Origin of the sequence: Lysobacter yananisis (genome assembly GCF_031199375.1) — a bacterium.
GTDB lineage: Bacteria > Pseudomonadota > Gammaproteobacteria > Xanthomonadales > Xanthomonadaceae > Lysobacter > Lysobacter yananisis.
Genome location: NZ_CP133568.1, coordinates 729,602 through 843,209, shown reverse-complemented (window position 1 = coordinate 843,209; position 113,608 = coordinate 729,602). Strand labels below are relative to the sequence as shown.

The 113,608-nt window shown below is 71.3% G+C and carries 102 protein-coding genes, 1 pseudogene and 1 riboswitch (2 of these 104 cut by a window edge); of the genes and pseudogenes, 60 read left to right on the top strand and 43 right to left on the bottom strand.

Going from position 1 to position 113,608, the window contains the following annotated elements:
- Positions 1–341: the 5' portion of a DUF6229 family protein gene (locus tag RDV84_RS03645; protein WP_309152486.1), read on the bottom strand. The gene continues 238 nt to the left of window position 1, outside the view; only the first 341 of its 579 coding nucleotides appear in the window; it begins with the start codon at positions 339–341; its stop codon lies off the left edge, out of view.
- Here RDV84_RS03645 and RDV84_RS03640 point away from each other — a divergent pair.
- From RDV84_RS03640 to RDV84_RS03625, 4 genes are all read left to right on the top strand, one after another.
- Positions 340–753, top strand: a complete 414-nt coding sequence (locus tag RDV84_RS03640) for a hypothetical protein (RefSeq protein WP_309152485.1) — start codon at positions 340–342, stop codon at positions 751–753. The genes RDV84_RS03645 and RDV84_RS03640 overlap by 2 nt on opposite strands.
- Before the next feature lie 170 nt (positions 754–923).
- The gene (locus tag RDV84_RS03635) at positions 924–2,594 is read left to right on the top strand and encodes an AMP-binding protein (protein ID WP_309152484.1); all 1,671 of its coding nucleotides are present in this window, start codon (positions 924–926) and stop codon (positions 2,592–2,594) included.
- 66 nt (positions 2,595–2,660) lie between these two features.
- A complete protein-coding gene (locus tag RDV84_RS03630; RefSeq protein WP_309152483.1) occupies positions 2,661–3,377 on the top strand; it encodes a GNAT family N-acetyltransferase in 717 nt (238 codons plus the stop codon).
- 53 nt (positions 3,378–3,430) lie between these two features.
- The gene (locus RDV84_RS03625; protein WP_309152482.1) at positions 3,431–4,825 is read left to right on the top strand and encodes an aspartate aminotransferase family protein; all 1,395 of its coding nucleotides are present in this window, start codon (positions 3,431–3,433) and stop codon (positions 4,823–4,825) included.
- Positions 4,826–4,906: 81 nt separating this feature from the next.
- On the opposite strand, the gene RDV84_RS03620 is transcribed toward RDV84_RS03625, so the two are convergent.
- From RDV84_RS03620 to RDV84_RS03600, 5 genes are all read right to left on the bottom strand, one after another.
- Positions 4,907–6,214, bottom strand: coding sequence for an iron-containing redox enzyme family protein (locus RDV84_RS03620; RefSeq protein WP_309152481.1), 1,308 nt, complete (start codon positions 6,212–6,214; stop codon positions 4,907–4,909).
- A gap of 224 nt (positions 6,215–6,438) precedes the next feature.
- Positions 6,439–6,780: a hypothetical protein gene (locus tag RDV84_RS03615; RefSeq protein ID WP_309152479.1), complete on the bottom strand. Its 342-nt coding sequence runs from the start codon at positions 6,778–6,780 to the stop codon at positions 6,439–6,441.
- Between the two features lie 40 nt (positions 6,781–6,820).
- Positions 6,821–7,954, bottom strand: coding sequence for an alpha/beta hydrolase family protein (locus RDV84_RS03610; protein WP_309152478.1), 1,134 nt, complete (start codon positions 7,952–7,954; stop codon positions 6,821–6,823).
- 282 nt (positions 7,955–8,236) lie between these two features.
- Positions 8,237–9,067: an alpha/beta fold hydrolase gene (locus RDV84_RS03605; protein ID WP_309152476.1), complete on the bottom strand. Its 831-nt coding sequence runs from the start codon at positions 9,065–9,067 to the stop codon at positions 8,237–8,239.
- Between the two features lie 94 nt (positions 9,068–9,161).
- Entirely contained in the window at positions 9,162–9,863 is a 702-nt protein-coding gene (locus RDV84_RS03600) for a pirin family protein (RefSeq protein WP_309152475.1), read from the bottom strand.
- Positions 9,864–9,974: 111 nt separating this feature from the next.
- Between RDV84_RS03600 and RDV84_RS03595 the strand changes: the two genes are divergently transcribed.
- Complete coding sequence (locus RDV84_RS03595) at positions 9,975–10,895, top strand: LysR family transcriptional regulator (protein WP_057946131.1); 921 nt, start codon at positions 9,975–9,977, stop codon at positions 10,893–10,895.
- 60 nt (positions 10,896–10,955) lie between these two features.
- On the opposite strand, the gene RDV84_RS03590 is transcribed toward RDV84_RS03595, so the two are convergent.
- Positions 10,956–11,570: a response regulator gene (locus tag RDV84_RS03590; protein WP_158229877.1), complete on the bottom strand. Its 615-nt coding sequence runs from the start codon at positions 11,568–11,570 to the stop codon at positions 10,956–10,958.
- Positions 11,571–11,820: 250 nt separating this feature from the next.
- Between RDV84_RS03590 and RDV84_RS03585 the strand changes: the two genes are divergently transcribed.
- Positions 11,821–12,084 (top strand): DUF2188 domain-containing protein, encoded by a 264-nt coding sequence (locus RDV84_RS03585; protein WP_057946133.1) that lies wholly within the window; start codon positions 11,821–11,823, stop codon positions 12,082–12,084.
- A gap of 316 nt (positions 12,085–12,400) precedes the next feature.
- Here RDV84_RS03585 and RDV84_RS03580 read toward each other — a convergent pair whose 3' ends face one another.
- The gene (locus tag RDV84_RS03580; protein ID WP_309152474.1) at positions 12,401–13,615 is read right to left on the bottom strand and encodes a M23 family metallopeptidase; all 1,215 of its coding nucleotides are present in this window, start codon (positions 13,613–13,615) and stop codon (positions 12,401–12,403) included.
- Between the two features lie 379 nt (positions 13,616–13,994).
- Positions 13,995–14,214, top strand: a riboswitch (cobalamin riboswitch).
- 172 nt (positions 14,215–14,386) lie between these two features.
- Here RDV84_RS03580 and RDV84_RS03575 point away from each other — a divergent pair.
- The 7 genes from RDV84_RS03575 to RDV84_RS03545 all read left to right on the top strand — a co-directional run bounded on the left by RDV84_RS03575 (position 14,387) and on the right by RDV84_RS03545 (position 21,297).
- Positions 14,387–15,901 (top strand): CoA-acylating methylmalonate-semialdehyde dehydrogenase, encoded by a 1,515-nt coding sequence (locus tag RDV84_RS03575; RefSeq protein WP_309153676.1) that lies wholly within the window; start codon positions 14,387–14,389, stop codon positions 15,899–15,901.
- 11 nt (positions 15,902–15,912) lie between these two features.
- Complete coding sequence (locus RDV84_RS03570) at positions 15,913–17,091, top strand: acyl-CoA dehydrogenase family protein (protein ID WP_425606314.1); 1,179 nt, start codon at positions 15,913–15,915, stop codon at positions 17,089–17,091.
- Positions 17,088–17,882: an enoyl-CoA hydratase gene (locus RDV84_RS03565; protein WP_309152472.1), complete on the top strand. Its 795-nt coding sequence runs from the start codon at positions 17,088–17,090 to the stop codon at positions 17,880–17,882. The genes RDV84_RS03570 and RDV84_RS03565 overlap by 4 nt, the downstream gene beginning before the upstream one ends.
- Entirely contained in the window at positions 17,879–19,096 is a 1,218-nt protein-coding gene (locus tag RDV84_RS03560; protein WP_309152471.1) for an enoyl-CoA hydratase/isomerase family protein, read from the top strand. The genes RDV84_RS03565 and RDV84_RS03560 overlap by 4 nt, the downstream gene beginning before the upstream one ends.
- The gene (mmsB, locus tag RDV84_RS03555) at positions 19,093–19,992 is read left to right on the top strand and encodes a 3-hydroxyisobutyrate dehydrogenase (protein WP_057946138.1); all 900 of its coding nucleotides are present in this window, start codon (positions 19,093–19,095) and stop codon (positions 19,990–19,992) included. Before RDV84_RS03560 ends, mmsB begins: the two co-directional genes overlap by 4 nt.
- Positions 19,989–20,681 carry an epoxyqueuosine reductase QueH gene (locus RDV84_RS03550; RefSeq protein WP_309152470.1) on the top strand — a complete coding sequence of 231 codons (693 nt, stop codon included), beginning with the start codon at positions 19,989–19,991 and terminating at the stop codon, positions 20,679–20,681. The genes mmsB and RDV84_RS03550 overlap by 4 nt, the downstream gene beginning before the upstream one ends.
- A 91-nt stretch (positions 20,682–20,772) precedes the next feature.
- Complete coding sequence (locus tag RDV84_RS03545) at positions 20,773–21,297, top strand: GrpB family protein (RefSeq protein WP_309152469.1); 525 nt, start codon at positions 20,773–20,775, stop codon at positions 21,295–21,297.
- Positions 21,298–21,336: 39 nt separating this feature from the next.
- Here the strand turns inward: RDV84_RS03545 and RDV84_RS03540 are convergent, their stop codons facing one another.
- Entirely contained in the window at positions 21,337–21,762 is a 426-nt protein-coding gene (locus RDV84_RS03540; RefSeq protein ID WP_057946141.1) for a hypothetical protein, read from the bottom strand.
- 8 nt (positions 21,763–21,770) lie between these two features.
- A complete protein-coding gene (locus tag RDV84_RS03535; RefSeq protein ID WP_309152466.1) occupies positions 21,771–22,166 on the bottom strand; it encodes a hypothetical protein in 396 nt (131 codons plus the stop codon).
- Between the two features lie 320 nt (positions 22,167–22,486).
- Here RDV84_RS03535 and RDV84_RS03530 point away from each other — a divergent pair, with 320 nt between their 5' ends.
- Positions 22,487–22,960: a hypothetical protein gene (locus tag RDV84_RS03530; RefSeq protein WP_309152465.1), complete on the top strand. Its 474-nt coding sequence runs from the start codon at positions 22,487–22,489 to the stop codon at positions 22,958–22,960.
- A gap of 130 nt (positions 22,961–23,090) precedes the next feature.
- The gene (locus RDV84_RS03525; protein WP_309152464.1) at positions 23,091–24,278 is read left to right on the top strand and encodes a hypothetical protein; all 1,188 of its coding nucleotides are present in this window, start codon (positions 23,091–23,093) and stop codon (positions 24,276–24,278) included.
- 93 nt (positions 24,279–24,371) lie between these two features.
- On the opposite strand, the gene RDV84_RS03520 is transcribed toward RDV84_RS03525, so the two are convergent.
- From RDV84_RS03520 to RDV84_RS03470, 11 genes are all read right to left on the bottom strand, one after another.
- On the bottom strand, positions 24,372–25,301 hold the full coding sequence (locus RDV84_RS03520; RefSeq protein ID WP_309152463.1) for a lysylphosphatidylglycerol synthase domain-containing protein: 930 nt from the start codon (positions 25,299–25,301) through the stop codon (positions 24,372–24,374).
- Positions 25,288–26,487, bottom strand: coding sequence for a glycosyltransferase family 4 protein (locus RDV84_RS03515; protein ID WP_309152462.1), 1,200 nt, complete (start codon positions 26,485–26,487; stop codon positions 25,288–25,290). The genes RDV84_RS03520 and RDV84_RS03515 overlap by 14 nt, the downstream gene beginning before the upstream one ends.
- A gap of 5 nt (positions 26,488–26,492) precedes the next feature.
- On the bottom strand, positions 26,493–27,545 hold the full coding sequence (locus RDV84_RS03510) for a glycosyltransferase family 2 protein (protein WP_231783941.1): 1,053 nt from the start codon (positions 27,543–27,545) through the stop codon (positions 26,493–26,495).
- A gap of 97 nt (positions 27,546–27,642) precedes the next feature.
- Positions 27,643–29,706, bottom strand: a complete 2,064-nt coding sequence (locus RDV84_RS03505) for a hypothetical protein (protein WP_309152461.1) — start codon at positions 29,704–29,706, stop codon at positions 27,643–27,645.
- 42 nt (positions 29,707–29,748) lie between these two features.
- Positions 29,749–30,363, bottom strand: a complete 615-nt coding sequence (locus tag RDV84_RS03500) for an ATP-binding protein (protein WP_309152460.1) — start codon at positions 30,361–30,363, stop codon at positions 29,749–29,751.
- A gap of 67 nt (positions 30,364–30,430) precedes the next feature.
- A complete protein-coding gene (locus tag RDV84_RS03495) occupies positions 30,431–30,823 on the bottom strand; it encodes a hypothetical protein (RefSeq protein ID WP_198944632.1) in 393 nt (130 codons plus the stop codon).
- Positions 30,824–30,856: 33 nt separating this feature from the next.
- Positions 30,857–34,090 carry an nSTAND1 domain-containing NTPase gene (locus tag RDV84_RS03490; RefSeq protein ID WP_309152459.1) on the bottom strand — a complete coding sequence of 1,078 codons (3,234 nt, stop codon included), beginning with the start codon at positions 34,088–34,090 and terminating at the stop codon, positions 30,857–30,859.
- A 285-nt stretch (positions 34,091–34,375) separates the two neighbouring features.
- The gene (locus RDV84_RS03485; RefSeq protein ID WP_309152457.1) at positions 34,376–34,696 is read right to left on the bottom strand and encodes a hypothetical protein; all 321 of its coding nucleotides are present in this window, start codon (positions 34,694–34,696) and stop codon (positions 34,376–34,378) included.
- A gap of 1 nt (position 34,697) precedes the next feature.
- On the bottom strand, positions 34,698–35,495 hold the full coding sequence (locus RDV84_RS03480) for an ETX/MTX2 family pore-forming toxin (protein WP_158229880.1): 798 nt from the start codon (positions 35,493–35,495) through the stop codon (positions 34,698–34,700).
- A 206-nt stretch (positions 35,496–35,701) separates the two neighbouring features.
- Positions 35,702–36,943, bottom strand: coding sequence for an MFS transporter (locus RDV84_RS03475; protein WP_309152456.1), 1,242 nt, complete (start codon positions 36,941–36,943; stop codon positions 35,702–35,704).
- Positions 36,940–37,398 carry a hypothetical protein gene (locus tag RDV84_RS03470; protein ID WP_138884621.1) on the bottom strand — a complete coding sequence of 153 codons (459 nt, stop codon included), beginning with the start codon at positions 37,396–37,398 and terminating at the stop codon, positions 36,940–36,942. Before RDV84_RS03470 ends, RDV84_RS03475 begins: the two co-directional genes overlap by 4 nt.
- Positions 37,399–37,415: 17 nt before the next feature.
- Between RDV84_RS03470 and RDV84_RS03465 the strand changes: the two genes are divergently transcribed.
- The 14 genes from RDV84_RS03465 to RDV84_RS03400 all read left to right on the top strand — a co-directional run bounded on the left by RDV84_RS03465 (position 37,416) and on the right by RDV84_RS03400 (position 53,432).
- Positions 37,416–38,060 carry a hypothetical protein gene (locus RDV84_RS03465; RefSeq protein ID WP_309152455.1) on the top strand — a complete coding sequence of 215 codons (645 nt, stop codon included), beginning with the start codon at positions 37,416–37,418 and terminating at the stop codon, positions 38,058–38,060.
- Positions 38,050–39,381, top strand: a complete 1,332-nt coding sequence (locus RDV84_RS03460) for an XVIPCD domain-containing protein (protein ID WP_309152453.1) — start codon at positions 38,050–38,052, stop codon at positions 39,379–39,381. The genes RDV84_RS03465 and RDV84_RS03460 overlap by 11 nt, the downstream gene beginning before the upstream one ends.
- A 614-nt stretch (positions 39,382–39,995) precedes the next feature.
- The gene (locus tag RDV84_RS03455; RefSeq protein WP_082644286.1) at positions 39,996–40,802 is read left to right on the top strand and encodes a TetR/AcrR family transcriptional regulator; all 807 of its coding nucleotides are present in this window, start codon (positions 39,996–39,998) and stop codon (positions 40,800–40,802) included.
- 225 nt (positions 40,803–41,027) lie between these two features.
- A complete protein-coding gene (locus tag RDV84_RS03450; RefSeq protein ID WP_057946152.1) occupies positions 41,028–41,600 on the top strand; it encodes an RNA polymerase sigma factor in 573 nt (190 codons plus the stop codon).
- A gap of 141 nt (positions 41,601–41,741) precedes the next feature.
- A complete protein-coding gene (locus RDV84_RS03445; RefSeq protein ID WP_309152451.1) occupies positions 41,742–42,836 on the top strand; it encodes a FecR family protein in 1,095 nt (364 codons plus the stop codon).
- A 289-nt stretch (positions 42,837–43,125) separates the two neighbouring features.
- Positions 43,126–46,539 (top strand): TonB-dependent receptor, encoded by a 3,414-nt coding sequence (locus RDV84_RS03440; RefSeq protein ID WP_309152450.1) that lies wholly within the window; start codon positions 43,126–43,128, stop codon positions 46,537–46,539.
- Between the two features lie 168 nt (positions 46,540–46,707).
- Entirely contained in the window at positions 46,708–47,289 is a 582-nt protein-coding gene (locus RDV84_RS03435) for a hypothetical protein (RefSeq protein ID WP_309152448.1), read from the top strand.
- Positions 47,290–47,504: 215 nt separating this feature from the next.
- On the top strand, positions 47,505–48,419 hold the full coding sequence (locus RDV84_RS03430) for a hypothetical protein (protein WP_309152447.1): 915 nt from the start codon (positions 47,505–47,507) through the stop codon (positions 48,417–48,419).
- Between the two features lie 56 nt (positions 48,420–48,475).
- Complete coding sequence (locus RDV84_RS03425; RefSeq protein ID WP_309152446.1) at positions 48,476–49,459, top strand: hypothetical protein; 984 nt, start codon at positions 48,476–48,478, stop codon at positions 49,457–49,459.
- Positions 49,456–50,469 (top strand): hypothetical protein, encoded by a 1,014-nt coding sequence (locus tag RDV84_RS03420; protein ID WP_250446832.1) that lies wholly within the window; start codon positions 49,456–49,458, stop codon positions 50,467–50,469. The genes RDV84_RS03425 and RDV84_RS03420 overlap by 4 nt, the downstream gene beginning before the upstream one ends.
- A gap of 364 nt (positions 50,470–50,833) precedes the next feature.
- On the top strand, positions 50,834–51,298 hold the full coding sequence (locus RDV84_RS03415; RefSeq protein WP_057946158.1) for a roadblock/LC7 domain-containing protein: 465 nt from the start codon (positions 50,834–50,836) through the stop codon (positions 51,296–51,298).
- A gap of 109 nt (positions 51,299–51,407) precedes the next feature.
- Entirely contained in the window at positions 51,408–51,767 is a 360-nt protein-coding gene (locus RDV84_RS03410; protein ID WP_057946159.1) for a roadblock/LC7 domain-containing protein, read from the top strand.
- Positions 51,768–51,930: 163 nt separating this feature from the next.
- Positions 51,931–52,887: a hypothetical protein gene (locus RDV84_RS03405; RefSeq protein WP_157490324.1), complete on the top strand. Its 957-nt coding sequence runs from the start codon at positions 51,931–51,933 to the stop codon at positions 52,885–52,887.
- Entirely contained in the window at positions 52,884–53,432 is a 549-nt protein-coding gene (locus RDV84_RS03400) for a GTP-binding protein (protein WP_057946161.1), read from the top strand. Before RDV84_RS03405 ends, RDV84_RS03400 begins: the two co-directional genes overlap by 4 nt.
- A gap of 99 nt (positions 53,433–53,531) precedes the next feature.
- Here RDV84_RS03400 and RDV84_RS03395 read toward each other — a convergent pair whose 3' ends face one another.
- The 10 genes from RDV84_RS03395 to RDV84_RS03350 form a co-directional block, all read right to left on the bottom strand.
- Positions 53,532–54,554 carry a DUF2268 domain-containing putative Zn-dependent protease gene (locus RDV84_RS03395; protein WP_309152445.1) on the bottom strand — a complete coding sequence of 341 codons (1,023 nt, stop codon included), beginning with the start codon at positions 54,552–54,554 and terminating at the stop codon, positions 53,532–53,534.
- Between the two features lie 98 nt (positions 54,555–54,652).
- On the bottom strand, positions 54,653–55,489 hold the full coding sequence (locus tag RDV84_RS03390; protein WP_309152444.1) for an energy transducer TonB: 837 nt from the start codon (positions 55,487–55,489) through the stop codon (positions 54,653–54,655).
- Entirely contained in the window at positions 55,486–56,994 is a 1,509-nt protein-coding gene (locus RDV84_RS03385) for a surface lipoprotein assembly modifier (RefSeq protein ID WP_309152443.1), read from the bottom strand. Before RDV84_RS03385 ends, RDV84_RS03390 begins: the two co-directional genes overlap by 4 nt.
- 92 nt (positions 56,995–57,086) lie before the next feature.
- Positions 57,087–57,827 carry a Slam-dependent surface lipoprotein gene (locus RDV84_RS03380; protein WP_057946165.1) on the bottom strand — a complete coding sequence of 247 codons (741 nt, stop codon included), beginning with the start codon at positions 57,825–57,827 and terminating at the stop codon, positions 57,087–57,089.
- 148 nt (positions 57,828–57,975) lie between these two features.
- The gene (locus RDV84_RS03375; RefSeq protein WP_309152442.1) at positions 57,976–61,023 is read right to left on the bottom strand and encodes a TonB-dependent receptor; all 3,048 of its coding nucleotides are present in this window, start codon (positions 61,021–61,023) and stop codon (positions 57,976–57,978) included.
- A 224-nt stretch (positions 61,024–61,247) separates the two neighbouring features.
- Positions 61,248–62,258 carry a FecR family protein gene (locus RDV84_RS03370; protein WP_309152441.1) on the bottom strand — a complete coding sequence of 337 codons (1,011 nt, stop codon included), beginning with the start codon at positions 62,256–62,258 and terminating at the stop codon, positions 61,248–61,250.
- Positions 62,259–62,339: 81 nt separating this feature from the next.
- Positions 62,340–62,840, bottom strand: a complete 501-nt coding sequence (locus RDV84_RS03365) for a sigma-70 family RNA polymerase sigma factor (RefSeq protein WP_309152440.1) — start codon at positions 62,838–62,840, stop codon at positions 62,340–62,342.
- A gap of 138 nt (positions 62,841–62,978) precedes the next feature.
- Entirely contained in the window at positions 62,979–63,302 is a 324-nt protein-coding gene (locus RDV84_RS03360) for a hypothetical protein (RefSeq protein ID WP_057946168.1), read from the bottom strand.
- Positions 63,303–63,415: 113 nt separating this feature from the next.
- Positions 63,416–64,336, bottom strand: a complete 921-nt coding sequence (locus RDV84_RS03355) for an NAD(P)/FAD-dependent oxidoreductase (RefSeq protein WP_057946169.1) — start codon at positions 64,334–64,336, stop codon at positions 63,416–63,418.
- A complete protein-coding gene (locus RDV84_RS03350) occupies positions 64,329–64,790 on the bottom strand; it encodes an Rrf2 family transcriptional regulator (RefSeq protein ID WP_057946170.1) in 462 nt (153 codons plus the stop codon). Before RDV84_RS03350 ends, RDV84_RS03355 begins: the two co-directional genes overlap by 8 nt.
- 324 nt (positions 64,791–65,114) lie before the next feature.
- Here RDV84_RS03350 and RDV84_RS03345 point away from each other — a divergent pair, with 324 nt between their 5' ends.
- From RDV84_RS03345 to RDV84_RS03330, 4 genes are read left to right on the top strand one after another with little or no spacing between them, the layout of a single operon-like run.
- Positions 65,115–66,167, top strand: a complete 1,053-nt coding sequence (locus RDV84_RS03345) for a DUF7927 domain-containing protein (protein ID WP_309152439.1) — start codon at positions 65,115–65,117, stop codon at positions 66,165–66,167.
- A gap of 53 nt (positions 66,168–66,220) precedes the next feature.
- The gene (locus tag RDV84_RS03340; RefSeq protein WP_309153675.1) at positions 66,221–70,774 is read left to right on the top strand and encodes a DUF7507 domain-containing protein; all 4,554 of its coding nucleotides are present in this window, start codon (positions 66,221–66,223) and stop codon (positions 70,772–70,774) included.
- Positions 70,771–74,562 carry a hypothetical protein gene (locus RDV84_RS03335; protein ID WP_309152438.1) on the top strand — a complete coding sequence of 1,264 codons (3,792 nt, stop codon included), beginning with the start codon at positions 70,771–70,773 and terminating at the stop codon, positions 74,560–74,562. Before RDV84_RS03340 ends, RDV84_RS03335 begins: the two co-directional genes overlap by 4 nt.
- 20 nt (positions 74,563–74,582) lie before the next feature.
- Positions 74,583–75,068, top strand: coding sequence for a hypothetical protein (locus tag RDV84_RS03330; RefSeq protein ID WP_309152436.1), 486 nt, complete (start codon positions 74,583–74,585; stop codon positions 75,066–75,068).
- Here RDV84_RS03330 and RDV84_RS03325 read toward each other — a convergent pair.
- Positions 75,023–78,229 (bottom strand): M16 family metallopeptidase, encoded by a 3,207-nt coding sequence (locus tag RDV84_RS03325; RefSeq protein WP_309152434.1) that lies wholly within the window; start codon positions 78,227–78,229, stop codon positions 75,023–75,025. The genes RDV84_RS03330 and RDV84_RS03325 overlap by 46 nt on opposite strands.
- A gap of 177 nt (positions 78,230–78,406) precedes the next feature.
- Between RDV84_RS03325 and RDV84_RS03320 the strand changes: the two genes are divergently transcribed.
- The 5 genes from RDV84_RS03320 (at position 78,407) to RDV84_RS03300 (ending at position 83,728) form a co-directional block, all read left to right on the top strand.
- Positions 78,407–79,594 (top strand): cystathionine beta-lyase, encoded by a 1,188-nt coding sequence (locus RDV84_RS03320; protein ID WP_309152433.1) that lies wholly within the window; start codon positions 78,407–78,409, stop codon positions 79,592–79,594.
- Positions 79,595–79,766: 172 nt separating this feature from the next.
- Positions 79,767–79,985, top strand: a complete 219-nt coding sequence (locus RDV84_RS03315) for a hypothetical protein (RefSeq protein ID WP_309152432.1) — start codon at positions 79,767–79,769, stop codon at positions 79,983–79,985.
- 510 nt (positions 79,986–80,495) lie between these two features.
- Positions 80,496–80,708, top strand: coding sequence for a ribbon-helix-helix protein, CopG family (locus RDV84_RS03310; RefSeq protein WP_057946174.1), 213 nt, complete (start codon positions 80,496–80,498; stop codon positions 80,706–80,708).
- Between the two features lie 279 nt (positions 80,709–80,987).
- On the top strand, positions 80,988–81,719 hold the full coding sequence (locus RDV84_RS03305) for a response regulator (RefSeq protein WP_057946175.1): 732 nt from the start codon (positions 80,988–80,990) through the stop codon (positions 81,717–81,719).
- Positions 81,716–83,728: an ATP-binding protein gene (locus RDV84_RS03300; RefSeq protein ID WP_309152431.1), complete on the top strand. Its 2,013-nt coding sequence runs from the start codon at positions 81,716–81,718 to the stop codon at positions 83,726–83,728. The genes RDV84_RS03305 and RDV84_RS03300 overlap by 4 nt, the downstream gene beginning before the upstream one ends.
- 149 nt (positions 83,729–83,877) lie before the next feature.
- On the opposite strand, the gene RDV84_RS03295 is transcribed toward RDV84_RS03300, so the two are convergent.
- Positions 83,878–84,639 (bottom strand): helix-turn-helix domain-containing protein, encoded by a 762-nt coding sequence (locus tag RDV84_RS03295; protein WP_309152430.1) that lies wholly within the window; start codon positions 84,637–84,639, stop codon positions 83,878–83,880.
- Between the two features lie 202 nt (positions 84,640–84,841).
- Here RDV84_RS03295 and RDV84_RS03290 point away from each other — a divergent pair, with 202 nt between their 5' ends.
- Positions 84,842–85,684 carry a hypothetical protein gene (locus tag RDV84_RS03290; protein WP_250446717.1) on the top strand — a complete coding sequence of 281 codons (843 nt, stop codon included), beginning with the start codon at positions 84,842–84,844 and terminating at the stop codon, positions 85,682–85,684.
- A 283-nt stretch (positions 85,685–85,967) separates the two neighbouring features.
- Here RDV84_RS03290 and RDV84_RS03285 read toward each other — a convergent pair whose 3' ends face one another.
- Positions 85,968–86,804 carry a universal stress protein gene (locus RDV84_RS03285; RefSeq protein WP_309152428.1) on the bottom strand — a complete coding sequence of 279 codons (837 nt, stop codon included), beginning with the start codon at positions 86,802–86,804 and terminating at the stop codon, positions 85,968–85,970.
- A 349-nt stretch (positions 86,805–87,153) separates the two neighbouring features.
- Here RDV84_RS03285 and cydP point away from each other — a divergent pair, with 349 nt between their 5' ends.
- From cydP to RDV84_RS03260, 5 genes are read left to right on the top strand one after another with little or no spacing between them, the layout of a single operon-like run.
- Positions 87,154–87,360 carry a cytochrome oxidase putative small subunit CydP gene (cydP, locus tag RDV84_RS03280; protein WP_078996585.1) on the top strand — a complete coding sequence of 69 codons (207 nt, stop codon included), beginning with the start codon at positions 87,154–87,156 and terminating at the stop codon, positions 87,358–87,360.
- Between the two features lie 5 nt (positions 87,361–87,365).
- Positions 87,366–88,928 (top strand): cytochrome ubiquinol oxidase subunit I, encoded by a 1,563-nt coding sequence (locus RDV84_RS03275; protein ID WP_309152427.1) that lies wholly within the window; start codon positions 87,366–87,368, stop codon positions 88,926–88,928.
- Between the two features lie 10 nt (positions 88,929–88,938).
- Positions 88,939–90,072 carry a cytochrome d ubiquinol oxidase subunit II gene (cydB, locus tag RDV84_RS03270; protein ID WP_309152426.1) on the top strand — a complete coding sequence of 378 codons (1,134 nt, stop codon included), beginning with the start codon at positions 88,939–88,941 and terminating at the stop codon, positions 90,070–90,072.
- Entirely contained in the window at positions 90,072–90,197 is a 126-nt protein-coding gene (gene cydX / locus RDV84_RS03265; RefSeq protein WP_078996588.1) for a cytochrome bd-I oxidase subunit CydX, read from the top strand. Before cydB ends, cydX begins: the two co-directional genes overlap by 1 nt.
- Positions 90,197–90,499, top strand: coding sequence for a cyd operon YbgE family protein (locus RDV84_RS03260; protein WP_250446678.1), 303 nt, complete (start codon positions 90,197–90,199; stop codon positions 90,497–90,499). The genes cydX and RDV84_RS03260 overlap by 1 nt, the downstream gene beginning before the upstream one ends.
- A 4-nt stretch (positions 90,500–90,503) precedes the next feature.
- On the opposite strand, the gene RDV84_RS03255 is transcribed toward RDV84_RS03260, so the two are convergent.
- Positions 90,504–91,127, bottom strand: a complete 624-nt coding sequence (locus RDV84_RS03255) for a LysE family translocator (RefSeq protein WP_309152424.1) — start codon at positions 91,125–91,127, stop codon at positions 90,504–90,506.
- 345 nt (positions 91,128–91,472) lie between these two features.
- On the opposite strand from RDV84_RS03255, the gene RDV84_RS03250 reads away from it, so the two are divergent.
- The 4 genes from RDV84_RS03250 to RDV84_RS03235 all read left to right on the top strand — a co-directional run bounded on the left by RDV84_RS03250 (position 91,473) and on the right by RDV84_RS03235 (position 95,612).
- A complete protein-coding gene (locus RDV84_RS03250; RefSeq protein WP_309152423.1) occupies positions 91,473–93,221 on the top strand; it encodes a serine hydrolase in 1,749 nt (582 codons plus the stop codon).
- Complete coding sequence (locus tag RDV84_RS03245) at positions 93,205–94,449, top strand: sensor histidine kinase (RefSeq protein WP_309152422.1); 1,245 nt, start codon at positions 93,205–93,207, stop codon at positions 94,447–94,449. The genes RDV84_RS03250 and RDV84_RS03245 overlap by 17 nt, the downstream gene beginning before the upstream one ends.
- Positions 94,446–95,207 (top strand): LytR/AlgR family response regulator transcription factor, encoded by a 762-nt coding sequence (locus tag RDV84_RS03240; RefSeq protein WP_309152421.1) that lies wholly within the window; start codon positions 94,446–94,448, stop codon positions 95,205–95,207. Before RDV84_RS03245 ends, RDV84_RS03240 begins: the two co-directional genes overlap by 4 nt.
- A gap of 240 nt (positions 95,208–95,447) precedes the next feature.
- Positions 95,448–95,612 (top strand): DUF1328 domain-containing protein, encoded by a 165-nt coding sequence (locus tag RDV84_RS03235; protein WP_078996594.1) that lies wholly within the window; start codon positions 95,448–95,450, stop codon positions 95,610–95,612.
- A gap of 125 nt (positions 95,613–95,737) precedes the next feature.
- Here the strand turns inward: RDV84_RS03235 and RDV84_RS03230 are convergent, their stop codons facing one another.
- Positions 95,738–96,688, bottom strand: a complete 951-nt coding sequence (locus RDV84_RS03230; protein WP_309152420.1) for a LysR family transcriptional regulator — start codon at positions 96,686–96,688, stop codon at positions 95,738–95,740.
- Between the two features lie 144 nt (positions 96,689–96,832).
- Between RDV84_RS03230 and pcaD the strand changes: the two genes are divergently transcribed.
- The 3 genes from pcaD to RDV84_RS03215 all read left to right on the top strand — a co-directional run bounded on the left by pcaD (position 96,833) and on the right by RDV84_RS03215 (position 99,475).
- Entirely contained in the window at positions 96,833–97,663 is an 831-nt protein-coding gene (pcaD, locus tag RDV84_RS03225) for a 3-oxoadipate enol-lactonase (protein WP_309152419.1), read from the top strand.
- Between the two features lie 91 nt (positions 97,664–97,754).
- Positions 97,755–98,006 carry a hypothetical protein gene (locus RDV84_RS03220; protein ID WP_057946189.1) on the top strand — a complete coding sequence of 84 codons (252 nt, stop codon included), beginning with the start codon at positions 97,755–97,757 and terminating at the stop codon, positions 98,004–98,006.
- Between the two features lie 212 nt (positions 98,007–98,218).
- A complete protein-coding gene (locus RDV84_RS03215) occupies positions 98,219–99,475 on the top strand; it encodes a D-amino acid dehydrogenase (RefSeq protein WP_309153674.1) in 1,257 nt (418 codons plus the stop codon).
- Positions 99,476–99,690: 215 nt separating this feature from the next.
- Here RDV84_RS03215 and RDV84_RS03210 read toward each other — a convergent pair whose 3' ends face one another.
- On the bottom strand, positions 99,691–100,359 hold the full coding sequence (locus RDV84_RS03210) for an arylesterase (RefSeq protein WP_309152418.1): 669 nt from the start codon (positions 100,357–100,359) through the stop codon (positions 99,691–99,693).
- Between the two features lie 140 nt (positions 100,360–100,499).
- Here RDV84_RS03210 and RDV84_RS03205 point away from each other — a divergent pair, with 140 nt between their 5' ends.
- Together RDV84_RS03205 and RDV84_RS03200 are read left to right on the top strand one after the other, a co-directional pair.
- Positions 100,500–101,264, top strand: coding sequence for an ABC transporter ATP-binding protein (locus RDV84_RS03205; RefSeq protein ID WP_309152417.1), 765 nt, complete (start codon positions 100,500–100,502; stop codon positions 101,262–101,264).
- Between the two features lies 1 nt (position 101,265).
- Positions 101,266–103,770: an ABC transporter permease gene (locus RDV84_RS03200; RefSeq protein WP_309152416.1), complete on the top strand. Its 2,505-nt coding sequence runs from the start codon at positions 101,266–101,268 to the stop codon at positions 103,768–103,770.
- A 136-nt stretch (positions 103,771–103,906) separates the two neighbouring features.
- On the opposite strand, the gene RDV84_RS03195 is transcribed toward RDV84_RS03200, so the two are convergent.
- Positions 103,907–104,164 (bottom strand): hypothetical protein, encoded by a 258-nt coding sequence (locus RDV84_RS03195; RefSeq protein ID WP_078996601.1) that lies wholly within the window; start codon positions 104,162–104,164, stop codon positions 103,907–103,909.
- On the opposite strand from RDV84_RS03195, the pseudogene RDV84_RS25820 reads away from it, so the two are divergent.
- Positions 104,103–104,324, top strand: a pseudogene (locus RDV84_RS25820) (DUF6053 domain-containing protein); the annotation flags it as partial. The gene RDV84_RS03195 and the pseudogene RDV84_RS25820 overlap by 62 nt on opposite strands.
- 26 nt (positions 104,325–104,350) lie before the next feature.
- On the opposite strand, the gene RDV84_RS03190 reads toward RDV84_RS25820, so the two are convergent.
- On the bottom strand, positions 104,351–105,127 hold the full coding sequence (locus RDV84_RS03190) for a hypothetical protein (RefSeq protein ID WP_309152415.1): 777 nt from the start codon (positions 105,125–105,127) through the stop codon (positions 104,351–104,353).
- A 91-nt stretch (positions 105,128–105,218) separates the two neighbouring features.
- Between RDV84_RS03190 and RDV84_RS03185 the strand changes: the two genes are divergently transcribed.
- The 3 genes from RDV84_RS03185 to RDV84_RS03175 are packed head-to-tail and all read left to right on the top strand — an operon-like array spanning position 105,219 to position 107,678.
- Positions 105,219–106,271 carry a class I SAM-dependent methyltransferase gene (locus RDV84_RS03185; protein ID WP_250446596.1) on the top strand — a complete coding sequence of 351 codons (1,053 nt, stop codon included), beginning with the start codon at positions 105,219–105,221 and terminating at the stop codon, positions 106,269–106,271.
- Positions 106,268–106,969 (top strand): pseudouridine synthase, encoded by a 702-nt coding sequence (locus RDV84_RS03180; protein ID WP_078996604.1) that lies wholly within the window; start codon positions 106,268–106,270, stop codon positions 106,967–106,969. Before RDV84_RS03185 ends, RDV84_RS03180 begins: the two co-directional genes overlap by 4 nt.
- 7 nt (positions 106,970–106,976) lie before the next feature.
- Positions 106,977–107,678: an HAD family hydrolase gene (locus RDV84_RS03175; protein ID WP_309152414.1), complete on the top strand. Its 702-nt coding sequence runs from the start codon at positions 106,977–106,979 to the stop codon at positions 107,676–107,678.
- 95 nt (positions 107,679–107,773) lie between these two features.
- Here RDV84_RS03175 and RDV84_RS03170 read toward each other — a convergent pair whose 3' ends face one another.
- From RDV84_RS03170 to RDV84_RS03155, 4 genes are all read right to left on the bottom strand, one after another.
- Positions 107,774–109,204 carry a hypothetical protein gene (locus tag RDV84_RS03170; RefSeq protein WP_309152413.1) on the bottom strand — a complete coding sequence of 477 codons (1,431 nt, stop codon included), beginning with the start codon at positions 109,202–109,204 and terminating at the stop codon, positions 107,774–107,776.
- On the bottom strand, positions 109,197–109,874 hold the full coding sequence (locus tag RDV84_RS03165; RefSeq protein ID WP_309152412.1) for a hypothetical protein: 678 nt from the start codon (positions 109,872–109,874) through the stop codon (positions 109,197–109,199). Before RDV84_RS03165 ends, RDV84_RS03170 begins: the two co-directional genes overlap by 8 nt.
- Positions 109,875–110,484: 610 nt before the next feature.
- Positions 110,485–111,042, bottom strand: a complete 558-nt coding sequence (locus RDV84_RS03160) for a DUF1415 domain-containing protein (RefSeq protein ID WP_078996607.1) — start codon at positions 111,040–111,042, stop codon at positions 110,485–110,487.
- Positions 111,043–111,051: 9 nt separating this feature from the next.
- Positions 111,052–111,534: a YajQ family cyclic di-GMP-binding protein gene (locus RDV84_RS03155; protein WP_057946199.1), complete on the bottom strand. Its 483-nt coding sequence runs from the start codon at positions 111,532–111,534 to the stop codon at positions 111,052–111,054.
- Between the two features lie 219 nt (positions 111,535–111,753).
- Here RDV84_RS03155 and RDV84_RS03150 point away from each other — a divergent pair, with 219 nt between their 5' ends.
- The 3 genes from RDV84_RS03150 to RDV84_RS03140 all read left to right on the top strand — a co-directional run.
- Positions 111,754–112,809 (top strand): NAD(P)-dependent alcohol dehydrogenase, encoded by a 1,056-nt coding sequence (locus RDV84_RS03150; protein WP_309152411.1) that lies wholly within the window; start codon positions 111,754–111,756, stop codon positions 112,807–112,809.
- Between the two features lie 60 nt (positions 112,810–112,869).
- Complete coding sequence (locus RDV84_RS03145; protein ID WP_309152410.1) at positions 112,870–113,415, top strand: CcdC protein domain-containing protein; 546 nt, start codon at positions 112,870–112,872, stop codon at positions 113,413–113,415.
- A 138-nt stretch (positions 113,416–113,553) separates the two neighbouring features.
- Positions 113,554–113,608: the start of a DMT family transporter gene (locus RDV84_RS03140; RefSeq protein WP_309152409.1), read on the top strand. Its footprint extends 830 nt past the window's final position; 55 of the gene's 885 nt are visible here — the first part of the coding sequence; it begins with the start codon at positions 113,554–113,556; the stop codon falls past the right edge of the window.

Here is a 113,608-nt window from a genome sequence, read left to right as displayed (position 1 = left end):
GATGAAGCGCGAATCCCTTCGCGGCCGCCGCGTGCCTGCGGCGGTCCGATCCGGGTGTGGCGTTTGCGGCGCCTGTGGGCTCGGACGATGCGCGAGTCCGGTCGGGCCCGCGCGCCGGCGCCCCCCGACGCCGCCTGCATACGCTGCGCGCGCGCACGGACCGCCGTCAACAGGCGCGTGCGCCAAACGGTCGCCTGAATGCGATGGCCGTCGCAGGCCCTCCACGCACGACCGTGAATGCGGCTTTGCAGCATGGCGCTAAGCTGGCGCGCGTCGGCGCGTGGCCGGATCGCAGGCCGGTTCGCGTTGCCTTCGCATTCCCGCGCGGTGGACACAGGCATGGCGGTTTACGCGATCAAGACCGAGGTCGGCGACAGCGCCGCGCGCGCGTTCGCGTTCGCGGCGCACAAGACCATGTACGGCGGCAAGCGCATCGCCGCCGGCGATACGGTCTATCTGTTCGCCAGCGAGAACGCCGGCGGCGCCGGCCTGTTCGCGCGCGGCACCGTGGTCGCGGCCGAGGCGGTGGCGCCGCGGCCGGGCGTGGCGCGGCAGACACCGCGGGTGAGCGTGCGCATCCGCCGCACCGCGACCGCGCGGCGGCCGCTCGGCCGCGCCGAGCTCAAGCCGCATGCGCAGTGGGACGACGGCCGGCCGCAGACCGAACTCAACTTCAAGTTCTATCGCCAAGCCACCGACAAGATCGTCGGCCTGTCGGATGCGGCGGCGGCGTTCCTCGACGCGCATTTCTGAGCGCGCAGCGTCTGCACGAGCACGCTCCATACCGCAATCGCGGTCAAAGAATGGATCGCGCCCGCTTGGCTTCCGGCCCGGCTGGGCAAGGCGGCCGGACCGCCCGCGGGCTGCCGGTGGAGCGCGCCGGCTTGCTATCGTGGGCGCTCGTATCCGGAGCGCGCATTCCCATGGATTCTTCTCCTTCCTGGTTCGCCAGCTACCCGTCCGACGTGCCCACGCAGATCGATCCCGACGCGCTGGGCACCATCAACGACGTGTTGCGCAAGACCGTGGCCGAGTTCGGCGCGCGGCCGGCGTACAGCAATTTCGGCAAGACCCTGAGCTTCGCCGAGCTCGACGCGCTCAGCCGCCGCTTCGCCGCCTACCTGAGCTACGAGCTCGAACTCAAGAAGGGCGACCGCGTCGCGATCATGCTGCCCAACTGCCTGCAGTACCCGGTGGCGCTGTTCGGCGCGCTGCGCGCGGGGCTGGTGGTGGTCAACGTCAATCCGATGTACACCGCGCGCGAGCTGGCCCACCAGATCCACGACAGCGGCGCCAAGGCGCTGATCGTGGTCGACAACTTCGGCGCCACGGTCGAGGCCGCGGGCGTGGCGAAGCAGTTGACCGGGGTGATCACCACCGCGCTCGGCGACCTGTTCGATCCGCCCAAGCGCGCGCTGTTCAATTTCGCGCTCAAGTACGTCAAGCGGATGGTGCCGGACTACCGCATCGAAGGCGCGGTGCGCTTGCGCGACGCGCTCGCGGCCGGCGCGCGGCGCGAATGGAACGACGTCCACGTCGAATCCGGCGACCTCGCGTTCCTGCAGTACACCGGCGGCACCACCGGCCTGTCCAAGGGCGCGATGCTGACCCATCGCAACATGGTCGCCAACCTGCAGCAGGTCTCGGCCTGGTTCGGCGCGCGCATCCGCCCCGGCCAGGAAATCATCGTCACCGCGCTGCCGCTCTATCACGTGTTCGCGCTGACCTGCAATTGCCTGTTGTTCCTCAACGCCGGCGGCCACAGCGTGCTGATCACCAATCCGCGCGACATGCCCGGCTTCGTCAAGGAACTGCGCAAGACCCCGTTCACCGCGATCACCGGCGTCAACACCTTGTTCAGCGGTTTGCTCAACACGCCCGGCTTCGACCGGGTCGACTTCTCGCAATTGCGGATGTGCTTCGGCGGCGGCACCGCGGTGCAGCGCGCGGTGGCCGAGCGCTGGAAACAGGTGACCGGCAAGGCGCTAGTGGAAGGCTACGGCCTGACCGAGAGCTCGCCGGTGGCGGTGGTCAATCCGATCGTCGAGCACATGGAGTTCAGCGGCGCCATCGGCGTGCCGCTGCCCTCGACCCTGGCCTGCGTGATGAACGACGCCGGCGAGCGCCTGCCGGTGGGCGAAGCCGGCGAACTGTGCCTGCGGGGACCGCAGGTGATGAAAGGCTATTGGCGCCAGCCGGAGGAAACCGCGCGCACCATCGACCGCGACGGCTGGCTGCACACCGGCGACATCGCCCGCATCGACGAGCGCGGCTTCATTTTCCTGGTCGACCGCAAGAAGGACATGATCCTGGTGTCGGGCTTCAACGTGTATCCCAACGAAGTCGAGGACGTGATGGCCGCGATGCCCGGCATCCGCGAATCCGCGGCGGTGGGCGTGCCGAGCGAGAAGTCCGGCGAGGCGGTCAAGCTGGTGGTGGTGCGCTCGGATCCGGCGCTGACGGCCGAGCAGATCAAGGCGTATGCGCGGGCCAATCTCACCGGCTACAAGGTGCCGCACGTGATCGAGTTCCGCGATGAGCTGCCCAAGAGCAATGTGGGCAAGATCCTGCGGCGGGAATTGCGCGGGGGCTGAGGCGCGCGGCGGGCGCAGCGTGCACAATGACGGCCGGTCGCCGACACCGGTTATATGCGCATGTCCATGTTCTCCTCCCTCGTCGAAACCCATTGGCAGCAGGCTTTCGCCGGCGATACGACGCGTTGGCGCGAGCCGGCGCTGACGGTCACGATCGACATCCGGGCGCACGCCCGCTTCCGCGCGATCCTGTTGGAGACCGAGGCCGGTGCGCGCGCGATGCTGGACCCCGCGCTCGCCGACGCGCTGGTCGCGGCCGTCGGCGCGCCGCTGGAGCCGGACGAGTTGCGGCAGGCGCTGGCGCAGGCGGGTGCGCCGTTGTACGGCGCCGATCACTTGTTCTATTTCCCGTTGCGCGACCAGGCCGGAGTGCTCGCCGAACCGCCCGCGGCCCACGTGCGCGCGCTGGGTCCGGACGATGCCGCGGCGTTCGCGGCGTTCGAATCCGAGGCCAGCGAACCCGACCGCGACGACGCCTACGTCGCGCTCGATCACGACGCCGCGTTCGGCGCCTTCGCCGACGGCCGACTGGTATGCGCGGCGAGCATGTACCGCTGGGACGAATCCCGGCTGATGGACCTGGGCGTACTGACCCTGGCCGGCCATCGCGGCCGCGGCCACGCCCGCGCGGTGGTGCGGGCGATCGCGCGCCATGCGTTGGCGCAGGGCTGGGAGCCGCAGTACCGCTGCCAGCTCGACAATGCGGCGTCCGTGGCATTGGCCGCTGCGGCGGGGCTGTCGGGATACGGACGCTGGGACGTGGCGCCGTCGTCGCCGCAATGACGGGCGCCGACGATGCGATGATGCGGATCGGTCGGCAAACAGGAGAGACGCGAATGAACCGCATCGACGAAACAGGCCAGTCGCCCGCGTCGAACCGGGCCGGCGCCACCGACGCGCGCTCCGCCGCGTGGCGCGACGACCGCCGCCACGTGCTGCATTCCTGGTCGGCGCAGGCGCTGATCGATCCGGTGGTGGTGGCCGGCGCGCAGGGCTCGTGGTTCTGGGACGAACACGGGACGCGCTGGCTGGATTTCTCCAGCCAGCTGGTCAACGTCAACCTCGGTCACCAGCATCCTGCCTTGGTCGAGGCGATCCGCGAACAGGCCGCGACGCTGTGCACGATCGCGCCGTACCACGCCAACGAAGCCACCGCGCGGGCCGCGCGGATGATCGCCGAGGTCGCGCCGGGCGATCTGGACCGGGTGTTCTTCACCAACGGCGGCGCCGAGGCGGTCGAGAACGCGGTGCGCATCGCCCGCCAGCACACCGGCCGGCACAAGCTGTTGTCGATGTACCGCAGCTACCACGGCGCCACCGCCGGCGCGATCGCGCTGACCGGCGATCCGCGCCGCTGGAACGCCGAGCCCGGCCCGCCCGGGGTGGTGCGGTTCTGGGGGCCGTACGCCTACCGCTCCAGTTTCCATGCGCGCGACGAAGCCGAGGAAGGCGAGCGCGCGCTGGCGCATCTGCACCAGACCCTGGAGCTGGAAGGGCCGCACACGGTGGCGGCGATCCTGCTCGAATCGGTGGTCGGCGGCAACGGCATCCTGGTGCCGCCGGACGGTTATCTGCAGGGAGTGCGCGATTTGTGCGACCGCCACGGCATCGTGCTGATCGCCGACGAGGTGATGGCCGGTTTCGGCCGTTGCGGCGAGTGGTTCGCGATCGACCGCTGGGGCGTGGTGCCGGACCTGATCACCTTCGCCAAGGGCGTGAACTGCGGTTACGTGCCGCTGGGCGGGGTGATCGTCAGCGAACGCATCGCCCAGGCCTATCAGCAGCGGCCGTTCCCGGGCGGGCTGACGTACTCGGGCCATCCGCTGGCCTGCGCGGCGGCGGTGGCCTGCATCGGCGTGTACCACAGCGAAGGCTTGATCGAGCGCGCGCGCCGCATCGGTGCGCAGATCATCGGGCCGGCGTTGGCGGCGATGCGCGAGCGTCATGCCAGCGTCGGCGAGGTGCGCGGCCTGGGCGCGTTCTGGGCGATCGAACTGGTGCGCGACCGCGCCACGCGCGCGCCGCTGGTGTCGTTCAACGCCGCCGGCGCGGCCAATGCGCCGATGGCCGAACTGGTGGCGGCGTGCAAGCGCGGCGGGGTGTGGCCGTTCGCCGCCGGCAACCGGCTGCACATCGTGCCGCCGTTGAACATCGACGAAGCGGATCTGCGCCACGGGCTGGCGGCGATCGACGAAGCGTTGTCGGTCGCCGATCGCTACGCCGAGGTCTGAGCGCGTAGCCGCGGCGCGGCGTGGTCGCGGCGGGGCCGCCGAGGCCCGCGGCCGGCGCGTCGCGCCGGCCGCGGGCGCGGTTCACGCCGCCGCGGCTTTCTTCACCAGTCCGTCCAGGCTGTCGGTGTCGCGCGTGTGCGGCGAAAAGATCGTCGCGAACACCTCGGCGTGATTGCGGAAGGCCTTGAATTCCAGGGCGTTGCCGCTGGGGTCGGCAAGGAACATGGTCGCGTGTTCGCCGGGCAGGTCGCGCATGCGCACGTGCGGCGGGTCGATGAAGCCGTAGCCGCGGCTCTTGATCCGCTCGGCCAGCGCGCTCCAGTCGCGCCAATTCAGGTTCATGCCGAAGTGCGGCACCTTGACCGTCTCGCCGTAGAAGGCCGAGCCGAAGGCGTTGTCGCCGGAGGATTCGCGCGGCGCCTGGTGGATCACCAGGTGGTGGCCGTAGAAATCCAGGTCGACCAGGTTGCGGGTCGAGCGGCCCTGTTTGGCGCCGAGCACGTCGCAATAGAACGCGCGCGCCTGCTGCAGGTCGTGCACGCCGATGGCGAGGTGGAACTGGGCGATGGGCGCGTCGCCGGCGCCGGCGCCGGCGCTATCGCTCGGGCCGCGCGCGTGCGCGTGCGGGTCCGGCGCGGTCGCCGCGGCATGGATATGGCTCCAGAACGACTGCCACGCCGCCATGCTGTCGCGGTAGCCGCGTTCCAGCTCGGCCACGCTGCCCGCGTCCATGCCGCCGATCTGCTCGCCGATCAGCGCGCGCAGTTTCTCGCGGTGGGCGATGTCGTGTTCGCCGACGTGCAGGTCCCAGAAGATCCAGTCGATGCGGTCGTGGTGTTCGCGGATGTAGGGATTGCGCACCAGGTGCTCGTGCAGCCGGGCCAGGTAGACCTGGCAGACGCATTCGCCGCCCATGCCGCGCAGGCCGACGCCGTAGGCCGCGTTCGCGCCCGGCGCGACCAGGGCGGCACGCGCGGCGTCGAGCAGGGCGAGGTTGGCGGCGAGCGGCAGACGGTCGTGCGGCGCGTGCTCGATGCGCAGGCTGGCGAGGAAATCGTCGTAGAGCTGCGGATGCGCCTGCGTCGCGTCGCCGCTGCCGAGTTCGTCGAACAGGATGTCGGCGAGGAAGCTGCGCATGCGTCCGGGCGGCAGCCGCGCGATCAGCAGGGCGATGTCGGCGATGTAGTAGTCGGTGAAGCTGCGGTACTGCGCCAGTAGCGAAAACAGGCGCGGCGGGCTGGCGGTTTCCACGAACGCGAACAAGGCGCCGGCGTGGTCGACGGTCTGCCGTTGCAGGTCGTCGGCCAGGGTCCAGAACGCGTGCAGGTCGTGGCGGGAGGGCGAGGGCGCCGGGGGCGCGGAAGCGTTGCTTGCCGAAGCGGTGTTCATGGCGATGGTCCGTCCTATCGTCGAGGTGGACTGAAGGACGCCGGCGGCGGGCGCCGACGCGTTTGCCGCGATGGCGCTCGTTGCTGTTGCGTGCTGCGGCGGGGCACGCGGTGTTGCCGCGGCCAATCGATCACGGATGGACGTGCCGTCCGGTTGCCGCGGTCACGGAAAGGAGAATTGCGACAATTTCATGCGAAACGCATGGTCTCTGCGCTTCGTGGCGGCTACCGCGGTCGACCCGGATCTTCGGCGGCGCGCTGCGCGTGGCGCTGTCGCTCGAGGTAGAGGATGCTGTCGCTGCGCAACGTCGCGACCAGGGCGTCGATCACGCCGGGCACGATGTAGTAATGCACGAAACGTCCGCGCACTTCGCCACGGACGAGGCCGGCGTTGGCCAGTTGCTTCATCCATCCGGCCAGCTCGCGCGAGTCGAGGTTGGAGAAGAGCGATTTCAGTTCGGGGCCAGAGCAACCCTGCTCGCCGGCGCTGGACAGGCGCTGGACGATCTCAAGCAGGCTCCATTGGCCGAGGAGGGCAAACGCGTTTGTTTCTCTGAGCACCGGCATCGTCGAGGGTCCGAAGCGAAGCGAGTTACGGGGCGCCCGATCAGCGCCCGGGGCGGCCCAGCGTGCGCTGGAACAACGTCAAGGCCTGAGCGATCGCGGTGCGGTGGGCGAGCGACTGCGGTCCGGTCTGCGCGCAGATCTTCAGCGCCGCGCGCCCGGCCTCGGTGCAGGTCGACAGGAACGCGTAGTGCCCGACCTGCGGCAACGCGGTCAGGCGCGCGCCAGGGATCGCGTCGGCGGCCGCGCGCGCGTTGCTGGCCAATCCAGCCACGGTGTCGGCTTCGCCGGAGACGATCCGCACCGGTACATCGATGCCGCGCAGGCTGTCGGGGGTGAACGCCTGCACCAGCGCGGGCGCCATCGCGAACACGGCCTTGACCGAGGACAGCGAGTGGTCGCCGCCGGCGCCGGTTTCCAGCGCCGCCACCTCCGGGCGTTGCAGCGCCTGGCGCATGTCGTCTTCGGTGATCGCGAATTCGAGCTGCGGACGGCATACGCCGTCGTCGCGATGGGCGTGGCAGAAGTCGAGCAGGCGCTGGCGGTCGAAGCGCGCGCCGGCCAGGGCCAGCGCGGTGAAGCCGCCGGCGGAGAAGCCCGCGGCGGCGACGTTGCCGGTGTCGATGTGCGGGCCGAAGCGCGAGTCGGCGGCGACGGCGTCGAGCGCGCGCTTGAGGTCCTCGGCGCGTTCCCACCACAGGATCGCGCCGGGCACGGTCATGCGGTCGACGCCGTTGTTGCCTGGGTGGTCCACGCCGATCACCACATAACCGGCCTGGGCCAGCGGCGCGGCGAACCAGCCCATCATCCGCGCGCTGCCGCCGAAACCGTGCGACAGCAGCACGACCGGCCGCTGGCGGCCGGAAGGGCCGGCGTGCTTGCGGCCGCGCGCATCGTCGAGGAACGGCGCGTCGTCGGCGAGCGCGGCGACCCGGAACAGCGGCGCGTCCGGCGGGCCCAGCACGATCTCGCGCGCGGCGGCGCCGGCGCCGGCGGGATACCACACGGTCACGCGCAGCTCGCTGCGGCCTTCGGCATCGCGCGCGGCCGCGCTGGGCTGGTTCGCGAGCAAATGCGTTTCGCCGGCGACGTGGCGTGCGTCGGCCGCGCCCGCGACCGGCGCCAGCGCGAACAGGGACGAGGCCAGGGTCAGCGCGGCGAGCGGCTTGAGTTTCATGCGGGCTCCGGAAACGGGCATGCGTGGCAGCGGACCGGGCGGCGCGCGGTCCGGGATGACGGCGATGCGGCACGCTAGCACGCGGCTTCGGCGGTGGCGTGGGCCGGAAGTGATGCGTGGGCGCCAGGCCGGATGCAGGAACGGCGCGAGCCGCGGCCGCGAAAATACGATTGCGACGCAAGCTTCGGCGCAGTCGTATTTTCGCGGCCGCGGCTCGCGCCGCTGCTGCAGGATGCTTCGCGGCGAAGCCCCCGCGGCGGTCGCCGCGGGGGCTTGGCGCGGTCAGGACTTCAGGAAGTCGAGCAGGTCCTGGTTGAGCTTGTCCTTGTGGGTATCGGTCAGGCCGTGCGGCGCGCCGGGGTACACGATCAGCTTGCTGTCCTTGACCAGCGCGGCCGAGGCGCGGCCGGCGGCGTCGATGGGGACGATCTGGTCGTCGTCGCCGTGCACGATCAGGGTCGGCACGTCGAACTTCGCCAGATCTTCGCGGAAGTCGGTGGCCGAGAACGCGGCGATGGAGTCGTAGGTGCTCTTGTGGCCGCCCCACATGCCCTGCATCCAGAACGAGTCGATCATGCCCTGCGAGGGCGTCGCGCCTTCGCGGTTGAAGCCGAAGAACGGACCGCTGGCGATGTCCTTGTACAACTGCGAGCGGTCCTTGATCGAACCCTCGCGCAGCCCGTCGAACACCTCCAGCGGCAGGCCGCCCGGATTGTCGGCGGTCTTGAGCATCAGCGGCGGCACCGCCGAGATCAGGCCGGCCTTCTTGACCCGCGCGGTGCCGTGGCGGCCGATGTAGCGGGCCACTTCGCCGCCGCCGGTGGAGAAGCCGAACAGCGCGGCGCCGCGGATGTCGAGGTGTTCGAGCAACTGCGCCAGGTCGTCGGCGTAATGGTCCATGTCGTTGCCGTCCCAGGGCTGGCTGGAACGGCCGTGGCCGCGGCGGTCGTGGGCGATGACGCGATAGCCATGCGCGGCGAGGAAGAACATCTGCGATTCCCAGCTGTCCGAACTCAGCGGCCAGCCGTGGCTGAAGACGACGGGTTCGCCGTCGCGCGGGCCCCAGTCCTTGAAGTAGATCTGCACGTCGTCGCGGGTGGTGAAGGTGGCCATGGGAGCTCCGGAGCGGTGGGGAAGGGACGTAAGGGGAAGCGCGCCGCCGCGGGAGGCGGCGCGGGTGGAGCACACGAGCATGCGGCGGCGCGGGTTACGGGGCGGTGTCGACCAGCACGACTTCGGCGTCTTCCAGCGCGGTCACGCGGATACGCGCCTCGCCGCGGATGGCGGCGCCGTCGCGGGCGTTCACCGTCACCCCGTTGACCTCGATCGCGCCCTTGGCGGGAACCAGATAGCCGTAGCGCTCGCCGTCGAAGCCGTATTCGGCCGATTCGCCGGCGGCCAGGGTCAGGCCCAGCACGCGGGCGGCGGCGCGGATCGGCAGCGCGTCCTCGTCGCCTTCGATGCCGCTGGCCAGGACCACGAAGCGGCCGCCGCGGTCGTCCTTGGGAAAGGGCTTGGCGCCCCAGGTCGGCGCGCCGCCGCGGGCGTCGGGGATGATCCAGATCTGGAAGATGCGGGTGGTGCCCGGCTCCAGGTTGTATTCGGCGTGCTGGATGCCGCCGCCCGCGCTCATCACCTGCACGTCGCCGGCTTCGGTGCGGCCGCGGTTGCCGAGGTTGTCCTGGTGGGTGATGGCGCCGTCGCGGACGTAGGTAATGATCTCCATGTCGGCGTGCGAGTGCGGCGGGAAGCCGGTGTTGGCGGCGATGGTGTCGTCGTTCCAGACCCGCAGCGCGCCCCAGCCCATGCGCGCGGCGTCGCGGTAGCCGGCGAAGGAGAAGTGGTGCTTGGCGTCGAGCCAGCCGTGGTTTTCGCCGCCGAGGCTGGAATAGGGGCGCAGTTCGATCATGTCGGCGTTTCCTTGTGTGTGCGGTCGATGGGGAAACGATAGGCCTGCGCGATCGGGTTTAGAATAGAAACGATAGAAAACCATCGTTTCCAAAAGTGGTGTAATGACGACATGACCCGACTCCCCGACCTGGAAGCCTGGGCGATCTTCGCCAAGGTCGCCGAACTGGGCTCCTTCGCTCGCGCGGCGGAGGAACTGCGCCTGTCGCAGGCGACCGTGTCCAAGGCCGTCTCGCGCCTGGAAACCCGGCTCAAGACGACGTTGCTGCACCGGACTTCGCGGCGCATCTCGCTGACCGAGAGCGGCCGCGGCGCGCTCGAACGCGCCGGGCGCATCCTGGCCGAAGGCGAGGCGGTGGAGGCCGAGGTCACCGCCCAGGCGCGCAGTCCGCGCGGACGGGTGCGGCTGGCCGCGCCGATGTCGTTCGGCGTCGCCCACCTGGCGCCGTTGTTGCCGCAGTTCATGCAGCGCTATCCGGAGATCGCGCTGGACATCGACTTCGACGACGGCGTCACCGACCTGGTCGGCGGCGGCTACGACCTCGCCCTGCGCATCTCGGCGCTGGCCGATTCGAGCCTGCTGGCGCGGCGCCTGTGCGGCGTGCGCATCGTGCTGGTGGCGGCGCCGGCGTACCTGGACGCGCGCGGGCGGCCGACCCATCCGCGCGAACTCGCCGGCCACAGCGCGCTGGCCTACGCGTACTCGCGTTTCGGCAACGCCTGGCGCTTCCACCATGCGCGCCACGGCGACTTCTCGTTGAGCGTGCCGGCGCCGTTGCGGGTCAACAACGCCGAGGCGCTCAATCCCGCGTTGCTGGCGGGGCTGGGGCTGGCGCTGCAGCCGGAGTTCCTGGTCTGGCGCGAACTGCGCAGCGGCGCGCTGGAGATCGTGATGCCGCAGTGGGCGCCGCCGCCGATCGCCTTGCACGTGGTCACCCCGCCGGGGCGCGAGCGGCCGGCGCGGGTGCAGGCCCTGATCGAATACCTGGCGCAGCAGTTCGAACGCGCGCCGTGGGCCGATCCGCAGGGGTGAGCGGACGTGAGCGGATCGCCGGCGGCTCCGCCAGCATCGCGCGCCCGGTGCCATCGCGTTTCATCCCCCGCGCGCGACCCACCCATGGTCGATCGCCAACCGCATCAACGCCCCTTCGCCGCGCACGTCCAGCTTCCCCAGCGCGCGCGAACGCAGCGTGCGCACGGTCGATTCGGCCACGCGCAGGGCCAGTGCGATCTCGTGGTTGCGCCGGCCCTCGACCATCAGCCGGGTCACTTCCAACTCGCGCGGGCTGAGCCGGTCGAACGGCGAGGACTCGAACAGGATGCGGCCGCCGAGCGAGTCGTCGATGAAACGACGGCCCGCGGCGACTTCGCGCAGCGCGCGCACCACCACCGCGGCGTCGCGGGTCTTGGACACGTAGCCCAGCGCGCCGGCGGCGAGCAGGCGGCGCGGCATCGGCCCGTCGCCGACCACCGACACGATCAGGATGCGCAGCGCGGGATCGTGCCGCAGCAGCCGCTGCACCAGGCCCAGGCCGTCGTCGTCGGGCAGGTTGAAGCCGCACAAGGCCACGTCCGCCGCGGACTGGTCCAATCGCTGGACCGCCTCGTGCGGATCGCCGGCTTCGCCGACCACGTCGATGTCGCTGTGCGCGCCCAGGATCCAGCGCAGTCCGTGACGGACCAATGGCTGGTCATCGACGATGAACACCCGGATCATTTCCTTATCGCTCCGTAGATGATGCGAGCGAATGTCCAGGCCGTTTCCGAGGTCCGCAACTCGCCCGCGGGCAAAGTGCGGTGCGCCGACGCGAACGTCGGCGGATGACTACGTTACGTAACCGGGTGTCTACGCTTGTGTAGACGCATGCCGACGGTGAATCGGGGTTTTCCTACATTCATCACGTTTGGGCTTTGTTAGCGTGGCGCCACCCCGCATCGCCGGACCGCATGGAGTGCCGATGTCCACGCTGGTGACGATCTACGAAGTCGTATCCCACGCGCAGCGGTTCTGGCGCCTGCGCATCAACGGTTCGCAAGAGATCGCGTTCCCCACCCGCGACATCGCCAGCGCCGCGGCGCGGGTGCGCGCGCGCCGGCAGAACCAGGACACCGGCGGCCACACCGAGGTCTGGGTGCAGCGCCTGGACGGGCGCATGGACCGCGAAGCGGTGTTCCTCGGCGGCACGGCCGGCGCGATGTGCGCGGAGTGGCGGCGGCAGTGAGGCCGCGGCGGTAGCGACCGCGCCAAGCGTCGCGGACGAGGGTAGGGCCGCGTGCGTTCACGCGATCAACCTTGCGCGGCCGAGCGCTTGCAACGGCCGCGTCGCTGGTTCGGATCGCGCGGAAGGATCGCCGCCGGCCCAGCCATCGCACCGTCGAAGCGCAAGCGCGCATCGGGCGCTGGCGCGCCGCGACGGCGGCGCACGCGAACGCAAGCGCTGCTCGTACCCCGCCGCGGCGATGCGTGCGGCTATCGCCGCCGCACCGCCGACGGCCCGGCACCGCCACCGGCGGCGCCGAGCCTGGGACTCCCCGGGGTCAGGGCGACAAGGTGAAGTTCTTGCTGTAGGTCGTGCCGTTGTAGGCGACCTCGAAGCGCCAGACGCCCGCCGGCCCGCTCGGCGCGAAACTGCTCCAGGTCCAGTTCCACCACGACGAGGCGTAATGCGGCGCCGGGCCGTTGTGCGTCCACGAGGCGAACACCGTGCCGTTCGGCCGCAGGATCCGGTACTGGCTCTGCTGGCCGTTGAGCTGGTCGCGGTAGAACGCGCTGAACGAGGCCTGCTGGCCGTAGCGCAGCGCGGTGTTCTCGTTCGGACTCTCCGCGTTCGGGCACGACGCGAACGCCGGTTGGGCGTTGCCGACGATCAGCTTGTTGATCGCCGAGTCGTAGTACGGCCGCTGCGCGGCCCAGGCCGAAGACAGATTCAGGCCGTTGCACGAGCCGGCGTAAGGATCGATGAGGTTGGCGTTGGCGTCGTAGACCTCGAAGTGCAGGTGCGGCTCGGTCGAACTGCCGGAACTGCCGACGATGCCGAGGTACTCGCCCTGCGCCACGCTCGCGCCGACGCCCTTGGCGGTGACCGAGCCGTTCTTCATGTGGCCGTACCAGGCGACCGAGCCGTCGGCGTGCTGGACGTAGACGGCGTTCCAGTTGTTGTTGTTGACCGAACAACTGCGGTCGAAATTGCCGTCGTAGCGGCCGACGATGGTGCCCGCCGCCGCGGCGATCACCTTCACCTGATTGTTGTCCATCTTGTACCAGGAGAACGGCCACAGGTAATAGTCGGTGCCGCGATGGCCGTCGTAGCTGCGCGCGCCGCAGCTGTAGTCGAGGACCTGGCCGGCGCCGGCCTGGTCGACGTAGTTCGAGATCGCGTGATAGCCCGGATCGGCCAGGCCGTTGTTGAGCGCCAGCGGCCAGGCGAAACCGCCGAGCGAACGCGCCGAGGATCGCGGCGCGGCGGCGAGCTTGAGCTTGCGCGCGTTGTCGCGGATGTCGTTCCAGGCGCGCTGGCGGAACTGCGGCGACAGATGCTCGCCGTGTTCGGCCACCGCATAAGCGCCGCCGGCGCTGGCATTGGGCGCCGTGCCGCTTACATCGCGCGGCGCGGCGTCGTCGGCTGCCGACGCCGGGAGCGACGAAGCGGCGAGCGCGAGGGCCAGGCACAGCGCCGGCGCGCCGCGCGCGCGGCGGGCATTCGCGTTGTTCGAGGCGCGGTGGTGTTCGGGCATGCGGTTCTTCCTGAGCATGTGGTTCTCCTTGAGCAGGCCGCGACGCGGCGTGATTCGCGCTGTGGGCCGGCGGCGCGCGGACGAGCGCGGACGTCCCGGTGTTGCCTGCAATCAGGCCGCCTGAGGCCCTTATACGCGCCTTCGCGCGCAGCCGGGCGCGGCGTCGATCCCGCCGATCGGCCAAGTCGCGGCGGCGGTGCGATGTGCAATTCAGGTGGATGAAATGGCGCTCGCCGGGCGCGCGGTTCATCGCGTCGCGAACGCGCATTCGCCGTGTCGCAGCGCCGCGCGCGTCGGTCGCGGCGCGATGCCCGCCGCGCGTCGCCGACGGCGCGAACGAAGGCGCCGGCCGGCGACCATACCGCGGCGCAGCTTGTGGCTGTCGCCGCCGAACCACTACACTGCGCGCGCCACAGGTGTCCTGCCGCCCGCTCCAGCGAGCGCGCAGGGTGAAACGGGAAGCCGGTGCGGACGCGAGTCCCATTCCGGCACTGCCCCCGCAACGGTAGGCGAGTTACAGCCGGCATCGGCCACTGCGCGAACGCGCGGGAAGGCGCCGGCGGGACGCATCCGCGTCGCTCGCGAGTCCGGAGACCGGCCTGTGGCGGACGTCGGGACGGCGCACGCGGCTTTGCCGCGGCCCGCGCCGCGGCGTTCTCCTCGGGCGTTGCGGCGGGCGACCTGACGAGCGGATGCGGTGCGGCGCGCGTGCGCCCGCCTTTCGCCCGGTCTTCGTTCGCGCAGCGCCTGCCTTCGCGGGTGTGCGATCCGGAGACCAACATGAACGACATGCACGCAGTCGCGACCGACGTCGCGACCGTCAAGCTGCTGATCGACGGCGAGTTCGTCGAATCCTCCACCGCGCACTGGCGCGACGTGGTCAATCCCGCCACCCAGGCCGTGCTTGCGCGCGTGCCGATGGCGACGCCGGCGGAAATCGACGCCGCCGTCGCCGCCGCGCAGCGCGCGTTCAAGACCTGGCGCAAGACGCCGATCGGCGCGCGCGCGCGGATCTTCCTCAAGTACCAGCAGCTGATCCGCGAGCACATGGGCGAACTGGCGGCGATCCTCACCGCCGAACAGGGCAAGACCCTGCCCGACGCGGAAGGCGATGTGTTCCGCGGCCTGGAAGTGGTCGAGCACGCCGCGGCGATCGGCAACCTGCAGCTGGGCGAACTGGCCAACAACGTCGCCGGCGGCGTCGACACCTACACCCTGCTGCAGCCGTTGGGCGTGTGCGCCGGCATCACCCCGTTCAACTTCCCGGCGATGATCCCGCTGTGGATGTTCCCGATGGCCATCGCCACCGGCAACACCTTCGTGCTCAAGCCGTCCGAGCAGGACCCGCTGGTGACCATGCGCCTGTGCGAGCTGGCGTTGCAGGCGGGCATTCCCAAGGGCGTGCTCAACGTCGTCCACGGCGGCGAAACCGCGGTCAATGCGATCTGCGACCACCCCGACATCAAGGCGGTGTCGTTCGTGGGTTCGACCAAGGTCGGCACCCACGTCTACCAGCGCGCCTCGCTCGCCGGCAAGCGCGTGCAATGCATGATGGGCGCGAAGAACCACGCGGTGGTGCTGCCCGACGCGAACAAGGAGCAGACGCTCAACGCGCTCGCCGGCGCCGCGTTCGGCGCGGCCGGGCAGCGCTGCATGGCGGCCTCGACCGCGGTGCTGGTCGGCGCGGCCAACGACTGGATCGCCGACCTGGTGGCCAAGGCGAAGACGCTCAAGGTCAACGCCGGCACCGAGGCCGGCACCGACGTCGGCCCGGTGATCTCCTGCGCCGCGCGCGAGCGGGTGGAGGGCCTGATCGCCTCCGGCGTCGAGCAGGGCGCCACGCTCGAACTCGACGGTCGCGCGCCGGCGGTGCCGGGTTACGAACGCGGCAACTTCGTCGGTCCGACGATCTTCTCCGGCGCGGCGCCCGGCATGCGCATCTACGACGAGGAAATCTTCGGCCCGGTGCTGGTGATCCTGCGCGCGGAGACGCTGGACGAGGCGATCGAACTGGTCAACGCCAATCCCAACGGCAACGGCACCGCGATCTTCACCCAGTCCGGCGCGGCCGCGCGGCGTTTCCAGGAGGACATCGATGTCGGCCAGGTCGGCATCAACGTGCCGATCCCGGTGCCGGTGCCGCTGTTCTCCTTCAGCGGCTCGCGCGCGTCCAAGCTCGGCGACCTCGGCCCCTACGGCAAACAGGCCGTGACCTTCTACACCCAGACCAAGACGGTCACCGCGCGCTGGTTCGACGACGACACGCTGGGCCACGGCGTCAACACCACGATCAGCCTCAAGTGATGGCCGCGGTCATGGACTGGCAGGTTCATCCGGCCGCGCCGACCGGGCTCAGCGAAGAACAGGCGGCCTACCGCGAGGCCGCGCGCGATTTCGCCCGCGCCGAACTCGCGCCGCATGCGGCGCACTGGGACGCGCACAGCGTGTTTCCGCGCGAAGCCATCGCCCAGGCCGGCGAACTGGGCTTCTGCGGCTTGTACGTGGACGAGGCGGCCGGCGGCTCCGGCCTGACCCGGCTCGACGCGGCGATCGTGTTCGAGGAACTGGCCGCGGCCGATCCCTCCACCGCCGCCTTCATCAGCATCCACAACATGGCCACCTGGATGTTCGCCGCGCACGCCGCCCCGGCGCTGCGCGCGCGCTGGGGCGCGGAACTGGCCAGCGGGCGCAAGCTGGCTTCGTACTGCCTGACCGAGCCCGGCGCGGGTTCGGACGCGGCCTCGCTGCGCACGCGCGCGCGGCGCGACGGCGGCGACTACGTCATCGACGGCGCCAAGGCCTTCATCTCCGGCGCCGGCTCGACCGACCTGCTGGTGGTGATGGCGCGCACCGGCGGCGACGGCGCGCGCGGCATCAGCGCGTTCGCGGTGCCGGCCGACGCGGCCGGCATCGTCTACGGGCGCAAGGAAGAGAAGATGGGCTGGAACAGCCAGCCCACCCGCGGCATTTCGTTCGAAGGCGTACGCGTGCCGGCCGACCACCTGCTCGGCGCGGAAGGCGACGGCTTCAAGATCGCGATGAAGGGCCTCGACGGCGGCCGCCTCAACATCGCCAGCTGCTCGCTCGGCGCGGCCCAGGGCGCGCTCGACGCGGCCCGGCGCTACATGGGCGAGCGCCGCCAGTTCGGCAAGAAACTGGCCGAATTCCAGGCGCTGCAGTTCAAGCTCGCCGACATGGCCACGCAGCTGGTGGCGGCGCGGCAGATGGTCCACACCGCCGCGCGCAAGGTCGATGCCGGCGCCGGCGACGCCACCGTGTGGTGCGCGATGGCCAAGCGCTTCGCCACCGACGCGGGCTTTTCGATCTGCAACGAAGCGCTGCAGATCCACGGCGGCTACGGCTACATCCGCGAGTACCCGATCGAGCGGCTGATGCGCGACTGCCGCGTGCACCAGATCCTGGAAGGCACCAACGAGATCATGCGCGTGATCATCGCGCGCCACCTGCTCAACAGCGAAGAGGAATTGCGATGAGTTCGACCGCCAAGACCCATGCGGGGCTGCAGCTGCGCATCGACGGCCACACCGCGGTGGTGACGTTGAGCAACCCGCCGGCCAACACCTGGACCCGCGACAGCCTGGCCGCGCTGCGCGACCTGGTCCGCGACCTCGACGCCGACCGCGAGGTCTACGCGCTGGTGATCGTCGGCGAAGGCGAGAAGTTCTTCAGCGCCGGCGCCGACCTCAAGCAGTTCGCCGGCGGCGACAAGGCGCTGGCGCGCGAGGCCGCGCGCCGCTTCGGCGAGGCCTTCGAGACGCTCAGTGCGTTCCGCGGCGTGTCGATCGCCGCGATCAACGGCTACGCCATGGGCGGCGGCCTGGAATGCGCGCTGGCCTGCGACCTGCGCGTCGCCGAGGAACAGGCGCAGCTGGCGCTGCCGGAGGCCACCGTCGGCCTGCTGCCCTGCGCCGGCGGCACCCAGAACCTGCCGCGGCTGGTCGGCGAGGGCTGGGCCAAGCGCATGATCCTGCTCGGCGAACGCATCGACGCGGCGACCGCGCTGCGCATCGGCCTGGTCGAGGAGGTGGTGCCCAAGGGCCAGGCGCTGGCGCGCGCGCTGGAATGGGCGAAGCAGGCCGAAAAGCAGAGCCCGACCAGCGTGGCCGCGTGCAAGGCGCTGGTCCAGGCCACCCGCAGCCAGCCGCACGCGACCGCGTTGGTGCGCGAGCGCGAGGCCTTCGTCGATCTGTTCGACAGCGCCGATCAGGTCGAGGGCGTGGCCGCGTTCCTGGAAAAGCGCGCGCCGCAATGGAAGAACGCATGAACGCGCATCTCAAGGACGCGGACGCGCGGGGTTCGGCGCAGGACTCGGCGCAGCCGGCGCCGGTGCTGTTCGAAGAGCGCCAGGGTGCGCACGGCCGCATCGGCATCGCCACGCTCAACGCGCCGGCCACGCTCAACGGCCTGTCGCTGGAGATGGCGCGCCTGCTCGACGCGCAGTTGCAGCGCTGGGCGCAGGACCCGGCGCTGGCGATGGTGTGGCTGCAGGGCGCGGGCGAGAAGGCGTTTTGCGCCGGCGGCGACCTGCACGGGCTGTACCGCGGCATGCGCGAGCAACGCGCGCGCGGCCGCTGGGACGGCGACGACTTCGCCGACCCGCGCGGCAACGTCCACGCCGAGGCCTTCTTCGAAACCGAGTACCGCCTCGACTACCGCATCCACACCTATCCCAAGCCGCTGCTGTGCTGGGGCCACGGCATCGTCATGGGCGGCGGCATCGGCCTGATGGCCGGCGCCAGCCACCGCGTGGTGAGCGAGCGCTCGAAGCTGGCGTTCCCGGAGATCACCGTCGGCCTGTACCCCGATGTCGGCGGCAGCTGGCTGCTGGCGCGCGTGCCCGAACGCGCCGGCCTGTTCCTGGCGCTGACCGGCGCGCCGCTCAACGCCGGCGACGCGATCCGCGCGCGGCTGGCCGATCACCACCTGCCCGAGGCGCGTCGCGCCGATGCGCTGCAGGCCGCGATCGACGCGCCGTGGAGCTTCGACGCCGCGCGCGACCGCGCCACCCTGACGGTGCTGCTGCAAGGTCTGGCCGAACCCGCGCCGGCGGGGCCGTTGCAGCAACACGCCGCGACGGTCGCCGACCTGTGCGCGGCCGATTCGCTGGAAGCGATGGTCGCGCGGCTCGATGCGCTCGAATCCGACGACCCGTGGCTGCAAACCGCGCGCAAGACCTTCGCCGCCGGCGCGCCCGGCTCGGCGCGCTTGGGCTATGAGCTGCAGCGCCGGGCCGCGTCGCTGTCGCTGGCCGACACCTTCCGCCTGGAATACTGGACTTCGCTGCATTGCGCCGCGCACGGCGATTTCGCCGAAGGCATCCGCGCGCTGCTGATCGACAAGGACCGCAACCCCCGCTGGAACCCGGCGACCCTGGCCCACGCCACGGCGTCGTGGGCCGAATCCTTCTTCCGCGCCCCGGACGCCGCGCAGCCGCATCCGCTCGCCGACCTGGGCGCCGCCACGGAGCCGCGCGCATGAGCCGCATCGCCTTCATCGGACTGGGCCACATGGGCGGCCCGATGGCCGCCAACCTGCTCAAGGCCGGGCACGAACTGCAGGTGTTCGACCTGGTGCCGGCGGCGGTCGAGGCCGCCGTCGCGCTCGGCGCGCGCGCGGCCGCGAGCGCGGCCGAAGCGGTCGACGGCGCCGAAGTCGCGATCTCGATGTTGCCGGCCAGCCGCCATGTCGAGGGGCTGTACCTCGGCGCGGACGGCCTGCTGGCGCGGCTCGCGCCGCAAGCGCTGGCGATCGATTGCAGCACCATCGCGCCGGCCAGCGCGCAGAAGGTCGCCGCCGCGGCCGCCGCGCGCGGCGTGGCGATGATCGACGCGCCGGTGTCCGGCGGCACCGCCGGCGCCGCCGCCGGCACCCTGACCTTCATCGTCGGCGGCGAAGCCGCGGCGCTGGAGCGCGCGCGCCCGCTGCTGCAGGCGATGGGCCGCAACGTCTTCCACATGGGCGCCAGCGGCGCCGGCCAGGTCGCCAAGCTGTGCAACAACATGGCCCTGGGCGTGATCATGGCCGCGACCGGCGAAGCGCTCGCGCTCGGCGCCGCGCACGGGCTGGACCCGGCCGCGCTGTCGCAGATGATGGCGGTCAGCACCGGCCGCAGCTGGGCCACCGAGGTGTGCAATCCGTGGCCGGGCGTGCTGGAGAACGCGCCGGCCTCGCGCGGCTACAGCGGCGGCTTCGGCAGCGACCTGATGCTCAAGGACCTGGGCCTGGCCGCCGAGGCGGCGATGGGCGTGGGTTCGCCGATCCCGTTGGGCGAACTGGCGCGCAACCTCTACGCGCTCAACGCCCGCGCCGGCCGCGGCGGGCTGGATTTCTCCAGCGTGATCCAGCTGCTGGCGAAGCCAGCCGCCGGCGCGTGAGCGCGCCGCGGCCGCCGCTGAGCCTGCCCGACGGCGCGCAACGCCTGCTGCTGCACTCGTGCTGCGCGCCGTGCTCGGGCGAGGTCATGGAAGCGCTGCTGGCCGCCGGCATCGACTACACGATCTTCTTCTACAACCCCAACATCCACCCGGTGAAGGAATACGAGCTGCGCAAGGACGAGAACGTCCGCTTCGCCGACAAGCACGGCGTGCCCTTCGTCGATGCCGACTACGACACCGACAATTGGTTCGCCCGCGCCCGCGGCATGGAGAACGAACCCGAGCGCGGCATCCGCTGCACCATGTGCTTCGACATGCGCTTCGAGCGCACCGCGCTGTACGCGCACGAACACGGCTTCGCCGCGATCAGCAGTTCGCTGGGGATCTCGCGCTGGAAGAACATGGAGCAGATCAACGACTGCGGCCACCGCGCCGCGGCGCGCTATCCGGGGCTGTCGTACTGGGATTACAACTGGCGCAAGGGCGGCGGCTCCCAGCGCATGGTCGAGATCAGCAAGCGCGAGCGCTTCTACCAGCAGGAGTACTGCGGCTGCGTGTATTCGCTGCGCGACACCAACCGCCAGCGCAAGGCGCAGGGGCGCGGGCGGATCAAGATCGGCCTGGTCTATTACGGCGACGAAGCCGCGGCGCCGGCGCCGGCCGACCGGACCGATCCGGCGGACACCTGAGCGCATCCGTGCCGCCGTCGCGGCGGCGCTATTGACCCGGACGCCGCGCGCCTTTGAAATCGCCGCTCCACCGCCGCGCAGGAGCGCGCCCATGCCGCCGCCGATCCGGGTCGAACTGGTCCCGCACGACCCGCGCTGGGCGCAGGCCGCGCGCGAGCGCGCGCTGGCGCTGGCGGCGGCGATCGGGCCGACGCTGGTCGACGTGCATCACATCGGTTCGACCGCGATCGCCGGCATCCGCGCCAAGCCGGTGCTCGACCTGATGCCGGTGGTGCGCGCGCTGGATGCGCGCCGCGGCGAGGTCGAGGCGCTGGGATACCGCTGGTGGGGCGAGTACGGCCTGCCGGGACGGCGCTACTGCACGTTGAGCGACGCCGCCGGCGAGCGGCGCCTGGTGCAGGCGCATTGCTATGAGGCCGGGTCGGCCGAAGCCGAGCGCCATCTCGCGTTCCGCGACTACCTGCGCGCGCACGCCGAGGTCGCCGCCGAGTACGACGCGGTCAAATCGCGCTGCCTCGCATGCCATCGCGAGGATTCGCACGCTTACAGCGACTGCAAGCACGAGTGGATACAGCGCGCGCAGGCGCAGGCGTTGCGCTGGCGCGCCGGCCGCTGACGGCGCGCCGGTCAGCCCGGGCGCGCGCCGAAGTCGCGCTTACTTCAACGGCGCGAGGCCGGCCGCGGTGTACAGCTCGTTCTGCGCCTTCTTCGCCATCGAGCGCGGCACCTTGACCAGGAAGCCGTCGCCGGACAGGCCGACGTCGCCTTGCACCACCAGGCCGTTGACGCGCACGTAGCTCTTGAACGACCAGCGGCCGTCGTTGCGATCGATCTCCAGGAACATCGGCGCGGTCAGGAAGCCGGTGCCTTTCTGGTAGACGCGCAGGCCGCCTTCGCTGCGCTTGAGCGCGTAACCGTTGCGGCCGGCCCAACCCTGGGCGAGCGCGTAGACGTCCTGCTCGGAATCGAACTGGACGTAGTCGAACTGGTGTTTGCCGTTCTTGGCGACCAGGGCCATGACGGCGAGGAAACCCAGGCCGCAGAGGCCGCCGAAGATGCCCATGACGATGATGGAAAGCATGTCTGTCCTTAGATCGGGCGGACGCCGAAGCCGGCGTGCGTGCCGTGTTGCGCCGCGCGGATGGCGGCGGGGGGAAGCCGGCGTACGCGGGGCGGCCGGGCGCGGGATGCTAGCAAGGCGGCGAGGCTGCCGCAATCTCGGCGCTTGTTGGGATTCGATCCGACGCCGGTCGCATCGTCGATCGTCGCGTTGCGGCCATGGATGCTCGCGCGGCCGCGACATCGCGCCTGGCGATGCGCATCGATGCGCGAATGGCTATCGCGCAATACGCGGTCGGCGAAGGCCGGCGACATCGCGCGGTTCGGCGATGCCTCGCATGCGCTTCGGCGCCGGCACGGACGCGCGATGCGTTCGTCCAGCGCATCAAACAATTCCCAACGCAAACCAAGCGCGTTCGCGGACATCGACGGGAATCGATTATTCGAGGCGTTTTTCGCTGGATTTTCCGCTTCGCTCACCTTCGCTCACGGTCGATTGCATCGGACTAACGAGTCCGCGCGAACGTCTGCCCACTTCCGATGAGTTGCGGGTTGCAGTAAGCGAATCCCTGGATTTTTCGCGGCCGCTTTGTCGCCCCTTGTCACGTTATTGACGGTTAGGAAGCGATACAAAGCTTGAAAATACCGAGGCGAACATCTGCGATGATCGCCACGTCGAAGCGGGTTCCAACGCGCGCCGACGACGTCATCCGAGCGAGAAATCGACAAACAGAACAGGGGGATTCATGGCCGCGTCTTCGCGCCTTCCCGTGGCGCTGCTGGGCAGCGCCGTCTTGATCCTCGGCGTGCTGATCTGGAAACCGTGGAGCGCGCCGCGCGACCCGGCGCCGTCCGCGGCCGGCGCCGCGAGCGCCGACGCGCTCGGCGCGGCGCCGCGATCGGTGCAGCCGCTGGGCGAAGCGCCGCAACTCAGCGGGCCGCAGCGCCAGGCCGCGCTGGCCGAGACCGTGCGCAGCGCCGCGCCGCAGGCGCAGCCGCCGCAAAGCTACAAGGGCCCCGACGGAAAACAGCACGAGATCGTCTACAACCAGGGTCTGGCGCTGTCGCCGGGCGCGCGCGAGGAACTCAAGCGCCAGCGCCTGCAGCAGATGCGCGACCAGCCCGAGGCGATTTCCAAGATCTACGGCATCGGCAGGGACGAGATCGCCGCCGTCCTCGCCGGCAAGCAACCTTTCCCCGACCGGCTGATCGACCAGTAGCGCCGGCCGCCGCGCAGCAAAAGCAACGCATCGTGCGTTGTCCCGGTTCCGGCCCCCAGCGAAACGGGCCGGAGCGTACGCCCATGGGCGCGCGCCCAGGGCCTTGATATGGACGAGAGAGGACTCTGCTATGAAAGCCCGTCGTATGTACTGCCTGTTGGCCGCGGCGTTGCTGAGCGGCAATGCCCTGGCGCAAAGCGCCGATGGCTACGGCACCATCCTGCGCCTTCCGCTGGTGGTGAACAGCTCCACCTACTCCTCCACGATCTTCGTGCGCAACGCCGGAACCGCGACGGCGAGCGTCAAGGTCACCTACTACGGCGCGCCCGGCACTCCGTTCGCCGGCGAGCGTCCTTGCACCACCCTCAGCGTCGCGCCCAACGCGGTGGCATCGGGCACCCTGGCCGACCTGTGCGCGGTGCCGGCGGGCGCCGCCAGCAATTACGGCCAGATCGCCCTGGTCGAACAGAGCGCGGCCAACATCCCGATCACGGCCTATAGCCGCATCCAGTCCTTCGCCGGCGTCGGCTTCTCGGTGGAAGGTTTCAAGATCGGCTCGCTCGGCAGCGGCGCCAACGACTCGATCGTCACCGGCCTGCGCCGGCAGGCGGCCGCGCCGGGCTACCAGAGCAACTGCTTCGTCGCTTCGATCAACGAGCCGGTGCAGGTGACCTGGCAGCTGCGCGACGCCTCGGGCTCGCAGTTGGGCAACCAGCAGGTGACCAACCTCAGCGCCAACGAAACCGTGCGCATCCTCGACGTGTTCACCGCGGCCGGCGCGCCGGCCGGCGACTACAGCAACGTGCAGGCGACCTTCCGCGGCACCACGCCGACCGCCAACCCGGCGTTCGCGGCGTACTGCACCACGCAGGAGAACGCGACCTTCGACGGCGACTTCCGCATCGCCAAGACCGCCGATCCGCAGGACGACCGTTCCAAGAAGATCGGCACCTCCAGCTCCAGCGCGCTGGGCACCTTGCTCGGCCTGCTCAGCGGCCAGGACCGTTTCGGCCTGTACCTGCAGGCGCCGGACTACGTCAGCTGCCGCCTCGACGGCACCGGCGCGCCGCAGCTGGAAATGCGCCTGGAGGACCCGCAGGGCAACGTCATCGCCGGCGGCAACAACATCAGTTCGTTCCAGAAGGTCTACCTGGGCGAGCGCAGCACCCACAACAACGGGGTCAACGGGCTGTACGTGCTCAAGGTCGAGTCGCGCAACCTGCTGTCGTTGATGATCAACTACGGCGTGACCTGCGAGACCGGCAACGGCGCCAACCCGCCGTTGTTCATCGGCCACGCGATCGCCGAGGAGTTCTGATCGCGGCATAGCGGCGCGCAGCGCCGGCGATGCCAGAGCCGCGTCCGCGCAAGCGGGCGCGGCTTTTCGTTGCGCGTCGCATCGTCGCGGCGTTCAGCGCCGGCGCAGCGCGCCCAGGGCGAAGCTGGCGGCGGCGAAGGCCGCTTCGCCGGCGGTGATCGCCAGGCGCCAGGCCAGCGCCAGCATCGCCGCGTTGCCGGCGCCGACCAGCGGCGCCAGGCACCAGAACAGGCCGGCCTCGCGCACGCCGAGCCCGGCCGGGACCAACACCGCCAGCACGCCGGCCAGGCCGGCCAGGCACAGCGCGGCCGAGGACCGCGCCAGGTCGAGTTCCAGGCCGAAGCCGCGCACCAACACGGCGAAGGCCGCGCACATCGCCGCGTAGGCCAGCCATTGCAGCAGCCACACCCGCGCCAGCACCGCGCGCGCGGGCAGGCCTTCGTTCCAGCCGGCCAGCGCCGCCGGCAGCCGCGCGGCCACGACGGCGGGCACGCGCCGCCACAGCGCGGCCGCGCTGACCGCGACGGCGAAGGCGAGCAGGGCGACCTGGAGCGCGAGACCGGCGCGCGGCGACAGCGCAGCCGGCGCAACCAGCGCGGCGATCGTCGCGCCGATGCCCAGCGACAGCAACTGTTCGCGCACGAACAACACAAAGGTCAGCGCAGCGCGGCGTTCGCCGGCGTACAACGCGCTGCGCGCCACGCCCTGCCAGATCTTGCCGGGCAGGTACTTGGCCGGCAGGCTCTGGCCCCAGCGCAGCAGATCGGCATACGCCTGCGCGCGCACCCAGCGGCCGTGCGCGAACAAATGCCAGGCCAGGCCGAAGGCGACCTGCATCGCCAAGCACAGCGCCAGCGCCAGGGCGATGTCGGCCGCGTCCAGGCGTTGCCACAGCGGCTGCCACTGCGCGCGCCGCACCCAGGCTTGCTGCGCGACCAAGGCCAGCGCGGCCAGGCCGAGCAGCCAGCCGGCGGCGCGGCCGCCGCGGCGCCATCCGCCGGACGCCGGCTCAGACGAACGCATCGAGTCGTTCGGCGTAGCGTTGCGCCATGTCGCGCCAAGTGCAGTGCGCGGCGGCATGCGCGCGCGCGGCGCGGCCGCGCTCGCGCAGCGCGGCGCGATCGGCGAGCAGCTCGAGGATCGCCGCGGACCACAGGCCCGGGTCGGCCCGCTCCGGCAGCAGCCGGCCCAGCGCCGGATCGGCGAGCGCGTCGCGCAGGCCCTCCAGGTCGGCGGCGAGCACGTAGCGCCCGCTCATCGCCGCTTCCAGCGCGACCAGGCCGAAACCTTCCGGGTCGCCGGGCACGCGCCGGTTCGGCATCAGCGCCAGGTCGCAGGCGTCGAGCCGGCGCGCCTTTTCGGCGTCGTCGACCTCGCCCCACATCCGCACCCGCGCGTGCAGGCCTTCGCGCTCGATCGCGCGTTCGATCGCGGCGCGGTCGGGGCCTTCGCCGACGATGTCCAGGACGATCCCGCGCGGGTCCGCGCGCAGCTTCGGCATCACGTGTTCGACGAACCACAGCGCGCCCTTGCGCCGCACCAGCCGGCCCAGGATCAGCAGGCGCGGCTCGGCCGCCGGCGGCACCCGCGGCGACGGCGCCGTCGCGGCCACGCCGGGATGGACCAGCGCGCAGCGCGCCGGATCGACGCCGCCCTCGCCGAGCCGGTCGCGGACGTAGCGGCTGATGCAGAAATAGACGTCGCAGCGGTTCCAGAAGAACCGCCGCAGATAGGCGCGGTAGCCGCGGTGCGGCCAGTCGATGTCGAGCCCGTGCACCACCACCGCCACCGGCACGCCGGCCCAGCGCGCCGGCAGCGCCAGCGCCGCCAGCACCGGATCGCCGAGCAACAGCACCCGCACGCGCCCGCGTAGCAGGCCGGCGAGCAGGCGCGCCAGCGCCCACGGCAGGAACAGCGGCAGGCCCCACTGGCCGCGGCCCCACCGCACCAGGGTCAGCGGCCGCAGCGCCGACAGTTCGCCGGCGATGCGCGCGCTGAGCTGCTGCATGCCGCCGCGCGAGGGCGGGAACTTGCGGGTGAGGTACCAGATCGAGCGCGCGTCGGTGGCGTGCGCGCTGCGGTCGGGAAACGGATCGCGCGCGTGCGCGCCGTTCGAATGCGCGTCGCCCGCTTGCGCGTCGCTGCGGTCCGCGCGCTCGGACCGCAGGTCCTTGCGATGTCCGCTCCCGTCGCGTGCGTCCCGGGCCATCGGACTCAAGCCGGCGGCCGCCATTCCGCGCGTCGGCGGCTCTGCTGCTGTTCCTCCAGCAAGCGCCGGTTGACCACCATCTGGTTGGCCAGCAGGCCCACCGCCGCGCCGACCGTGCCGACCACGATCAACAGCGCCGACAGGATCAGCGACTGCACGTGGCCGTCGCCGTCGCCCTGGGCGAAGGCGTAGAGGAAGCGCGCGCCGATCAGCGCGCCCAGGCTCATGCACAGGCCCGAGGGCACCAGGAAGAACTCCAACGGGCGGTAGGTCAGGAACGAACGCACGATGGTCAGCATCGAGCGGCCGAGGTACTGCGGCACGCTGCGGATCAGCCGCGACGGCCGGGTCGGCGGGTTCACCCCGACCGGCAGGCCTTCCACGCGCAGGCCCGACTGGCCGGCCTGGATCAGCGTTTCCAGGGTGTAGGTGTAGCTCGAATACACGTTCAGGCGCATCGCCGCGTCGCGGCTGTAGGCGCGAAAGCCGCTGGTGGCGTCGTCCACGCGCACGCTGGCGGCGGCGCGCACGACCGCGCTGCCGAGCCGCTGCAGGCGCTTCTTCCACCACGGGAAATGGGCGATGCGCTCGATCGGGCGGCAGCCCACCACGATGTCGGCGCGGCCGGCGAGCACGCGCGCGACCAGTTCGGGAATCGCCGCGGCGTCGTACTGGTTGTCGCCGTCGACGTTGACGATGACGTCGGCGCCGCGCCGGCAGGCCGCTTCCAGGCCGGCGCAGAACGCGCGCGCCAGGCCGCGGTTGTGCGGCAGGCGCAGCACCGCGTGGGCGCCGTGGGCGATGGCGACGTCGGCGGTGTCGTCGCTGGAGCCGTCGTCGATCACCAGCCATTCGACCTCGTCCACGCCGGGCAGGCGCCGCGGCAGCGCGGCCAGGGTCGCCGGCAGTTGTTCGGCCTCGTCGCGGCAGGGCAGTTGGATCACCACCTTGATCGGCTTGCGCGCATAGCGCGCGTCGCGCGCGGGCACGGCGTTGGGGCGCAACGGCCCGCCGGCGAAGACGGGCCCCTCGGCGCGGAGCGACCTGCGTGCGTTCATCGGGCGGTCTCCTCAGGGATGCGGCGGTCGGCCGCCGCAAGCGTTCGGTCGTGGATCCGGCGAGGCGGCGTCGGTACGGTTCGCATCGCGGCCGGCCTCAGCGCGCGATCCGGGTGACGCGCCACAGGCCGGCTTCCTGATAGGTGCCGTGCGCGAGCGGCTCCACAGAAGTAACGCGACGCAGCCGCCGCAGCGGCAAATCCGCGACCGCGACCGCGCCTGCGACGGCGATCGGCTGGACCGTGGGGTGGTGCACCACCCAGCACTCGCCGTGGGCCGGGCAGAACCGCGCCGGATCGTTCCAGGTCTCCGGCGGCGGCTGCACGGCCGGCACGCCGAAGCCGTTGAGCAGGGCGCTGGCCAGTTGCGGCTGGCCCAGCACGTAGCTGCGGCGGTCGCTCGGCAGCTGCGCGGCGATGGCGCCGATCTGGGCGAGCATGCCCGCGTCCTCGCGCAGGCGCAGGGTGTCGCGCTGCTGCCACAGCAGATGGCCGCCGAGCGCCAGCGCCAGCGCCGCCGCCAGCGCCTGGGCGCCGGTCCGCGACAGGCGCCGGCCCAGGCCGGCGACAGCGAACGCGGCCAGCACGATGACGGCCGGGAACACCGCCGGCAGCCAGCGCCGCGCGGCCCAGATATGGTCGGGCGAGACCATCGGCCGCCACAGGTAGACCACGGTCGGCACCAGCAGGAACGCCAGGACCCAGGCCCGCGCCGGGCTCAGCCGGCGCGCCAGCATCGCGCGTACCGCCAGCGCCGCGCCGAGGCCGGCGGCCAGCACCACCGGCCACGACAGATACGCGGCGACGTTGCTCAGGCTGGCTTCGCGATAGTCGCGCTGGCCGTTCAACTGCGGCACCAGCCTGGATTCGATCAGCGCGTACGGCGGCAGGTGCGGGCGGATCCACAGCGCATAGACGAACAGCGCCGCGACCGCCGCCGCCGCCGGCCACGCCAGGCGCGCCGCCGCGGCTTCGCCCAGGCGCAAGGCCGACGCGCGCGCGGCCACGCGCGCGGCGAACGCGCACAGCACCGTCGCCACCGCCGCGGCCACCACCAGTTCGGACAGGCCGATCAGGTACGGCTGCACGCACGCCAGGAAATAGCCCATCGCCAACGCGGCGACCAGATAGCAGCCCAGCGCGGTTTCGGCCAGCGCCGCCGCCGCGCGCGGTTGCCGGGCGTCGCGGCCGAGCGCGGCGGCGGCGAGCGCGGCGGCGGCCGCGGCCAGGGCGAACACGATCGCGTCGATGCGCACGAAGCAGCCCATTCCGATCAGCGCGCCGGCGAGCAGGCCGAGCCGGCGCGAACGCCGGGCCGCGCCGAGGCTGGCGGCGTACAGGCCGGTGGCGAGGAACCACGCGCACAGGGGTTCGCTGAGCGAGTTGCGCGACACCCACACTTGCGCGGGCTGCAGCGCGAACACCGCCAGCGCCGGCACCGCCCAGGCGCGCGCGCCGGCCGGAAGCAGGCGCCGCGCCAGCACGAAGAAGGCGACGCAGTTGAGCGCGCCGATCAGCGCGTTGAAGCGGAAGATGCCCTGCGGGCCGAGCGGCGCGGCGAGCATCGCCATCCACACCGGCGTCGCGGCGGAGAACTGGAACGTCCAGCGCGCGCCGGTGGGATACAGGCCGGGCAGCTCCGGGGCCTTGCCCTGGGCGATGGCTTCGATGCCCGGATCGCCGGCGATGCCGATCGCGGCCAGGTCGATCGCCGAGCCGCCGCTGCGCAGCAGGTGCAGGGCGTGCTGGGCGTAGAGGCCTTCGTCGCGTTCGCCGAGCAGGCTTTCCTTGGGATACATCGCATACAAGAAGAACGCGGCGACGACGATCGCGGCCGCGGCGGACGCGGCGCGGCCGTGCCGGCGCGCGTGCAGGCGCAACCACGCCAGCGCCGGGCCGATGCGCGTCCACGCGCGTTCGCGCCAGCACCACGCGGCGAGCACGGCCCAGCCGGCCAGGCCGATCGCGACCGGGACGAACGCGCCGGCCCAGGCCAATGCCATCAGCAACAACGTCGCCACCGCGCTGCCGGTGGCGAGCGCGAGCAGGGGATGGAAGCGAAGACGATGGGCGGACCCGCCGACGACGGCCAGCGCGCTCGCGCCCAGGGGATAGATCGCAGGCCACACGCCGAGCGACGCCAGTGCCTTCAGATATTCCATCGAATGCCCTCGCTAGGGTTTCGAGTCTACTGAGCGCGTTTTTTATGTACTGCGCATTGGGTCATTCTTACATGCGATTTTTCCGCGGTTCGCGCGCGCGGAAAAAAATTTGCGGCGCGCTTGCCGGTGCGGGCGAGGCGCAAAACGCAATGCGAAATCGATGGCGGACACGCTTTGTCGCGGAGCGATGCGAAGTTGCGACGCAGTTGGCGCCTGCATGCGGAGCGAGCGTGAGCGAAGGTGAGTGAGCAAGCGTGAGCCAGGAAGAGCGAGCGCAGAAGATCGAGCGACAAAGATCGATGACGGATCAGCCGCGCGCGGCGGGCGCACTGGCGGCGGGCAGGGCGACGCTGACCCGCAGGCCGCTGGGATGCGGCGATGCGGCGACGCGGCCAGGGTGAGCGCGCCGCCGTGCAGCGCGGCGATCTCGCGCGCGATCGCCAGGCCCAGGCCGCTGCCCTGCGAATCGGCCTTGCTGCCGCGCACGAACCGTTCGACCACGCGCTCGCGCTCGGACTCGGCGATGCCGGGGCCGTCGTCGGCGACCGCGAAGCGCACTGCCGCGCCGTCGCGGCGCGCCTCGACCTCGGTGCGGCCGCCGGGCGGGGTGCAGCGGATCGTGTTGTCGATCGGATTGGCCAGTAGTTCGTGCAGCAACCGGCGGTCGGCGTGCAGCGGCGGCAGGTCGGGGGCGATGCCGACCTGCGCCGCGCGGCCGGTCCGATCACTCCGGCACGTTGAGCACCTGCGGATCGCAGATGACCATTTCCGGTCCGGATCGGGCGATCGGAGTGTTGTCGCGCACGACGAACGCCAGGTTGAGCAGTTCGCGCGCGATGCAGTGGTTGACGATGGTGACGCAGCTGTCTTCGCATTCCCGAGGGATCTGCAGTTGTCCGGCCGAGGCGCTGCCGACCACGTAGTCCAGCACCAATCCGGGCGAACAGGTCTCGCTGAGCTTGTAGTGCAGATAAGTCGGCTCGCGGATCAGCACGATGTTCGGGCGGAAGCTGAAGAAGTAGCGGCCGCCGCCGGTGTTGCCGCCGCCTTCGACGCGTACGACGGTCAGCTCGATGGGGCGGGTCGGGTACAGCGGAGTCTGCGCGGTGGCGTTCATGGCCGGTCCTTGCGTTGGGTGGAGGAGAGACGTTCAGCGCGCGGCCGCGACGGCCTCGCGCGCGGCGGACAAGGCATCGAGGCGACGCCGAGCATCGGCGGTCTCGCGATCGTCGCCGGCCGGATCGCCGAGCCAGCGCGCGGCTTCGGCAAGGGCGAGGTCGGCGCCAGCGGGGTCGTCGCTGCGCGCGATCTGCGCGCGCAGCATCCGCAACTGCGCGCGCAGCACCCGGTCCTTCTGCGCCAGCGGCGCGGTCGGGTCGGCGGCCGCGCCGGCCAGGGTCTCGGCCGCGGCCAGGGGCGCGCGCGCGGCCTTCGCGCCGGCGTCGGCGAACTCCAGGCGCGCGCGGGCCAGCGCCGCGCGCAGGCGCAGGCGCGGAAGGTCCTGCACGCTGGCGTCCGCGGCCAGCAACGCTTGCAGCGCGTCGTCGGCGAGCTCCAGATGCGCGCGCGCCGCGGCGCCGCGACCGTCGTGCAGTTCCAGTTCCGCCGCGGACAGGCGGCAGGCCAGCCGGTCGCGGGTCCAGTCGCTGCGCTCGGGCTGCTCGCCGCCGATGCGGTCGAGCAAGGCCGCGGCGGCTTCGAATTCGGCGCGCGCGTCCGGCGTGCGTTGCAGGCTGGCGAGGATCTGGCCGTCGCTGCTGCGCAGGATCGCCTCGCGGTGCATCCATTCCGCGTCCAGCGGCGCCTGCCGGCGGACCTGGGCGATGGTCGCGATGGCCTGGGCGTAGCGCCGCTGCGCCTCGTCCAGGCGGCCGAGCCGGTCGAGGGTGCGCGCGCTCCAGGACAGGCTGTCGGCGAGGTCGGCGCGCAGGCGCAGGTTGTCGGGCTCGAACCGCAGCGCGCGCCGCTTGTACTGCTCGGAGCGCTCGAACAGCGCGAGCGCCTCGGCATGGCGTTCGCGCTTGCGGCTCAGCGTGCCGAGCGTGTTGAGCGCGTAGGAGGTCTCGATCCAGGCGCGGGCGCGATCGGGTTCCAGCGCGGCGGCGCGTTCGGCGACGCGGCGATAGCGCTGCCAGTGCGATTGCGCGGTGTCGTAGTCGGCGCGCAGGAACGCCAGATAGCCGGACCAGTAGCTAGCTTCGCCGAGATTGAGCAGCATCTCGGCCGAGGCGGGGCTGTCCTCGACCAGGCCGGCGGCCAGCGCCAGCGATTCGGTCAGCGCGCCGCGCGCGTCGTCGGGCGCGCCGCGGGCGACGCGGATCTTGCCGATCTGGCGCAACACCCGCGAACGGTTGAGGCGAGTGTCGCGGCTTTGCTGTCCCGGCGCGCGCAGGTCTTCGAGGATGCGCTGGGCGGCGCCGTCGAGCAGGTCGAGCCGCCCGAGCCGTTCCAGGCGTTCGGTGAGGTCGCCGAGCATGTACTCCACCAATCCTTGCGCGCGGGCGCGTTCCTGGTCGGCCTGCAGGCGCGCGCGATGGGCGAGCAATCCGCCGGCGGCGGCGACCGCGGCCAGCGCGCAGACGCTGCCGACCGCCGCGCGCCGCAGCCAGGTCAGGCGGGTTTCGCGGCGGACGGAATGCTCGATCAGCGTGGTCGCCGCCGGATCGAGCAGGTCGGGACGGCGGCGCGCCAGGTCCCGGGCCTCGTCGAGGCGGCGGCCGCGCGGCAGCAGCAGGTCGCGGCGGCGGCCTTCGGACTGCCACCGCGCCGCCGACTCGGCCAAGCGCGCGCGCAGGCGCAGGCCGTCGCGGCTTTCCTCCAGCCACGCCGCCGCGCGCGGCCACGCGCGCAGCAGGGCTTCGTGGGCGACGATCACCGCCGGCCGCGTGTCCTGCACCGTGTCCACCAGCAGGCGATGGCGGACCAGCGCTTCGATCAGTTCGCGTTCGTGCGGGTCGGCGAAGGACTCCATCGCCGCAGGGACGCAACCCAGGCGTTCGCCGCTGGACGAGAGCCGGACCAGCCGCGCCAGCACCCGCGGCAGGCTGCGCTGCGCGGCCGCGGGCACCTCGGCCACCGCGCGTTCGGCGTGCTGGTGCAGCGCGCCGTCGAGCCCGTCGATGTCGCGATACGCGGCGAACGTCAGCCGCCCGCCCTGTTCGCGCCGCTGGTACAACTGTTGCAGCGTGTGCTGCAGCAGCGGCAGGCATTGCGGCTGCGCGACTGCGGCATCGCGCAGGACGTCGTCGAGGCGTCCGTCGTCGCCGCTTTCGAAGCTCAGCGCGGCGATCTGCGCTGGGCGGCGGATCATCTCGGCGATCTCGGCCGCGCTCGGCGGCGCGAGGTCGACGTGGCCGTCGGGGTGCTTCAGCGCCAACAGGCCGGGGACCTCGGACAGCGCCGGATAGGCGCTGCTGCGGCAGGCGGCGAGCACCGCGACGCGGCCGCAGCGCGCCAACGCGGCGAGCGTGCGCACGGTATGCGCTTGCTCCGCGGCGTCGTCGCCCTCGGCGAAGAAGTCTTCCAACTGATCGACGATCAGCGCCAGCACCGCATGCTCCGGGGCGCCGGCGCGGACCGCGGCGGCGTCCAGGCGCGCGCGCAGCTGCGTCGCCGCGGCCTTCGGCGAACGCGCCAGCGATTCCAGCCATTCGGCTTGGCTCGCGCCCGGCAGCAACGCCGGCGCCATGTCGCGGGTCAGCGCCTGGGCCAGCGCGGCATGGAAGGAGATCGCGCCGGGACCGCGCCCCGGGACCTGCGCGACCGCCAGGGTCGCCAGCGCATGCGTGCCCGGCGGCGCCAGCCGCGGCGCCGCGCCGGCGCGCAGCAGCGAAGTCTTGCCGCTGCCGCTGGCGCCGACCAGCAGCGCGAACGCGGTGCGGCTGCGCCATTGGGCTTCCAACGCGCGCAAGGTCGAGGCGATCGCCGCGTCGCGGCCGAAGAACACGCCGGCATCGTCCGCACCGAAGGCATCGAGCCCGCGGAACGGCGAACCGTGCGGCCAGCCCGGCGCCGCAGGCGCCGCGGCGCCGCGATAGCCCGAAGGCAGCACGACCGGCGCGATCAGGCGGTAGCCGCGCTTGCGGATGGTCTCGATGTAGCGCGGCGCCCCGGCCTGGTCGCCGAAGGCCTTGCGCAGGTGGGCGACGACCTTGTGCACCGGATTGTCGCCGACGCCGATGTTGGGCCAGCACTCGGCGAGCAGGCGCTCGGCCGGAACCACCTCGCCGGCGTGGTAGGCGAGGAACTCCAGCGCCTCCATCGTGCGCGGTTCCAGCGCGACGCGTTCCTCGCCGCGGACGATGGCGTTGTGTTTCGGATAGACGATCCAGTCGCCGATCCGGAAATGCTCCGGGGCCGGATGGGACGGTTCGGGCGTGATCACGTCGGCGTCCGTTGCCTCGGCTGCGTGCTGCGCGATGATCGTGGGCCGCCGGGGCGCGGATGCGCGGCGGCGATCGGTTCGCGGCGATGGTAGTGCAGCGCCTGCCGGCGCTTTGCGGGCCGCCGGCACAGTCGGCGCGGAGTTTGCGGCGAAAGTTTGCATACGCGACCGGAATCACAGGAAAGGTGACGTTGCGGGTCATGCGCGCGGACGCGCCGGCGTCGGCGCGTCCGCGTGCGGGTAGCCAGGGGCGGACGGCGCCGGCGACGCCGTCCGCGTTGCGGGTCAGAGCGGGTGGCAGACGCCGTTGGCGCCATGCCAGCTCTCGCCGCCTTTCTGTTGGCAGGCCATGCCCGACTGGCCGCCGAGCACGCGTCCGCGGCAGGTCTTGCCGAGGCAGCATTGCTGGGTCTTGGACTTGACGTTGCAGTTGCCGCCGACGCGCGGCAGGCCCTTGCCGGCGTCGGCCGCGGTGGCGGGCGACGCCGCGGCGGGCGCGGCTTGCGGCGCCGAAGGCGACGCCGCGGGCGACTGCGCGTAGGCCGGGGCGGCCAGCGCCGCGGCGGCGGACAGGACGACGAGCAGGACGGTCTGGAGGCGTTTCATGTCAGGCGGCCTCCGGCATGGCGATCGGCGGATCGAGGCCGTCGTGGAGCCGCGTCTCGATCCGGCCCGAAGGGTCGCGGGTCTTCTCGCGCAGGTAGGTGTCGATGACGCCGACGCCGTGGAACTTCACCGGCACCCGGACTTCGACGTTGCCGCCGATCACCGTGATGTCGTTGCGCGCATTGAACTGGCGGGCCAGGTCGGCGACCGGGACGAACCAGAAGTAGTGCCCGTTCCAGCGGTTGTTCAGGCCGATGGCGATGCGGCCGCTCATCACCCCGCGCAGGTCGGCGACGGCGGTCGCGGTGGTCTGGTTCAGGACCATCTCCATGGTCGCGACCGTGTGCGGCTCCAGTTCGAAGTTGCGGGTCAGGGACCAGCTGTTGGTGCGCTGCTTCTGCTGGCTCTGGGTCGTCGACACCGACAGGTCCAGGGTCAGGCTGGCGTCGGCGCTGAACAGGTCCGGCACGCCGACCGAGACCGAGGTGGTCTGCGACACTCCGACGGTCTCGGTCACGCTCCATTCGAACGAATCGGTCTCGTCGTAGGTGTGGCTGAAGGTGATGTCGCTGCGGGTGTCGAACGGGCCGTACTCGGCGCTGTAGACCGAGACGGCCTTGGTGCTCTTGGACTGGATCGCGTAGTCGCCGAGGCTCCAGTCCAGGTTCACGCCGTAGCGGTCGGCGTACTTGCGGAAGATCGGATTGGTGCCGTCCCAGTCGTAGTTGTTGGCGCCGCCGCGCTCGCCGGCCCATTGCCGGGCCCAGCCTTCGAGAAAGTCGATCATGTTCACGTCCACGGTTCGTTCTCCTGTCAGCGATGGACTCCCGCCGCCGGGCATTGCCGTAGCGGCCGGAGCGCCAGGAGTTCCTGGCCGGTCCATTCCGGGCGCAAGCGCGCAGGCTCGCCTTCCGGAAACATTCCCGACCGCCGCAAGCGCCGCCGGCGCGCGTGCACGAACCTTCCGCCAAGCTTCCGGCGCGCGAAATCGCCCCTCGACGGCGATCAATACTGCGAGGCGTGCCGCAGTCCGCCGCCGCCGCGTTCGCGCGGCGCGCGCGGAAACGCCAGCGCGATCGCCGCGGCCGCCAGCCCGACCAGCATCGAGCCGATGTACAGCCAGGTGTAGCTGCCGTAGCGGTCGTACAGCCAGCCGCCGACCACCGGGCCCAGCGCCATGCCCAGGCTCGACAGCAGGCTGGCCGCGCCGAGCGCGCCGCCGAGGATGCGCGGGTCGAACGCGTCGCGCGCGAGCGAGGCGTACAGCGGCATGGTCCCGCCGTAGGCCAGGCCGAACACCAGCGCCACCGCGTAGAAACCGTCGAGCTGGTTCACCGCGAGGTAGCCGGCTGCGGCGACCGCCTGCACCAGCAGGCCGGCGACCAGGATCGGCTTGGCCCCGTAGCGGTCGGCCAGCGCGCCGAACAGCAGGCGCCCGCCGAGCCCGGCGGCGCCTTCCATGCTGTAGATGGTGACCGCCGCGGTCACCGGCAGGCCGCAGCCGATGGCGTAGCTGACGGTGTGGAAGATCGGCCCCGAGTGCGCGGCGCAGCAGGCGAAGAACGCCAGTCCCAGCACGATGAAGGGGCGCGAGCGCAGCGCCTGCGCCATCGTCGCCGGCGGCGCGCCGACCGCGGCCTGCGCCGGCGCCGCGGCGTGGGCGGCCGGCGCGGCGCGCACGAACCACGCCGCCGGCAGGGTCAGCGCCCAGGCCAGCGCGCCGACGATCAGCAGCGTGGTGCGCCAGTCGTACTGGCTGATCAGCCACGCCACCAGCGGCGACAGCGTCATCGGCGCTACCCCGACCCCGGCGGAGACCAGCGAGATCGCCAGGTTGCGCCGCCGCTCGAACGCCGCCGCGGTGGCCGCGATCACCGGCGCGAAGAACGCCGCCGCGGCCGCGCCGAGCAGCACGCCGTAGGCGAGCTGGAACTGCAGCAGGCTGCCGGCGCGGCTGGCCAGCACGCAGGCCAGGCCGAGCAGCAGCGAACCGGCCAGCGCCACCGCGCGCGGGCCGATGCGGTCGCTGAGCAGGCCCCAGCCGAACCCGGCCACGCCCATGCTGAGGAAGGCCAGGGTCATCGCCGCCGACAGGCCGGCGCGCGACCATCCCGTCGCCGCGCCCATCGGCTCCAGCAGCACCGCCAGCGCAAACACCGCGCCGATGGCGACGCAGCCGAGCACCGCGCCGGCGGCGACCAGCGCCCAGTTGCGGTCGAGCGCGGGGGGAGATGCGGGGAGGTTCATCGGCGGGATCCGGTGGGGGCTTGCCTATGCGACGAACGGAGCGGGGCGGGATCGACAAGCGATCCTTGCGATGCGGCGGACAGCACGGCCCGGTTCGTGGCTCCGCGCAAGGTCGCCGGACCGGCCGCGATCTCGTTCTTACGCGGCTTGCCTGCCGTTTCCTGTCCGGCATCGCCGCGAACGCGCCAGTGGGAAATCGCCTGATTGCGACGTCGGAAAAATCCTACCCAATCGCGCAGGCACTTTTTCGGCGCGATCTTCGCTGTTCGCGACGCACCTGGAAAATCGCGGCGCCTGCGCGAAGGAATGCGGACGAGCGTGAATAAGAGTTTCGCATTGCGGCGCGCGACGAATCGGCCGGAATGGAAATTTTCCGCATCGACACGCAGGCGTCGGCGGCGCGACACTGTCGGCCCGGCTCGCATCGCCGCGATGGCCGGACATTCGAACGACACCGTATGGAACCGCTGCGATGAAAAACGCAATCCTGCTGGCTGGCCTGACCGTCGTCGCGGCGACCGCCCTGGGCCTGTCCGCCTGCTCGAACGCGGTGAAGGACCCCAAGTACGAACGCAATCCGGATCCGAAGCGGAAGTATGTGGTGACGGCGAAGGTGGACGGGGCGCCGGGGCCGTTTCGGGATGCGGTGGCGGGCGTGCAGTACAGGATCGGCCCGGACCGGGCTTGCATGCCTCCCGCCGAACCGATTTCCGGAACGTTTCCCACGCAGTCTCGTGCTCAGGTGGAAGCCAAGGTCCGGAAGGAGTCGGGGTCCGAGTTCGAATTCGATGTCTATCTCGACGCGATGCTGGCCAAGGACTATTTCGGCCGGGGTGTGTGCAACTGGCAAGTCGAAATCGCCAGCCTGTCGCTTCGCCCGACGGGCGCGGAAAGCGAACGGAAGTTCGATGTGTCCTTCAGCGGATCAGCTCTCGAGGCAGGCCGGCCTCTGGTGCTTTACGCCCGTCGCGAGATGTACGCAGTGCCCTTCGAAGACTCCTACGACGCCTTCGAAACGGCGATTGAAAAAGAACACGCGCAAGCGCGATACGGAAGCGATCCGTCGAAATTTTTCACCATCACGTTGAGTGCCAGGGAATCAGGCGATGACTATTAGAAGTTTGCACTACGCTGAACTGAGCGAAGCCGCCTATACGCTCCCGGATATGATGCAGGATGGGACGCGGAAAGTGCTGATAAACGATGCGACATACAAGCTGCTGGAGGTCGCCGAGAACAAATCCTCGGGATACCAGGGCGCTGTTTTCCAAAAGGAAGATAGCGGCGAGATCGTCGTCGCCCACCGCGGAACCGAGTTCAAGGACGAATTCATCGACGACGTCCTGCGCGCGGATGGCGGCATGGTCGCGACGCGGGCGAACCAGCAGACCAAGGACGCCTCGGCCCTGACCGAGCGCGCGATGGAGATCGCGCGAAAGCAGGGCGTCCCGGTCACGGTCACCGGCCACTCCCTCGGCGGCTGCCTCGCCCAGATCACCGCAGCCAAGTACGGACTGCACGGCGAGACCTTCAACGCCTACGGCGCGGCCAGCCTCAACCAACGCATCCCCGAAGGCGGCCGCGACGTGGTCAATCACGTCATGGCGGCCGACTTCGTCAGCTCCGCCAGCCATCATTACGGCGAGGTCAAGGTCTACGCGAGCCGGCACGACATCGCGACGCTGTCGGGCGCCGGTTACGGCAACAACGAGCGCGCCCTGGACCGAGGCAATCTGCCGGCCGCCATCGCGGTCGGCGCGATCTCGCACAGCCTGCACAACTTTCGCGACACCGACGGCGTCAAGGCGGATCTGTCGGTGCTGCGCGACCCCGAAACCCAGGTCAACGCGCATCGCTTCGAGGCGATGATCGGAAAATTCCGCGACGACGTCTGGGCCATGCGCGAAGGCGCGTCCATCGGCGGCGCGATCCTGCGCGGGCCGATCGGCGTCGCCGGGGAGATCGGCCGCCGGCTTCCGGAAAAGCCCGCGGAGAGTCCGTTCAAGGACGCCCACGGCGCGCTGCCGGCGGGCGATGCGCGGCCGTTCGATCCGCGCCATCCCGATCATCCCGGCCATTCGATGCACGGCACGGTGCAGGCGGGCGTCGAACGGATCTACGCGCAGCACGGACGGCCTTACGGCGAGGACGGCGAGCGGGCCGCCGCAGCGCTGTTCGTCGATGCGCGGCTGAAGGGGCTCGATCAGGTCGACCATGTCGTCGCCGGCCGCGGCGCCGGCGCCGGCATCGACGTGTTCGCGGTACAGGGAGGGCTGACCGATCCGGCGCACAAGCGCGCCCAGGTCAATACCGAGACCGCGGCGCAGGTTCCGGTCGAGACCTCCTTCGGCCAGCTCGCCCAGGCCGAGCAGAAGGCGGCCGCGCAGGAACCGCCGCAGCAGGAGCAGTTCCGCGCCCAGGCCGCGCGCACCGCCTGAGCCGCCGTCGTCGCCTGTCGCGGCGCGACCTGCACGCGACTCGAACCCAAACACCCGCACGGCGGCCGGCGACCGCGTGCGCAGCGGCGGTTGGGAACTCGAAGCGCTGAGCCTGGAGCGGCGCCGGGTCGGGCGGGTGCGGCTGGCGCCGGCGTGAGCGCGCGATGGCGCGCGCGTCGTCGCGGTCGCGTCGGTGCGCGAGGCGGGGACGGGGTCGCGCATTACGGTGGAGCCGCCCGGCTTGGCGGGTCGGCGCGCCGCCGCGAAGCGTCTGCGGCGTAATCGAACCCGGCACGAAAGGTTCGCCGAAATTTTCCGACGCCGGTCACATCCGCGCGCCGGGGCGCGGCGAGGGCGGCCGCGCCCGTCCTGCGCGCGGATAAGCACAGGCGTTCGCGCCGACGTCCATTCCGCTGTCGAATCAATCTGTTATCGGGCGCCGTCGCGGATGGCGCGGCGCCGGTCGCGCATTCATCCGACCGGCATATTGCGTTGCAGCGTGCACAGGGTAAATTCGCCTGCTTAGGCTAACAGCCGTTTCAATTCCGGTATTCAATCCGCGAGTTGGAGCAAACCTTCGAGTCGCCAGGCGGAGCCGTGTTGGGACATCGGCCGTGAACAATCCCCGAGCCAACTCGAGCGATACCCGCCGGCGCCTGCTCGAGGCGGCCGAAGCGTTGTTCATCCGCCACGGCTACGAAGGCATGCTGCTGCGCCAGATCACCAGCGAGGCCAAGGTCAACCTGGCCGCGGTGAACTACCACTTCGGCAGCAAGGAAGCCTTGGTCCAGGAGCTGCTGTCCTCGCGCCTGGACCGGCTCAACGCGGAACGCCTGCAGCTGCTTTCCCTGTGCGAGGAGCGCTTCGGCGCGGCCACGCTGGACGCGCCCACCGTGCTGGGCATCCTGTTCGTGCCGGCGGTGCGGCTCAGCCGCGACAGCGCCGGCGGCATTTCCTTCATGCGCCTGCTGGGGCGCGTCTACAGCGATCCTTCGCCGTTCGTGCGCGGCTTCCTGTACGAGCATTACCAGCCTATCTACGAACGCTTCTTCGAAGCCTTCGCGCGCGCGCTGCCCCACCAGTCGCGCAACGAGCTGGGCACCCGCCTGCACTTCGCCCTGAAGGCGTTGTCGGGCGTGCTGGCCGGCGAAAACATGGACGAGTTGATCGCGGCGATCTGCGTCGGCGAGGCGGTCAGCGATTCGCTGATGCTGGGCCGGCTGGTCGCCTTCGTCTCGCCGCTGCTGACCACGCCGTTCGACAATCTGGCCCAGGTGCGCCAGGTCGAGCAGGTGATGGGCCTGGCGCCGGCGGCGGCGCAGGCGGCCGATGCGACGTTGCGCGCCGACGGCGAGCCGGCCGCGGGGCGCAAGCCGCGCGGGATCCTGCCGCTGTGGGCGGAAAAGGTGGTGGGGGTGTGAGGACGCGTTCCGCAGCACCGTCGGGGGGCGCCGCGTCGCGGCCGCGGCCGCGGCCCGTCTAGGGCCGCGACCGGGGCGGCGAACGCGCGGCGCGGGCAAGTGCGCCATCGGAACCGTCGTCCGCGGCTGCGGGCGCGGCGCCCGTTCGGGCGTCGCCGCGCGGCCGTCGGCGCCGGCGCCATTCCATTGGGTACGGGTTGCATAGGGCATGGGAAGGACACAGCAATGACCGATCCGGCGTCATGGCCGCACGAGTCCGCGTCGCTCGCCGAATACGGCGAGGACGGCGCCAGCCAGTGGAACAACGTCTCGTTGCGCTACCGCCTGCCCCTGCGCGGCTTCTTCTCCAAGCGGGTCAAGGACGCGGCCGAGGTCGAGGACCTGACCCAGGAGGTGTTCCTGCACCTGATCCGGCGCGCCCGCGGCGGGCCGATCGAGCACGTCGAGCAGTACGTGTTCCAGGTCGCCGCCAACACCCTGCGCGACTGGGGCCGCCGCCGCCGGGCCCGCAACCAGGACGCGCACGAGTCCTTCGACGTCGAAGTGCACGATCCGGCTACGGATATTTCGCCCGAGCGCGTCTTACTGGGTAAGGAGCAGGTGCAACTGGTGGCCCAGGTGCTGCGGGCGCTGCCCGAACGCACCCGCGACGTGTTCGTGCTGCGGGTCATGGAGAAGAAGAAATACGCGGAAATCGCGGCGATGATGGCCATCTCCGTGCGCGCGGCCGAGAAGCACATGGCCAAGGCGCTGGCGCAGTTGGGAGGCATCGTCGATGGAATGGGAGTACAGGACTGAAGGGTCCGCGACGCCCGCGAGGGCGGGCGCAACCTGTGCGTCCGAACGCGTTCGGCCTGAGCGGGCCGTCACGGATCGGAACATCGGCGGCGCGGCGTTACCCGCGTGCGTCGGCCGGAGCTTGCTGAGAGGTCACACCCGATGAAATGCAAAATCGCGCTGGTGCGGGACGGGTCGGCGGAACCCGGGTCGCGGAGCATCGACGAGGACGCGGCGCGCTGGAGCGAGATCCTGCGCGAGCGCGACGACGCGACGATGCGCGAAGCGTTCCAGGCCTGGCAGGCGCAGTCTCCCGGCCATGCCGAGGCCTACGCGCGCGCCGAGGCGGCGCGGCGGCTGGCCGACCTGCTCGCCGACGAGCCCGAACTGCAGTCCCTGCGCAGCGAGACCCTGGGCCGGGTCGCGCGCCAGGGCCAGGCGCGGCGCGCGAGCCGGCGCAACTGGGCGATGGCCGCCTCGCTGACCGTCGCCAGTCTGCTCGGCGCGCTCGGATTGAACCTGGGCGACTCCTGGCGGATGGTCGGCGACGCGCGCGACGCGCTGGCCGGCAACGTCTACCGCACCGGCGTCGGCCAGCGCGAGCGCTTCACCCTCGCCGACGGTTCGGTGATCACCCTCAACACCGACAGCCGGGTCAGCACCCATTACCGCGACGGCCTGCGCGCGGTGACGCTGGAGCGCGGGCAGGCGCTGTTCAAGGTCGCCAAGGACCGCAGCCGCCCGTTCGTGGTCAGCGCCGGCGGCCGCCAGGTCACCGCGCTGGGCACCGAGTTCGACGTCTACCTGTCGCCGCGCGCGTTCGAGGTGACCTTGCTCGAAGGCCGGGTCACCGTGACCCGTACCGTCAAGCCCGCGGCGGTGGCCAGCGCTCGTCCGACCGCCGCCGCGACGGCGCCGCTGGCCGAGCTGCGCCCGGGCGAGCAGTTCGTCGCCCTGGCCAAGGCCGCGCCGCAGGTGCGCGCGGCCGACGTGCGCCGGGTGGTGAGTTGGCGCAACGGCCAGATCGTGTTCGAGAACGAGCGCCTGGGCGACGCGGTGGCCGAGATCAACCGCTATTCGCAGCGCAAGATCGTGCTCGCCGACGCCACGCTCGCCTCGCTGAAGATCAGCGGCGCGTTCAACACCGGCGACACCGGCACCTTCGTCGAAGCGTTGACCGACTACTTCCCGATCGAGCGCGATACGCTCGACAACGACGACATCGTGCTCAAGCCGCGCGCGCCGCTGCGCGGCTGAGGCGCGCGGCGCCGCAGCGGCGCCGCAGCGGCGCCGCGCCGTCGCCCATCCTCTGGCCTGCCTGTCTGTCCGCGCGCGCTGCGTGCGCGCCGCGTCGACGCGTGGGCGCGCGCGATCGTCGCGGCGCGCAACGGTGTTGCGGCGCAAAACAAAACTCGTCGGTACAACAAGATGCGCGATGCAATTAATTCGCGCCGCGAGGTTCGGGTTTGCCGCGGGCGCGCGTCTGTACCTAGGTAACCAGGCAGCGGGCACACGCGGCCGGCCCACCGAACGAGGGGAGTAACGAATGCAATTGCGAGACCGGAAACAGGCGTTGCTGAGCGCATCGCGGCGTGGCGTGTTGTTCCTCGCGCTGCTGCCGTGCCTGGCCGCCTACGCCGGCGAGCGTTCCGCGGCGAACGCGCGCTTCGACATCCCGCCGCAGCGGCTCGACACCGCCCTGTCCGAGTACGCGCGCCAGAGCGGGACGCAATTGCTGTACGCGCCGGAGCTCGCCGCGGGCAAGACCGCGCGCGCGGTGCGCGGCGAGAAGAGCAACCACCAGGCGCTGGAGGAACTGCTCGACGGCACCGGCCTGAGCTACGCCACCAACGCCTCCGGCGCGATCCTGATCAGCAACACCGCCGCGGGCGGCGCAGCCGCGCAGGGCGCGGCGGTCGCGCCGGGCGCCGAGGAGAAGCAGGGAAACGCATCGGAGGCCGCCGAGATGGAGCCGGCGGCGGCCTCCCCGCAAGCGCAAGACGATCGACAGGCGCCGGTAACGACCGCAAACCCCGCTAGGAATCCCAACGCGACCACGCTCGACACCATCGTGGTGACCGCGCAGAAGAAGGTCGAGAACATCCAGAAGGTGCCGATCGCGATCAGCGCGTTCGGCGGCAAGGACCTGGGCGACCGCAAGATCGAGACCGGCGGCGACCTGGTCACCGCCACGCCCAACGTCACCTTCTCCAAGACCAACTTCGCCAGCTACAACTTCCAGATCCGCGGCATCGGCACCCAGGCCCTGTCGGTGACCACCGACCCGGCGGTGGCGGTGAGCTTCAACAGCACGCCGCTGATCCGCAACCGCCTGTTCGAGCAGGAGTACTTCGACGTCGAGCGGGTGGAAGTGCTGCGCGGCCCGCAGGGCACGCTGTACGGCCGCAACGCGACCGCCGGCGTGGTCAACATGATCCCCAGCCTGGCCAGCACCGACGGCTACGAAGCCAACGTCAAGGGCGAGGTCGGCAACTACAGCACCGCGCGCGTGACCGGCATGGTCAACGTGCCGCTGACCGACAGCTTCGCCTTCCGCCTGGCCGGCCAGTACACCAAGCGCGATGGCTACGACCACAACGAAGTGACCGGCCGCGACGTCAACGACCGCGACCTGCTGTCCACCCGCATGTCGTTCGCGTTCAAGCCCAGCGAGAAGTTCGACGCCAGCCTGGTGTGGGAGCACTTCCAGGAAGACGACCGCCGCGCGCGCACCGGCAAGCAGCTGTGCAACAACGATCCCGGCCCGGTCACGATCGGCTCGACCACGGTCTCGCGGATCGACCGCAACTACATGAGCCAGGGCTGCCAGGACGGCTCGCTGTACGGCGACAGCGCGTTCGGCGTGCCCAACGGCGCCAGCATCCCGTTCGTGCTCGGCGCGCAGAGCACCGCGATCGGCTACCTGCTGGACCCGAACGGCAACTTCATCGACACCGTCTCGATCATCAAGCCCGGCACCAACCCCTACGAGGGCGTGACCCAGTCGCACGACCTGCGCAAGATCGCCACCACCTACGATCCCAAGTTCGAAGCCAAGAACGACATCTTCCAGTTCAACCTGAGCTCGGACGTCGGCGACAACCTGCGCTTCGTCTCGCAGACCCTGTACACCCGCGACAAGTACTACTCGACCCAGGACTACGGCCGCTTCCAGTCCAACCCGATCTTCACCAACACCAACAGCGGCGTGTCGGTGTTCGGCCCGAACGGCCCGGAGCCCGCCTACAACGCGTTCCCCGACGGCAAGTACTGCGATCCGCAGCTGGGATGCTCGGACCGACTGCTGATCGTCGACGTGGTCGACTCCTACAGCAAGCAGTGGTCGCAGGAGTTCCGCCTGCAGTCGTCCTACGACGGCCCGTTCAACTTCAGCGTCGGCGCCAACTACCTGGAGTACAAGGTCGACGAGAGCTACTACGTCTTCAGCAACGGCTTCACCGCGCTGGCCGACCTGTTCTTCAACGGCAACGGCGCCGGCACGCGCCCGGGCGCCTGCTCGCCCTCGGGCACGCGCGTGGACCCGAACTTCGGCGAGACCGTGCCCTGCGTCTACATCGACCCCAATCCGCTGGGCTCGATCAACGGCCAGGGCCACAACTACTTCCGCAGCCGCAACGTCGCCGAGACCAAGTCCGCGGCGATCTTCGGCGAAGGCTACTTCCAGCTGCGCGACAACCTGCGCCTGACCGCCGGCGTGCGCTTCACCAACGACCGCAAGATCACCACGCCGTATCCGACCCAGACCCTGCTGGCCGATTCCACCGGCACCGCCGGCGTGCCGCAGCTGTTCGGCGGCTATGTCGGCGCCGGCTATCCGGCGCTGGCGAAGATCCGCCAGACCTGGAACGAGCCGACCGGCCGGCTGGTGCTGGACTGGTCGCCGGACCTGTCGTGGACCGACAGCACGATGTTCTACGCCTCGGCTTCGCGCGGCTACAAGGCCGGCGGCACCAACTCGCCCGGCATCGGCGCCAATCCGGCCGCGCTGAGCTTCGAGCAGCGCGATCCCGAGTTCAAGCCCGAGTTCGTCAACGCCTTCGAACTGGGCATGAAGAACGTCATGGCCGGCGGCAAGTTCGTCCTCAACGGCACGCTGTTCTACAACGATTACAAGGACTACCAGGTCTCGCAGATCCAGGACCGCGCCACCCTCAACGAGAACTTCGACGCCAAGACCTGGGGCGCCGAACTCGAAGCGGTGTGGCGGCCGACCGAGGCGTTCCAGCTCAGCGGCAACGTCGGCCTGCTGCGCACCCGCGTCGGCTCCAACCAGTACTCCATCGACGTGATGGACCGCACCGCCGGCAACGCCGATTGGGTCGTGGTCAAGCCGTGGCTGCAACTGGCCTCGAACTGCGTCGCGCCGAAGGAACTGGTCGAAGCGGTGCTCAAGGCGCAGTACCAGCTGTCGGCGCCGTTCAACAACGCCGCCAACGTGCTCAACAGCTTCTGCTCGACCAACCTGCCGCTCAACGGCGCCGGGTTCTCGGCGGGCGGCCCCTACGACGGCGTGTTCGGCTTCACCTACGACCCGGCCAAGGACGCGCCCAACGGCGGCGCCGGCTTCGCCAAGAACGTCGGCGGCAACGAACTGCCCAACGCGCCGCACATCACCGCCAGCCTGAGCCCGCAGTACACCTTCATGACCGGCCACGGCGACCTGACCGTGCGCGCGGACCTGTACTACCAGGGGCCGAGCTGGGCGCGCATCTATCAAGACAAGATCGACCGGCTCAGCGACTGGGGCAACGTCAACGTGTCGGTCACCTGGCGCGACATCGAACGCGATCTGGCGGTGCAGCTGTACGTCAAGAACGCGCTCGGCGGCAAGGCCATCACCGGCACCTTCCTCAACAGCGACGACACCGGCCTGACCAGCAACGTGTTCATCCAGGACCCGCGCATCATCGGCTTGACGGTGAGCAAGGGCTTCTTCTGATCCAGCGCCGCCGCCCGCTCCGGCGGAGCGGCGGCGACGCAGTCGCCTGAAACGCTGCAGACAGGCACCGCAGCTCCCAGGCAGCGCAGCCACGGCGCCGCTTCATCCGTGACAGTCCCTGCGGGCCCGCACGCCCGCTTACTTCGACGCCTCACAGGAGACAACGCAATGTCCAAGCTCAAGTACTCGATCCTGGCCCTGGTTTCGGCCGCCGCCATCTGCGGTGCGACCACCGCTGCGGCCGCGCCGGGCACCTTCCTGCTCTGGAACGGCACCTCGTGGGTCAACAACGGCCAGGTGACCTTCACCGGCCGCACCACCGCCAGCTACCTGCAGCTGCAGCTGCCGTGCGACCAGGCGACCTTCGTGGTCGACGTGGTCAACGGCAACGCCAAGGTCAGCGCGGCGACCTTCGCCGGTTCCTCGGCCTGCACCAAGATCGTCGCCCAGAACCTGCCGTGGTCGATGGTGCCCGACACCGTCTACACCGGTTCCAACCCGCCGTTCCCGGGCGCGCCGACCCTCAACGGCCCGCTGTACGGCGTGACCATCAGCGGCATCCGCATCTACCTGCCGCTGCCGCTCAACGTGACCTGCCCGAACGCCACCGGCTCGGGTTCGATCAGCGGCGCGCTCGACTCCTCGTTCCCGGCCAACCGCTTCGCGTTCCAGGGCGCCCTGGGCCCGTGCGGCGTGCAGACCCAGGCCGGCTACTACCTGAGCTCGAGCGTCCCGGTCACGGTGATCTGACCACCCGCCCGCGGCGCACCATCTACCGCGCCCGGCGCGGGCCGCCAGCCCGCCGCGCTTCATGCGTGGCGCGTGCGGGCCGACGGCCCGGCGATGCGCCGGACGCGGCATGAGCCGAGACGGACTTCGGCAAGGGGGAGGAGGCTTTCCTCCCCTTTTTGTCCCGCATCGCGCAGGGCGCGCGCCGGCCGCACCCATTTTCAGGAGGATTTCCAATGCGCAAGACCTCGCTTCGCACGGCCGCACTGGCGGCGGCGCTGACGCTCGCCAGCGCGTCGTCGGCCAACGCCGGCACGCCGTCGGGCCCGTATGCGATGTTCAAGTTCTGCCCGTACACCAACCCGTCGGTCGGCAGCTGCGTACTCAACACCACCACCTCGGGCACGCTCAAGATCGGCAGCACCACCATGCCGATCGACAAGCCCATCGTGATGCAGGGCGGCATCGAGAGCCTCGGCCCGTCGCCGTTCTACGCCGCGGTCGGCGGGCCGACGCTGCAGGCGCCTCCGGGCAAGGTCCCGGGTGGGCTGCTCGGCATCGTCAACCCGGCGCCGAACTGGCCGGGCCCGCTGTGGACCGCGTTCTGGGCCATCGTCGGCGCGGTCAACGACGTCAGCGCCACGATCGAACCGGTGCAGGCGGTGCAGACCAACTTCGGCAACGCGCTGTTCCCGCCGGAAGACGGCAGCGATCCGACCGTGGCCCGGCTGGCGGTGCGCGTGCACCTGCAGAACCCGTTCCTGGGCGGCGGCTGCTACATCGGCTCGGCGCAGGACCCGATCGTGCTCAAGTTGCAGACCGGCACCACCGCGCCGCCGCCGCCGAACCTGCCGATCTCCGGCAACACCGGCAACGCGTACACGGTGTGGACCGACGAGCCGAACTACATCGGCTACCTGCAGGTGGACGGCAACACCCTGGTCGACAACGCCTTCGCCGTGCCCAAGGCCGGCGGTTGCGGCAATATCGCGCTGGGCCTGCCGATCATCACCCAGGTGCTCGACGCGCTGGTCTCCGGCGCGGTCAACCTCAAGGTCGGCCTGCCGGCCGCCGCCGGCACCAACACCGCGATCATGAACGGCAAATCCTCGATCGCGGCGTCGCAGTACGTACTGAACAGCGAGCAGTAAGGGCCATTGGCGACGACACAGCGAACCGGACGCGTTGCGGATGAAGGATGGGACGCATGACCCGTCCTTCCTCCGTCCCGCTCAAGCGCGTGCGGATCGCGGCGGCCATTGCCCTCGCTCTGGCCGCCATCGTCGCCGTGTACCTCATGGGCCGCCACCAGGGACGACTGGCGTCGCATGAGGAAGCCGCGGGTCCGGTCGCCGCCGAAGGACGGGCGGCGACCGACACCCTTGCGCCGGCCGCGGGCGCGCCGTCCGGCGCCGCGTTGCCGCCGCCGGGCGCGCCGCTCAAGCGCGGCTTCGCCGCGCTGCAGGCGCGCGCCGACGCCGGCGATGCCGGCGCCGCGACCCGGCTGTATCGCGATCTCAGCCAATGCCGCCGGTTCGTGCGCCTGGAGCGCGACGTGCGGCGCTATTCCGACGAAGTGATGGCGGGCGGCGACGGCGCGGACGCGCGGTCGCGGCAGGGTTCGCGCGCCGCGCTGGAAGCGGCCGAGGCCAACGAGCGCGTGCTCGACGCGCTGCGCGCGCAATGCCAAGGCGTGGACGCGGCCATGCTCGGCGCGCTCGTGCCGAATCTGCACAAGGCCGCCTTGCTCGGCGAGCCCTACGCGCGCGCCTGCTACCTCGCGCGCGGCCCCGGCCTCGACGCGGCCGGCCTGCTCGACCATCCCGAACGCCTGTCGGCCTATCGCGGCAGCGCCCGCACGTTGATCGAACGCGGCATCGCCGACGGCGACTGGCGGGTGCTCGACCAACTGCGCGGCGCCTACGAGCCCGGCGCCGACAGCCTGCTGGCGGCCGCGGTCGGCGACGACGCCGCGCAGCGCTATCGTTACCTCAAGCTGTTCCGGCTCGGCGCGCCGTCGCAGCCGGGCGCCACCGACGAAGACCTGGCGACGGCCGCGGCCCGACTCGGCCCGACCCAGCTCGCCGACGCCGAGGCCTGGGCGGCGCGCACCTTCAACCAGAACTTCCACGGTCGGCGCATCGACGCCGACGGCCCGCTGTGGGACCCCTGCGTGTTTCCTTCCGAATGAGCATCGAACCGTCTTCCCCGGCGCCGCGTCCGGGCTCCGCCCGGCGCCGCCTGCTGCTCGCCGCGGGCATCGCAGCGGCGCTGGCGGCGATCGTCGCCGCTTACTTCGCCGGCCGCGCCGGCGTTGGCGCCGGCGCGGCGCGGCCGGACTCGCACGTGCGCATCGCCGGCGAGAGCGCGGCCGGCAGCGACGCCGCCGCCGCGGCCGGGGCGTTGCCGACACCGATCAAGGGCGGGGTCCTGCCGGCGCCGGGCGCGCCGCTCAAGGACCACTTCGCGCAGCTGCAGGCGCGCGCCAACGCCGGCGATGCCGGCGCGGCGACCCGGCTGGTCCGCGACCTCGACCGCTGCGCGCGGCTGCGCAGCACCCAATGGCGCAACGCCGGCGCCACCGAGGACCTGACCCGGCGCTCCACCGAAGGCATGAGCGCGGCGCAGTTGCGCACCTACCAGGCGCTGCTCGAAGCGATGGAGCTGCGCCAGCAGGCCCAGCGCCAGGACCAGGCGACCTGCGCCGGCGTCGACGAGGCCATGCTCGCCAGCCTGGTGCCGAACATCGCCCAGGCCGCCCGGCTCGGCGACGAACAGGCGCGCGCGTGCTACCTGGAACGCGGGCCGCTGTACGACGCGCGCAGCCTGATCCGCCACCCCGATGGCCTGCGCGCGTATCGCGGCACCGCCGCCGCGTTGGTCGAGGCCGGGCTCGCCGCCGGCGACTGGCGCGTGGTCGACCTGCTGCAGCAGGCCTACGAGCCGGGCTCCAAGAGCCTGCTCGCCGGATTGCTCGGCGCCGATCCGCTGCAGCACTACCGCTATCTCAAGCTCTACCGCCTGGGCGCCGAAGCGCATCGCGCCGACCAGCTCGACCGGCAGCTGGCGGCGGTGGCCACCGGCTTGAGCCCGGCCCAGCTCGCCCAGGGCGATGCCTGGGCGCAGAACACCCTCGACGCCGGCTTCCAGGGCCGCTCGACCGACGGCACGCCGCCGGGCTGGGAAGCCTGCGACTTCTGAGCGCGCGGCCGGCCCAGCCCGCGCCGCGGCGATGGATCGGCCTGGGTTCCAAGGTCCGCTTCGATGGCGGCTGCGGCGACGCCCGCACGCGCATCGCGGCCCGATAGAGCAACTGTTCGCATCGCGCGCTCGCCCTGCGCGGCCCCGCCGCGCCTGCGATACCAGCCGCTTTTGCCGCCGCGTCCGCCCCCCAGCGGCCCCGCGGCGATGCCAATGTGCCCGCCGATAGAACAGACCCTGTAAAAACTGCAACAAACATCACATAAAAAAACGGATATAGTGTGATCGAAGTCGTATTTCTTGGCCGGTCCCGACGCCCGAAGGCGTTCTAGCGGGCCGGCGGGCCCAGGGGAGCGGAACTCGCATGCAGCGAACGACCATCGACATGTTGCTGGGCCGCCTCGACGCGGCCCCGTCCAGCGAAGGCGCGACACAGGACGTCCTGGCCGCGGAACTTCAGCGTTGCTGGGAACGGGTGCCCGGGGTGCGCGCGCTGTGCGTGTCGACCGCCGACGGCCGCGCCCTGGCCGAACGTCTCGACGGCGGCGCCGACGCCCGCCGGATCGCGGCGATGGCCAATTCCTTCCTCACCCTCGGCGAGACCCTGGCGCGCGAGATCGAACTGAGCCAGGCCGATTACGCCACCGTCTGCACCGCGCGCGGCAATCTGGTGCTGTTCCGCATCCATGCCGCCAAGCCGCTGACCCTGCTGGCGATGGCCGGCCCCGACACGCTCCTGGCCGCCTTGCTGGTCGGCGCGCGCGACTGCGCCGCGCGCATCGGCGCGGCCCTGTCCGAACCGCGGACGGCGGCGCTGGCCGAACGTTAGTCCCCCGATCCATCCGCCCGCCGCGCCCCGCGCGGGCGGCGCCGCGCCCGCGCGGCCGCTGCACCCTCACCGCGGTATCCACGCCGTATCCACGCTCAAGGAGCAAGAGATGTCGAAGTTGCAACTGGACGAACTCAACAACCTGGCCGGCTTCGTCGGCGCCGCGCTGGTCGACAGCGACAGCGGCATGTCGCTGGCCACCATCGGCGGCGGCGGGCTGGACCTGGAAACGGCCGCGGCCGGCAATTCCGAAGTGATCCGCGCCAAGCGCCGCGTCGCCCAGCAACTCGGCCTCAACGACACCATCGAAGACATCCTGATCAGCCTGGGCAAGCAGTACCACCTGATCCGCCCGCTGGACAGCAACCCGACCCTGTTCCTGTACGTGGCCCTGGACCGTTCGCGCGCCAACCTGGCGATGGCCCGCCACGAGCTGAAGTCGTTCGAGAAGACCCTGGACTTCAAGTGATCGGACTGCAGGCGATCGGATCCGCGGCCGGGCGTCGCGCGGCCGCCGCGCGCGCGCCCGCGCCGCGGGCGATCGTTCTTCCATGACCCGGCTTTGCGCGGCCGCGCCGACGGCGCGGCCGCGTATGCCCGCGCCGCGCCGCCCCCGCGGCGAGGAGGCACTGGTGGCATTCAAGCAGCGCTACGTGGTCGCCAGCATCGACCTCGACAAATCCCGCGACGCGCGCCTGCAGGCCGCGGGCGAGTTGCTGGCCGGCGAGCGGTTCGAAGTCGAACTGCGCAAGTGGGACGGCCAGCCCGCGCAGGTGCTGGTGGTCGGCACCGAGACCAGCGCCAGCCGCATGGCGGTCGATACCGCGCTGCGCAGCGGCGTTCCGGTGGTGCGCATCGGCCGGCTGCCGTGGGACCCCGAGACGGTGCGCTCGCTGGATTTGTACGCCGAGCCCGACGAGCTGTCGGCCTGCCTGCGCGAACGCCTCGACGCGCTCGCGCCCGCGGACGCGCGCGCCGAACCGGTCGACGCGGCCGCCGCGCCGTTCCTGCGGCAACTGCTGGCCGCGTCCGCCGACGGCGTGTGCCTGCTCGAACGCGGCCTGTTCCGGCTGGTGGTCGATTTCGCCGGCGCGCGCCTGCACATGCTGCGGCGCATGCCGTACCCGGCGCTGATCGCCGAGGCGCTGGCGCCGAACTGGTTCGTCACCCCGCTGTCGCCGCGCCGCTACAGCGAAGAGTTCGCCCAGGACGTGACCGCGAGCTATCCGCTCGAATCGGTGCTGTGGGACATCGCCCTGGCCCACGACGCGCCGATCGCCGACGTGCCGGCCGACCGCGCGCTGCGCCTGCGCGCCTGGCCGCTGCTGTCGGCCAACGCCTTGCCCACCCACTGGCTGCTGCCGCTGAGCTGCCTGCTCGAGCGCGCCTGGGCGCTGCCGCAACTGGCCCAGGCCACCGCGACCTCGGCGCTGGAACTCGAACGCATGTACGCTGCGGTGCTGGCCAGCGGCCTGGCCGACGCCGAAGCGGCCGCGCCCGAGCGGCGCCGCGCGCACGACGCGCAGGCGCCCGGCTTGTTGCGCCGGCTGGCGCGGCGCTTCGGCTTGAACCTGGGACGCGGGCGATGAACGACCTGATCAAACTGGCCTTCGTCGGCAACATGGGCGCGGGCAAGACCACCGCGATCCGCGCGATCTCCGACGGCGAGCCGATCAGCACCGAGATGCCGATCAGCCACGCCGGCGAGGGCGGCAAGACCCACACCACGGTGGCGATGGACTACGCCACCATCGAGCTCGACGACGGCGAGCTGCTGCACGTCTACGGCGTGCCCGGCCAGCGCTACCTCGACTTCATGTGGCCGCTGGTGTGCGAAGGCGCGGTCGGCATCGTGGTGCTGGTCGCCGCCGACGATCCCGACATGATCGGCCAGGCCGACGCCTTGCTGCGCGAATTCGCCCGCATCGCGCCGGCGGCCTCGTTCGCGGTCGGGGTGACCCGCGCCGACCTCAGCGACGATTTCGCCCTGCTCCAATTGCGCGACGCGCTCGGCCGCCGCGGCCACCGCCTGCCGATGGCGCGGCTGGACGCGCGCGATTCGGCGCAGGTCGAGACCTTGATCCGGATGCTGCTGTCGTACCGCTACGCCGAGTCGCGGATCAACGCGGCGTAGTTGCGCCGCCGCCGCGCGCCTGCGCGCGGTTCCAGGCGCGGGCGCAGGCGAGAGCGCGAGAGCGCGACGACGCCGGCGGCGGACGCCGGGCCCGCGCGCTCAGCGTGCGGGCGTCGCGGCCCGGGCGGCCTTCGCGGCGGCCCGCAGTTCGGCCTCGGAATAGAACCCCGAGCGCTGCACGAACGCGTCCACCGCGGCCTGGTCGGTGCAGTCCAGCTCGACGATCTCGCGCAGCGCGCGCTGCGGATCGGCGGCGCGCGCGTAGTAGTCGCGCACGATCGCATAGCCCATGTAGTAGCCCAGGTCGCGCACGCCGTAGCGCGGATCGGGCGCGTTGTAGAGCCACTTGTCGTACCCGGCGTCGTACATCTCGGCGCGGAAGTCGCGCTTGAGCCGGGCCTCGTTGCGCGGGCCGTAACTGGCGTAGTCCAGCGGCGGCAACTGGCCTGCGACGCGCTCGGCGACGAAATCGGCCGCGCCTTCGTACACCGCCTGCGCCAGCAGGGTCGGCCCGGGGCCTTTTTGCTGGGTGTGTACGTATTCGTGCACCAGCAGCAGCGGCAGGCCATCGCTGGGGCGGGTGGCGAAGAAACGGCCCAGGTTGGTGCGGCGCGCCTCGGCCATCTCCGACACGTCGGTCTCGGGTCCGCCGCCGGCCAGTTCCGCGCCGATCAGCACCTTGTCGCCGAGCGTGGTGCCGCTGGAGTTGAGGCAACCGATGGCGAAATAGATCGTCGCCGGCCGCAGCGGCGGATACAGCGCGCGCAACGTCTCGATCCGCTGCGGCGCATCGGCGGCCTTGCCGGCCAGCGCCAGGGTGCCGGCGCGGACCGAGGCCCAGAACTTCGGGTAGCGCTCGATCGCCTGCAGATAGCACTCCGGCGTATAGCCCTTGGCCTGCATGAACGCCTGCAGGCCAGGCGTGCCGGGCTCGATGTAGTCGCGCAGCAGGATGCGGCGCTTCTCGGCGGGATCGGCGCTGGCGCGGATCGCGTCGTAGGCGGTCCAGAAGCGCGCGATGTCGGAGGTTTCCAGCCGCTCGGCCTGCGCGGCCGCGGTCGGCGCTGCGAGCAATACCGCCATCGCGCAGCACAGCGCGGCGGTCCATGTCCTGATGTTCATCGTCCTGCGACTCCTCGGCCGCACCGCGTCTGCGGTGGCGCCGACGATGGTGCCCGCGCCGCTCGCCGCGACGCAGGGCCGGAAGTCACGGCGCGGCTTCAACGCGCGATGTAGAACTCGACCGGCACCACCACTTCGACCGGATCGCCGAGATCCGCCGGCGGCGCCGGCACCGGGCTGGCGCGCTGCGCGACCGCGAGGGCTTCTTCGTCCAGGCCGGGGTAACCGCTGGAGGCTTCGATGCGGGCGGCGCGCACGCCGCCGTCGCCGGCGACGGTCATGTGCAACTGGGCCACGCCTTGTTGATGCAGGCGGCGGGCCTGGCGCGGATAGCGCTTGAAGCGTTCCAGGTGGCCGAGCAGCAATTGCTGCCAGTGCCGCGGGACTTCGCGGCCCGCGCCGGCGGCGTCCTGGGCGGCGGCGTAGCGCGGCGCCGGGACGGCGGCGACGGCGGGCGGCGCCGATGCGCTGGCGGCGGTCTGTTCTTGCGCGGCGGTTGGTTCGACGGGCTCGCTGCGGGCGGCCGGTTGCGGCGCGCTGGCGGTGTCGCCCAGCGTCTGCGGCGGTTGCGGCAACGTCCGTTCGCGCGCGACGTCGCGCGGCGGCCGGGCGCGGCTGGCGGCGCGTTCGGGCTGCGCCGGTCCCGGCGGCAGGTCGAGCGCCGGCATCGGCGGCGCCTGCGGCAGCAACGACAGTTCCAGCACCACCGCGGCCGCGGGCGGGGGCGGCGGCGTCGCCGGCGCGGGCGTGCGCAGTTGCAGCAACGCGACCAGCAGCGCCGCGTGCAGCGCCGCGGTGACCGCGACGCCGCCGAGCCAGGGCTCGCGTTCGCGCGCGGCCGGCCGCGGCGCGCGCGGCCGCGCGCGAGGCAGCGTGCGCGAACAGGCGCGCATCGCCCGCGCGGCAGCGGTCGCCTGCAGCGCGGGCGCGCTCAAAACGCGCGCTCCAGTTTGAGGCTGACGCTGTCGCGGTCGTAGCCGTACAGCCAGTCGATCGAACTGGCGGTGCGGTTGCGCTTGAAGGTGAGGCTCGGGGTGAAGCCGGCGAACGCCAGCCGCGGCAGGCGCACGATCGCGGTGGCGTTGAATTCGTCGTCGCGGCGGCGCGCCTGGAAAGTCTCGTTCCACTCGTCGTGCCTGCGCTTGCGCAGCGAGGCGAACAGCAGCAGCGACACGCCGGCGTCGAACTGCTTGGACAGGCCCAGGCGCGCGCCGCGCTGCAGATAGGCCTCGGTGTCGCGGCGGGTCTCGCGCCGGGCCAGGTCGAGGCCGCCGAACAGCAGCCACTGCCGCGGCAGCGCGCGCCACAGCGTGGCGTAGACCGCGCTGGTCGGGCCGTCGTAGCCGGCGAGGTCGCTGCGGCGGTAGCGCATGCGCTTGTGGTCGCCTTCCAGCTTGAACAGCCAGCGCGGCGAGATCGTCCAGGTCCAGTCCGCACGCGCGCCCCAGGCGCCGTACAGGCTGCGGTTGCCGAACGCCGAATATTCGAACTGCGGCGCGGCGGTGAACGCGTGGCGCGCGCTGGCGTAGGAATAGCCGGCGCTCGCGCTCGCGGTGGTCTCGTTGTACGCGCTGTGGTCGCGGTACGAATAGCCGTACAGCAGCGAGCGCAGGTACAGGCCGTGGTGGCCGCGCAGGGGCTGGCGCCGGGTCAAACTGGCGTCGAAGTCCAGGCCGCCGCCTTCGATCGCCGCCGGCAGGCTGCGCTCGATCGCGCACTGGCCGTCGGGCGCGGCCAGCAGGCAGGTGCGGCTGGCCGAGGATTGGTTGAGGTTGTCGTTCCAGGTCGGGCCGAGCGCGAAGCTGCCGTGCCAGCCGCGGCGGTTGCGCAGCGCGCGCAGGAAGGTCTCGACCGTGCGGCGCACGCCGGCGGTCTTGGCGTCGCCGGTGTCGAGCGCTGCGGCGATGGCCTGGAAGCGTTGCTCGGCCTCGCGGTCGAGCTGGTTCTCGAACAGCACCCGCGCCAGTTCCAACTGCGCTGGCAGGAAATCGGCTTGCAGTTCGAGCAGAGCGCGGTAGTTGCGTTCGGCGCCGCGCAGGTCGCCGTCGGCGCGGGCCAGCGCGCCTTGCGCATACAGTTCGAGCATGCGGTCGCGCTGCGGCAGCGCGCGATAGCGTTGCAGCAGGGGCCGCGCCTGGGCCCAGCGGCGCGCGTTCACCGCCTGGTAGAGCGCGGCGGCGAGGGCGTTGGGGTCGTCGAGATCGACGTTCGCCAGCGCGGCCGCGTCGCCGCGCACGGCGTTTTCCTCTTCGAGCAGGGCGCGCTCGCGTTCGGCCTGGCGTTGCTCCAGGCCGTGGTCCAGGCGCAGGCGGGTGTCGTCGCGGTCCTGGGCGGAGTTCTGCGCGGGCGCGGCGCAAGAAAACAGGCACAGCGCCAACCCGGCGGCGAGACCGGCGGCGCGCGGGACAATCGCGTTGGATACGGTTCGGTAAGGCTTCATCGTCGCCCGCCGGAACCGCGCCGCCGCCTCCCTGCGGCGACGCGGCGACCCGCGGCCGGCGAACCGGCCGCGGGCCTTCACCGGCGAATCCCTCAGGGATTCTTGGTGCCGCCGAAGGCGGTGTCGTACAGGCGGTCGTCGAAGCGGGTCACGCCGGCCAGGGCCGCCGCGTTGGCGCCGAAGAACTGGCCGCTGACGCCGCCGGTGGCGACGGTGGCGCCGCCGACCGTGGCGCTGGCGCCGCTGCCGCTGAAGCCGGTGCCGCTGATCGCGGCGGTGCCGATGTCGACGGTGACGGTGCCGTTGCTGAGGCTGCCGCTGAGCTGGCCGGCGCCGAAGTTGGCGTTGAAGGTGCCGTTGAGCTTGTTGGCGCCGTTGTACTGGTTCAGGCCGGCCACGGTGTAGGTGGCGGTGCCGGAGGCCGGCACGGTGGTGCCGGCGTTGTCGCCCGCGTAGTAGACGGTGTGGGTGCCGTCGGTCGGCGCGCTCTGCGACCACTCGCCGAAGTAGACGTTGTGGCCGGCGATCTTGGCGAAGTGGAACACGCCCATGCCGCTGTGGGTCGGCGGGGTGATCGGCGAGACCAGGCTGGAGACGCCGTTGGCGTCGGCCGGAGCGAAGGTCTGCAGGGCCTGGAAGTCGACCTTGCGGTCGGTGCCCATGGTGTAGACGCCGATGCCCGGACGGCCGGCGATGTGCGGGCCGGCATTGACGGTGGACACGCCGGCTTCGACGTAGGTGTTGTCGCTCTGGTCGCCGACCACGGCGGCCTGGGCGGTGCCGGCCAGCGCGGCCAGGGCCAGGGCGGACAGAGTGAGGCTCATGCGCTTCATGTGGAACTCCTTTGAATGGATTGGAACAAGGGGATGAACTTTGGCTAGAGCGCGTGGCGCGCCCGGTCGCTCATCCATTGCTTCGTGCGCAACAGATCGGGGGTCGCGCCGTCCCTGGCGCGGGCGGTGCCGCGTCGGCGGCGCCGCTTCAGAACTTCGCGGTCAGGCTCAGCTTCAAGGTGCGGCCGGGCGCGGCCATCGCCGAGCGGGTCAGCGGATCGACGTAGTACAGGTCGCCCAGGTTGGTGCCGACCAGCTCCAGCGCCAGCGCGTCGCTGACGCGGTAATTGACGTAGGCGTCGTAGGTGGTGATGCGGTCCCAGGCCAGCGGCACGTTGAAGTACGCGCCCAGCCGCTGTTCCTGGTAGAGGTCGTAGTCGTCGTTCTCGTAACCGCTGTGGTGGACCACGCGCGCGCCGACCTCCAGCCGGCGGTCGAGGAAACGGCCGCCGAGGGTCAAGTTCGCCGACAGTTCGGGCAGCGCCTGGGTGATGAGATAGCCGCCGACGAAGCCGGCCTGCACGCAGTCCGGCACGCCGATGCGGCCGGTGGGGTCGTTGATCGCCGCCACGCTTTCGTCGCAGACCCGGTTCTCCAGGTTGCGCGCCACGCTGAGGTCGCCGAAGAAGCGGCCGTTGTCGTAGCGGCCCTGGAACTCCAACCCGCGCAGGGTCTGCTTGTCGAGGTTGGAGAACTGCAGCTGGCCGCTGCGCTCGATCACGTTGCGGGTCTTGTGGTGGTAGTAGGTCAGCTTGATGTCGGCGTAGTCGGCGCCGAGCGCGCGGCTGAAGTCGTGCACATAGGCCAGCTCGTAGTTGTAGGCGTGCTCGGGCTTGAGCGGCGCCACCGGCAGCGCGGCGGAGAAGCCCAGCGTGCTTTCGAACATGCTCGGATAGCGCCGCGCCTGGCTGTGGCGGAAGTACAGCCGGGCGTGGTCGCTGAAGTTGAAGGTCGCCGCGACCGTCGGGGTCCAGCCGCTGCCGTCGTGGTGCTGCGCCTGCTGCTGCAGGAACAGCGGCTGCAGCGAAGCGCTGGCGCGGCCGTAGTCGATGCCGTCGAGGCTGCCGTTGAGGAACACGTTGTCGGCGCGACGGAAGCGGCCGTCCGCGTCCGGGCGCCAGTCGGGGGCGACGTTGCGGACGGTGTAGGTCGCCTGTTCGATCTGGGTCGCCAGCACCTGCGGGGTCCAGTCGAAGCGCTCGGCGTTGCGGCGGATGGTGGCGATGCGCGTGTCCAGCGCCGCCTGGCTCATGCGCGGATCGCGGGTGAAATAGGTCATCGCGTAGCGCTGCGGGAACAGCACCTGGCCCAGGCGGGTGTCGCCCTTCGCGAGCTGGTCGGCGAGGAAGTCGTCGAAGGCCCAGTACGACTGATGGCGCGCGCCCGCGCTCAGGCTCAGCCGCTCGCTCGGACGCCAGTCCAGCTTGAGGCTGAAGTCGCGTTCCTCGCGCCGGCCGGCGCGCGGGAACATGCGCCAGCCGTCGGCGACGCCGTTGTATTCGTCGTCCGAGCGCAGCTTCTCGTGCTGGTAGTTGAAGCCGACGGTGAGGTCCAGGTCCGCGCGCAGCGCGCTCTTGTTGCTGAAGGTCAGGCCGTTGCGGTCGTGGTGGGCGTTGGCCAGCGCGGTGTTGCGCAGCAGCGGGTCGTCATAGGTCGCCCAGTTCGGAAAACCGCCGGCGCTGTAGGTGTCGCTGAGCGTGCGCGTGGTCCACAGGTTGGCGTAGACGTCGAACCAGCGTCCGCCGGGCTGCCACTTGTATTCCAGGTTGTAGGCCTTGGCCTCGACCTTGCTCAGCGGCCACTGCGGCGCGCCGGTGTCGGTGGTGTCGCGCCAGGAGATGCGCGTGGGCAGGATCTCGCCGTAGTCCGAGCGGGTGTCGCGGAAGCCGAACTTCAAGGTCTGGTGTTCGCTGGCGCGCCAGGTGGCCTTGAACAGCCACGATTCCATCTCGCTGGAGGTGTTCGGCACCTCGTCGCCGGGATGGTAGAAGCGCGCCAGGCTGGTGATGTAGTTCAGGCTCTTGGCCGGGTCGTAGGGCCGGGCGTAGAAATCGCCGCCGTTCTCGCCGGAGAAGTGATTGCCTTTCTTGCGGTAGGCGTAGGCGGCGAGCAGGTCGAAGCGGTCTTCGCGCAGGCCCAGCGCCAGGCGCATGGCGTGGTCGTCGCCGGCGATGAGGTCGTTGCCGCCGCTGCCGCGCACCGGCTTGTACAAAGTGGGGTCGTAGTAGGTCGCCTGCGGATTGCTCGGGAAGCCGGGAATCGTGCGGTAGTCCTGGCCGGTCGACAGTCGCGGCAGGCGCGGGTCGGTCGCGTTGTCGCTGCTCTCGGCTTTGAATTCGCCGCCGAAGCGCTCGCCCGGCTTGAGGATGTCGGCCACGTCGAGGGTGTTGACCACCACCGCGCCGCCGATCGAGCTGCTGACGTTGCGGGCGAGGTTCGGCCCCTTGATCACCTGGATGCCGCCGATCAGGTTGGGATCGATGTAGTTGCGGTTGTTGGCGCCGTTGTAGCCGCGCCAGACGGTCAGCGCCTGTTCGGTGCCGTCGATGGTCAGCGGCACCCGGCCCGGGCCCTGGATGCCGCGGATGTTCGGGTCCAGCGCGCCGCTGTTGCGCGCATCGCCGCTGTAGACGTTGAGCATGCCCTTGAATATGTCGGCCGGCGCGGCGCCCTTGTAGCGCTCGATCTGCTCCTTGCCGGCGTAGACGGTGGACAGGTCGAGGTCGTAGACCTCGTCGTAGCCGCGCTCGTCGCGATGCGAGGCATCGTCGTAGGCGGCCGCGCCGACGGTGAGCGTGTCGGTCGTCAGCGGCGCATCGGCGCCCTGCGCGCGCGCCGCGGTCTTGCGCAGCACCACCGCGCCGGCGCCGCTGCGCTGCGCGCCCAATCCGGTGCCGGCGAGCAGCGCGCGCAGCGCCTGCGCATCGTCGTAGTCGCCGTGCAGCGGTGCCGAACGCAGGCCTTCGCCTTCGGCGCTGTCGAACACCACTTGCACGCCGCTGACCCGGCTGTACTGGCGCAGGGCCGCGGCCAGCGGCTGCGCCGGGATGTCGTAACGGCGCGTGGCGGACGCCTCGCGCGCGGCCGGCGCCTGCGCGGCGGCGGGAACGCACAAGCCGCTCAGGGCCAGGTGGATGCAGGCCGCCAGCGCGAGGCGCGCGGACGGCCGCCGGCGGCGGGCCGGGGCGAAGGACATGCAACGAACTCCTCAAGTCGGATCGGAGCCCACCGCCACGCCGAACGATTCGGCGCGGGTGTGAGCGGCGTTTGGCTTGAGAAGCGATGCGCGTCTCGCGGCTACGAACTACAGGACGACGGCCGCGCGCGGTTACCCAACCCCGCGCCGGATTTTTTTCGAGCGCGAGTTGCGCGCAGGCGTACGACGACCGGGCGCGGCCGATCGAACGGCCTCAATCGGCCTCAATCGGCCGGCGGCCGCACCAGCAAGGCGCCACCCGGCAGGCGTTGCACGCGCAGGTTGGCGCGCTGCGCGACCGCGGCGATGGCCTCGTCGCTGCGGTCGGCGCGCAGGCTGGCGCTGATCCGCGGCGCGCGTTCGAACGAGCCCAGCGTCCACACCGGCGCGCTGCGGTAGCGGGCGATGCGGCGCAACGCCTCGTCCGCGCGCACCGAGTCGAACGACAGTTCGCCCTGGCGCCAGCCGGCGATGTCGGCCGTGGCGGTCGGCTGCGGTGCCGTCGGCGCGCCGCCTTCGGCGTAGCTCACCGCCTGGCCGGCGGCGACGCTGACCGGCGCGGCGCCGCCGGAATCGACTTCGACCAGGCCCTCGCTGACAGCGGCGAGCACATAGGCGTCGTACCGGCTCACTTCGAATGCGGTGCCGATGTCGCGCACGCTGCCGCCGAGCGCATCCACCCGGAACGGCCGCGCGTCGCCGTGCGCGACCCGGAACCAGGCGTTGCCGCTCAGCAGTTCGATGCGGCGTTCGCGGCCGTCGAAGTCCACCGCGACCGCGGAGTCGGCATCCAGCGCGAGCGTCGAGCCGTCGGCGAGGGTGTAGCGCGCCGCGGCGATGCCGGTGCGGTAATCCGCGCGCAGGTTCAGGGCCAGGATCGGCGCGGCGGCGACGACGGCCGCCAGGCATGCGGCGCTCGCCAGCCCCCAGGCCGCGAGGCGCGAGCGCGTGCGGCGCGGGCGCGCCGCGAAGGCGGGGCGGGGCGCCGTGGCCTGCGGCGACGGCGCAGATTCGAACGCGTCGCGCATCGTTCCCAGCGCGCGCCACAGCTCGCGTTGGCGCGCGAACGCCTGACGATGCGCCGGGACGCGCCGCCAGGCGTCGAACGCGGCCAGCTCGGCTTCGTCGATCTCGCCCGAAGCCAGTCGCGCCACCCAGGCGCGGGCCTGGCCGGCGGGGTCGTCGCTGCCGGGGTAGGGCGGGTCGGTCGGATCGGTGTGCGCGGACGGGGTCATGCGGTGGCGGAAGCTGCCTGGACTTGGATGAGGACGAACGCCGCGCGGCCTTACCCAACCCCCGCCGCGCCGCTGGCCGGATCAGCCGCCGCCGCGGGCCTGGTCGAGCAGGCGCAGCGCGCGCTGGATGTGTTTTTCCACGGTGGTCGAGGACACGCCCAACAATTGCGCGATCTCGCGTTGGGTCAGCCCTTCGAAGCGGTTGAGCATGAAGATGCGCTTGCTCGGTTCGGGCAGCTCGCGCGCCGCGCGCGCGACCCGTTCCAGCTCGTCGCGTGCCAGCGCCACCCGCGCGGTGTCCGGCGTTTCCTCTTCCTCCAGGCAGGCCGCCGCGGCCTCGCGCAACTTGCGCCGGCGCGCCTCGCTGCGGCCCTGGTCGACCGCGTGATGATGGGCGAGGCGATAGAGATAGTTGCGCGCATCGGCGATCGGCGGTTCGCCGGCCACCGCGATGACCTTGAAGTACATCGATTGCAGCGCGTCCTCGGCGGTGGCCCGGTCGAGGTAGCGGCCGAGGTAGCGCAACAGCCGCTCGCGCTCGGTGACCAGCAGCGAGGTGAGGACGGCGGCGTTGGAAGGCATCGTCTCGGCGCGCGGCCGTCGGGCGCGGCCCATCTGCAGGAAAGCGGAGTCGCGGCGACTCTAGCTCAAATGATAACGATTGTCATTTGCGGCTTTAGCCGAGCGGGTTTCCCGCACGCCGACCACGCGCGACGGGCGTCAGGCCGCCCGCGCCGCCGCGCTCCAGTCGACCGCGAGCTCGGCGCGTACCGCCTCGCCCTGGCCGCTGAGCCAGCGCGCCACCCAGCCCGCCGCGGCCGCGTCGGTGCGGAACGGCCGGCTGACGTGATCCTTGAGCCCGAGGTGGCGGCGGATCGTGGCGATCGCGCCGTGGCCGTCGCGGGCCGGGGTCACCGTGGCCAGCCAGGCCTCGCAGTCCTCGTCCGGCACCGCGACCAGGTGCGAGGGGAAGATCGAGCCGGCGAAGGGGGCCTCCCAGTGGAACCCGGGCGGCAGTTCGTGCAGGGGCGAGTGAGTGTCCATGGCGCGGACGCTAGAACGGCGGTGTCTCGCGAACTAAGACGCCGCCGCGCGCGCCGACGGCCGGTGGCGTCCCGCGCCGCCGGCCCGGCGCCGACGGCTTCGCTGTGCCGGCGTCACGCCGCCAGCGGCTGGAACACCAGCGCCTGGTGCGCCGACGCGCCGGCGGTGACGCCGTCGGACGCGGCCCAGGTCGCGTTGTGCATCGGCCGGGCGATGTCGCCGGCGGCGTACACGCCCGCGACCGTGGTCTGGCGGCTGTCGTCGGTCCGGATCACCGGCCCCAGCGGGCCGTCCTCGATCGCGCAGCCGAGCTGTTCGGCCAACGCGCTGTTCAAGCGCGTGCGGCTGGCGACGAACAGAGCATCGATGGCGGCCTCGCGGCCGTCGGCCAGGCGCAGCGCCGACAGCGATTGTTCCGCGCCCAGCAGTTCGGCGATCGGCGCCGGCTCGATCGCCACGCCGCGCTGCGCCAACTGCGCGGCGAGCTGCGCGTCTGGCGCCGGTTCGCCGTTGAGATAGAGCGTGGTCGGCCCCCAGTCGGCGACCAGCAGCGCCTTCTGCGCGGAGAAACTGGCCGACTGCAGCACGCCCAGGCGCTGGCCGGCGAATTCGTAGCCGTGGCAGTACGGACAGTGCAGCACGCTCTTGCCCCAGCGTTCGGCCGCGCCGGGCAGTTCGGGCAGGACGTCGTTGACGCCGAAGGCGAGCACCAGCTTGCGCGCGGCGAGAACGCCGCCGTCGCCGGCGACGACTTCGAACCCGCCCTCGATGGCGGATGCGCGGAGCGCTTCGGCGGCGATGACGCGGGCCGAGGGATAGCGGCGCAGCTGCGCCTGCGCGGCGGCGACCAGAGTGCGCGGATCCTCGCCGTCGCGGCTGAAGAACCCGTGCGCGGCGTCGGCGAAACGGTTGCGCGGGCGGCCGGCGTCGAGGATGCGCACCGAGCGGCGCGCGCGCGCCAGCTGCAGCGCGGCGGAGAGTCCGGCGAAACTGCCGCCGATCACGATGGCATCGAGCAGACGATCGTCAGTCATGGGCGTGCTCCAGGTCGATGGTGTGTCCGGCGGCGAGCATGCCGGCGTGGAAGTCGGCGCTCAGCGCGGCCAGGGTGACGGCGCCGAAGCGCTCCAGCAGCAGCGACTGGGCTGCGTCGAAGGCGCCGTCGAGGGCGTGGTTGACCGCTTTCTCGACCAGGCAGTGCGGGTTATCGCTGCGGTGGCCGAGCGCGAACAGGCCGGGCGCGCCGATGCCGCGGTAGATGTCGAGCAGGGTGATGGCGTCGAGCGGGCGGGCGATGCTCCAGCCGCCGCCGTGGCCTTTCTCCGAGCGCACCAGCCCGGCCTCGCGCAGGCCGGCCATGGTCCGGCGCACGACCACCGGGTTGGTGCGCATCGCCCGGGCCAGGACCTCCGAGGTGACCGGACGCGGCGATTCGGCCATGTGCAGCAGGACATGGAGGACGCCGGAGAGGGTGCCGTTCGATTTCATGGAACAAATATTGTTACATGATGGCCCTGGCTGTCAAACGTGCTTCCGCTTCCGCGCGAAGACGCTTTTTGGCACGCCGCAAGGGGCAGCGATGTGCCATCGCTGCCTCAGTTCGTAAGCCTCTTTTCGGCCTGCCGCATTGGGACGCGTCCCGAGCGGCGCCCTCGTTTTCGCCCATGGACGCCCCTTGGGTCGAGTTTTGTGACCGATTTCGCTTTTTGATGTCCGCCCTCGTGTTCCGGCAGCGATTGGACAGGGGTGAGCGAATCAGGGGGCGTTTTCGTGGCGGGATTTCTTTCCAATTGTGCAGGTGTGGCGGGCGGCTTGACGCGCCGCCTGGTTCTGGCGGCCATGTTGCTGTCGGGCGCGGGTTCCGCGCTGGCACAGAACGCGATCAACAACGCCTCGGTCGCCCCTCCCGCCGGCGTGCGCAACACCGGCGTCGCTTGCGCCCAGGCCGGCGGTGTCTTCGACAACGCGACCGGGGCCTGCACCGCGACCGACAGCGATCCGATCGTTTCGCCGGAAATCACCAGCAGCAAGTCGTCGACGCCGACGACGGGCACGACGGTGAACCCGGGCGAGACGATCACCTACACCCTGTCGACCACGATCACGACGGCGGCGCTGACCCAGGTCTATACCCTGACCGACACGCTGTCGGGCGATCAGACCTTCGGTTCGGTGACCAACGCGGGTGCGTACACCTGCACGGGCACCGGCCCGGTGGTGTGCACGCTGCCGGCAGGCACCGTCCCGGGCACCTACACCCTGACCTACACGACGACGGTCGATGCCGATGCGTCGGGCACGGTCGGTAACAGCGTCGCGGGCACGGGCGGCGGCGATCCGGATCCGGAGTGCAGCAACTGCACGACCACGCACCCGGTCGCCCTACCGGTCATCACCAGCAGCAAGTCGTCGACGCCGGCGACGGGCACGACGGTGAATCCGGGCGACACGATCACCTACACCCTGTCGACGACGATCACGACCGCGGCGCTGACCCAGGTCTACACCCTGACCGACACCTTGTCGGGCGATCAGACCTTCGGCTCGGTGACCAATGCGGGCGCGTACACCTGCACGGGCACCGGCCCGGTGGTGTGCACGCTGCCGGCGGGTACGGCTCCGGGCACCTACACCCTGACCTATACGACCACGGTCGACGCCGATGCGTCGGGCACGGTCGGCAACAGCGTGACCGGCACCGGCGGCGGCGATCCGGATCCGGAGTGCAGCAACTGCACGACCACGCACCCGGTGGCCTTGCCGGTCATCACCAGCAGCAAGTCGTCGACCCCGGCGACGGGCACGACGGTGAATCCGAGACCATCACCTACACGCTGTCGACCACGATCGCGACCGCGGCGCTAACCCAGGTCTACACCCTGACGGATACCCTGTCGGGCGATCAGACCTTTGGTTCGGTGACCAATGCCGGTGCGTACACCTGCAATGCCGGCGGTCCGCTTTCGTGCACGCTGCCGGCGGGCACCGCCCCGGGCACCTACACGTTGACCTACACGACCACGGTCGACGCCGATGCGTCGAGTACGGTCGGCAACAGCGTGACCGGCACCGGTGGCGGCGACCCGGATCCGGAGTGCAGCAACTGCACGACCACACATCCGGTGGCCTTGCCGGTCATCACCAGCAGCAAATCGTCGAACCCGGCGACGGGCACGACAGTGAATCCGGGCGACACGATCACCTACACCCTGTCGACGACGATCACGACCGCGGCGCTGACCCAGGTCTACACCCTGACGGATACCTTGTCGGGCGATCAGACGTTCGGTTCGGTGACCAATGCCGGTGCGTACACCTGCACGGGCACCGGCCCGGTGGTGTGCACGCTGCCGGCGGGTACGGCTCCGGGCACCTACACCCTGACCTATACGACCACGGTCGACGCCGATGCGTCGGGCACGGTCGGCAACAGCGTCGCGGGCACCGGCGGCGGCGACCCGGACCCGGAGTGCAGCAACTGCACGACGACGCATCCGGTCGCCTTGCCGGTCATCACCAGCAGCAAGTCGTCGACCCCGGCGACGGGCACGACGGTGAATCCGGGCGATACGATCACCTACACCCTGTCGACGACGGTCGCGACGGCAGCGCTGACCCAGGTCTACACCCTGACGGATACCTTGTCGGGCGATCAGACGTTCGGCAGCGTGACCAATGCCGGTGCGTACACTTGCAATGCCGGCGGTCCGCTTTCGTGCACGCTGCCGGCCGGCACCGCGCCGGGCACCTACACGCTGACCTATACGACGACGGTCGATGCGGACGCGTCGGGCACGGTCGGTAACACCGTCGCCGGTACCGGTGGCGGCGATCCGGACCCGGAGTGCACGAACTGCACGACGACGCACCCGGTGGCCTTGCCGGTCATCACCAGCAGCAAGTCGTCGACCCCGGCGACGGGCACGACGGTGAACCCGGGCGATACGATCACCTACACCCTGTCGACGACGATCACGACGGCGGCGCTGACCCAGGTCTATACCCTGACCGACACGCTGTCGGGCGATCAGACCTTCGGTTCGGTGACCAACGCGGGTGCGTACACCTGCACGGGCACCGGCCCGGTGGTGTGCACGCTGCCGGCAGGCACCGTCCCGGGCACCTACACCCTGACCTACACGACGACGGTTGATGCCGACGCGTCGGGCACGGTCGGCAACAGCGTGACCGGCACCGGCGGCGGCGATCCGGATCCGGAGTGCACCAACTGCACGACCACGCACAACGTGTCCCTGCCGGAGATCGCGAGCAGCAAGTCGTCGAACCCGGCCACGGGCACGACGGTGAACCCGGGCGAGACGATCACCTACACCCTGTCGACGACGATCACGACCGCGGCGCTGACCCAGGTCTACACCCTGACCGACACCCTGTCGGGCCAGCAGACGTTCGGCAGCGTGACCAATGCCGGTGCGTACACCTGCACGGGCACGGGTCCGCTGGTGTGCACGCTGCCGGCCGGTACCGCGCCGGGCACCTACACGCTGACCTACACGGCCACGATCAACGCCAATGCCGCGGGCACCACGGTCGGCAACAACGTGACCGGCACCGGCGGCGGCGATCCGACGCCGAGTTGCGCGCCCTGCGCCACGACCCATCCGGTGCAGGCCAATGCCGATCTGCGTTCGGAGAAGGCCCTGGCCGGAAACGCCGATGAAGACGGCAGCGGCACGGTGACCGCGGGCGACACGCTGACCTACACGGTCACGGTCACCAACACCGGCAACGTGGCGCTGACCAACCTCACGGTGACCGACACCAAGATCGCGCCGAACACGACCACCTGCGCCACCGTCGAGCCGGGCCAGACCTGTGTGCTGACCGGTACCTACTCGGTCACCCAGGCCGACGCCAACGCCGGCATCGTGCGCAACGCCGCGATCGTCACGGCCGAAACGCCGCCGGGCGTGCCGTCGCCGTGCACCGCCGGCGCCAGCGATCCGAAGTGCAATCCGAAGCTCGACGTGCCGGTGATCCAGGCGCCGGGCCTGAAGTCGGTGAAGACGATGGACCGCAACGCCGACGAGGACGGCAACGGCCAAGTCAGCGTGGGCGACACCCTGACTTACTCCATCACCGTCACCAACACCGGCAACGTGACCTTGACCGACGTGGTCGTCGCCGACGCCAAGATCGCGCCGAACACGATTACCTGCGCGAGCGTCGATCCGGGCCGCACCTGCGTGCTGACCGGTACCTACACGGTCGTCCAGGCCGACGTGGACGCCGCCGGCGTGGTCAACACCGCGACGGTGAGCACTTCCACGCCGAACGTTTGCCCGGCCGGTTCCACCGAGGCGGTCTGCAAGCCGACCGTCACCGTGCCGATCCAGGCGCAGCCGGCCGTGGCCATCGTCAAGGTCGCGACCCTGAGCGTCGACAACGCGACCAAGGGCGTCGGCAACGCCAACGACGTCATCAGCTACGCGGTGCGCATCACCAACACCGGCAACATCACCCTGCACGACATGGGTACCCGCGACGTTCTGGAGAACTACGCGCCGACCGAACTGCGTTGCGGCACCACCACGCTCGTTCCGGGCGCCAGCACCGACTGCGAGGTCTACACCCACACCATCACCCGCGAGGAAGCCAACGCCGGCGGCACCCTGGACAACGTGGTCACGGTCACCGCGCGCTACGGCAGCGTGGGCGGCGGCGGCCAGACCTCGGGCACCGCCACCGCCACCGGCACCGCGATCATGGCGGTCGAACCTGAGCAGGCCAGCGATCTGGTAGTCAGCAAGGAAGCGCGTCCGCAGCGGGTCAAGATCGGCGACCTGGTGCGCTACACGGTGACCGTCAAGAACGTCGGCGAAACCGACGCGCTCGACGCGACCCTGGTCGACACGCCGCCAGCCGGCTTCAGCTTGGTCGAAGGCAGCCTGCAGGTCGCCGACCGCGACGGCCAGGGCCGCCTGATCGGCAACTCCCCGGTCAGCGTCGACGGCCTCGACATCCAGGCCGGCCAGTCGGCGACCGTGGTCTACCTGCTGCGCGTCGGCGCATCGGTGCGGCCGGGCAGCCACGTCAACAGCGCCTACGCCGAGGACGGCGGCAAGCGTTCCAACATCGCTACGGCGACGGTGGAACTGGTGTCCGATCCGCTGCTCGACGAATCGCTGCTGCTCGGCACCGTGTTCGACGACCGCGACGAGGACCGCTGGCAGGATCCGGCCGACCTGAGCGAACTGCGCGTGCAGGGCGGCTTCGCCCCGGGCGCCTACATCGCCAACTCGACCACGGTCGATCGCGGCGACGGCGCCAGGCCGGAACCGGATGCGAGCTCGCCGATGCTGCACGGGATCGCCCTGGGCAAGATCGCGGGCCGCCAGTCCGACGCCGACCCGGTCGCCGCGCACACCGTGACGATCAGCCAGTTGCTGCGCGAGCCGAGCTTCACCGACGACTTCGTGCTGACCAACGCGCAGGGCGTCACCGTGCGCATGGACGCGGCCGGCAACACCCGGGTCGAGCGTTCCGGCGATGCCGGCAAGGGCCTCACCGGCGCCGATCCCAAGGTCGAACGCCGCGTGGCGCAGGCCGAGGGCGGTTATCGCGTGGACTACATCGTGAGCAACCACGGCGTCGACGAACGCGGCATCCCGGGCGTGCGCCTGGCGTCGGTCGAAGGCCTGTTGATCGAGACCGACCAGTTCGGCCGCTATCACCTGGAAGGCGTCGCGGGCGGGCCGTGGGAGCGTGGGCGCAACTTCGTGCTCAAGCTCGATCCGGCGACCCTGCCGCCGGGCAGCAAGCTCACCACCGACAACCCGCTGGTGCGCCGCCTGACCCCGGGCGTGCCGGTGCGCTTCGACTTCGGCGTCAAGCTGCCGCCGGGCGAGATCCCCGGTCCGAAGCAGGACGTGGAACTGCGCATCGGCGAGGTGTTCTTCGATGCCGGCAGCGCGGCGGTCAAGCCCGCCTACCTGCCGGCGGTGGAGAACATGGCCGACAAGGTGCGCCAGTACGGCGGCGGCGAGATCGTCATCACCGCCAACGGCGACAGCGAGGCGCTGGCGATGGATCGCGCCCTGGCCGTGCGCAAGTCGCTGGAGTCGCTGTTGGCGCCGGAGCAGATCAAGGCGCTGCAGATCAGCGTGCGCACCGACGCCCAGGACCCGAAGACGATGGTGGTGGGCTTCGCCGAATGGCCCAAGCTCGGCGAAGTGCTGTTCGATACCGACAAATCCACGGTCAAGCCGAAATACCTGCCGCTGTTGAAGAAGATCGCGGCCGCGCTGGAGGACTTGAAGGGGAACCGTGTGGTCGTCGTCGGCCACACCGACAAGCGCGCTTCCGATGCCTACAACATCGCCTTGGGCATGCGTCGGGCGAAGGCGGTCTACGACGCCATCGCCGCCCACGCCAGTCCCGAGGTGCGCAAGGCCCTGCGCGTGGATGCCAGCAACGATCCGGACGCCCCCGCCGGCAAGAGCGAGAAATGAAGGGCGCCACCATGAAGATGAAACTGCTCGATTACACCCTGATCGGCATCCTGGCCGGTCTGTCCCAGGTCGCCGGCGCGCAGCAGGCCGCGTCGGCCGCGGCCACGCCCGCGTCGTCGCCCGATTCCGCGCAAGCGCCGGCGCCCGCGTCGCAAACGGCCGGCGCGCCGCCGCTGAACTGCGGCGACGCCGGTTGCGACAGCGGCGAAGGCGTGCTGTTCGAACTGCGCACGCGCGGCAAGCGCCAGCCCGAGACGGTCGGTACCAGCGACCGTTCCTCGTCCGAGGCGTTGCAGCCCGATCGCCGCGTGACCATCGAGGCGGAAGTGCCGCGTTCTCAATGGAAGGGCGAACTGCAGCCCGGCCAGGCCGTCGTGGTCGGCAAATGGTCGCTGCAACTGCCCGGCGGCGGCGTGGTGTGGGCGACCGAGGACCCCAACCTCGGCCAGCCGCGCATGGCCGTGTCGGCGCCGTCGCTGCTCGGGTTCGAGAACGGCCGCATCGTCAAGCCGGTGCGCTTTTACGCCTACAACAACTATTCGGCCTTCATCCAGCGCTCGGAAGTGCTGCTGTACCGCGCGACCGACACCGATCTGGTCACGCCGATCGCCAAGGTCGAGCTGCCCAACGCGGCCGTCGCCGACACCGAATGGAACGGCGAACTCGACCCGAACCTGCACCTGCGTCCCGGCGACGAACTGGTGTACATCGTGCGTGCCTACGGCGCGGACGGCAGTTTCGACGAAACCCATCCGCGCCGGCTGCAACTGGTCAGCCCGAACGAGGCCGAGAACGGCGCGCGGCTGCTGCGCGATCAGGTGCAGAAGTCGCAAGGCGCGGCGTTCAGCGTCGAGGAAGCCGAGCAGCGCAGCCAGGTCGACCGGGTGTTCGGCCAGGACAGCCTGCGCCAACAGAACATCGCCATCTACGGCTCGCGCATCCGCATCCAGGGGCGCAACATCCCCGAGCGCGAATCGATCAAGATCAACGGCCAATCGCACCCGATCGACCTGGAGCGCAAGTTCGTCGCCGAGTACCTGGTGCCGGTGGGACAGCATCGCTTCGACGTCGAAGTCAGCGGCGGGCAGGGGGCGAGCACGCACCAGGCGCTCGATGTCGACGTCAGCGGGCGTTACCTGTTCGCCGTCGGTCTGGCCGACGTCACCGCGTACAAGGGCAGCACCAGCGGCTCGATCGAGACCGTGGCCAACGACAAGCGCCTGGCCGACGACAGCCTGGTGGTGGACGGGCGGCTGGCGTTCTATCTGAAGGGCAAGTATCGCGGCAAGTATTTGGTCACCGCCCAGGCCGACACCCAGGAACGCGAGGTCTCCGAACTGTTCAACGGCTTCTGGGACGCCGACCCGCAGGACGTGTTCCGCCGCCTGGATCCGGACCAGTACTACCCGGTCTACGGCGACGATTCGACGACCTACCGCGACGTCGACACCATGGGCCGGCTGTACCTGCGCGTGGACTGGGACAAGAACCAGGCGCTGTGGGGCAACTTCAACACCGGCCTCACCGGCACCGAGTACGCCCAGTACAACCGCTCGCTGTACGGCGGCGCGCTGAGTTGGCGCAGCCGGCGCAGCACCGCGCTCGGCGAGCCGGGCAGCGAACTGCGCGTGTTCGGCTCGCAGGCGCAGACCGCGCCGGGCCACACCGAACTGCTCGGCACCAACGGCAGCCTGTACTACCTCAAGCACGGCGACCTGCTGCCGGGCTCGGACAAGCTCGCGGTGGAAGTGCGCGACCGCACCACCGGGCGGGTGCAGAGCCGGGTCGAGCTGGTGCGCGGTGCCGACTACGAGATCGACGAACTGCAGGGCCGGGTGCTGTTGACCCGGCGGCTGGACCAGATCAGCCGGCAGGACGCGCCCAGCTTGACCCGCGACACGCCGCTCGACGGTTTCGACCAGGTGCTGCTGGCGGATTACGAATATGTGCCGACCGGCTTCGACCCGGACGATACCACGCTCGGCTTCCGCGGCAAGCACTGGTTCGGCGAACACCTGGCCGTGGGCGGCACCTGGATCGACGAGAACCGCTCCGGCGAGGACTACGCGCTGCAAGGCGCCGACGTCACCCTGCAAGCCGGTCGCGGCACCTTCCTCAAGGTCGAGAACAGCCGCACCCAGGCCACCAGCGCGCCGATCTTCTATTCCGACAACGGCGGCCTGAGCTTCTCCGAACTCAACTCCGGCTTGCAGGACCGTCGCGGCCGCGCGCGTTCGGTCGAAGCGCGCGCGAACTTCAAGGAACTGGGCTGGAGCGACGGCGAATGGACCGCCGGCGCGTGGTGGCGCAAGGTCGACAAGGGCTATTCGATCGCCCGCTACGACACCAACGAAGCGGTCGAGGAACGCGGCGCCGAGGTCTACGGCGAGCTCACGCCGGCGGTGCGCCTGTTCGCGCGCTACAGCGTGGCCGAACGCGGCCAGCAGTCGCTGACCCAGGCGCAGGCCTCGGCCGAGTGGCGGCTCAACGACGAGTCCACCCTCAGCGCCGAAGTGCGCCGGGCGCAGGAAGACCGCGCCAACGGCCTGGACGCCGACGGCGTGCTGGCCGCGCTGCAGTACAAGCAGCGCATCGGCACCCAGCTGGAGCTGTTCGCGACCGTGCAGAAGACCGTCGACGACGACGATGGCCGCTACGCCGACAACGACTTGGTCACGGTCGGCGGCAAGTACCTGTTCGGCGAATTGTCCAGCGTCGGCGCCGAGATCAGCAGCGGCGACCGCGGCGATGCGGCCAAGCTCGATGCCGAGTACCGGCTGACCCCGGACCACTCGATCTACGGCGCCTACACCTATTCCACCGACACCAGCGACTACGACCCGCTGTTCGACGACCGCCTCAACACCGGCTGGACCCTGGGCCAGCGCTGGCGCCTGTCGAACCAGGTCAACCTGTTCAACGAGAGCGTGTTCCTCAAGGCGCCGAACCAGTCGGGCCTGGGGCATACCTTCGGCATGGACTTCTACCCGGGCGAGGGCTGGAACCTCGGCTTCGCCCTGACCAAGTCCACGCTCGAGCGCGAGGCCGAGCTCGGCAACGTCCAGCGTCGCGGCGCCAGCCTCACCGGCGGGCGCAGTTCGCTCGACACGCAGTGGCAGAGCAAGCTGGAATGGCGCCGCGACAGCGGCGCCGAGCAGCGCGAACAGTGGACCAGCACCAACCGTTTCCTGCACAAGTTCGACGACAGCTTCCGCATCGCCGGGCGGCTGAACTACTCGCAGACCCGGGACAAGCTCAACGTCCAGGCCGGCGCCAAGTTCGTCGAAGGCAACGTCGGCTTTGCCTGGCGGCCCTACAACAGCACCCGCTGGGCGCTGCTGGGCAAGTACACCTATCTGTACGACGTGTCTTCGCTGCAACAGGTCGGCCCGGACATCGCCACCTACGATCAGCGCACCCAGGTGCTTTCGTTCGAAGGCGTGTACAACCCGAATCAGCGCTGGGAATTCGCCGGCAAGCTGGCGCGACGCGAGGGCGAAGTACGCTTCGGCCGGCTGGAGGGCGAGTGGGCGGACTCGGCGACGACCTTCGGCGCGGTGCAGGCGCGCTACCGCGTGCGCGAGGTCTGGCACGGTCTGGCCGAGTACCGCTGGCTGGACGTGCGCGACGGCGGCACCCGCACCGGCCTGTTGCTCGGGGTGGATCGCGACCTCGGCAAGAACTTCCGCGTCGGCGTGGGCTACAACTTCACCGAGTTCAGCGACGACCTCACCAACTTCGACTACGACCACCGCGGGTGGTTCCTCAACATGGTCGGCAGTTACTGAGGCGGTCCCGATGCGCGGCCTTGGCCGCGCATCGGGACGCGCGGATCGACGCGCGGATCGACGCGCGGATCGACGCGCGGATCGACGCGCGGATCGACGCGCGGATCGACGCGCGGATCGACGCGCGGATCGACGCGCGGATCGACGCGCGGATCGACGCGCAGATCGACGAGCCGAAGGCACTGTCTGTGGCGCGGGGAATTCGCGCGGTCGCGGCTTGTTACGGCCCTGCCTGTAAGGTGGAAACAGGACTGCTCGTCGATTGGTGTGCGAGAGGCGCGAGTCCGATCGGGCGCCCGCGGCAAGAGCGCCGCAACCCGGAGCTAACGCAGCAGAAGGCCCGCGAGCGGGCGAGTCCAACGCAGAGCATGGGATGTGAGGCGTCGCCGCGCAGGTGCGGTGGGTCGCGGCCGTACAGAAGCCAGGCCCGCGCTCTTTCTTCGCGCGAAGCCTGGGCGCCTCAGCGCTGCGCGTCCTCGGCCGTCAGCGTTTCGACGTCCGCATAGGCCGCGCGCAAAGGCGCGGCGATGATCGCGGCCGGGCCGACCACGGTGACGCTGCTGGACTGCGGCGCGAACCAGCGCTGGGCCGCCTGTTGGACCTGTTCGGCCGCAACGCGTTTGATCGCGTCGGGATAGTCGCGCAACTGCTCGGTCGGAACGCCCTGGGCGACGAAGCCCGCCAGGGTCGCCGCGAGTCCCGCGCGCGTGCCGAGCCGGCGCTCGTAGTCGCCGACGACCAGCCGCTTGCGCGCGTCGAGTTCGGCCGGCGCGAGCGGTTCGGCGCCGAGATGGCGCAGTTCGGCCTGGATCAGCGTGGCGACCTGGGCGGCGGATTCGGGCCGGGTCAGGGTGGCGGCATAGAACAGCCCCGGCGTGCGGGTCTGGCTGAGCAGGCTGCCGGCGTCGTAGGTCAGTCCGCGCCGGTAGCGCAATTCGGTGTTGAGCCGCGACGAGCCGCCGGCGCCGAGCGCGGCGTTGGCAACCGCGGCGGCGGGCCAGTCCGGATCGCCGCGCGCCGGGCCGGGGCGGGCGACGATGACCGCCGCTTGCGAGGCGTCGGGGCGGTCGATCAGGCGCGTGTGCGGCGGCGGAAGGGCGTCCGTATTAGCCGGCGATATCCGAGCGTCGGACAGCGTCGTCGCGCGCGCGTCGGCGACGGCCGCGCCGGGAGCGGATGCATTGGCCGCGGGCTGTTTCGCGACCGTCGCGTCGTTGTTGCGTGCGTTTTTCGAAATTGCATGCGCGCCAGACGCATCCGCGGCGGTCGTCTCCGCAGCCTGCGCGATCATGGCGGACGTGCCCGCGCCCGACCGGTTCGAATCGGATGCGCCCGCGACGCAGTCGTCGGTGTCGATAGCGCCCGCGCCGACCGCATTCGCCACGGCAGCGCCCGCGATCCGCCGGCCCGCGGCAGATGCGTTGGCCGCAAGCGCGGCGGTCGCGCCGGTGTCGCGCCAATCGCCGAAGGCCGCTTCGGCCAGCGCCTTGGCCCGCGCCATGTCGATATCGCCGACGACGATCAATGCGGCGCGTTCGGGCCGCCACGCGCACGCGTGCGCCGCGCGTGCGTCCTCGACGGTCGCCACGCGCAAGCCGGTCGCGTCGCCGCCGGCCGGGCGGCCGTAGCCGCTCGCGCCGAACACGCTGCGTGCGGCGACGCGGCGGGCCAGCGCCATCGGTTCCTGCAGCGCGCCGTCGAGGCTGTCGAGGGCGCGCTCGCGCACCGTCTCGAACGCGTCCGGGGCGAACGCGGGGCGGCGCACGAGGTCGGCGAGCAGTTCCAGCGCCGGCGCCAGCGACGCGCGGTCGATGCTGAGTTCGTAGCTGGCCGCGTCCACGCCGACTCCGCCGCCGAGACTCGCGCCCAGCGCTTCGGCGTCGGCGACGATGCGCTGCGCCGGGCGCGTCGTCGTGCCCTGCAGCGCCCATTGCCGGGCCAGCGCGGCGACGCCGGCGCGGCCGCGCGGATCGGCGGCGCTGCCGGCCGGCGCGGTCAGCGCCAGCGCCACCAGCGGCGATCCGCGGCGCTCGGCGAGGATCACGCGCAGGCCGTTGTCCAGGCGCAGTTCGCGCGCGCTCGGCCGCGCCGCGTTCGTCACCGTGGTAGGCGCGGGCAACGGCACGCGCTCGGATTCGGGCGCGGTGGCGACGACCGGGAGCTCGGACGGGATCGCCAGCGCGTTCTCGACCACGCTCGCGGCCACCGCGACCGGATCGGCGCGGCCGTCCGCCGCCGCGGTTTCGGGCAGGCCGCGCAGCCACGCGGCGCGCTCGGGACGCAGGTAAGCGCGGGCGACGCGCTGCACGTCGGCCGCGCTGACCGCGGCCAGCGCGCGCCATTGGCGTTGGTCGGCCGCGGCGTCGCCGGCCACGGCCAGCGCGCGGCCCAGGGCCAGGGCGCGGCCGTCCGGCGTTTCGCGCTGGCGCAGCGCGGCGGCGAGCAGCAGGCGCTTGGCGCGCAGCAGTTCCGCGGCCGCGACCGGACGCGCGCGCAGGTCGTCGATCTGCGCGGCCAACGCGGCTTCGCCCGCGGCCGGATCGGCATCGCCGGCGAGGATCGCGTAGATCGCCAGGTAACCGCCGTAACGGCGGCGTTCGAACAGGCTGGACGCGGCCTGCGCGTGGCCGGCCTGGACCAGGCGCGTATCGAGGCGCGAGCCGGCGCCGCGGGACACGATCGCGTCGAGCGCCATCAGCGCCGGGGTGTCGGGGTGCGCGTCCGGCGGCAACGCGAACGAAGCCACTACCGCCGGCAGCGGCGTGCCCGGCGCGTGCACGCTGCGCCGCAGCGGCGCCCGGCGCGCCGGTTCGGCGGTGGCTGCGAGCCTCGGCAGCGGCTGCGCGGGGCGCGCGATCGGGCCGAAGTAGCGATCGACCCAGCGCTGCAGCTGCGCCGGATCGAAGCGCCCGGACACGATCAACGCCGCGTTGTCGGGACGGTAGTAGGCGGCGCGGAACGCGCGCACCTCCGCCAGGGTGATCCGGTCGAGGTCTTCGGGCCGGCCGATCGCCGGGCGCGCGTACGGCAGGCGCGCGTACGAGGCCGCCGGCAGGTCGGCCTGGACCAACCGGCCGAAGTCCTGCGATTGCAGGCGGGTGCGGATTTCCTCCTTGACCACCTCGCGCTCGGACGCGAGCGTGGCGGCGTCGACGACCAGCGCGCCCATCCGCTCGGCCTCGGCGAACAGGATCCGCTCCAGGTACGCGGGCGGCACGGTCTCGTAATAGCGCGTGTAGTCGTCTTCGGTGGACGCGTCGTCGCTGCCGCCGATTTCCTCGGCGAGCGTGGCGAAGCGGCCCGCGGGCAGGTTGCGGGTGGCCTTGAACATCAGGTGTTCGAGCAGGTGGGCGAGGCCGGCGCGATCCTTGGGATCGTCGCGGCCGCCGACGCCGTACCACAGGTTCACCGCGACCTCGCCCGCGTCCGGATCGGGCAGGGCGTAGACGCGCAGACCGTTGCCCAGGGTGCGCTCGGTGTAGGCCAGCGGCGGCACTGCGATGCCCGCGTCGGCAGCCGGCTCGGCCGCCGAGGGCGCAGGCGCGTGCGATGCCGCCGCCGGCGCGAGCGCCAGCACGGCCAGTGCGGCGAGCGCGGCAGGTACGAGCGAACGGCGCAGGCGCATCCGGCACAACCTAGACAGGGACGGAGACTGGAGCTTACTCAAGCTTCGGGCCGGCGCCGGGACTGCCATGAGTCACGGTCCGCAACTTCGCTGCCCGGCCTTGCCAGCGCGCCGCCGCGGGCGTACGGACGCGCTGCGCGCTTGTGTAAGCTCGGGCTGAGCCCCCGGCGGCGCCGCGTGCAGGCCGCGCCGCGCGCCGCCCTTATCGACGGACCGCCCATGCCCCCCGAATCGCTTCCCACCCCGCCCCTGGACTGGCGTACCAAACTCGCTCATCCCGACGCCGCCGCGCCGCCGGGCTTCCGCTCGCTCGTCACCCCGGTCTACCGCGGCTCGACCACCGTATTCGCCAGCGCCGCGCACGTGCACGACCACTGGGACCGGCGCGAAACCCCTTACACCTACGGCCTGTACGGCACCCCGACCACGCTGGAGCTGGCCGCGCGCATCGCCGAGCTGGAAGGCGGCGGCCTGACCTTCATCGCCCCGGGCGGCCAGGCCGCGATCGCCCTGGTCGACCTGGCCGTGCTCAAGGCCGGCGGCCATGTGCTGATCCCCGACTGCATCTACGGCCCGCACCGCGAGTTCTCCGACCGCTGGCTGAGCCGCTGGAACATCCGCGCCGAGTACTACGACCCGATGATCGGCGCCGGCATCGCCGCGCTGCTGCGCCCGCAGACCCAGTTGGTGTGGTGCGAGAGCCCGGGCTCGGTGACGATGGAAGTGCAGGACGTGCCGGCCATCGCCGCCGCCGCCCACGCCGCCGGCGTGCCGGTGGCGCTGGACAACACCTATGCGGCCGGCGTGTTCTTCGACGCCTTCGGCCACGGCGCCGACATCGCGGTGCAGGCGCTGACCAAATACATCGGCGGCCACAGTGACCTGTTGCTGGGTTCGGTCACCGTGCGCGACGAGGCGCTGTACCGCGCGCTCGGCGACGCCCAGCAACTGTTCGGCATGGGCGTCTCGCCCGACGATTGCAGCCTGGCGCTGCGCGGCCTGCAGACCCTGGGCGTGCGCCTGGACCACCTGCAGCGCAGCACGCTCGAGGTTGCGCAGTGGCTGCAGGCGCAGCCGCGAGTCGCGCGCGTGCGTCATCCGGCGTTGCCGGGCAGCCCCGGGCACGAGATTTGGAAGCGCGACTTCACCGGCTCGGCCAGCGTGTTCTCGGTCGAGTTCGACGCCGCGCTGGCGCAGGACGACCTGGTCGCCTTCATCGACCGCCTGCGCCTGTTCAAGATCGGCTACAGCTGGGGCGGCACCACCAGCCTGGTGGTGCCGCAGTTCTCGCTGCACCGCGACCTGCCGCGGGCCGGCCGCAATCTGGTGCGCTTCAACATCGGCCTGGAGCGCAGCGACGACCTGATCGAGGACCTGCGCGCCTCGCTGGCGCGCCTGCCGGGCTGAGCGCCGGCGCGCGGGCGTGCGCGAAACCACGAAGCAGCGCACGTTCGCAATGCGACACCGTCCCGGCCGGCGCAGCTGTGGCGTCGGCCGGCGCGCCTAACATCGCAGGACCGGCGCCGTGCGGCGCCGGCGGGCCCGGGCCCGACCATTGGCGATGCGAAGGAGAGCCACGATGAAGAAGCAAGGGACGATGCAGGCGAGGACGCTGGCGGCGTTCGCCGCGTTCGTGTTCGGCAGCGCGGCGGCGATGAGCGCCGGCGCCAACAGCTACGACTGCCAGCTGTGCTGGGACAATTACCACCGCTGCAAGAACACGCCGGAGTTCTGCGACGGGCAGTTGCAGGAATGCCTGCTGCGCGGCGACGGCAAGTACCCCTGTCCGCCGGCCTGAGCCGGGGCTGAGCCAGCCGGGCCGACGCGGCGATGCGCGGCCCGGCCGGCGCGTCGCGGCAGGAATTCGCGCGTATCGGTTCCGGCGCGGCGCGTGCGGCGCATTCCGAACAACAAGACCGGCGTGGGCGCGATATCGGGCGGACGACCTGCTGCCGCCGCGCGTGCCCGGCGGCGCAACGTCCGCGGCGGAGGCAGCGCGAACGCGCTTGCGGCGGCGCGCACCGCCGGAAAGTCGCAACAGTTTGTAACGAGTTTTCCATGATGTGCGTTCGCGCACGCGATTGCGTGCGCGGCGAAGCCGGGCGGGGCCTTCATACGGCGAACGCAACGTGGAAATGCGGATTTTGAGTGTATTTCGTGAGTATTAAGTGCTCAAAAAATCAGCTAATTAGCCTGTAAAAACGTAAAAAACATGATTCCCCGTATCAAAAAATGCAGGCCGCATAGGGAGAACGGCTATCGTGTGCGTTTGTTCAATTCCATACGCCACGTTCTCCCGGAGCGACCGATGAAGCACCAACGCATGACCCTGAGCCTGGAAGCGGGCGAGATGGCCGAACTCGAACAGATGGCCAAGCGCGGCAACTCCAACAAGACCGAGGTGATCCGGCGCGCGGTGCGCATCCACATGCTGCTGGAGCAGATGCGCAGCGAAGGCAAGGAACTGCACGTGCAGGACCAGCCGGATTCGCGCCAACTGGAGCGGCTGGTTTTCATCTGAGTCGCGCGGCCTGCGCAACCAGCGCGTGTTTCGATCGCGGTCGAGCCACGCAAGCGTCGGTAGCGCATAGCGACGCGACGGTTCGCCGCAACGGCCGCCGCCGTATCACGGCCGCGAGCCGCGCGTCTTGATCCGGATCAAGGCGTGCGCATGCCAGACCATGCGTACGCGCTCGCGCTACGCCGCAGCGCAGGCGACCGGCCGCGCTATTGCCGCTGCCTGCGAATCGTTCCATGCTTTCTGTGCCTTTCTTCCATAGCTGCCGTGCCAGTGAGCGCGATGCCTCCCAAATCCAGCGACGCCGTCGCGGCCGCGCAGCCGCGGCTGCTGCTGGTCGACGACGACGCCGACATCCTCGCCCTGCTGGTGCGTTACCTCGGCGCCAACGGTTGCAAGACCGCGACCGCCGCCAGCGCGGCGCAGGCGCGCGCGACCGTGGCCGCGGGCGGGATCGATCTGGTGCTGCTGGACCTGGGCCTGCCCGACGAGGACGGCCTGTCGCTGCTGCGCCACCTGCAGACCCAATGGCGCGGGCCGGTGATCGTGGTCAGCGGGCGCGGCGAAGCGGTCGATCGCGTGGTCGGGCTGGAACTGGGCGCCGACGACTACGTGGCCAAGCCGTTCGACCTGCGCGAACTGCTGGCGCGGGTGCGTTCGGTATTGCGCCGCGCCGCCGCGCCGGCGCCCGCGGCCGAATGCCTGGCGTTCGAAGGCTTTCGCCTGGACCTGTCGGCGCGCCGGCTGACCGACGCGACCGGCACCGAGATCGCGCTGACCACCGGCGAGTTCCAACTGTTGCGCGCGCTGCTGCAGCGGCCGCAGCAGGTGCTCAGCCGCGACGAACTCATGACCGCGCTGCACGGCCGCGAGGCCGGGCCGTACGACCGCACCATCGACGTCGCCATCGGCCGGCTGCGGCGCAAGATCGAGGCCGATCCGGCCGCGCCGGGCCTGATCAAGGCGGTGCGCGGCGCCGGCTACCTGTTCGCCGCCGCGGTCAGCGCGCGATGAGCGCGCGCGCGTCCTTCGCCGACCTGTTCGAGGCGGTGCCCGACGCGCTGCTGCTGGTCGACGGCGAGGGCCGCATCGTCCAGGCCAACGCCCAGGCCGAACGCTTGTTCGGCTACGCGCCCGGCGCATTGTTGCGGCTGCCGGTCGAGGCGTTGATCCCGGCCGCCGCGCGCGAGCGCCACCGTCGCTATCGCGAGCACTACATGGCCAAGCCGCACGTGCGGCCGATGGGCGTGACCGGGCAAAGCCTGATCGGGCTGCGCCCGGACGGCACCCAGTTCCCGGTCGAGATCGCGCTGAGCCCGATGGGCGGCGAACACGGGCCGCGCTATCTGGCCTCGGTGCGCGACATCTCCGAGACCCAGCGCGCGCGCCAGGCGCTGGTGCGCGCGCGCTACGACGCCTTGGCCGCGCGCATCGGCCAACTGGCGCTGGAAGCGCAGGACGAATCGGGCGTGGTCGACGCGCTGCCGCGATTGCTGGCCGCCGCGCTGGACATCGCCACGGTGGCGGTGCTGTTCGTATCCGGCGACCGCCAGAGCGTGGAAGTGCGCGCCAGCGTCGGCCTCGACGAAGGCGACGCGGTGGCGCCGGGCCTGGACGAGGCTTTGTTGCTGGCGCAGATCGGTGCCGGCGAAACCGTGCTGGCGGAGGACCTCGCCACCGCCGCCGCGGCGCGCTTCGCCCTGCCCGCGAGCGCCGGCAGCGGCGTGCTGGTGCCGCTGCTCGACCGCGGCCGGCCGATGGGCGCGCTGCTGGCGCTGGCGCCGCAGCCGCGCCACTTCGACCATGATGCGCTGCACCTGTTGCGCTCGGTCGCCAATCTCGCCGCCGCGTTCGTGCAGCGCCGCCGCACCGAGGAGCAGCTGGCGCATTCGCAACGGCTGGACGCGATCGGTCAGCTCACCGGCGGCATCGCCCACGATTTCAACAACCTGCTCACGGTGATGTCCGGCAGCCTGCAGTTGCTGGAAATGGAATGCGCGGACAAGCCCGAGGCCGGCGAGCTGATCGCCAGCGCGCTGCGTTCGGTCGGGCGCGGCGCCGAGCTGACCGGCAAGCTGCTGGCGTTCGCCCGGCGTCAACGCCTGAGCCCGCGCGCGGTCGATGTATCGGCGCTGTTGGGCGATGTCGAGAGCATGCTCAAGCGCACGCTCGGCGACAGCGTGCATCTGCATGTGGAATGCGGCGCCGGGCTGCCGCCGGCGTACGCCGATCCGGGGCAACTGGAGGCGGCGCTGCTGAACTTGGCCTTGAACGCGCGCGATGCGATGCCGCGCGGCGGCGAGATCGCGATCGAGGCCGGCGCTCATCGGGTCGCCGCCGAACGCAGCGCCGGCGACGGCGAGGCGGAACTGGCGGCCGGCGACTACCTGCGCCTGGCGGTGGCCGACACCGGCCGCGGCATGGCGCCGGAAACCCTGGCACGGGCGATGGAGCCGTTCTTCACCACCAAGGAAGCCGGGCGCGGCAGCGGCCTGGGCCTGAGCATGGTGTACGGCTTCGCCAAGCAGAGCGGCGGGCACCTGCGCATCGACAGCGCGCTGGGCTATGGCACCCGGGTGGAACTGTTCCTGCCCGTCGCGCGCGCGCGCGCCGAGGCGCCGGCACCGGCCGCCGGCGCGCACGCGAGCGGTCGCGGCGAGACCGTGCTGGTGGTCGAGGACGATGCGGCGGTGCGCGCGATCGCGGTGGCGTTCCTGCGTTCCTGCGGTTATCGCGTGGTCGCGGTCGACAACGCCGCCGAGGCCTTGCGCTATCTCGCCGGCGACGGCGAGGCGGCGGCGATGTTCAGCGACGTGATGCTCGGCGAGGGCATGAACGGCAAGGAGTTGGCGGCGGCGGCGCGGCGGTTGCGCACGGCCTTGCCGGTGGTGCTGACCTCCGGCTACGAAACCCCGGCGGTCGCCGCGGGCGAAAGCTTCGACCTGCTGCGCAAGCCGTACCGGCGAGAACAGGTGGCCGCCGCGATCGCGCGCGCGATCGCGGCCGGCCGCGACGGCGGCTAGCGCAAAGCGCCGCCTGCCTGAGGGAGCGCCTTCAGGCCCGACGCCTTCGGCTCCGATGCGATGCGGTTGGGTTGCGGCCTGATCGAAAAGCGTCGGGGTTGAAGCCCCTCCCGCAAAATTGTTGGGCAGCCTTCGAGTCCTTCGGGCCTTCAGTGCACGCGGCCGCCCGCGGCGAGCAATCCGCTCAGCGCGGCGCGATCGCGCAGGACGATCTCGCGGCCGGCGACTTCGATCAGCCCACGCGCCTGCAGCCGCGACAGCGAACGCGCCACCGTTTCCAGGGTCAGCGAGAGGAAATTGCCGAGTTCGGCGCGGGTCATGCGCAGTTGCAGGCATTCGCCGCTGAAGCCCAGCGCCTGCAGGCGCGCGGCCAGGTCGAACAAGAAGGTCACCACGCGCTGGTCGGCGCCGAGCGTGCCCAGCGCCAGCATCCAGTTCCAATCGCGGCGGATCTCCTGCGCCAGCAGCGCGGTGATGCGCTCCTGGAATTGCGGGCATTCGTTGCGCAGCCGCGCGAACGGGACTTCCCACAGCTCGCCGGTGTCCAGCGCGACCGCGTCGCAGGCGTAGGCGTTCATGTCCAGCGCGTCCAGGCCGAGCAGGTCGCCGCGCATGCGGAAGCCGGTGATCTTCTCGCGCCCGTCTTCGCTGACCAGCGCGGTCTTGAAGAAACCCGCGTGGACCAGGTACAGCGCGGTGCGCGGCTGGCCGGCGCGGAACACGTGCTGCTTGGCGCGCACGCGCCGGCGCTGCAGCGGCAGGCCCAGGCGCGGCAACTCGCGTTGCAGCCACGATTCCAGCGCGGCGTCGCCGGCCTGCGATGCCGCGGCGCAACCGGCGTCGGCGAACTCTGCATCGGCGAAGTCGGCGGCGTGGCCGGTTTCGGCGGGGACGGTGCGGTCGAGCAGCATGGCGGCGGTTCCGGTTCGGCGTGTGGGCTGCGCGCAGGCTAGGCGCGCGGCCGCGCGCGGCGATGCGGAGGCGGTAACCGGCGGTAACGGTTTGTAACGCCGACGCCGGCGCGCGGAGTTGATCCCGATCAACAACGCCTTGCGAACCGCGTGCACAGTGACTGCGAGCGGGCGCGTCCCGCGTCCGCCGGACCCGCGCCCCGTGACCCGCCTGACCCGATTCACCGATCCGCACGCCGTCGACCTGTGGGACACCCGGTTCCGCTGGCGCAGCGGCGAGCGCCTGCGCGACCGCACGGTCGACGCCACCTGGCAGCGGGTGGCGTCGACGTTGGCGGCGGTCGGCGGCGACAGCGGTTACTGGTGCAGCCGCTACGTCGCCGCGTTCGGCGCCTGGCAGGTTCTGCCCGATCCGCGCCTGCTGCGCCGCGCCGGCACCGATCGCGCGATGCCGCCGCTGCGCGCGCCGCGCGCCGCGCTCAACGCCGGCGCGTTCGTGCTCGACGCCGGCAGCGCGCGCGCGCGCTTCGATCACGACCGCTTCGCCATCGCCGCGGCGCTGGCGGTGCGCATGCTCGACGATGCCGCGGTGGCGTTCGGCGCCGACAGCGGCCGCCTGCGTGTGGAAGTGGGCGTGATCGGCCTGGCCGATGCGTTGGCGCGGATGGGCGTGGACTACCTGGGCGACGCGGCGCCGGCGCAAACGCAGGCGATCGCCCGTTCGCTGGCGCTGGGCTGCCTGCAAGGCGCCGGGCGGCTGTCGCGCGAGCGCGGCGCGCGCGCGGGCGACGACGAGTTGGCCGCGGCATGGACCGCCCGCGAAGTGCCGGCAGCCCTGGCCGAAGCGGTCTCCGCCAATCGCCGCCACGCCCGCCTGACCCGGGTGCGGCCGCAGCCGGCGTTGGCGCGGCTGGCCAACGGTGCCAGCGACGGCATCGAGCCGGCGCGCGGCGCGGCCGAACCTGGCCCGCTGCGCGCAGCCAGGACGCGGATAGCCGCGGCGATGCAGCCATGGATCGACGCGCCGGTGCGGACGCGGTCGTAAGACTCTGCGGCCCGTGTAGGAGCGGTGCGAGCGGCGAGCGCGACACTGCGTTTGCGGCGGAAGCTTCGTTTCGTCGTCGTGTGGCCAGCCGGGTGGTGTTGGTCTCGGCGTAGCCGCGGTGGCGCGGTCGCGACTTGCGTCGCTCCTACAGGAGGTGGCCGCGGCATCGGTACCGTCCTGTAGGAGCGACGCAAGTCGCGACCGCGAGACTGCGCTTGCGGTGGAAGCGTTGTTTCGTCGTCGTGTGGCCGCTCGGATGGAAGCGAACGCCTCCGACGCGGCCTCAGTGTCCGAAGAACACCGGCAGTTGCGCCGACAGCAGCAGTTCCCGGGTCACTCCGCCCAACACCCATTCGCGCAGGCGCGAATGGCCGTAGCCGCCGGCGACCAGCAGTTGCACGCCGCTGCGTTCGGCGTAGTCGAGCAGCACTTCGGCGACGCTGTGCTCGCCCGCGCGCAGGTTGACCAGGTCGGTGGGGATGCTGTGGCGGACCAGGTGGGCGACCATGCGCCGGGCCGAGTCCAGCGCGGGGTCGTCGTCGCCGCGGCCGATCACCACCAGTTCGACCAGGCCGGCGTCGGCCAGCAGCGGCAGCGCGTCGTGCACGGCGCGCGCGGTCGGGCGCGTGGGTTGCCAGGCGACCATCGCCCGCCGCAGCGGCAGGGTCGGGCCGCTGGCGGGCGGGACCACCAGCACCGGGCGGCCGGATTCGAGCAGCAGCGCGGTGAACCACGCGTGCAGCGCGGCGGCGCCGTCGGCGCGGCCGCCGCTGCCGGCGAGCAGGCACAGGTCGGCGTCGAAGGCTTCGCGCGCCACCGTGTGCGGCGCGTCGGCGTACAGCGCCTCGACCGCGCGCGCGTCCCAGCACACGGTTTCGTCGTCCAGGCGCGCCTTGAGTTCGGCCAGGCGCTGTTGGCCGCGCTCGCGCAGCGCGTCGTACACGCCGCCGCCGGTCGGGTCGGGGACCATGTCCCACGCATGGCTGATCGGCACCGGCAAGTCGACGCTTTCCAGCACCGACAGACGGGCGCTGTGGCGCGCGGCGAGTTTCACCGCCAGGCGCAGCGCGTCGGCTTCGCCGGCGCTGCCGGTCATCGGGATCATCAGGTCCTTGTACATGTGCGTTCTCCGCGGCCGGATCGGCTCCGGCCCGTTGCCGCCTGTCCGCGCGCGCCGGCCCGCGTGGCGCTGGCCTGGGTCGTGCCGGTCCCGGCGCTTGGCCGCCGCCGCCCGTTCATTAGCGCCGGCCGCGCGCGCGCGGTGTTGATCCGGATCAAGCCGCGGCGGTGACCGGCGGCGGCGTTCGCCGCGCGCGGGCGCGAACGCGCGCGGACCGCACGCATAAACGGGGCGGGCGCGGCGGCCTCGCCGGCGCGGCACCGGCCCGATCGGCGGGCGGCTTGACCTGGATCAACACGCCACCGGCTGCGTTCGCGTCGAATGCTCGCAGATTCCCCGGGAGCCGGCCGTGAAAAGTCCGCAAGCGCAGGTCGATGAACGCGGCGCCGCCGCGTCGCCGCCGCGCTGGCGCGCGGCGCTGTTGCGCCGCATCGCGCTGACCATCGCCGCCAAGCTGGCGCTGCTGACGCTGCTGTACCTGCTGTTCTTCTCGCCCTCGCACCGCCCGCCCGTCGATGCCGGCGCGGTCGACCGGCTCCTCCTGCAAGCAAGGTGAACCCCATGCCGGACCTGTACGTCGTCGATCTGTCGCGCCTGCAATTCGCGCTGACAGCGCTGTATCACTTCCTGTTCGTGCCGCTGACCATCGGCCTGGCGCTGATCATGGCGATCATGGAGAGCGTCTACGTGATGAGCGGGCGCGCGATCTGGAAACAGATGACCCGGTTCTGGGGCGTGCTGTTCGGGATCAACTTCGCCATGGGCGTGGCCACCGGCATCACCATGGAATTCCAGTTCGGCACCAACTGGGCCTATTACTCGCATTACGTCGGCGACATCTTCGGCGCGCCGCTGGCGATCGAAGGGCTGATGGCGTTCTTCCTGGAGAGCACCTTCGTCGGCCTGTTCTTCTTCGGCTGGGACCGGCTCAGCAAGCTGCAGCACCTGACCGTGACCTGGCTGACCGCGCTGGGCGCGAACCTGTCGGCGCTGTGGATCCTGATCGCCAACGGCTGGATGCAGAACCCGGTCGGCGCGGAATTCAACTTCCACACCATGCGCATGGAGATCACCGACTTCGCCGCGGTGGTGTTCAACCCGGTCGCCCAGGCCAAGTTCGTGCACACCGTCAGCGCCGGCTACGTCACCGGCGCGATGTTCGTGCTGTCGATCAGCGCCTGGTACCTGTTGCGCGGGCGCAACGTCGAGATCGCCAAGCGTTCGATGGTGGTCGCGGCGAGCTTCGGCCTGGCCTCGGCGCTGTCGGTGGCGGTGCTCGGCGACGAGAGCGGCTACACCGCGTCGGAAAACCAGAAGATGAAGGTCGCCGCGATCGAGGCCGAATGGCGCACCCATCCGGCACCGGCCGCGTTCACCGCGTTCGGCATCCCCGACATGGAAAAGCGCGAGACCGCGCACGCGATCCGCATTCCGTGGGCGCTGGGCCTGATCGCCACGCGTTCGCTCGACGGCGAGGTGGCCGGCATCCACGACCTGGTCGAGGACAACCGCGAACGCATCCGTCGCGGCATCGGCGCCTACCAGGCGCTGCGCGAGCTGCGCGCCGACCGCGACGACGCCGAAAAACAAGCCGCGTTCATGGCCCTGCGCGACGACCTCGGCTTCGGCCTGTTGACCCTGCGCTACACCACTGACCCGGCCAGCGCCGACGAAGCGATCATCGAACGCGCCGCGTGGAGCACGGTGCCGAACGTGCCGGTGCTGTTCTGGTCGTTCCGGATCATGGTCGCGCTGGGGTTCTACTTCATCGTCCTGTTCGCCGCGGCGTTCTGGCTGGCCACGCGCAACCGCCTGGAAACGCGCTGGTTCCTGCGCATCGCGCTGTACAGCCTGCCGCTGCCGTGGGTCGCGGCGGAACTGGGCTGGATCGTGGCCGAGGTCGGCCGCCAGCCCTGGGCGATCGACGGCGTGCTGCCGACCTTCCTCGGCGTCTCGGCGACCAACTCCACCCAGGTGATCGCCAGCCTGGTCGGCTTCGTCGTGCTCTACACCGGATTGGCCGTGGTCGACGCGGTGCTGATGCTGCGCGCGATCCGCTCCGGACCCGACCGGCTGAAGTTCTGGCCCGCCACCCGCACCGCGCCCGCCGCGGACACCGCCTGAGGCCACGACCATGATCGACTACGCACTGTTGCGCGAACTGTGGTGGCTGCTGCTGGGCGTGCTGCTGATCGGCTTCGCCCTCACCGACGGCTACGACCTGGGCCTGGGCGCGATCCTGCGCCTGATCGGCCGCGACGACGTCGAACGGCGCATGGCGCTGGAGGCGATCGAACCGAACTGGGAAGGCAACCAGGTCTGGTTCATCCTCGGCGGCGGCGCGGTGTTCGCGGCGTGGCCGCTGCTGTACGCGGCCTCGTTCTCGGCGTTGTACTTCGCCATGTTCCTGCTACTGGTGGCGCTGATCCTGCGTCCGGTCGGCTTCGCCTTCCGCAACCGTCTGCCGCACGCGCGCTGGCGCGGCGCCTGGGACTGGGCGTTGACCATCGCCGGCGCGGTGCCGTCGCTGGTGTTCGGCGTCGCGTTCGGCAACCTGTTCCTGGGCGTGCCGTTCCACTTCACCGAGCAGCTGCTGCCGGTGTTCGATGGCAGTTTCCTCGGCCTGTTCCATCCGTTCGCGTTGTTGGCGGGCGTGGTGAGCCTGGCGATGCTGGTGATGCACGGCGCCAGCTATGCGGCGATGCGGGTCGAAGACCCGGTCGGCGCGCGCGCGCGGCGCATCGCCCGCATCGCCGCGGCGGCGACGATCGCCGCGTTCGCCGGCGCCGGCGCGTGGCTGCGTTCGCTGCCGGGCACGGCGATAGTGGGCACGTGGAACACCGGCGCGCCGTCGGACCCGCTGGCCAAGCAGGCCATCGCCGTCGACGGCGGCTGGCTGGCGAACTACGCGCTGCAGCCGTGGCTGATCGCGCTGCCGGCGCTGGCGTTCGCGGCGTTGCTGGCGGTGGCGCTGCTGCGTTCGCGCCGCTGGAGCTTCATCGCCAGCGGCGTCGCGGTGGCCTGCATCATCCTCACCGCCGGCGCCTCGCTGTTCCCGTTCCTGATGCCCTCGGCCACCGATCCCGCGCACGGCCTGACCGTGTGGGACGCGTCCTCCAGCCAGCGCACGCTGGGGATCATGCTGGTGGCCGCGGCGATCTTCCTGCCGCTGATCCTGGCCTACACCGCGTGGGCGTTCCGGGTCATGCGCGGCACCATCACCCGCGCCCATGTGCAGGCGCAGGGCGAACACGAAGGAGGTTACTGATGTGGTACTTCGCCTGGATCCTCGGCCTCGCCCTGGCCTGCAGCTTCGGCGTGCTCAACGCGATGTGGTTCGAGATGCGCGAGGACGACGAACAGTCGCGCGCGCAGGCGCGGCGGGGCCGTTGATGGACGTCGCCGACGCCGCCGAGCGCGCCGCGCCCGCCGGCGGCTGGGCGCGCGCGCTGTCGCTGCTGCTGGCCGCGTCGCTGTCGCTGGCGCTGTTGTTCCTGCCGGCCATGCGCGGCGCCGAACTCGGCCCCGGCGCGCACGGCCTGCTGACGCCGCTGGTGGCGGCGATCTGCGCCGGCTTCGTCCACGGCGTCGGTTTCCGCCCGCGGCGAGCCTGGGCGCGCGCGTTGCTGCATCCGGCGCTGCTGTGGCCGCTGATGCTGGGGCTGGCCGCGCTGTGGACGCGCAGCCTGCTGTAGCGCCTCAGCGCTGGGCGGTGGCGAGCTTGGCCGCGAGCCCGGCGAACACCGCCGCGGCGGCGCGGTTCATCCAGCGCTGGGCGCGCTGCGAACGCGCGAAGCGCTGGCCGACCGCGCCCGCGCTCAGCGCCAGCGCGCCGAACACCAGCGCGGTGGCGAGGATGAACGTCGCGCCCAGCGCCAACATCTGCAGGGTCACCGAGCCGGCCTGCTTGTCGACGAACTGCGGCAGGAACGCGAGGAAGAAGATCGAGACCTTGGGGTTGCTGACGTTCATGACGATGCCGCGCAGGTACAGCCTGCCGGCGTCGCCGCGCGCGCCTGCGCCTGCGTCGATCGTCATCGTCGGGGCGCGCAGCGACTGCCAGGCCAGGTACAGCAGATAGGCCGCGCCGGCGTACTTGAGCAGGTCGAAGGCCAGCCGCGAGCGCTCGAACAACGCCGCCACGCCGAGCGCCACCGCGGCGGTGTGGACCAGCAGGCCGCTGCACAGCCCCAGCACCACCCACAACCCGGCGCGCTTGCCGCGCAGCGCGGACTGGGTCAGCACGAAGACGTTGTCCGGGCCCGGCACCACGGCCAGGAACAGCGCGGTGGCGAAGAAGGCGGCGAGGGTCTGCGGGTCCATGGGCGGCTCCAGGGCGGGGGTTTCATTGGAGGCGAGGGCGGGGCGGCGCGCAAGCGGCGCGCATCGCTTCGGTCGCTGCCTGTAGGAGCGGCGCAAGCCGCGACCGCGCGACCGCCCGCGCCGGCGCGGGCCTGTCTCGCGCGTGCGGCTTCGAACCGGGATCGCGGGTCGCGCCGGCGGGCGCTGTGGCGCGGTCGCGGCTTGCGCCGCTCCTACAGGGGCTTCCGGCCGCTTCATCGCGCGTTGGCCGCATTTCGTCGCCGCGGATCGCGGACCGGTCGCAGACCCGGGCGCGCGGCGGCGCGGCGGGCGAGGCTGGCGTCTTTCCGCGAAAGGAGTCCGCCGATGAATCCGTCCCGCCCCCTGCGTCCCCTCCTGGCCGGCGCCGCCCTCGCGGCGGCCCTGGCCGCCGCCGCTCCCGCCATCGCCGCGCCGGCCCAGTCCGCCGCCGCCGATGAAGGGTCGTCGTCCGCGCTCGCCGCCGCGCTGCGCGCCCGCCTCGACGGCGACCGCAGCGGCGCCTGCTGGGCCGCGGCGCTGATCGACGGCGAGCGCGTGCAGCGCGCCTTCGCCTGCGTCGATCCGCGACAGGCCGCGCGCATCGGCCCGGATGCCGCGTTCGAGATCGGCTCGATCAGCAAGACCATGACCGCGGCGCTGCTGGCCGAACTGATCCGCGCCGGCCGCGCCTCGCTCGACGATCCGCTGGCCGATTACCTGCCGGCCGGCGCGCGCGTGCCGGCGTTCGAAGGCCGGCCGATCCGCCTGCGCGACGTGGTCACCCACCGCTCCGGGTTGCCCGCGCTGCCGCCGGGCGTGGCGCTGGACCCGGCCGATCCCTACGCCCGGCTCGACATCGCCACGCTGGTCGGCGCGCTCGCGAAGGTCGAGCTCAGCGCGCCGCCGGGCCGCGACTTCGCCTATTCCAACTACGCGATGATGCTGCTGTCCTACGCGGTCGCGCACCGCGCCGGAACCGACTACGAAACCCTGCTGCGGCAAGGCCTGCTGCAGCCGTTGGGCATGCGCGGCGCCTACGTGGACCGCGCGCCCGAGGGCGTGCGCGCGGTCGCCGGCCGGCTGCCCAACGGCCAGGCCACGCCGGCCTGGCGCTTCGGCGCCGACCTGGCCGGCGTCGGCGGGGTGCGCGCCACCCTCGACGACATGGTCCGCTACGCCCAGGCCGGGCTGGCGCGCGAGGCGGCGCCCGGCGAGGACGCCATCGCCGCCGTGCAGCGGACCCTGCAACCGTTGCCGGGCCAGCCGCCGATGGGGATGAACTGGATGCTGCTGGAACACGGCGGCCGCACCCTGGCCGAACACGCCGGCGGCACCGGCGGCTTCTCGTCCTACCTCGCCCTGGACCGCGCGCGCGGCCGCGCCGTGGTGCTGCTGTCGGACACCTCGCTGAGCGCGACCGGCGGGTTGGCCGGGTTCGGCCGCCATCTGCTCGACCCGGACTTCCCCGCCGAGCGCGCGCGCAAGGCGGCCACGCCGGATGCGGCCGTGCTCGACGGCTTGGCCGGCGACTACTCGCTGGCCGGCTTGCCGACCACGCTGCGCCGGCGCGGCGGCGCGCTGACCGTGCAGGCGCAGGGGCAGCCCGAGTTCGAGTTGGGCTACGACGACCACGGCGATTTCTACCCGCTGCAGTTCGATGCGCTGCTGCGCCCGCTGCGCGGCGCCGATGGCCGCTACGGCTTCGTGTGGAACCAGGGCGGCGGCAGCGTGGCGGCGCAGCGCAGCGCGCCGGCCGCCACGTCGGCGCCCGCCGAAGCCGGATCTTCCAAAGCCGTGCCCTCCAAAGCCGCCTCCGCCAAAGCCGCTCCGGCCCCGGCCACGCAGCGCCTGGGCGATTTCGTCGGCGACTACCCGCTGGCGCCGGGCTTCGTGCTGAGCATCGGCGAACGCGACGGCGCGCTGTACGCGCAGGCCACCGGCCAGGGGGCGCTGCGCCTGATCGCCGACGGCGCCGACCGCTTCCGCACCGAAGGCGTGGACGCGCGGATCGCGTTCGAACGCGGCGGCGATGGCAAGATCGCCGGACTGACCCTGCACCAGAACGGACAAGCGATTCATGCCCCGCGCCGCTGACGCCGCCCCGCCAAGCCTTGCCGGACCCGCGCTCGACCGCGCGCTGCCCGCCGACGTGCAGATCGGCGGGCACCAGGTGTGGGACCGCTACAAGCGCTATCCGGTGTTCAGCCGGCCGTGGCTGCGCGGGCGCAGCGCGATGTTCGCGCTGGTGGCGACGCTGTTCGCCGCCGCCACCGCGGTCGGCGTGTACGTGATGAGCCGTTCCTGGGCCTCGGCGCTGGTCAGCGCGCCGCTGCAGTTCGCGTTCTGGATGGTGGTCACCTCGGCCGGCCCGGCCCTGGCGGTCGCGGCGCGCCATCGCGGCTGGCCGCCGCGGCGCGAGCGCGCGGCGATCTTCGCGGCGATCGCGCTGGGCGTGGTGCTGGCGTTCCTGGCCGATGCGGCGGCCTCGAAGTGGACGGTCGAACTGATGGGCGAGCGGGCGCGCCAGACCGCCGCCCAGGCCTCGGCGCCGCCGCCGCCGGCCTGGCGTTGGCTGTTGGCCGCGCTGTCGCTGGCGCTGGAAGGCCTGCTGTACGCGCTGCTCGGCGGCGCGCTGGCGCTGTACGCCTACCTGAGCGAGGCCTCGCGCTGGCAGGCCAGCCTGGAGCGTCGGCGCTACCTCGCGCTCGACGAGAGCAACCGCCGCACCGAACTGCAGCTGGGCGTGCTGCAGGCCCAGGTCGAGCCGCATTTCCTGTTCAACACCCTGGCCTCGGTGCGCGCGCTGGTGCGGCCCGATCCGCAGCGCGCGGAGGCGACGCTGGACGCCTTGGTCGGCTATCTGCGCGCCACCATCCCCAAGCTGCGCGAAGGCGAGGCGCGGCTGGACGCGGAACTGGGCCAGCAACTCGACATCTGCGCCAGCTATCTCGAAGTGATGCGGCTGCGCACCGACGGCCGGCTCAGCCACGCGGTGCAGGCGCCGGCGGCGGTACGGTTGCTGCCGTGCCCGCCGCTGCTGCTGATTCCGCTGGTGGAGAACGCGGTCAAGCACGGCATCGAACCGCGCAGCGGCCCGGGCCGGATCGAACTGCGCGCGCGCCGCGACGGCGACTGGCTGGAACTGGAAGTCGCCGACGACGGCGTCGGCCTGCGCACCGGCGTCGGCGGCGGCGTGGGCTTGGCCAACGTGCGCGCGCAACTCGCCGCGCGCTTCGGCGAGCCCGCCACGCTGCAGCTGTGCTCGCGCCGCGAGGGCGGCACACTGGCGCGGGTGCGCCTGCCGCTGGAGCGCCCGGCATGAGCGAGCGCATCCTCGCCGTGCTCGCCGAAGACGAAGCGCCGCAGCGGCAGGCGTTGCTGGAGGCGCTGGCGCAGGCGTGGCCCGAACTCGACGTCGCCGCCTGCGAGGACGGCGACGAAGCCTTGCAGGCGGTGCGCGCGCTGCGTCCGCAGGTCGCGTTCCTGGACATCCGCATGCCCGCGGTCGGCGGCCTGGACGTCGCGCGCGAAGCCATCGCCGGCGGCGCGCTGGTGGTGTTCACCACCGCCTACGACGAATACGCGGTGCGCGCGTTCGAAGCCGGCGCCGCCGACTACCTGCTCAAGCCGGTGAGCCGCGAGCGCCTCGATCAAGCGGTGGCGCGCGTGCGCGAGCGCCTGCGCCAGGCCCGCCCGGACGACTGGCGCGCGCGCCTGGATGCGCTGGAGGCGCAGTTGCGGCCGCAGGGCGACCGGTTGATCCGCTGGATCGGCGCCAGCGTCGGCGACAGCGTGCGCATGATCGGCATCGACGAAGTCGTGTACTTCCAGGCCCAGGAGAAATACGTGCGGGTGGTGACCGGCGACGGCGAAGCGCTGGTGCGCACGCCGGTCAAGGAACTGCTGGCCGGGCTCGACCCGACGCTGTTCTGGCAGGTGCATCGCGGCCTGGTGGTGCGGGTGGCGGCGATCGACCGCGTGCGCCGCAACGAACTGGGCCGGCACGAGCTGAGCTTGAAAGCGCGCGCGGAAATATTGCCGGTGAGCGCGGCGTTCGCGAACCGCTTTCGCGGGATGTAGCGCGCGCGCCGCGACTTCGCGCACAGCTTCGGGCTGAACCGTACAGCCGCGGCGTGAAATCGCGCCAACGCCGCGTTAACGAAACGATGAGGGCGCTGAAGCCGCGCTGCACGGCGATGCGCGTCGGCGCGCGCAGGCGCGCTTCGTCACCGTGCGCCAACCTGCGCTGGGCGAGGATCGATCCACAAGCTTCGGGCCGCATCGGCACCCGCAGCGCACACACGCAGCCAGGAGGATCCCATGCTTCATTACGCCGTCGTGTTCTTCGTCATCGCCCTGATCGCCGCCGTGCTGGGCTTCACCGGCATCGCCGGCGCGGCCAGCAACATCGCCTGGATCCTGTTCGTGGTGTTCGTGGTGCTGGCGATCATCTCGCTGCTGCGCGGCCGTCGTCCGGCGGCGTGACCCAAGCGCGAGTCCTCGCAACCCGATGCGGCGCGCGGCGCCGCCCAGCCGGACCGGTTCGCCGGTCCGGCTTCGTTTTGGGCGCAGGGCCGGTGTGCGCGGTCGTGCTGTTCTGATCGCGTGTTTTATCGCGCGCGCTTGCGTGGCGCGGCGGCTTCGCCGACCGGCGCCGCCAGCGCGGCGCGTATTTGCGGCGCCTGCGCCCGCAGGTGATCCCACAGCCGCGTGGCCACCGGCCCGTGCGCGCGATCGCGCCGGCGCGCGGCGACCAGGCGTTCGCTGCGGCCCGGCAGGTGGCGCCCGGCGATCGACAGCAAGCGGCCGTCGGCGAGTTCGGCGGCGACCAGAAAATGCGGCATATGCCCCCAGGCCAGGCCGTGCGCGATCAGGTCCTTCTTCATCGACTGATCGGCTACCGTGCACTGCGGCGCACCGTCGATGGTGAAGTAGTCCACCGGCGGCGAATGCCGCGCGCTGTCGCGCATCACGCATTGGGTGAGCCCGCGCAGTTGCGCGGGCCGGATCGCGCGGTCGATCGGGAACGGCAGGAAGCCCGGCGCGACCACCGGCACCATCCGTACCTCGCCGAGCGCGATCGTCTCCAACTGCGCGTCGCCGGCCTCGGCACGGTGCACGATCAAGTCGGCGCTGTCGTCGAACAGGCGCTCGCGCGGGCCGCTGACCGACTCGAAATGCAGGTGCAGGCGAGTGTGGGCGCAATCGGCGAAGAAGCGGCCGAGCAGGGCCAGCGCCTGCGGCCGCGGGCACAGGTCGCCGAGCACGATGTGCAGCTCGCTTTCCTCGCCCATCGCCAGTTGCTCGGCATGGCTGCGCAGCGCCTGCATTTCGGCGAGCAGGCCTTGCGCGCGGCGGTGGAACGAACGTCCGGCCGCGGTCGCCGCGACCCGGTAGCCGCTGCGGTCGAGCAGGGGCAGCCCGGTCTGCCGCTCCAGCCGCGCCACCGCGGCGAACACCGCCGGATGCGAGCGGTGCAGGCGCGCGGCCGCGGCCTGGAAGCCGCCGGCCTGGATCACCGCGTCGAAGCATTGCAGGTCGTGCAGGGTGAATCCGGACATGGCGGCCTATGTTCCACAATATCTACAGAGAGTGTGCGTTCTTTGTAATATCAATCCGGGCGAACGGCAATCAGGATGCGCGGCATGCGGCGGCATCGAAGGCGATGCCCGAGCCGCGATACCGATCCTGTCCCGGAGCCCGCCATGAGCATCGTCGCCGCCGTTCCCAATCCCGTTCCCAACACTGTTTCCGGCCATGTCGTCGCCGGCGACGGCACCCGCATCGCCTACCGCTTCGACGGCGACTCCGAGCGCCCCGTGCTGGTGCTGTCCAATTCCATCGCCACCGACCTGCACATGTGGGACGCGCAGATCCCGGCGCTGAGCGCGCGTTTTCGCGTGCTGCGCTACGACGCGCGCGGCCACGGCGGCTCCGACGCGCCGGCCGGCGCCTATTCGCTGGACCGGCTCGGCCGCGACGTGCTCGAACTGCTCGACGCGTTGGGCCTGGAGCGCGTGCATTTCCTCGGCCTGTCGCTGGGCGGCTTCGTCGGCCAGTGGCTGGCGATCCGCGCGCCGCAGCGCATCGACCGGCTGGTGCTGAGCAACACCTCCGCGCACCTGGGCCCGGCCGCGGCATTCGACGAACGCATCCGCGAGGCCCTGGCCGCGCCGGACATGAGCGCGATCGCGGCGCGGTTCCTGCGCGACTGGTTCCCGCCGGCGATGCTCGACGCCGCCGATCCGCGCATCGAACCGTTCCGCGACGCTTTGCTGGCGATGCGCGCGACCGGCCTCGCCGGCAGCTTCGCCGCGGTGCGCGACGCCGACCTGCGCCGCACCGCGGCGTCGATCGCCGCGCCGACGCTGGTGATCGCCGGGCGATCCGATCCGGTGACGCTGGCCGAGCACGGCCGCGTCCTCGCGGAAACCGTGCCGGGCGCGCGCTTCTTGCTGTTGCCCGCGGTGCACATGGCCAACATCGAATGCGCCGATGCGTTCGAACGCGCCGTCATCGAATTCCTGACGGCTTGAACGACCGCATCGCCCGATCGCGACCGCCGGCGCGGTCGCGCGCGCGCCGTTGGAGTATCTTCGGCCGGTCTCCGCAAAACGCGCCGCCGTCATGACCGAACGCGAACGCCGCAAGGCCGATGCCGAACTGGTGAGCCCGGTGGGCCTGCGCGCCGGGCTCAACCGCGCCCAGCTCGATGCGCTGGCGACGCTGGAACAGTTCGGCTGGCGCCTGCGTTTCGTGCGCCGGCCGATGTTCCTCGACCCGATCCCGGTGGTGTTCGACAAGGGCGGCACGGTGTTCGTGGTGATCGAGTCCGACGGCTCCTTGAACGACAAGCCCGGCTTCGCGATCCGCAACTGATCGGCGCGGTTCGCGGCGCCGGACTGCGCGCGGCGCAGCGGCGTTGCCTCGGCGCGGGACGCGACCGCGCGCACGAACCCCGATGCCGTCCGCGCGCGCACGTCGGCGCCCCGTTCCGCCTGCGCCAGCGCGGTGCTAGCCTGCCGCGTCGGCGCCGCGGGCGCCTGTCTGGCGCACGCGCGGCCTCGCCGGCGCGGGCGGGGGAGTGGCGCATCAAAGTCCTGATCCTCGGCAGCGGCGTGATCGGCACCGCCGCGGCCTATTACCTGGCGAAGGCCGGCCACGAAGTCGAAGTGGTCGATCGGCGGCGCGCGCCGGCGATGGAGACCAGCTACGCCAACGCTGGCGAGGTCTCGCCGGGCTATTCGGCGCCGTGGGCGGGGCCGGGCGTGCCGCTGAAGGCGATCAAGTGGCTGGCGATGCGCCACCGTCCGCTGGTGATCCGGCCGGCGCTGGACCCGGCGCTGTGGCGTTGGTGTCTGGCGATGCTGCGTAACTGCACCCACGCGCGCTATCGGATCAACAAGGGCCGGATGGTGCGCCTGGCCGAATACAGCCGCGATTGCCTGCGCGAACTGCGCGCCGACACCGGCATCGAATACGACGCGCGCCAACTCGGCACGCTGCAGTTGTTCCGCAGCCAGCGCCAGCTCGACGACGCTGGCAAGGACATCGCGATCCTGCGCGAGTCCGGCGTGGCCTACGAACTGCTCGACCGCGACGGCTGCGCCGCGCACGAGCCGGCGCTGGCGCGGGTGCGCGACAAGTTCGCCGGCGGACTGCGCCTGCCCGGCGACGAGACCGGCGACTGCTTCAAGTTCAGCCAGAACCTCGCCGCGCTGGCGCAGGCGGCGGGCGCGCGTTTCCGTTTCGACACCGAACTGCTCGGCGTGGAAGCCGAAGGCGGGCGCTGGCGCCGCGCGCACACCGATGCCGGCACGCTGGAAGCCGACGCCTGCGTGCTCGCGCTCGGCAGCCATTCGCCGCGTTGGCTGGCGCCGCTGGGGCTGCGCATCCCGGTCTATCCGGTGAAAGGCTATTCGCTGACCCTGCCCATCGTCGACGCCGCCCGCGCGCCGGAGTCGACGGTGATGGACGAGACCCACAAGGTCGCGGTGACCCGCCTGGGCGACCGCATCCGCGTCGGCGGCACGGCCGAGCTGGCCGGCTACGACCTGCGCCTGCATGAGGCGCGGCGCCGCACCCTGGCGCACGTGGTCGGCGATCTGTTCCCGGGTGGCGGCGACGACGCGCGCGCCGAATTCTGGTGCGGGCTGCGGCCGATGACGCCCGACGGCACGCCGCTGCTCGGCGCCACCGCGGTGCGCGGGCTGTACCTGGCGACCGGCCACGGCACCCTGGGCTGGACCATGGCGGCCGGCACCGGACGGGTGCTGGCCGACCTGATCTCGGGCCGCGCGCCGCAGATCGATCTGGACGGGTTGGGGATCGAACGCTACGCGCGCTGAGGCGCGGCTGGGCGAAGCGGCGGAAACCGCGTCGCGATGCAGCCCTGGATGCCCGCTTTCGCGGGCATGACGGTGGGGGACTTCGCGGGCATGACGGCAGGTGGCTTCGCGGGCATGGCAGTGGCTGGCTTCGCGGTGGGCGGTGCCGCTGCAATGGCTGCACACACCGTCATTCCGGCGAAAGCCGGAACCCATTTCGCCGTGGCTCTACGCCCTCACTTCAACATCGGCCCCAGCTTGGTCCACACGTGATCGCGCAGCGCCGGCTGCGCCGCCGCGGTCGGATGCAGGTTGTCGTTCTGGAAGTTGTTGCGGTCGGCCGCGACCGGTTCGAGCAGGAACGGCAGCAGCGGCGCCGAATGCTTCTGCGCCAGTTCGCGGTAATTGCGTTCGAAGCCCTCGGTGTACTCGCGGCCCAGGTTCGGCGGCATGCGCATGCCGATCAGCAGTACCTGCGCCTCGGCCGCCTGCGCGGCCTGGATCATGCGTTCCAGGTTGGCCCGGCTCTGCGCCAGCGGCAGGCCGCGCAGGCCGTCGTTGGAGCCCAGCTCGATCACCACCACCGCGGGCCGGTTGCGCTGCAGTTCACCGGCGATGCGCGCGGCGCCGCCGGCGGTGGTTTCGCCGCTGATGCTGGCGTTGACCACGCGCCAGCCCGGCTTGGCCTGGGCGATGCGCTGCGCGGTCAGCGCCACCCAGCCCTGCGGCGCGGCCAGGCCGTAGCCGGCGGACAGCGAGTCGCCCATGAACAGCACCGTGCGCTGGGCCTTGGCCGCGGGCGCCGCGGGCGCGGGCTTGGCGGCCGAGGCGGGCTGCGCGGCCGCCGGCGCGGCGGCGAGCAGGGCGGCGGCGAGCAGGGCCGCCGCCGGCAGGGCAGGACTCATGGCCCATTGAAGCCGGCGCCGCAGCCCCGCATATCCTTGTTTCGCACAGCGCGCATCGCGTTCGCGCCGCGCGCCGAAACTCTTAAAGATCATTTAATAACGTCTCCCGAAGATGCGGCGAGGCAAGCAGAAGGACGATCATGGCAGTTTCCGACCTGGCCGCACCGATCATGGCCGATGAGCTCGCGCAAAACGATGAACGAGCGCAGACCGGGCGCTCGCCCGATCCCGCGCGCCCGATCACCCTGGACGTGCGCGGGCTCGGCAAGCGCGTGAGCCTGCCGTCGGGCGAGCTCACCATCCTCGATGGGGTCGGTTTTTCCATCGCCAAGGGCGACACGGTCGCCATCGTCGGCGCGTCCGGCTCGGGCAAGAGCACCTTGCTGTCGCTGCTCGCCGGCCTGGATTCGCCCAGCGCCGGCAGCGTCGAGCTCGACGGCGAGACCATTTCCGCGCTCGACGAGGACGGCCGCGCGCGCGTGCGCGGCGAGAAGGTCGGCTTCGTGTTCCAGAGCTTCCAGTTGCTGCCGTCGCTGACCGCGCTGGAGAACGTGATGCTGCCGCTGGAGCTGCGCGGCGACCGCGACGCGCAAGCGCCGGCGCGCGCGATCCTGGACAAGGTCGGCCTCGGCCAGCGCCTGGACCACTATCCGCGCCAGCTCTCCGGCGGCGAACAGCAGCGCGTGGCGCTGGCGCGCGCGTTCGTGACCCGGCCTTCGTTGCTGTTCGCCGACGAGCCCACCGGCAACCTCGACACCCACACCGGCCAGGCGATCATCGAATTGTTGTTCCAGCTCAACGCCGATGCCGGCACCACCCTGATCCTGGTGACCCACGACGATCATCTGGCCGCGCGCTGCCATCGCTGCATCCGCCTGGACAGCGGCCGCCTGGTGCAGGCCTGACATGGGCCGCACGATCGCGATGGCGTGGCGCCAGCTGCGCCGCGACCTCAAGGCCGGCGATGTGCGCATCCTGCTCGCCGCGCTGGTGCTGGCGGTGCTGGCGGTGACCGCGGTCGGCTTCGTCACCGACCGCGCCGAGCGCGCGCTGGCGATCGAGGCCAATCGCCTGCTCGGCGGCGACGCGGTGGTGCGCGCCGACCAACCCATCGCCGGCAAGTTGCGCGCGGCGGCCAACGCGCCGGAACTGCGCCGCGCCGAAGCGACCGAACTGCAGACCATGATCCGGGTCGGCGAGCGCCTGCAGCTCGGCGACCTGCGCGCGCTCGGCCAAGGCTTCCCGCTGCGCGGCGCGTTCCGCATCGCCGACCGCGCCGGCGGTGCCGAGCGCGACGCGCCCGGCGTGCCCGCGCCGGGCACGGTGTGGATGAGCCAGGCCGGCGCCGATACCCTCGGCGCGCGGGTCGGCCAGGAGATCGCCATCGGCGACGCGCGCCTGCGCCTGGCCGCGCTGGTGACCCAGGAGCCCGATGCGTCGCTGGACTACTTCAACATCGCGCCGAAGGTGTTCCTCAATCTTTCCGATCTACCGGGCACGGGTTTGATCCAGCCCGGCAGCCGCATCCGCTATCGCCTGGTCGTGGCCGGCCCGGCGGCGGCGGTGGAGCGCTTCGTCGCCGCGGCCAAGCCCGCGCTCGGCCGCGGCCAGCGCCTGGAGACCATCGCCGACGCGCGCCCGGAAGTGCGTTCCGCGCTCGACCGCGCCGGCCGTTTCCTCGGCCTGGCCGCGCTGGTGTCGGTGGTGCTGGCGGCGGTCGCGGTAGCGATGGCCGCGCGCCGCCACAGCGAGCGCCACCTGTCCGGCACCGCGGTGATGCGTTGCCTCGGCGCCAGCCAGCGCACCCTGGTCGGCATCCACGTCGGCGAGATGGTGTTGCTGGGCCTGCTCGCCAGCGCGATCGGCGTGAGCTTGGCGTTCGCCCTGCAATGGGCGATCGGCGGCTGGCTGGAGCAATCGCTGAAGATGTCGATCCCGCCGGCCGGGCTGTTGCCCGCGCTGCAGGGCTTCGCCGTCGGTCTGGTGGTGCTGCTGGCGTTCGGCGCGCCGCCGGTGTTGGCGTTGCGGCGGGTGCCGGCGTTGCGGGTGTTGCGCCGCGATCTCGACGCGACCGAGCCCAGCGCCTGGCTGGTCGCGCTGGCCGGCCTCGGCGGCCTGGCCGCGCTGCTGTGGTGGAAGGCCGGCTCGCTGCTGCTCGGCGCGTACATGCTCGGCGGGATCGTCGTCACCTTCGCGGTGCTGGCGTTGTTGGCGCTGGGCTTGATCGTCGCGGTGCGGCGCCTGCGCTCGCGCCTGCGCGGCGCGCTGCGCTACGGGCTGGCCAACGTCAGCCGCCGCGCCGGCGCCAGCATCGCCCAGGTCTCGGCGCTGGGCCTGGGCCTGATGGCGCTGCTGCTGCTGACTTTCGTGCGCACCGATCTGCTCGACCGCTGGCAGCTGGCGCTGTCGGCCGACGCGCCGAACCGTTTCATCATCAACGTGCAGCAGGACCAGATGGCGGACGTGCGCCGCTTCATCGGCGAACAGGGCATCGGCGAACCGATCCTGTTCCCGATGATCCGCGCGCGCCTGGTCAGCCACAACGGCAAGCCGGTGACCGGCGACAGCTACGCCGCGCGCGGCGACCGCGCCAAGCAACTGGCCGAGCGCGAGTTCAACCTGTCGGTGGCCGATACGCTGCGCGACGACAACAAGGTCACCGACGGCAAATTCTGGGCGCCGCGCAAACTGGCCCAGCCGGAGGTGTCGGTCGAGGAAGGCTTCGCCGAAACCCTGGGCTGGAAGGTCGGCGACCGCATCGGCTTCGACATCGCCGGGCAGCCGTACGAGGCCAGGATCGGCAGCCTGCGCAAGGTCGATTGGGAAAGCTTCCGGCCGAACTTCTTCGTGATCGGCTCGCCCGGCTCGATGGACGGTTACGCCGCCAGCTACATCACCGCGATCAGCGTGCCGGCGGCCAATACGCGGTTCACATCGCAATTGGTCGAGCGCTTTCCGAACCTGTCGGTGATCGACGTCGAGCAGGTGCTCAAGCAGGTGCGCAGCACCGCCGACCAGGTCTCGACCGTGGTCGAGGTGGTGTTCTACTTCTCGCTGTTCGCGGGCGTGCTGGTGCTGATGGCGGCGGTCAGCGCGAGCCAGGACGAGCGCCTGCTCGAAGGCGGGGTGATGCGCGTGCTCGGCGGCAGCCGCGGGCAGCTGCGGCTGGCGCAGGCCTCGGAGTTCGCGGCGATCGGGCTGTTGTCGGGCTTGGTCGCGGCGATCGCGGCCTCGGCGCTGGCCGGCGTGGTCGCGGTGAAGGTGTTCGACCTGCCGTGGGAATTCGACTGGCGCATGGCCGCGGCCGGCGGCGCGGCGGGCATGCTGGCGGCGTTGGCGGCGGGGATGTTCGCGACGCGGCGGGTGTTGGATGCGCCACCTTCGGTGACGTTGCGCGAATTGCAGAACTGAGGCGTTGCCCTCATCCGCCCTTCGGGCACCTACTCCGGAAAGCGGGAGTAGGAACCGCCAGCGACGATCACGAACGATGCTTCAGCCCTGAGCCCCTCTCCCGCTTGCGGGAGAGGGGTTGGGGTGAGGGCCGAGCTCAAACGCTCAACTGCGGCTCGGCCTCGAACCTGCGCGCATAGCCGCGCTCGTCGGCCACGCGTTCGATCTCGCCGTCGGCCAGTTCCGGTGCCGCATACACCGCGTAGACGATGTCGCCTTCGCGCAATCCCACGTGGTGCAATCGATAGCGCGCCTTGCCGCTGCCGGTGTCCGGCGGGTAGTGGCGCGGCGCGGTGCCGCCTTCCAGGTCGAGTTCGCTGTTGTCGACGGTGCCGCCGACGAAGAGGGCTCGCATTGCGCAACGCTCCTGTGGTGAACGAGGTTTCATCCTCGCGGCGGCGGCGTTGGGGAAAGATGAAGCGGATGTTTGCATTGTGGGAGGGTCTTCAGGCCCGACGCTTTTGTTTCAGGTCGCGGCGATCCGGGACAAAAGCATCGGGACTGAAGTCCCTCCCACCACAGCCAAGCCAAGGGTGAGAGTTCACTCGCCCGGCGACAGATGCCCGGAAAACACCCGGTGCTTCGGATGCAGCCGCAACCACGCGGTCTGCGCGAGCAGCACGCCGCCGATGCCCACGGCGACCCACGCCGCCGTCGCCGCGCCCGGCAGGGCCGACTCCGACTGCTTCGCATACACCCCGGCCAAGCCCCACAGCGCCGCCAGCACATAGCCCGCGCTGCCGCGCATGCGCGCGTTCGCGGCCAGCAACACCAGCGCCGCGGCCGCGAACAGGACCAGGCTCCACGGCAGCATCGCGTCCACCGGCGCCAGCCGATACGCCACGATCACCTGCGCGGTGTTCAGGAACGCCGCCAGCGACAGCCAGCCGGCGTGCAGGCCGATCGCGAAGCCGGCCCACAGCGCCTGTCCCGGCAGCGGGGTGGGGTCGCGCGCCAGCACCATCGCGGCCCAAGCCAGGCAGGCCAGGGCCAGCCAGATCGTCGCCAGCGCCAGCCAGAACCATTGTTGCGAGAACAGCGGCATCCACAGCGCGGTCAACATGAAACCGGCCGCCGCAGCCGGGCGCACCCGCAGCAGGGTGTCGTCCTCGCGCCAGCGCGCGCGCAGCTGGCAGACGGCGAAGATCAGGTCGAGCAGGAAGATCGGGCCCCAGATCGCGAACGCATAGCCGGCGGCCACCAGCAAAGTGGGGTAGCGGTCGGAAATCTCGCCGTTGTCGGGGCCGAAATAGCCCTGTTGCGAAAACCAGGCCACCGCCGGCATCAGCGCGGCCGCGATCAGCACGGGCAGGCGCACGGTGGGCGCTCCTTGGATCGATTGCGATGCCCACACCCTAACCCCGGGCCGCGTAAAATCGGCGCGATGAACCTCTCTGCCGCTGCCCGCCATGCGCGTTGACCGCTCCGACGACGCGCTCGACACCCTGTTCCAACCCTTCGCCGACGGCGTGCTGGCCTGGCCCGGCGAGGCCTTGTTCCTGCGCGCGCGCGACGGCGTCGGCCTGCGCCAGGCGCCGCGCCCCGGGCTGCTGTGCGAACAGGACTTCAAGCCCGCCGCCGACGCGCTGGAGCGCGGCGGCCTGGACGCGATCGAGCTTGAGTCGCTTGACCCGCAGCGCCGTTTCCCGCTGGTGCTGGTGCTGCCGCCGCGCCAGCGCGAGGAAGCGCGCGCGCTGTTCGCCCAGGCCGTGGCGCGCTGCGCGCCGGGCGGGCGGGTGCTGGCGTGCATGCGCAACGACGAGGGCGCGCGCTCGGGCGAGGACGATCTGGCCAAGCTCGCCGGCAAGGTCGGCAGCCTGTCCAAGCGCAAATGCCGCGCGTTCTGGAGCGCGCCGCTGCAAGGCCCGGCCGATCCGGCGCTGGTGCGCGCATGGTCGGCGCTGGATGCGCCGCGCGACATCCTCGGCGGCCGTTTCCGCAGCCGCCCCGGGGTGTTCGCCTGGGACCGCATCGACCCGGCCTCGGCCCTGCTCGCCGCGCACCTGCCGGCCGACCTGGCCGGCCGCGCCGCCGATCTCGGCGCCGGCTACGGCTATCTGGCGGCCGAGCTGCTGGCGCGCTGCCCGCGCATCGCCTCGCTCGATCTGTACGAAGCCCAGGCGCGCGCGGTCGCGCTGGCCCGCCACAACCTCGACGGCGCGCGGGTGCCGGTGGAAAGCTTCTGGCACGACGTCACCGCCGGCCTGCCGCGCCGCTACGACGTCATCGTCAGCAATCCGCCGTTCCACGCCCAGGGCCGCGAGGAACGCCCGGACATCGGCCGCCGCTTCATCCAGGTGGCCGCGCAGTCGCTGGAGCGCGGCGGCCGTTTCTGGATGGTCGCCAACCGCCACCTGCCTTACGAACAGGCGCTGGACGAGCACTTCGGCGAAGTCCGCACCGTCGCCCAGGACGGCGGTTTCAAGGTCGTGGAAGCGCGCGGCGCGCGGGGCCGGGCATGAAGCTGGTCAAGCTGATCGCCAATCTCGGCTACGGCAGCCGCAAGGACGTGGCCGCGATGTTCCGCCAGGGCCGCATCGCCGATGCCGACGGCGAGGTGTTGTACGCCGACGACCAGGTCGAACACGCCGCGATCCGCATCGATGGCGAGCCGCTCGACCCGCCGGCCGGGCTGGCGCTGATGCTGCACAAGCCGGTCGGCTACACCTGCTCGACCAAGGACCCCGGCCGGGTCGTCTACGACCTGCTGCCGCCGCGCTTCCGCCTGCGCTCGCCGTTGCTGTCGCCGGTCGGCCGGCTCGACCGCGACACCAGCGGCCTGCTGCTGCTGACCGACGACGGCGCGCTGCTGCACCGGATCGTTTCGCCGAAGGCCAAGCTCGGCAAGGTCTATGAAGCTACCCTGGCCTCGGACCTGCGCGGCGACGAAGCGGCGACGTTCGCCAGCGGCGAGCTGATGCTGGAATCGGAAAAGACCCCGCTGGCGCCGGCGCTGTTGGAAACGCTGGAACCGCGGCGGGCGCGGCTGACGTTGACCGAGGGCCGCTATCACCAGGTGCGGCGGATGTTCGCCGCGGTCGGCAACCATGTCGAAGCGCTGCACCGCGCGCGCATCGGCGGCTTGTCGTTGCAGGATTTGCCGAGCGGGCAATGGCGCGCGCTCGACTCCACCGATCTCGAGACCCTGTTCCGTGGCTGAAACCCCCGTGGCTGAGACTTCCGTGGCGTTGGAGTTCGTTCCCGACGCCGTGCTGTTCGACATGGACGGCCTGATGCTCGACAGCGAGCAGGCGATGCTGGAAACCTGGCGCGAAGCCGCCGTGGCCGAAAATCTCGCCGCCGGGGACGAGGTGTGGCTGGCGATGGTCGGCATGCACGACCGCGCCAGCCTCGCCCACCTCAGCGGGCATTTCGGCGCCGAGGCTGCGGCCCGCCTGCGCGACGCCAGCTATCGGCTCTACGACGAACGTGTCGCCGCCGGCTTGCCGCGCAAACGCGGCCTGCTGGAACTGCTCGACTTGCTCGACGCGCACCGCGTGCCCAAGGCGGTCGCGACCTCGACCCAGCGCCCGCGCGCGCTGGCCAAGCTCGCCGCGAGCGGCTTGATCGAGCGCTTCGACGCGATCGTCGCCGGCAGCGACGTCGAACACCCCAAGCCGGCGCCGGACATCTACCTGCTGGCCGCGCGCGAGCTCGGCGTCGACGTGCGCCGCTGCGTGGTGCTGGAGGATTCCGAGCCCGGCGTGCGCGCCGCGCTCGCGGCCGGGGCGACGCCGATCCAGGTGCCCGACCTGGTCGCGCCGGGCGAGGAACTGCGCGCGTTCGGCCATCGCATCGTGGCGTCGCTGGAGCAGGCGCGGGATTTGCTGGAACGTGCGCTGTCGAAGAGCGCGGCCCGGGCCGGCTGAGCGATCGCACGCGCCAGCTGCGCTCCGATTCCGTCGTTCCGGCGGAGGCCGGAATCCATTTCGATTCGATCCGCGGCCGCGCCTCCGACGGCGCCCTAGCGCGTCATCCTGGGGCCGGTCGGGCCATCCGGGCCTTGCGTCGGGGCCTGAGCCTGCTGCCGGGCCTGTTGCTGGTTGAGTTGCTCGACCCGTTCCAGACTCGTCTGCGCGTGCGCTCGGGCTGCGCTGTCGGCGTCGATCGCCAGATGGTGGTGCGGCCCGGCCGGTCCGTGCGGGGAGGCATACCCGATGAGGTTCGTGCGTCCATCCGCGCCCATGCCGATCATGACCCCGGAGAGGTTGGCCCCCACGGTCGGGTCTGCCTTCACGGCCGCCAAACCGGCTGCGGCGAGGTTGCGGGCCTCGGTCTGGCTCCAGCGGCCGTCGGCCTGGGCCGCGCGATGGAACATCTCGAAGGCCGCGTGATCGGGGTGGCCGGGATGGTCCGCCCGCATCGGCGCCGCCCTTTCGGCCACGGTGTCTTTGGGGGCCTTGTCCATTCCCGAACTCGTGTCCCGAACCATCTTGAGTTCGGGCTTGCCGTGGCTGGTGTCCGTGAACCCGAAGCGGTTGCTGGGGGTGTCCAGGTCGACCCCGTTGCGTTCGATCTGCCCCAGGTCGAGCTTGAGGCGATGCAGATCCAGCCGGACTTCCGGCACCGCCCGCGTGGTTCCTACCGCGGCGTCGGCGTGGGCGGAAGCGATGGTGGTCAGCACTTGAGGGCCGTAGTAGTTGCGGTAGTTCGAGTCTCCGTGCCGGCCCAGCGTGGCGCTCTGGTCGTAGTGGCAGGCCGCCACGGCCTCCACGGCCGCGCTCTTGAAGCGGTTGCCGGTCAACTGCATGCCGTCGTCGCGCAGGCTGATGCCTGGGGCCAAGGTCGCTTTGTTGGTGCCCTCTGCTACCTTCACGCAGCTTGTGGTGGCCGCGGCGCGCACCAAGAACTCGCTCTTGTCGAACCGGTCGGCCTGTCCGCCTGAAACGCGGCTGGCGAGGGCGTTCAAGCCCACCAGTTCGGCCAAGGCCTCGTCCCTGCGGGTGAAATCGAGGTAGCGCTGGCTCTCGCGGGTCAAGTCGACATAGGACGCGTTGCCGACGCCGTCGTTCAACGCCGCGCCGACATCGTGAGAAAACCTCTGGAGTTCGAGGCTGCGTGCGTTGGCGGTGAGCGCGTGGCCGGTTTCGTGCCCGAGCGTGCTGGTGATGATGTCCAGGCGGGTCTGTTCTTTGAACGTTTTGTTGGTGAAGCTGTCCGCGCTGAGGAATACCGTGCCGCTTTCCTTGTCGTAGTGGCCGCCTTCGTGTTTCTCGATGCTCACGTCGATGCGTTTGAGAGCTCGCTGGTTCGCCGCGTCGACCATTACGGCAGCAAGGTACGGCGAACTCGCGATTGCCGCTTCGACGTCGCGCGCCGCACCCGGAGGAATGCCCGGCTGGCTGGCGAACGCGCCGACTATCGTGCGCAGTTGCGAAGGCAGTGGCTTAGCCATGATCGACCTCGGCATCATCGGCGGTGATCTCGATGTAGAGCACACAAGGACGTCCCTTGGGCTGATCGCCGCCAGTGGCTCGGTAGAGGTTCACGACCAGGTAGAAGGTGATGTTGTTGGCTGGCCAGTCCTTGCGGTAAGACCAGAACTCCCTGAGATAGAGCGGGCTTTCGGCGCCCCAGTACCCCAGTTTGACGATGTCCTCGTGGAGGGGGGCAAAGTCGAGGCCGCAGGTGGACAAGGCGTTTTCCGCGTCTCGCGGATCCCCTCTCCAGCCCTCGGGAATGAAGCGGATTTCGATTCGCTTGCCCGGCATGTCGCGACCGGCCGACCCCACCGTGATGTAGTAGCGTCCTGCGCTTCCCAGGCGGCCTCGCACCACTTGGAGATCCGGCTCCTCTGGGTCCGGGCCGAACGGAACGTTCAAAACCTTCGCCACGGCCGAGGTTTCGGTGTCCCGGACGGTCCTCAGCCCCGCGATCAGCTTGAGAACCCGCGTGCGCAACTCCTCGGTCTCCAGCGCAGGGCCCTGCGGCAGCGGGAGCGCGGTGGCGGCCGCAATGCGCGGCGCCGACCCGGAGGCTGGGCCGGCGGCCCGGTCGGATGCCGCGGCGGCGTCGTCGGCGGCCTGTTCTGGCGTGATGGACGCGGCGGAATCGGGGGCCGTCATGGCGGGCTGCTCCTGGCGGGACGCTGCGACGGGGTCGGTCGCTGGCTGGGCGCACGCCGCCACGCCAGCCAAAGCAAGCGCCAAGAAGCACCAGCGGCCGTGCGGGCGGGATTTGGGGCGGTGAGGGCGATCCGCGGGGCGAATGGCGGCAGTGCGTGTCATCGGATCCATCCTTCGCCGCGTCCATCGCCTGGGTGCCCGGCGAGGCCAACGATGCGCAGCTTTTGGTTGTGCATCAAGGCCCATTTTGAGGAGGCGATCAAGCGGGCAACGCGATGCGGGCCCCAGATCGAAAGGCCCATTCGAGAGGTGTGTCCGCTTGGCACGCGGAGTGTACCTGGCACCTGTCTGGCCAACGCCAAGGGTCAAGAGCGAGTCCGGGTCGCCCGAAGGTTCCGGCGATGCAGCCGGTCGACGTCGCGCCTGGCAACAGCGAAGTTGCGGTCGCGACAATTCTCAAAGAACACCTTCGGTGCCGAACTCCCGCTTCGCTGGTGGCTGGAGTCGATGGCCGCGCATCTGCAGCGGCGCGACGCGTCCGTGGGCCACGCGGATCGGGAATGAAGCGTTTTGGTTTTACCCCGGCGATCTCAACGCAACCGCATCGAACTCAGCCGCCGAAATTCCACGCCGACAGCTTGCGCCACCCCTCGGCGCCGAGCTTTTCCAGCGTCGCCAGATTGCGCTCCACGATCGCGTCGGGATCGGGAAACGCCGCCACCGCGCGCTCCACGCTGCTTTCGCGCAACAGGTGCAAGGTGGGGTAGGGCGAGCGGTTGGTGCAGTTGCCGATGTCGTCGAAGGCGGTGCCGGCGAACTGGTAGTCCGGGTGGAAGCTGGCGATCTGGATCTCGCCTTCCAGGTCCAGCAGCGCCACCGCTTCGTCGGCGAGATCGAGGAAGTCGTTGAACTCGAGGAAGTCGGTCAGCGCCTGCGGATGGATCAACAACGTGGTGTCGATCCGCTCGGCCGGGGTCTGTTCCAGCAGCACCAGTTCCGACGAGAGTTCTTCCAGCAACTGTTCCGGCGTGCGCGCATGGCTCAGCACGAAGCGGATCTGGCGCTTGGCCAGCACCGCCTTGGCGAACGGGCACAGGTTCAGCCCGATCACCGCGCGCTCCAGCCAGCGCACGGTTTCGGCGACGGGATCGGGACCGCGCTCGTCCACGCCGCGGGCTCAGTCGCGGAAGTTGTCGTACTGCAGCGGGCGCTCGAAGTCGCCGGCGCGCAGCAGGGCGATGGCGGCCTGCAGGTCGTCGCGCTTCTTGCCGGTCACGCGCAGCTTGTCGCCGTTGATCTGGGTCTCGACCTTGAGCTTGGCGTCCTTGATCGCCGCGGCGATCTTCTTCGCCAGCTTCTGCTCGATGCCCTGCTGCACGGCGATCTTCTGCCGCGCGCCGGCCAGGTTGGTCTCGATGTCGCCGAACTCCAGGCAGCGCGCGTCGATCTGCCGCGCCGACAGGCGCTGACGCAGGATCTGGGTCATCTGCTCGAGCTGGAACTCGCTCGGCGCCGACTGGGTGATCTGCTTGTCGTCGAGGACGAACTTGGCATCCACGCCCTTGAAGTCGAAGCGGGTGGACAGCTCGCGGTTGGCCTGGTCGACCGCGTTGGTGAGCTCGTGGGTATCGACTTCGGAAACCACGTCGAAAGAAGGCATGGCGCACTCGCACGATGGGGGAAACGCCGCACAGGGTAGCGCAAGCGCGGCGGCGATACGCAGCGTTGCAGCGGCGCAGCGCTCGCGGGCGCGTCGGATTGACGCCGGCGCGACGCCGCGCGCCTAGAATGAACGGCCCAGCGCCCGTCCGCCCCGGTCACGACCCGGGGCCGATCCGCGGCGGCCGCTGCGTCCCGTCCACGCCACCTGGAATCCCCCATGCCCAAGACCGCTGCCTACGCCGCGCAGAACGCGCATTCGCCCCTGGCCCCGTTCTCGATCGACCGCCGCGAACCCGGCCCGGACGAGGTGCTGATCGACATCCTCTACTGCGGCGTCTGCCATTCCGACATCCACCAGGCCCGCGACGAGTGGGGCGGTTCGATCTTCCCGATGGTGCCGGGCCACGAGATCGTCGGCCGGGTCGCCCGGGCCGGCGCCAACGTCAAGAATTTCAACGTCGGCGACGCCGTCGGCGTCGGCTGCTTCGTCGACTCCTGCCGCGAATGCGCGCAGTGCAAGGCCGGCGAAGAGCAGTACTGCGACCAGGGCATGACCGGCACCTACAACTCGACCGAGCGCGGCAGCGGCGCGCCGACCTACGGCGGCTACTCGACCCGCATTACCGTCGACCAGGCCTACGTGCTGCGCATCCCCGAATCGATCCCGCTCGACCGCGCCGCGCCGCTGCTGTGCGCCGGCATCACCACCTATTCGCCGCTGCGCCACTACGGCGTCAAGGCCGGCGACGAACTGGCCGTGGTCGGCCTCGGCGGCCTGGGCCACATGGCGGTCAAGCTGGCGGTGGCGATGGGCGCGCGGGTGACCGTGCTGAGCACCTCCGAGTCCAAGCGCGAAGCCGCGCTGGAACTCGGCGCGCACGCCTTCGCCGCGACCCGCGACAAGGACACCTTCAAGCGCCTGGGGCGCAGCTTCGACTTCGTCATCGACACGGTCTCCGGCGAGCACGACTACAACGCCTACCTGAGCCTGCTCAAGGTCGACGGCACCATGGTCCTGCTCGGCGTGCCGGAAAAGCCCACGCCGGTCGCGGCCGGCGCGCTGATCATGCAGCGGCGCAAGCTCGGCGGCTCGCTGATCGGCGGCATCCGCGAGACCCAGGAGATGCTCGACTTCTGCGCCGAGCACGGCGTGGCCTCGGACATCGAACTGATCGGCATCGAGTCGATCAACGAGGCCTACGAGCGGATGATCAAGGGCGATGTGCGCTACCGCTTCGTGATCGACATCGCCAGCCTCGAAAACGCGGCCTGATCGGGGCCGGCGGGAGGGCCCGACACCCTCCCGCGTCCCGCGGGGCCGTAGACTGCCCCCATGCCGCTGCTGCTCATCCCGCTCGCCCTGCTGGCCCTGGCCCTGTTGTGGGCGCTGCTGATCCCGGTCGGCCTGATCCAGCGCTACCGTTACGGCAAGGCCCGCCGGCGCGCGCTCGGTTGGGCGGTGAGCCTGGGCGCGGGGTTCTCGCTGTTGTCGCTGCTGCTGTTCTTCGCCGGCGCCTGGGTGTCGGGCCACTGGGTCGCCGACGCGCCGCTGTTCGCCGCCGGCGGACTCGCGGCCGGGCTGTTGCTCGGCGCGCTCGGCCTGGCCCTGACCCGGTTCGAGGACGAACCGCGCGGCCTCTACTACACCCCCAGCCGCTGGATCGCGCTCGGCCTGACCTTGCTGATCGCCGCGCGCCTGGGTTACGGCCTGTGGCAGGGCCTGCACGCGTGGAGCGCCGACGCGGCGCACGCCTGGCTGCCGCGCCAGGGCGGCCTGTTCGCGATCGGCGGGCTGCTGCTGGGCTATTACCTGGTCTACACCCTCGGCCTGCGCCGCCGCTTGCGCCGGCATCGCCTGGCCGGTGCGCCGTCGCCCTGACACCCTGCTGCCAGGCGCTGGCAGCAGGCGGATGACGGCCCGCCGCGGCCGGGTCATGATGCCGGACCCCGACGCCGCTTCCGCCATGACTCCGCCGTTCTCCCGCCGCTTCGCCGCCGCCTCCGCGGCGTCCGCGCCATGACCGCCGCCAACCCGCACGCGCGCCGCGCCATCGCCACCATGCTGGCGGCGG

Coding starts and splice junctions, on each gene's coding strand:
- RDV84_RS03640 (WP_309152485.1), top strand. CDS start 340: ATGGCGGTTTACGCGATCAAGACCGAGGTCGGCGACAGCGCCGCGCGC.
- RDV84_RS03635 (WP_309152484.1), top strand. CDS start 924: ATGGATTCTTCTCCTTCCTGGTTCGCCAGCTACCCGTCCGACGTGCCC.
- RDV84_RS03630 (WP_309152483.1), top strand. CDS start 2,661: ATGTTCTCCTCCCTCGTCGAAACCCATTGGCAGCAGGCTTTCGCCGGC.
- RDV84_RS03625 (WP_309152482.1), top strand. CDS start 3,431: ATGAACCGCATCGACGAAACAGGCCAGTCGCCCGCGTCGAACCGGGCC.
- RDV84_RS03620 (WP_309152481.1), bottom strand. CDS start 6,214: ATGAACACCGCTTCGGCAAGCAACGCTTCCGCGCCCCCGGCGCCCTCG.
- RDV84_RS03615 (WP_309152479.1), bottom strand. CDS start 6,780: ATGCCGGTGCTCAGAGAAACAAACGCGTTTGCCCTCCTCGGCCAATGG.
- RDV84_RS03610 (WP_309152478.1), bottom strand. CDS start 7,954: ATGAAACTCAAGCCGCTCGCCGCGCTGACCCTGGCCTCGTCCCTGTTC.
- RDV84_RS03605 (WP_309152476.1), bottom strand. CDS start 9,067: ATGGCCACCTTCACCACCCGCGACGACGTGCAGATCTACTTCAAGGAC.
- RDV84_RS03600 (WP_309152475.1), bottom strand. CDS start 9,863: ATGATCGAACTGCGCCCCTATTCCAGCCTCGGCGGCGAAAACCACGGC.
- RDV84_RS03595 (WP_057946131.1), top strand. CDS start 9,975: ATGACCCGACTCCCCGACCTGGAAGCCTGGGCGATCTTCGCCAAGGTC.
- RDV84_RS03585 (WP_057946133.1), top strand. CDS start 11,821: ATGTCCACGCTGGTGACGATCTACGAAGTCGTATCCCACGCGCAGCGG.
- RDV84_RS03580 (WP_309152474.1), bottom strand. CDS start 13,615: ATGCTCAGGAAGAACCGCATGCCCGAACACCACCGCGCCTCGAACAAC.
- RDV84_RS03575 (WP_309153676.1), top strand. CDS start 14,387: ATGCACGCAGTCGCGACCGACGTCGCGACCGTCAAGCTGCTGATCGAC.
- RDV84_RS03570 (WP_425606314.1), top strand. CDS start 15,913: ATGGACTGGCAGGTTCATCCGGCCGCGCCGACCGGGCTCAGCGAAGAA.
- RDV84_RS03565 (WP_309152472.1), top strand. CDS start 17,088: ATGAGTTCGACCGCCAAGACCCATGCGGGGCTGCAGCTGCGCATCGAC.
- RDV84_RS03560 (WP_309152471.1), top strand. CDS start 17,879: ATGAACGCGCATCTCAAGGACGCGGACGCGCGGGGTTCGGCGCAGGAC.
- mmsB (WP_057946138.1), top strand. CDS start 19,093: ATGAGCCGCATCGCCTTCATCGGACTGGGCCACATGGGCGGCCCGATG.
- RDV84_RS03545 (WP_309152469.1), top strand. CDS start 20,773: ATGCCGCCGCCGATCCGGGTCGAACTGGTCCCGCACGACCCGCGCTGG.
- RDV84_RS03540 (WP_057946141.1), bottom strand. CDS start 21,762: ATGCTTTCCATCATCGTCATGGGCATCTTCGGCGGCCTCTGCGGCCTG.
- RDV84_RS03535 (WP_309152466.1), bottom strand. CDS start 22,166: ATGTCCGCGAACGCGCTTGGTTTGCGTTGGGAATTGTTTGATGCGCTG.
- RDV84_RS03530 (WP_309152465.1), top strand. CDS start 22,487: ATGGCCGCGTCTTCGCGCCTTCCCGTGGCGCTGCTGGGCAGCGCCGTC.
- RDV84_RS03525 (WP_309152464.1), top strand. CDS start 23,091: ATGAAAGCCCGTCGTATGTACTGCCTGTTGGCCGCGGCGTTGCTGAGC.
- RDV84_RS03520 (WP_309152463.1), bottom strand. CDS start 25,301: ATGCGTTCGTCTGAGCCGGCGTCCGGCGGATGGCGCCGCGGCGGCCGC.
- RDV84_RS03515 (WP_309152462.1), bottom strand. CDS start 26,487: ATGGCCCGGGACGCACGCGACGGGAGCGGACATCGCAAGGACCTGCGG.
- RDV84_RS03510 (WP_231783941.1), bottom strand. CDS start 27,545: ATGAACGCACGCAGGTCGCTCCGCGCCGAGGGGCCCGTCTTCGCCGGC.
- RDV84_RS03505 (WP_309152461.1), bottom strand. CDS start 29,706: ATGGAATATCTGAAGGCACTGGCGTCGCTCGGCGTGTGGCCTGCGATC.
- RDV84_RS03495 (WP_198944632.1), bottom strand. CDS start 30,823: ATGAACGCCACCGCGCAGACTCCGCTGTACCCGACCCGCCCCATCGAG.
- RDV84_RS03485 (WP_309152457.1), bottom strand. CDS start 34,696: ATGAAACGCCTCCAGACCGTCCTGCTCGTCGTCCTGTCCGCCGCCGCG.
- RDV84_RS03475 (WP_309152456.1), bottom strand. CDS start 36,943: ATGAACCTCCCCGCATCTCCCCCCGCGCTCGACCGCAACTGGGCGCTG.
- RDV84_RS03465 (WP_309152455.1), top strand. CDS start 37,416: ATGAAAAACGCAATCCTGCTGGCTGGCCTGACCGTCGTCGCGGCGACC.
- RDV84_RS03460 (WP_309152453.1), top strand. CDS start 38,050: ATGACTATTAGAAGTTTGCACTACGCTGAACTGAGCGAAGCCGCCTAT.
- RDV84_RS03450 (WP_057946152.1), top strand. CDS start 41,028: ATGACCGATCCGGCGTCATGGCCGCACGAGTCCGCGTCGCTCGCCGAA.
- RDV84_RS03445 (WP_309152451.1), top strand. CDS start 41,742: ATGAAATGCAAAATCGCGCTGGTGCGGGACGGGTCGGCGGAACCCGGG.
- RDV84_RS03440 (WP_309152450.1), top strand. CDS start 43,126: ATGCAATTGCGAGACCGGAAACAGGCGTTGCTGAGCGCATCGCGGCGT.
- RDV84_RS03435 (WP_309152448.1), top strand. CDS start 46,708: ATGTCCAAGCTCAAGTACTCGATCCTGGCCCTGGTTTCGGCCGCCGCC.
- RDV84_RS03430 (WP_309152447.1), top strand. CDS start 47,505: ATGCGCAAGACCTCGCTTCGCACGGCCGCACTGGCGGCGGCGCTGACG.
- RDV84_RS03425 (WP_309152446.1), top strand. CDS start 48,476: ATGACCCGTCCTTCCTCCGTCCCGCTCAAGCGCGTGCGGATCGCGGCG.
- RDV84_RS03420 (WP_250446832.1), top strand. CDS start 49,456: ATGAGCATCGAACCGTCTTCCCCGGCGCCGCGTCCGGGCTCCGCCCGG.
- RDV84_RS03415 (WP_057946158.1), top strand. CDS start 50,834: ATGCAGCGAACGACCATCGACATGTTGCTGGGCCGCCTCGACGCGGCC.
- RDV84_RS03410 (WP_057946159.1), top strand. CDS start 51,408: ATGTCGAAGTTGCAACTGGACGAACTCAACAACCTGGCCGGCTTCGTC.
- RDV84_RS03400 (WP_057946161.1), top strand. CDS start 52,884: ATGAACGACCTGATCAAACTGGCCTTCGTCGGCAACATGGGCGCGGGC.
- RDV84_RS03395 (WP_309152445.1), bottom strand. CDS start 54,554: ATGAACATCAGGACATGGACCGCCGCGCTGTGCTGCGCGATGGCGGTA.
- RDV84_RS03385 (WP_309152443.1), bottom strand. CDS start 56,994: ATGAAGCCTTACCGAACCGTATCCAACGCGATTGTCCCGCGCGCCGCC.
- RDV84_RS03380 (WP_057946165.1), bottom strand. CDS start 57,827: ATGAAGCGCATGAGCCTCACTCTGTCCGCCCTGGCCCTGGCCGCGCTG.
- RDV84_RS03375 (WP_309152442.1), bottom strand. CDS start 61,023: ATGTCCTTCGCCCCGGCCCGCCGCCGGCGGCCGTCCGCGCGCCTCGCG.
- RDV84_RS03370 (WP_309152441.1), bottom strand. CDS start 62,258: ATGACCCCGTCCGCGCACACCGATCCGACCGACCCGCCCTACCCCGGC.
- RDV84_RS03365 (WP_309152440.1), bottom strand. CDS start 62,840: ATGCCTTCCAACGCCGCCGTCCTCACCTCGCTGCTGGTCACCGAGCGC.
- RDV84_RS03360 (WP_057946168.1), bottom strand. CDS start 63,302: ATGGACACTCACTCGCCCCTGCACGAACTGCCGCCCGGGTTCCACTGG.
- RDV84_RS03355 (WP_057946169.1), bottom strand. CDS start 64,336: ATGACTGACGATCGTCTGCTCGATGCCATCGTGATCGGCGGCAGTTTC.
- RDV84_RS03350 (WP_057946170.1), bottom strand. CDS start 64,790: ATGAAATCGAACGGCACCCTCTCCGGCGTCCTCCATGTCCTGCTGCAC.
- RDV84_RS03335 (WP_309152438.1), top strand. CDS start 70,771: ATGAAGGGCGCCACCATGAAGATGAAACTGCTCGATTACACCCTGATC.
- RDV84_RS03320 (WP_309152433.1), top strand. CDS start 78,407: ATGCCCCCCGAATCGCTTCCCACCCCGCCCCTGGACTGGCGTACCAAA.
- RDV84_RS03315 (WP_309152432.1), top strand. CDS start 79,767: ATGAAGAAGCAAGGGACGATGCAGGCGAGGACGCTGGCGGCGTTCGCC.
- RDV84_RS03310 (WP_057946174.1), top strand. CDS start 80,496: ATGAAGCACCAACGCATGACCCTGAGCCTGGAAGCGGGCGAGATGGCC.
- RDV84_RS03305 (WP_057946175.1), top strand. CDS start 80,988: ATGCCTCCCAAATCCAGCGACGCCGTCGCGGCCGCGCAGCCGCGGCTG.
- RDV84_RS03300 (WP_309152431.1), top strand. CDS start 81,716: ATGAGCGCGCGCGCGTCCTTCGCCGACCTGTTCGAGGCGGTGCCCGAC.
- RDV84_RS03295 (WP_309152430.1), bottom strand. CDS start 84,639: ATGCTGCTCGACCGCACCGTCCCCGCCGAAACCGGCCACGCCGCCGAC.
- RDV84_RS03285 (WP_309152428.1), bottom strand. CDS start 86,804: ATGTACAAGGACCTGATGATCCCGATGACCGGCAGCGCCGGCGAAGCC.
- RDV84_RS03275 (WP_309152427.1), top strand. CDS start 87,366: ATGCCGGACCTGTACGTCGTCGATCTGTCGCGCCTGCAATTCGCGCTG.
- cydB (WP_309152426.1), top strand. CDS start 88,939: ATGATCGACTACGCACTGTTGCGCGAACTGTGGTGGCTGCTGCTGGGC.
- cydX (WP_078996588.1), top strand. CDS start 90,072: ATGTGGTACTTCGCCTGGATCCTCGGCCTCGCCCTGGCCTGCAGCTTC.
- RDV84_RS03260 (WP_250446678.1), top strand. CDS start 90,197: ATGGACGTCGCCGACGCCGCCGAGCGCGCCGCGCCCGCCGGCGGCTGG.
- RDV84_RS03255 (WP_309152424.1), bottom strand. CDS start 91,127: ATGGACCCGCAGACCCTCGCCGCCTTCTTCGCCACCGCGCTGTTCCTG.
- RDV84_RS03250 (WP_309152423.1), top strand. CDS start 91,473: ATGAATCCGTCCCGCCCCCTGCGTCCCCTCCTGGCCGGCGCCGCCCTC.
- RDV84_RS03245 (WP_309152422.1), top strand. CDS start 93,205: ATGCCCCGCGCCGCTGACGCCGCCCCGCCAAGCCTTGCCGGACCCGCG.
- RDV84_RS03240 (WP_309152421.1), top strand. CDS start 94,446: ATGAGCGAGCGCATCCTCGCCGTGCTCGCCGAAGACGAAGCGCCGCAG.
- RDV84_RS03235 (WP_078996594.1), top strand. CDS start 95,448: ATGCTTCATTACGCCGTCGTGTTCTTCGTCATCGCCCTGATCGCCGCC.
- RDV84_RS03230 (WP_309152420.1), bottom strand. CDS start 96,688: ATGTCCGGATTCACCCTGCACGACCTGCAATGCTTCGACGCGGTGATC.
- pcaD (WP_309152419.1), top strand. CDS start 96,833: ATGAGCATCGTCGCCGCCGTTCCCAATCCCGTTCCCAACACTGTTTCC.
- RDV84_RS03220 (WP_057946189.1), top strand. CDS start 97,755: ATGACCGAACGCGAACGCCGCAAGGCCGATGCCGAACTGGTGAGCCCG.
- RDV84_RS03210 (WP_309152418.1), bottom strand. CDS start 100,359: ATGAGTCCTGCCCTGCCGGCGGCGGCCCTGCTCGCCGCCGCCCTGCTC.
- RDV84_RS03205 (WP_309152417.1), top strand. CDS start 100,500: ATGGCAGTTTCCGACCTGGCCGCACCGATCATGGCCGATGAGCTCGCG.
- RDV84_RS03200 (WP_309152416.1), top strand. CDS start 101,266: ATGGGCCGCACGATCGCGATGGCGTGGCGCCAGCTGCGCCGCGACCTC.
- RDV84_RS03195 (WP_078996601.1), bottom strand. CDS start 104,164: ATGCGAGCCCTCTTCGTCGGCGGCACCGTCGACAACAGCGAACTCGAC.
- RDV84_RS03185 (WP_250446596.1), top strand. CDS start 105,219: ATGCGCGTTGACCGCTCCGACGACGCGCTCGACACCCTGTTCCAACCC.
- RDV84_RS03180 (WP_078996604.1), top strand. CDS start 106,268: ATGAAGCTGGTCAAGCTGATCGCCAATCTCGGCTACGGCAGCCGCAAG.
- RDV84_RS03170 (WP_309152413.1), bottom strand. CDS start 109,204: ATGGCTAAGCCACTGCCTTCGCAACTGCGCACGATAGTCGGCGCGTTC.
- RDV84_RS03165 (WP_309152412.1), bottom strand. CDS start 109,874: ATGACGGCCCCCGATTCCGCCGCGTCCATCACGCCAGAACAGGCCGCC.
- RDV84_RS03155 (WP_057946199.1), bottom strand. CDS start 111,534: ATGCCTTCTTTCGACGTGGTTTCCGAAGTCGATACCCACGAGCTCACC.
- RDV84_RS03150 (WP_309152411.1), top strand. CDS start 111,754: ATGCCCAAGACCGCTGCCTACGCCGCGCAGAACGCGCATTCGCCCCTG.
- RDV84_RS03145 (WP_309152410.1), top strand. CDS start 112,870: ATGCCGCTGCTGCTCATCCCGCTCGCCCTGCTGGCCCTGGCCCTGTTG.